81 protein-coding genes, 1 rRNA gene and 2 pseudogenes (1 of these 84 running past the window's edge) are annotated in these 91,631 nt (G+C 73.3%); 41 read left to right on the top strand and 43 right to left on the bottom strand.

The features are described 5' to 3' along the window. Window positions 1–183: ribosomal RNA gene (locus BMY61_RS27195) — 16S ribosomal RNA — on the bottom strand; the annotation flags it as partial. A 440-nt stretch (window positions 184–623) separates the two neighbouring features. Here BMY61_RS27195 and BMY61_RS27190 point away from each other — a divergent pair. Further along, window positions 624–1,073 (top strand): PTS sugar transporter subunit IIA, encoded by a 450-nt coding sequence (locus BMY61_RS27190; protein WP_042461368.1) that lies wholly within the window; start codon window positions 624–626, stop codon window positions 1,071–1,073. Window positions 1,074–1,135: 62 nt separating this feature from the next. Next, complete coding sequence (ptsP, locus tag BMY61_RS27185) at window positions 1,136–2,806, top strand: phosphoenolpyruvate--protein phosphotransferase (RefSeq protein WP_042461365.1); 1,671 nt, start codon at window positions 1,136–1,138, stop codon at window positions 2,804–2,806. Window positions 2,807–2,819: 13 nt separating this feature from the next. Here ptsP and BMY61_RS27180 read toward each other — a convergent pair whose 3' ends face one another. Then, complete coding sequence (locus BMY61_RS27180) at window positions 2,820–3,833, bottom strand: EamA family transporter (RefSeq protein WP_042461362.1); 1,014 nt, start codon at window positions 3,831–3,833, stop codon at window positions 2,820–2,822. A gap of 146 nt (window positions 3,834–3,979) precedes the next feature. Between BMY61_RS27180 and BMY61_RS27175 the strand changes: the two genes are divergently transcribed. Beyond that, complete coding sequence (locus BMY61_RS27175) at window positions 3,980–4,789, top strand: class I SAM-dependent methyltransferase (RefSeq protein ID WP_042461359.1); 810 nt, start codon at window positions 3,980–3,982, stop codon at window positions 4,787–4,789. Window positions 4,790–4,908: 119 nt separating this feature from the next. On the opposite strand, the gene BMY61_RS27170 is transcribed toward BMY61_RS27175, so the two are convergent. Then, window positions 4,909–6,894, bottom strand: coding sequence for an acetoacetate--CoA ligase (locus BMY61_RS27170; protein WP_042461356.1), 1,986 nt, complete (start codon window positions 6,892–6,894; stop codon window positions 4,909–4,911). Window positions 6,895–7,062: 168 nt separating this feature from the next. On the opposite strand from BMY61_RS27170, the gene BMY61_RS27165 reads away from it, so the two are divergent. Continuing rightward, window positions 7,063–8,010, top strand: a complete 948-nt coding sequence (locus BMY61_RS27165; RefSeq protein WP_075004080.1) for a S16 family serine protease — start codon at window positions 7,063–7,065, stop codon at window positions 8,008–8,010. A gap of 289 nt (window positions 8,011–8,299) precedes the next feature. On the opposite strand, the gene BMY61_RS27160 is transcribed toward BMY61_RS27165, so the two are convergent. The 5 genes from BMY61_RS27160 to BMY61_RS27140 all read right to left on the bottom strand — a co-directional run bounded on the left by BMY61_RS27160 (window position 8,300) and on the right by BMY61_RS27140 (window position 13,305). Further along, window positions 8,300–9,616, bottom strand: a complete 1,317-nt coding sequence (locus BMY61_RS27160) for an adenylosuccinate synthetase (RefSeq protein WP_236656091.1) — start codon at window positions 9,614–9,616, stop codon at window positions 8,300–8,302. Then, on the bottom strand, window positions 9,613–10,632 hold the full coding sequence (locus BMY61_RS27155) for a hypothetical protein (RefSeq protein WP_042450404.1): 1,020 nt from the start codon (window positions 10,630–10,632) through the stop codon (window positions 9,613–9,615). Before BMY61_RS27155 ends, BMY61_RS27160 begins: the two co-directional genes overlap by 4 nt. A gap of 90 nt (window positions 10,633–10,722) precedes the next feature. Beyond that, window positions 10,723–11,820, bottom strand: a complete 1,098-nt coding sequence (locus tag BMY61_RS27150; RefSeq protein ID WP_201777587.1) for a BUD32 family EKC/KEOPS complex subunit — start codon at window positions 11,818–11,820, stop codon at window positions 10,723–10,725. Next, entirely contained in the window at window positions 11,817–12,623 is an 807-nt protein-coding gene (locus BMY61_RS27145; RefSeq protein ID WP_042450405.1) for an NUDIX hydrolase, read from the bottom strand. Before BMY61_RS27145 ends, BMY61_RS27150 begins: the two co-directional genes overlap by 4 nt. A gap of 103 nt (window positions 12,624–12,726) precedes the next feature. Then, the gene (locus BMY61_RS27140) at window positions 12,727–13,305 is read right to left on the bottom strand and encodes a TetR/AcrR family transcriptional regulator (RefSeq protein ID WP_052438877.1); all 579 of its coding nucleotides are present in this window, start codon (window positions 13,303–13,305) and stop codon (window positions 12,727–12,729) included. A gap of 90 nt (window positions 13,306–13,395) precedes the next feature. Between BMY61_RS27140 and BMY61_RS27135 the strand changes: the two genes are divergently transcribed. Further along, window positions 13,396–14,139 (top strand): SDR family oxidoreductase, encoded by a 744-nt coding sequence (locus BMY61_RS27135; RefSeq protein WP_042450406.1) that lies wholly within the window; start codon window positions 13,396–13,398, stop codon window positions 14,137–14,139. 168 nt (window positions 14,140–14,307) lie between these two features. Beyond that, window positions 14,308–15,207 (top strand): homocysteine S-methyltransferase, encoded by a 900-nt coding sequence (mmuM, locus tag BMY61_RS27130; RefSeq protein ID WP_075004079.1) that lies wholly within the window; start codon window positions 14,308–14,310, stop codon window positions 15,205–15,207. A 16-nt stretch (window positions 15,208–15,223) separates the two neighbouring features. Here mmuM and BMY61_RS27125 read toward each other — a convergent pair whose 3' ends face one another. Beyond that, the gene (locus BMY61_RS27125; RefSeq protein ID WP_042450407.1) at window positions 15,224–15,733 is read right to left on the bottom strand and encodes an NUDIX hydrolase; all 510 of its coding nucleotides are present in this window, start codon (window positions 15,731–15,733) and stop codon (window positions 15,224–15,226) included. Window positions 15,734–15,875: 142 nt separating this feature from the next. Here BMY61_RS27125 and BMY61_RS27120 point away from each other — a divergent pair, with 142 nt between their 5' ends. The 5 genes from BMY61_RS27120 (at window position 15,876) to BMY61_RS27100 (ending at window position 22,093) form a co-directional block, all read left to right on the top strand. Further along, complete coding sequence (locus BMY61_RS27120; RefSeq protein ID WP_042450408.1) at window positions 15,876–16,658, top strand: IclR family transcriptional regulator; 783 nt, start codon at window positions 15,876–15,878, stop codon at window positions 16,656–16,658. A gap of 214 nt (window positions 16,659–16,872) precedes the next feature. Then, entirely contained in the window at window positions 16,873–17,586 is a 714-nt protein-coding gene (locus BMY61_RS27115) for an MIP/aquaporin family protein (RefSeq protein WP_042450410.1), read from the top strand. A gap of 104 nt (window positions 17,587–17,690) precedes the next feature. Further along, a complete protein-coding gene (gene glpK / locus BMY61_RS27110; protein ID WP_042450411.1) occupies window positions 17,691–19,220 on the top strand; it encodes a glycerol kinase GlpK in 1,530 nt (509 codons plus the stop codon). Window positions 19,221–19,328: 108 nt separating this feature from the next. Further along, entirely contained in the window at window positions 19,329–20,915 is a 1,587-nt protein-coding gene (locus tag BMY61_RS27105; protein WP_042450412.1) for a glycerol-3-phosphate dehydrogenase/oxidase, read from the top strand. Window positions 20,916–21,046: 131 nt separating this feature from the next. Next, window positions 21,047–22,093 (top strand): TIGR01777 family oxidoreductase, encoded by a 1,047-nt coding sequence (locus BMY61_RS27100; RefSeq protein WP_042450413.1) that lies wholly within the window; start codon window positions 21,047–21,049, stop codon window positions 22,091–22,093. Between the two features lie 259 nt (window positions 22,094–22,352). Here the strand turns inward: BMY61_RS27100 and BMY61_RS27095 are convergent, their stop codons facing one another. Then, window positions 22,353–22,754, bottom strand: coding sequence for a guanyl-specific ribonuclease (locus BMY61_RS27095; protein ID WP_042450414.1), 402 nt, complete (start codon window positions 22,752–22,754; stop codon window positions 22,353–22,355). 212 nt (window positions 22,755–22,966) lie between these two features. Between BMY61_RS27095 and BMY61_RS27090 the strand changes: the two genes are divergently transcribed. From BMY61_RS27090 to BMY61_RS27080, 4 genes are all read left to right on the top strand, one after another. After that, window positions 22,967–23,182, top strand: coding sequence for a hypothetical protein (locus BMY61_RS27090; protein ID WP_042450415.1), 216 nt, complete (start codon window positions 22,967–22,969; stop codon window positions 23,180–23,182). A 204-nt stretch (window positions 23,183–23,386) separates the two neighbouring features. Beyond that, window positions 23,387–23,809 carry a HEAT repeat domain-containing protein gene (locus BMY61_RS47925; protein WP_342342539.1) on the top strand — a complete coding sequence of 141 codons (423 nt, stop codon included), beginning with the start codon at window positions 23,387–23,389 and terminating at the stop codon, window positions 23,807–23,809. Then, the gene (locus BMY61_RS45275) at window positions 23,806–23,988 is read left to right on the top strand and encodes a DUF6011 domain-containing protein (protein WP_042450416.1); all 183 of its coding nucleotides are present in this window, start codon (window positions 23,806–23,808) and stop codon (window positions 23,986–23,988) included. The genes BMY61_RS47925 and BMY61_RS45275 overlap by 4 nt, the downstream gene beginning before the upstream one ends. 349 nt (window positions 23,989–24,337) lie before the next feature. After that, a complete protein-coding gene (locus BMY61_RS27080) occupies window positions 24,338–25,885 on the top strand; it encodes a TROVE domain-containing protein (RefSeq protein WP_042450418.1) in 1,548 nt (515 codons plus the stop codon). Window positions 25,886–26,082: 197 nt separating this feature from the next. Here the strand turns inward: BMY61_RS27080 and BMY61_RS27075 are convergent, their stop codons facing one another. Next, on the bottom strand, window positions 26,083–27,492 hold the full coding sequence (locus BMY61_RS27075) for a GntP family permease (protein ID WP_082015159.1): 1,410 nt from the start codon (window positions 27,490–27,492) through the stop codon (window positions 26,083–26,085). After that, entirely contained in the window at window positions 27,489–28,055 is a 567-nt protein-coding gene (locus BMY61_RS27070) for a gluconokinase (protein WP_042450420.1), read from the bottom strand. The genes BMY61_RS27075 and BMY61_RS27070 overlap by 4 nt, the downstream gene beginning before the upstream one ends. A 157-nt stretch (window positions 28,056–28,212) precedes the next feature. Here BMY61_RS27070 and BMY61_RS27065 point away from each other — a divergent pair, with 157 nt between their 5' ends. Next, a complete protein-coding gene (locus tag BMY61_RS27065) occupies window positions 28,213–28,908 on the top strand; it encodes a FadR/GntR family transcriptional regulator (RefSeq protein WP_042450423.1) in 696 nt (231 codons plus the stop codon). 351 nt (window positions 28,909–29,259) lie between these two features. Then, the gene (gene aspS / locus BMY61_RS27060; RefSeq protein ID WP_042450424.1) at window positions 29,260–30,588 is read left to right on the top strand and encodes an aspartate--tRNA(Asn) ligase; all 1,329 of its coding nucleotides are present in this window, start codon (window positions 29,260–29,262) and stop codon (window positions 30,586–30,588) included. 34 nt (window positions 30,589–30,622) lie between these two features. On the opposite strand, the gene BMY61_RS27055 is transcribed toward aspS, so the two are convergent. Continuing rightward, window positions 30,623–31,978, bottom strand: coding sequence for an MFS transporter (locus BMY61_RS27055; protein WP_042450426.1), 1,356 nt, complete (start codon window positions 31,976–31,978; stop codon window positions 30,623–30,625). 115 nt (window positions 31,979–32,093) lie between these two features. Between BMY61_RS27055 and BMY61_RS27050 the strand changes: the two genes are divergently transcribed. The 4 genes from BMY61_RS27050 to BMY61_RS27035 all read left to right on the top strand — a co-directional run bounded on the left by BMY61_RS27050 (window position 32,094) and on the right by BMY61_RS27035 (window position 33,432). Then, complete coding sequence (locus BMY61_RS27050; protein WP_042450427.1) at window positions 32,094–32,591, top strand: ArsR/SmtB family transcription factor; 498 nt, start codon at window positions 32,094–32,096, stop codon at window positions 32,589–32,591. A gap of 106 nt (window positions 32,592–32,697) precedes the next feature. Further along, window positions 32,698–32,901, top strand: a complete 204-nt coding sequence (locus BMY61_RS27045; RefSeq protein WP_425314712.1) for a hypothetical protein — start codon at window positions 32,698–32,700, stop codon at window positions 32,899–32,901. Next, window positions 32,891–33,151 (top strand): hypothetical protein, encoded by a 261-nt coding sequence (locus tag BMY61_RS27040; protein ID WP_042450432.1) that lies wholly within the window; start codon window positions 32,891–32,893, stop codon window positions 33,149–33,151. The genes BMY61_RS27045 and BMY61_RS27040 overlap by 11 nt, the downstream gene beginning before the upstream one ends. Before the next feature lie 14 nt (window positions 33,152–33,165). Continuing rightward, entirely contained in the window at window positions 33,166–33,432 is a 267-nt protein-coding gene (locus BMY61_RS27035; protein WP_052438878.1) for a hypothetical protein, read from the top strand. On the opposite strand, the gene BMY61_RS27030 is transcribed toward BMY61_RS27035, so the two are convergent. From BMY61_RS27030 to BMY61_RS27015, 4 genes are all read right to left on the bottom strand, one after another. Continuing rightward, window positions 33,404–38,131 carry a coiled-coil domain-containing protein gene (locus BMY61_RS27030; protein WP_042450434.1) on the bottom strand — a complete coding sequence of 1,576 codons (4,728 nt, stop codon included), beginning with the start codon at window positions 38,129–38,131 and terminating at the stop codon, window positions 33,404–33,406. The two genes, BMY61_RS27035 and BMY61_RS27030, sit on opposite strands and share 29 nt — an antisense overlap. A 40-nt stretch (window positions 38,132–38,171) precedes the next feature. Further along, window positions 38,172–39,047 (bottom strand): hypothetical protein, encoded by an 876-nt coding sequence (locus tag BMY61_RS27025; protein ID WP_042450436.1) that lies wholly within the window; start codon window positions 39,045–39,047, stop codon window positions 38,172–38,174. Window positions 39,048–39,210: 163 nt separating this feature from the next. Further along, complete coding sequence (locus BMY61_RS27020; RefSeq protein WP_042450438.1) at window positions 39,211–40,707, bottom strand: hypothetical protein; 1,497 nt, start codon at window positions 40,705–40,707, stop codon at window positions 39,211–39,213. 173 nt (window positions 40,708–40,880) lie between these two features. Further along, window positions 40,881–41,657: an aquaporin gene (locus tag BMY61_RS27015; protein WP_042450440.1), complete on the bottom strand. Its 777-nt coding sequence runs from the start codon at window positions 41,655–41,657 to the stop codon at window positions 40,881–40,883. A gap of 231 nt (window positions 41,658–41,888) precedes the next feature. Between BMY61_RS27015 and BMY61_RS27010 the strand changes: the two genes are divergently transcribed. The 4 genes from BMY61_RS27010 to BMY61_RS26995 all read left to right on the top strand — a co-directional run bounded on the left by BMY61_RS27010 (window position 41,889) and on the right by BMY61_RS26995 (window position 45,900). Continuing rightward, window positions 41,889–42,650 carry a LamB/YcsF family protein gene (locus BMY61_RS27010; protein ID WP_082015175.1) on the top strand — a complete coding sequence of 254 codons (762 nt, stop codon included), beginning with the start codon at window positions 41,889–41,891 and terminating at the stop codon, window positions 42,648–42,650. Between the two features lie 83 nt (window positions 42,651–42,733). Then, window positions 42,734–43,360: a 5-oxoprolinase subunit B family protein gene (locus tag BMY61_RS27005; protein WP_042450449.1), complete on the top strand. Its 627-nt coding sequence runs from the start codon at window positions 42,734–42,736 to the stop codon at window positions 43,358–43,360. Next, a complete protein-coding gene (locus tag BMY61_RS27000) occupies window positions 43,357–44,526 on the top strand; it encodes a 5-oxoprolinase subunit C family protein (RefSeq protein WP_082015160.1) in 1,170 nt (389 codons plus the stop codon). Before BMY61_RS27005 ends, BMY61_RS27000 begins: the two co-directional genes overlap by 4 nt. 279 nt (window positions 44,527–44,805) lie before the next feature. Then, window positions 44,806–45,900: a WD40/YVTN/BNR-like repeat-containing protein gene (locus BMY61_RS26995; protein WP_042450451.1), complete on the top strand. Its 1,095-nt coding sequence runs from the start codon at window positions 44,806–44,808 to the stop codon at window positions 45,898–45,900. Here BMY61_RS26995 and BMY61_RS26990 read toward each other — a convergent pair. The 5 genes and pseudogenes from BMY61_RS26990 to BMY61_RS26970 form a co-directional block, all read right to left on the bottom strand. After that, window positions 45,887–46,795: an SGNH/GDSL hydrolase family protein gene (locus tag BMY61_RS26990; protein WP_042450452.1), complete on the bottom strand. Its 909-nt coding sequence runs from the start codon at window positions 46,793–46,795 to the stop codon at window positions 45,887–45,889. The genes BMY61_RS26995 and BMY61_RS26990 overlap by 14 nt on opposite strands. 293 nt (window positions 46,796–47,088) lie before the next feature. Continuing rightward, window positions 47,089–48,225: pseudogene (locus BMY61_RS26985) on the bottom strand (glycosyltransferase); the annotation flags it as partial. An 11-nt stretch (window positions 48,226–48,236) separates the two neighbouring features. Continuing rightward, window positions 48,237–49,472, bottom strand: a complete 1,236-nt coding sequence (locus tag BMY61_RS26980; protein ID WP_082015161.1) for a glycosyltransferase family 4 protein — start codon at window positions 49,470–49,472, stop codon at window positions 48,237–48,239. A gap of 189 nt (window positions 49,473–49,661) precedes the next feature. Next, entirely contained in the window at window positions 49,662–50,282 is a 621-nt protein-coding gene (gene purN / locus BMY61_RS26975) for a phosphoribosylglycinamide formyltransferase (protein ID WP_082015162.1), read from the bottom strand. 363 nt (window positions 50,283–50,645) lie between these two features. Continuing rightward, window positions 50,646–52,097, bottom strand: coding sequence for a hypothetical protein (locus BMY61_RS26970; RefSeq protein WP_042450453.1), 1,452 nt, complete (start codon window positions 52,095–52,097; stop codon window positions 50,646–50,648). 393 nt (window positions 52,098–52,490) lie between these two features. Between BMY61_RS26970 and BMY61_RS26965 the strand changes: the two genes are divergently transcribed. After that, window positions 52,491–53,000: a PAS domain-containing protein gene (locus tag BMY61_RS26965; RefSeq protein ID WP_052438879.1), complete on the top strand. Its 510-nt coding sequence runs from the start codon at window positions 52,491–52,493 to the stop codon at window positions 52,998–53,000. A 110-nt stretch (window positions 53,001–53,110) separates the two neighbouring features. On the opposite strand, the gene BMY61_RS26960 is transcribed toward BMY61_RS26965, so the two are convergent. Then, on the bottom strand, window positions 53,111–54,583 hold the full coding sequence (locus tag BMY61_RS26960) for a DNA-binding protein NsdB (RefSeq protein WP_042450455.1): 1,473 nt from the start codon (window positions 54,581–54,583) through the stop codon (window positions 53,111–53,113). A 387-nt stretch (window positions 54,584–54,970) separates the two neighbouring features. Here BMY61_RS26960 and BMY61_RS26955 point away from each other — a divergent pair, with 387 nt between their 5' ends. After that, window positions 54,971–56,074: an aminoglycoside phosphotransferase family protein gene (locus tag BMY61_RS26955; protein ID WP_075004078.1), complete on the top strand. Its 1,104-nt coding sequence runs from the start codon at window positions 54,971–54,973 to the stop codon at window positions 56,072–56,074. A gap of 72 nt (window positions 56,075–56,146) precedes the next feature. Beyond that, window positions 56,147–56,944, top strand: coding sequence for a phytanoyl-CoA dioxygenase family protein (locus tag BMY61_RS26950; protein WP_042450458.1), 798 nt, complete (start codon window positions 56,147–56,149; stop codon window positions 56,942–56,944). Window positions 56,945–56,999: 55 nt separating this feature from the next. On the opposite strand, the gene BMY61_RS26945 is transcribed toward BMY61_RS26950, so the two are convergent. Together BMY61_RS26945 and BMY61_RS26940 are read right to left on the bottom strand one after the other, a co-directional pair. Next, window positions 57,000–58,073, bottom strand: a complete 1,074-nt coding sequence (locus BMY61_RS26945) for an acyl-CoA dehydrogenase family protein (RefSeq protein WP_042450460.1) — start codon at window positions 58,071–58,073, stop codon at window positions 57,000–57,002. 21 nt (window positions 58,074–58,094) lie between these two features. Further along, entirely contained in the window at window positions 58,095–58,589 is a 495-nt protein-coding gene (locus BMY61_RS26940) for a hypothetical protein (RefSeq protein WP_042450462.1), read from the bottom strand. 113 nt (window positions 58,590–58,702) lie between these two features. Here BMY61_RS26940 and BMY61_RS48855 point away from each other — a divergent pair, with 113 nt between their 5' ends. After that, window positions 58,703–58,795, top strand: a complete 93-nt coding sequence (locus tag BMY61_RS48855) for a putative leader peptide (protein WP_369405956.1) — start codon at window positions 58,703–58,705, stop codon at window positions 58,793–58,795. A gap of 256 nt (window positions 58,796–59,051) precedes the next feature. Here the strand turns inward: BMY61_RS48855 and BMY61_RS26935 are convergent, their stop codons facing one another. The 5 genes and pseudogenes from BMY61_RS26935 to BMY61_RS26915 all read right to left on the bottom strand — a co-directional run bounded on the left by BMY61_RS26935 (window position 59,052) and on the right by BMY61_RS26915 (window position 63,646). After that, window positions 59,052–59,294 (bottom strand): DUF397 domain-containing protein, encoded by a 243-nt coding sequence (locus BMY61_RS26935; RefSeq protein WP_042450644.1) that lies wholly within the window; start codon window positions 59,292–59,294, stop codon window positions 59,052–59,054. 178 nt (window positions 59,295–59,472) lie between these two features. Beyond that, complete coding sequence (locus BMY61_RS26930) at window positions 59,473–60,639, bottom strand: thiolase domain-containing protein (RefSeq protein WP_042450464.1); 1,167 nt, start codon at window positions 60,637–60,639, stop codon at window positions 59,473–59,475. Continuing rightward, complete coding sequence (locus BMY61_RS26925) at window positions 60,636–61,790, bottom strand: thiolase domain-containing protein (protein WP_042450466.1); 1,155 nt, start codon at window positions 61,788–61,790, stop codon at window positions 60,636–60,638. The genes BMY61_RS26930 and BMY61_RS26925 overlap by 4 nt, the downstream gene beginning before the upstream one ends. Then, window positions 61,787–62,775, bottom strand: a pseudogene (locus BMY61_RS47920) (Zn-ribbon domain-containing OB-fold protein). Before BMY61_RS47920 ends, BMY61_RS26925 begins: the two are co-directional and overlap by 4 nt. Before the next feature lie 67 nt (window positions 62,776–62,842). After that, window positions 62,843–63,646 (bottom strand): crotonase/enoyl-CoA hydratase family protein, encoded by an 804-nt coding sequence (locus BMY61_RS26915; protein ID WP_042450469.1) that lies wholly within the window; start codon window positions 63,644–63,646, stop codon window positions 62,843–62,845. Window positions 63,647–63,796: 150 nt separating this feature from the next. On the opposite strand from BMY61_RS26915, the gene BMY61_RS26910 reads away from it, so the two are divergent. The 3 genes from BMY61_RS26910 (at window position 63,797) to BMY61_RS48665 (ending at window position 66,873) form a co-directional block, all read left to right on the top strand. Then, entirely contained in the window at window positions 63,797–65,434 is a 1,638-nt protein-coding gene (locus BMY61_RS26910; protein WP_042450470.1) for an acyl-CoA synthetase, read from the top strand. Between the two features lie 183 nt (window positions 65,435–65,617). Further along, the gene (locus BMY61_RS26905) at window positions 65,618–66,283 is read left to right on the top strand and encodes a hypothetical protein (RefSeq protein ID WP_042450472.1); all 666 of its coding nucleotides are present in this window, start codon (window positions 65,618–65,620) and stop codon (window positions 66,281–66,283) included. A 101-nt stretch (window positions 66,284–66,384) separates the two neighbouring features. Continuing rightward, window positions 66,385–66,873, top strand: coding sequence for a DUF2087 domain-containing protein (locus BMY61_RS48665; protein ID WP_042450473.1), 489 nt, complete (start codon window positions 66,385–66,387; stop codon window positions 66,871–66,873). A gap of 6 nt (window positions 66,874–66,879) precedes the next feature. Here the strand turns inward: BMY61_RS48665 and BMY61_RS26895 are convergent, their stop codons facing one another. Then, entirely contained in the window at window positions 66,880–67,890 is a 1,011-nt protein-coding gene (locus BMY61_RS26895; protein WP_042450474.1) for a ketopantoate reductase family protein, read from the bottom strand. Between the two features lie 104 nt (window positions 67,891–67,994). Further along, the gene (locus BMY61_RS26890) at window positions 67,995–68,558 is read right to left on the bottom strand and encodes an NADPH-dependent FMN reductase (protein WP_042450475.1); all 564 of its coding nucleotides are present in this window, start codon (window positions 68,556–68,558) and stop codon (window positions 67,995–67,997) included. A gap of 163 nt (window positions 68,559–68,721) precedes the next feature. On the opposite strand from BMY61_RS26890, the gene BMY61_RS26885 reads away from it, so the two are divergent. The 3 genes from BMY61_RS26885 (at window position 68,722) to BMY61_RS26875 (ending at window position 70,824) form a co-directional block, all read left to right on the top strand. Further along, window positions 68,722–69,363 (top strand): TetR/AcrR family transcriptional regulator, encoded by a 642-nt coding sequence (locus BMY61_RS26885; protein WP_042450477.1) that lies wholly within the window; start codon window positions 68,722–68,724, stop codon window positions 69,361–69,363. 134 nt (window positions 69,364–69,497) lie between these two features. Then, window positions 69,498–70,463 carry an N-acetylmuramoyl-L-alanine amidase gene (locus BMY61_RS26880; RefSeq protein WP_052438880.1) on the top strand — a complete coding sequence of 322 codons (966 nt, stop codon included), beginning with the start codon at window positions 69,498–69,500 and terminating at the stop codon, window positions 70,461–70,463. 91 nt (window positions 70,464–70,554) lie between these two features. Continuing rightward, window positions 70,555–70,824: a hypothetical protein gene (locus tag BMY61_RS26875; RefSeq protein WP_143094530.1), complete on the top strand. Its 270-nt coding sequence runs from the start codon at window positions 70,555–70,557 to the stop codon at window positions 70,822–70,824. 91 nt (window positions 70,825–70,915) lie between these two features. Here the strand turns inward: BMY61_RS26875 and BMY61_RS26870 are convergent, their stop codons facing one another. After that, window positions 70,916–72,376, bottom strand: coding sequence for a glycoside hydrolase family 47 protein (locus tag BMY61_RS26870; protein WP_052438881.1), 1,461 nt, complete (start codon window positions 72,374–72,376; stop codon window positions 70,916–70,918). A 276-nt stretch (window positions 72,377–72,652) separates the two neighbouring features. On the opposite strand from BMY61_RS26870, the gene BMY61_RS26865 reads away from it, so the two are divergent. Both BMY61_RS26865 and BMY61_RS26860 read left to right on the top strand, forming a co-directional pair. After that, window positions 72,653–73,006, top strand: a complete 354-nt coding sequence (locus BMY61_RS26865; RefSeq protein WP_042450481.1) for a hypothetical protein — start codon at window positions 72,653–72,655, stop codon at window positions 73,004–73,006. Between the two features lie 69 nt (window positions 73,007–73,075). Then, window positions 73,076–73,645: a GNAT family N-acetyltransferase gene (locus tag BMY61_RS26860; protein ID WP_042450482.1), complete on the top strand. Its 570-nt coding sequence runs from the start codon at window positions 73,076–73,078 to the stop codon at window positions 73,643–73,645. Window positions 73,646–73,806: 161 nt separating this feature from the next. Here BMY61_RS26860 and BMY61_RS26855 read toward each other — a convergent pair whose 3' ends face one another. From BMY61_RS26855 to BMY61_RS26820, 8 genes are all read right to left on the bottom strand, one after another. Next, complete coding sequence (locus tag BMY61_RS26855; RefSeq protein WP_042450485.1) at window positions 73,807–75,378, bottom strand: acyl-CoA synthetase; 1,572 nt, start codon at window positions 75,376–75,378, stop codon at window positions 73,807–73,809. Next, complete coding sequence (locus tag BMY61_RS26850) at window positions 75,375–76,490, bottom strand: NAD(P)H-dependent flavin oxidoreductase (protein WP_042450648.1); 1,116 nt, start codon at window positions 76,488–76,490, stop codon at window positions 75,375–75,377. Before BMY61_RS26850 ends, BMY61_RS26855 begins: the two co-directional genes overlap by 4 nt. 118 nt (window positions 76,491–76,608) lie before the next feature. Further along, a complete protein-coding gene (locus BMY61_RS26845) occupies window positions 76,609–77,148 on the bottom strand; it encodes a hypothetical protein (protein WP_075004077.1) in 540 nt (179 codons plus the stop codon). Between the two features lie 70 nt (window positions 77,149–77,218). Next, a complete protein-coding gene (locus BMY61_RS26840) occupies window positions 77,219–78,184 on the bottom strand; it encodes a serine/threonine-protein kinase (protein ID WP_052438882.1) in 966 nt (321 codons plus the stop codon). 64 nt (window positions 78,185–78,248) lie between these two features. Further along, a complete protein-coding gene (locus tag BMY61_RS26835) occupies window positions 78,249–80,309 on the bottom strand; it encodes a glycosyl hydrolase family 8 (protein WP_042450652.1) in 2,061 nt (686 codons plus the stop codon). A 108-nt stretch (window positions 80,310–80,417) separates the two neighbouring features. Next, window positions 80,418–81,680: an RNA polymerase sigma factor gene (locus BMY61_RS26830; RefSeq protein WP_042450489.1), complete on the bottom strand. Its 1,263-nt coding sequence runs from the start codon at window positions 81,678–81,680 to the stop codon at window positions 80,418–80,420. Then, the gene (locus BMY61_RS26825) at window positions 81,677–82,012 is read right to left on the bottom strand and encodes a YciI family protein (RefSeq protein ID WP_042450490.1); all 336 of its coding nucleotides are present in this window, start codon (window positions 82,010–82,012) and stop codon (window positions 81,677–81,679) included. The genes BMY61_RS26830 and BMY61_RS26825 overlap by 4 nt, the downstream gene beginning before the upstream one ends. Before the next feature lie 117 nt (window positions 82,013–82,129). Beyond that, window positions 82,130–82,651: a hypothetical protein gene (locus BMY61_RS26820; RefSeq protein WP_042450493.1), complete on the bottom strand. Its 522-nt coding sequence runs from the start codon at window positions 82,649–82,651 to the stop codon at window positions 82,130–82,132. A gap of 271 nt (window positions 82,652–82,922) precedes the next feature. On the opposite strand from BMY61_RS26820, the gene BMY61_RS26815 reads away from it, so the two are divergent. The 3 genes from BMY61_RS26815 to meaB are packed head-to-tail and all read left to right on the top strand — an operon-like array spanning window position 82,923 to window position 88,003. After that, window positions 82,923–84,812: a methylmalonyl-CoA mutase family protein gene (locus BMY61_RS26815; RefSeq protein WP_042450494.1), complete on the top strand. Its 1,890-nt coding sequence runs from the start codon at window positions 82,923–82,925 to the stop codon at window positions 84,810–84,812. After that, entirely contained in the window at window positions 84,809–87,016 is a 2,208-nt protein-coding gene (gene scpA, locus BMY61_RS26810) for a methylmalonyl-CoA mutase (protein WP_042450496.1), read from the top strand. The genes BMY61_RS26815 and scpA overlap by 4 nt, the downstream gene beginning before the upstream one ends. A gap of 6 nt (window positions 87,017–87,022) precedes the next feature. After that, complete coding sequence (gene meaB / locus BMY61_RS26805) at window positions 87,023–88,003, top strand: methylmalonyl Co-A mutase-associated GTPase MeaB (RefSeq protein WP_042450498.1); 981 nt, start codon at window positions 87,023–87,025, stop codon at window positions 88,001–88,003. A gap of 66 nt (window positions 88,004–88,069) precedes the next feature. Here the strand turns inward: meaB and BMY61_RS26800 are convergent, their stop codons facing one another. Further along, window positions 88,070–89,248 (bottom strand): acyl-CoA dehydrogenase family protein, encoded by a 1,179-nt coding sequence (locus BMY61_RS26800; protein WP_042450500.1) that lies wholly within the window; start codon window positions 89,246–89,248, stop codon window positions 88,070–88,072. 135 nt (window positions 89,249–89,383) lie between these two features. On the opposite strand from BMY61_RS26800, the gene BMY61_RS26795 reads away from it, so the two are divergent. Next, entirely contained in the window at window positions 89,384–90,388 is a 1,005-nt protein-coding gene (locus tag BMY61_RS26795) for a 2-dehydropantoate 2-reductase (RefSeq protein WP_042450503.1), read from the top strand. 162 nt (window positions 90,389–90,550) lie between these two features. On the opposite strand, the gene BMY61_RS26790 is transcribed toward BMY61_RS26795, so the two are convergent. Continuing rightward, window positions 90,551–91,631, bottom strand: partial view of an MFS transporter gene (locus BMY61_RS26790; RefSeq protein ID WP_052438883.1) — the 3' portion only. It continues 197 nt past the right edge of the window; only the last 1,081 of its 1,278 coding nucleotides appear in the window; the start codon falls outside the window, past its right edge; its stop codon occupies window positions 90,551–90,553.

Here is a 91,631-nt window from a genome sequence, read left to right as displayed (position 1 = left end):
CCCAGGGGTAATATCCGGTATTAGACCTCGTTTCCAAGGCTTGTCCCAGAGTGCAGGGCAGATTGCCCACGTGTTACTCACCCGTTCGCCACTGATCCACCCCGAAGGGCTTCACCGTTCGACTTGCATGTGTTAAGCACGCCGCCAGCGTTCGTCCTGAGCCAGGATCAAACTCTCCGTGAATGCTTTACATTCGCGCAGAGCGGTGCAACACCTGCTGGAATGAGCAGGCTTGCACACAGCGTCCTCGCTGAAAATTTGTTCTCAAAAGTAACTGGCGTTGACTTTTGGCACGCTGTTGAGTTCTCAAGGAACGAGGCGTTTTCCGCGCCGTTCTGTGTTTCGTCCCGGTCGGCGCCGGGCACAACGAGAAAGTTACACACCTCCGCGTCGGGGAGCAAATCGGCGCTGGTCACCCGGATGACGTAGAGTCTCCGAGGCGCTTAGTGGTCTAGACCTCTCGCCGATCATGCCCGGTACCGGGCGCGCGGGCCCCTCTGTGGGCCTGCGAAGTGGGGACTTTCGGTCCCATCTGTCCGTAGTTGACATGATTTAGGCTGATCTCCGACGCAGGCCCTTCGGCCTGCGCGCGGGTTTCCGCCACTCGACGAGGAGGCTCAACCATGACGACCGTCACGTCCCCCCTGGCCGGCGAGGCGATCGGGCTCGCGAACGTTCCCGACCCCGTGTTCTCAGGCGCCATGGTCGGTCCGGGCACCGCGATCAAGCCGAACCCGGGTCCCGGTGAGGCGGTCTCCCCCGTCGACGGCACGATCGTCTCCATGCACCCGCACGCCTTCGTCGTCCTCGACGACCAGGGCCACGGTGTGCTGACGCACCTCGGTATCGACACCGTTCAGCTCAACGGCGAGGGTTTCGAGCTGCTGGTCGAGAAGGGCGACACCGTCAAGCGCGGCCAGCCGGTCATCAAGTGGAACCCGACCGCGGTGGAGGCCGCCGGCAAGTCGTCGATCTGCCCGATCGTGGCGCTGGAGGCGGCACCGGAGCAGCTCTCCGAGGTGGCGGACGCGGGACAGCTCGCGGCGGGCGACACCCTTTTCCAGTGGCAGTAGCGACGGACACCCGCGCAAACAGCTGAACCCTTCGACGGAGACTCAAAGCGGAGACCGGTGAGATGACAGAGACCCTGCAGGGCGTAGGCGTGAGCCACGGCGTGGCGATCGGCCAGGTGCGGCACATGGGCACGGCGGTGCTGGAGCCCGAAGCCAGGCAGATCCCGACCGAGGACGCGGCGCGCGAGCAGGCGCGGGCCCGGCAGGCGGTCGACGCGGTGGCCGCCGACCTGCAGGCGCGGGGCAACCTCGCCGGCGGCGAGGCGCAGGCGGTGCTGGAGGCCCAGGCGCTGATGGCGCAGGACCCGGAGCTGATGGCGGACGTCGAGCGGCGGATCACCGTCGGCAGTTCGGCGGAGCGTGCGGTCTACGACGCGTTCGCGGCCTACCGGGCGCTTCTCGCGGCCGCCGGGGACTACCTCGCCGGGCGCGTCGCCGATCTGGACGATGTGCGCAACCGCATCGTGGCGCGGCTGATGGGCGTGCCGATGCCGGGCGTGCCGGACAGCGACGAGCCGTACGTGCTGTTCGCCCGGGATCTGGCGCCGGCCGACACGGCGCTGCTGGATCCGACGCTGGTGCTGGGCTTCGTGACCGAGGAGGGCGGGCCGACCAGCCACAGCGCGATCCTCGCGCGTGCGCTCGGTGTGCCGGCGGTCGTGGCGCTGCCGGGTGCGACGGACACGGCCGAGGGTGTGCTGGTCGCTGTCGACGGCAGCACGGGCGCAGTGATCGTGGACCCGACGCAGTCCGTGCAGGACGCGTTGCGCCGAGAAGCGGAGGAGCGGAAGGCGGCGTTGGCGGCGTCGACGGGTCCGGGGCAGACGTCGGACGGGCACAAGGTGCCGCTGCTGGCGAACGTCGGCGGTCCGGCGGACGTGCCGGCGGCCGTGGAGGCGGGGGCCGAGGGTGTCGGTCTCTTCCGTACGGAGTTCCTCTTCCTGGACGACTCGAAGAAGGCGCCGTCCGAGCAGGCGCAGGTCGAGTCGTACCGCAAGGTGCTGGAGGCGTTCCCGCAGGGCCGGGTGGTCGTGCGGGTGCTGGACGCGGGCGCGGACAAGCCGCTGGAGTTTCTGACTCCGGCGGACGAGCCGAACCCCGCTCTCGGTGTGCGCGGTCTGCGGACGCTGCTGGAGCACCCGGAGGTGCTGGAGACGCAGCTGCGGGCGCTGGCCCGGGCGGCGGAGGGGCTGCCGGTCTACCTGGAGGTCATGGCGCCGATGGTGGCCGACCGCCAGGACGCGAAGGCGTTCGCGGACGCCTGCCGCAAGGCCGGTCTGCGGGCGAAGTTCGGGGCGATGGTGGAGATCCCCTCCGCCGCGCTGCGGGCACGTTCGATCCTGCAGGAGGTGGAGTTCCTCTCCCTGGGCACGAACGACCTGGCGCAGTACACGTTCGCGGCGGACCGGCAGGTCGGTGCGGTCGCGCGGCTGCAGGACCCGTGGCAGCCGGCGCTGCTGGACCTGATCGCGTTCTCGGCGGAGGCCGCGAAGGCGGAGGGCAAGAGCTGCGGCGTCTGCGGCGAGGCGGCGGCGGATCCGGTGCTGGCCTGTGTGCTGACCGGTCTGGGCGTGACGAGTCTGTCGATGGGCGCGGCGTCGATCCCGTACGTGCGGGCGAAGCTGGCCAAGGTGACCCTGGCGCAGTGCGAGCGTGCGGCGGCGGCCGCACGGGCGACGGACAGTGCGGCCGACGCGCGCGCGGCGGCGAGCCAGGTGCTGTCCGGGGAGTGACGCCCGGACTCGGCTAAACGGTTGACTGAGCGGTTGTGGGGCCCTCGTCCTTCGGGACGGGGGCCTTCTGCGTGCGCGCCTCGGTGCTGACCACGAGGCAGACGCCGGCCACGACGATCGCGCCGCCGAGGGCGATCGGCCAGGTCACGGGCTCGTCGAGAATCAGCCAGCCCAGGGCCACGGCGACCACGGGGTTGACGTAGGCGTAGGTGGCGACGAGCGACAGCGAGGCGTTCTGGAGCAGCCAGGCGAAGGCGCTGAAGGCGATGAGCGAGCCGAAGACGGCGAGGTAGGCGAGGGCGAGCCAGGAGCTGGTGCTGAACGAGCCGAGGTGGACGTGCTCGTGGCGGACCAGGCTGAGCAGCAGGTCGCCGAGGCCGCCGGCGAGCATCTCGTAGGCGCTGGCGGTGAAGGGGCTGGCCGGCATGGGCAGGCGGGAGGAGAGGAAAGAGCCGATCGACCAGAGCAGCGCGGCGGCCAGGACCAGCAGGATGCCGGTGAGCCGCACGCCGCCGGAGCTGCCGGGGAGGGTGAGCACGGCGAGCCCGCAGAAGCCGAGCAGCACGCCGCCGAAGGTCGCGGCGCGCGGGCGGTCGCCGAAGCTGGTGCGCAGGAGGATGACCCAGAGCGGCACGCTCGCGACCAGCAGTGCGGCGAGTCCGGAGGGGATGCGGGTCTCGGCCAGGACGACGAGCCCGTTGCCGCCGACCAGCAGGAGCAGCCCGACGAGGACGGCCGAGGCCAGTCGGCGCCGGTCGATCTTCAGCGCCGCCGGTCCGGAACGCCAGGCGATGATCCCGGCGAGCAGCAGGCCCGCGGTGAGGAAGCGCAGCGCCGCGGAGAAGAACGGCGGCATGGTCTCGACGACGATGCGGATGGCGAGGTAGGTCGAGCCCCACACGACGTAGACGATCCCGAGGGCCGTCCAGAGCGTGGCCTGCGGTCGGCGGGTGTCCTCGTTCGACGAGTGGGCGGGGGCGGCGGGGGCTCCGGTGCGGGTCGAGGCGGTGGCCGCGTCACGCGTCATGGGCGTACCTCTCTGACGGGTCTGTACAGCGATCCTGGCGCAAAGGAGCGTTCCTCCGCTACGGGGATGACGCCACGTGTCCGCCATGCGAGACCAATCTTCTCGTTTTGTGAGACTTGATCTAGCGTTCCGACTGGGAGGTAGACATGACCGAGCATCAGAACCACTACACGCACGGCTATCACGCCTCGGTGCTGCGCTCGCACCGGTGGCGGACGGTCGAGAACTCCGCGGCGTACCTGCTGCCGGAGCTGAAGCCGGGCCAGACCCTGCTGGACGTGGGTTGCGGCCCCGGCACGATCACGGCCGGGCTGGCCGAGCGGGTGGGCGCGGGACTGGTCACCGCTGTGGACAGTTCGGCGGAGGTGCTCGCACAGGCGGCGCAGGCCGTCCCGGAGGCTGCCGGGGTCCGCTTCGAGACGGCGGACGTCCACGCCCTGCCGTTCCCCGACGCCTCCTTCGACGTCGTCCACGCCCACCAGGTGCTGCAGCATGTCGCCGACCCGGTGCTCGCGCTGCGCGAGATGCGCCGCGTCTGCCGCGCCGGCGGCGTGATCGCCGTCAGGGATTCGGACTACGCGGGCTTCACCTGGTTCCCGCAGCTGCCCGAGCTGGACGAGTGGAACGCCCTGTACCACCGCGTGGCCCGTGCGAACCGGGGCGAGCCGGACGCGGGCCGCATGCTGCGCGCGTGGGCGCTGGCGGCGGGCTTCGAGGCCGAGCGCGTCGAGGCGTCGTCGTCCACCTGGTGCTTCGCCGCGGACGAGGACCGCGCGTGGTGGGGCGGGATGTGGGCGGAGCGGATCGTCTCCTCCGGGATCGCCGAGCAGGCGGTGGAGGAGGGCTTCGCCACCCGGGAGGATCTGGAGAAACTCTCAAAGGGCTGGCAGACGTGGGCAGCGGACGAGCGCGGCTGGTTCAGCGTCCTCCACGGCGAGCTCTTGTACCGGGCGTAGTTGCACATTCCAGGGGCGCGAGGAACTGCGCGACAAGCCACCGACGAGCAGATGGTCCCCCAGTAGCAGGGCCATCCGCACATCGTTGGTTTCTCGCGCAGTTCCTCGCGCCCCTACGGCTATCGCCGGTACTGCTCGAAGATGCGCAGCGAGTCCGGGTTGTCGATGGAGCCCGGGTTGACCGCCTTCTCCAGCGGCGTGCCGCCGAGAATCCGCTTCACCGGGACCTCGATGCGCTTGCCCGTCAGGGTGTGCGGCAGGGACGGGACCGCGATGATCTCGTCCGGGACGTGGCGCGGGGAGAGCTGCGTCCGCAGGGCCTCGCGGACCTCGGCGCGCAGGGCGTCGTCCAGTTCCGCGCCCTCCGCGAGGACGACGAACAGCGGCATCCAGTAGCCGCCGTTCGGCTCCTCCAGGCCGATGACCAGGGACTCCTTGATCTGCGGGAGGCGCTCGACGACCTCGTAGATGTCCGAGGAGCCCATCCGCACGCCCTGCCGGTTGAGCGTCGAGTCGGAGCGGCCGTGGATGACGACCGTGCCGCGCTCGGTCACGGTGATCCAGTCGCCGTGGCGCCAGGTCCCCGGGAACATCTCGAAGTAGCTCTCGCGGTAGCGCACGCCCTCCGGGTCGTTCCAGAAACCGATCGGCATCGAGGGGATCGGCTTGGTGACGACCAACTCGCCGACCTCCTCGACGACCGGCTTGCCGCTCGCGTCCCAGGCCTCGACCGCCGCGCCCAGGCTGGGAGCCTGGATCTCGCCGAGGTAGACGGGCAGCGTTGGCACGCCGCCGACGAAGCAGCTGCAGACGTCGGTGCCGCCGCTCACGGAGGCGAGCCAGACGTCCGTGCTGATCTCGTCGTAGATCCAGCGGAAGCCGTCCGGGGGCAGCGGCGAGCCGGTGGTGCCGATGGCACGGAGCTTGGACAGGTCCAGGTCGCGGCCGGGGTGCACCTCGGCCTTCTTGCAGGCCATGACGTACGCCGCGGAGGTGCCGTAGACGGTCACGCCGGTCGCGGCGGCGATGCGCCACTGCGCGTCCGGCGTCGGGTAGCCGGGGCTGCCGTCGTAGGTGACGATGCTCGCGCCCACCAGCAGACCGGCGAGCAGGAAGTTCCACATCATCCAGCCGGTGGAGGTGTACCAGAAGAAGCGGTCCTCCGGCCCGAGGTCCAGGTGCAGCCCGGCCTGCTTGAGGTGCTCGACGGTGATGCCGCCGTGGCTCTGCACGATCGCCTTGGGCAGGCCCGTCGTGCCGGACGAGTACAGCACCCACAGCGGGTGGTCGAAGGGCAGCTGCTCGAAGACCGGCACGGCCGGGGCGGAGGTCAGCGCCTCCCACTCCAGCGCGCCCTCGGGCGCCGCACCGCCGAGCAGCGGGATGTGGACGACGTGGCGCAGCGAGGGCAGCTCGCCGCGCAGCTCGGCGACGACGCCGGTGCGGTCGTGCTCCTTACCGCCGTAGCGGTAGCCGTCGACGGCGAACAGCAGCACCGGCTCCATCTGCTGGAACCGGTCCAGCACGCTGCGCGCGCCGAAGTCGGGCGCGCAGGAGGTCCACACCGCGCCGACGGCGGCGGTGGCGAGCAGGGCGACGGCGGCCTGCGGCACGTTCGGCACGTAGGCGCTCACGCGGTCACCGGGGCCGACGCCCAGGCGGCGCAGCTCGGCGGCCAGCGAGCCGACCTGGCGCCGCAGCTCGGACCAGGTGGTGACGCGCGGCTGCTCGCTGCCCTCCTCGACGTGCAGGATCGCCGGGCTGTCGGCGTTGTGCGGGTCCTCGCCGTGGCGCAGGACGTGCTGCGCGTAGTTGAGCCGCGCGCCGGGGAACCACTCGGCTCCGGGCATGGTGGCGTCACCGAGGACGGCGGTGGGCGGGGTGGTGAAGCGCACGTCGAACCACTGGGTCAGCGCGCTCCAGAAGTCCTCGAGATGCTCGACGGACCAGCGGTGGAAGTGCGCGTAGTCGGCCTCGGCCTTCGCGCCGGCCGGCTTGGGGGCACCGTAGTACTCGGCCGCGAAGCGGTGGAAGGCGGCGAGCCTCGATGCCGTGGCACGGGCCGGGTCGGGCTGCCACAGGGGGGTGATCTCGTCGCTGCTCATACGCTGTGCGTGCCTCCGCGGTCCGGCGCCCTGCACGTCCTCGGGCAGTTGGGAACGCCTGTGCAGAATCTGCCACGAAGGCGGGGCGGCACGCCAGGCAGGTTGACCCACGGATCCTCGTAAGCTGTGCGGCGCCGCCCGGTGGAGGCGGTTCACGAGGGGGCGTCGATGCTCTTCAAGCACAAGCACCTGCTGGACGAACTGCGCAAGCGCGGCCGGACCGCACCCGCCGAGATCATCTCGGTCAGGACCGTGGGCGGCGGCAACAACCTGCGGGCGATGTGGGCCTCGGACGAGGACCTGACCGCCCAGTGGATGAACTGCTGGATGCACCTGCGGGTGGTCCCGAAGAACCGCGCGGAGCCGCCGTTCGAGGCGACGGTGCTGACCCGGATGCACACCCTTCCGCTCGAGGGAGGCGTCGTGCCGGTCTGGTACGACCCGGAGGACCACGCCCGGGTGGTCATGGACTACGAGGCCGACGTCCAGGGCAAGATGCACAACCTGGCCCACGGCGACCTGCTCATGCACCGCTACGACCAGCGCCTCGGGCTGGCCTGGACGCCCGTCCGGGACGAGCTGCTGCCGGTCATGGTGATGGCGGAACGCGGACGCGGCCGGGTGAAGGCGACCGGCCGCCTCGGGGCGCTGTTCGGTCCGACCGCCGACGCCGCCGTGGCGGCGGTCCGCGGCGCGGCGCCGCGGCTGCTGCCGCAGCTCGGCGCGGACTGGTTCGCCCACCACGACCTCAGCGTCGAGGAGCCGTACGGCGACATCCCCCGCGGCACGACGGCCGACGACGCGGCGGGGGCCGGTCTGGCGATCGCGGTGGCCCTGGTCTCGCTCCTGGGCGGCCATCTGGTCCGCGCGGAGGTGGCGGTCACCGGCCGGCTCGCCGCCGACGGACGGCTCGAACCGGTGACGGACCTGCGGGGCCGGGCCCATGCCGCGCACAAGATCTACGCGACGCAGCTGGTGGTGCCGGCCGGCAACCAGGCGGACGGGCACGGCTCAGCAGAGACAGGCCTGGAGCTCTCCTTCGCCACCGATCTCGACGAAGCCGTCCACGCCTGCCTGGCCCGCCACGCCCTGCGCACCTTCGTCCCCCCGGCCTGAGACCCCGCCAGGCGCCGGGCGGCAGGCGCCGGGCGCCGGGCGGCGGGCGGCGGGCGGCGGGCGGCGGGCGGCGGGCGGCGGGCGCGCCTGAGGATGGCCACAACTGAGCCGGTCGGCTTCATCCCCCGGCCTGAGACCCCGGCAGGCGCCGGGCGGCGGGCACGCCTGAGGGATGGCCGCAGCCGAGCCGGCCGGTGGGGCCGGGCCGGCGTTCCGGCCGGGAGTAGGGGCCCTCGGCCCCGCCCGGCCGCCTGGCCGGGCGGGGCCGGCTCGGGCTGGTGTGGGGGGCTCAACCGGCCGGGGTGAGCGTCCGGTGCGGTGTGTCGCGGGTGCGCGCGAACGTGGCGTCGCTCGTGCGGGGGCCGTGGGAGGTCAGCAGGACCGGCAGGCCGAGGGCGTCGCTGATGCCCTCGGCCCAGCGGGACGGGCGTTCCAAGCGGGCTGGGCGGGTGCGCAGGAGTCGCTCGGTCAGGGCCCGGCGGCGGGCGAGGTCGCCCGGCGGCGCGGGGGTCAGGTCCCGGATCTCGCCGCCCTCGACGCGGTAGGCGTCACAGAGGCGCAGACCTCGCGCCCGGGCGGCCGCGTCCAGGTGGGTGACCACGAGGACATCCGCTCCCCCGGCCACGGTGAGGGCGTAGCGATGGGCCACCGCGTCGAAGTGGCCGCGGCGGAACGCGCCCTGCCAGGGACCGGTCGCGTTGTGCGGTTCGGGGAGGTGCGGGTCGAGGGCGGGGTCCTCGGTGACCAGCGGGCCGGGACCGTGCCGGGTGGTGGAGGTCCGGACGACGCCGAGTCGCAGCACGTCCCCTGCCCCGGCCGCGCCCGCCTCGGCGAGCAGCGTCGTCGCGTTGGCGAAGGTGGTGGTGGACCAGGTGGTGTAGGGGTGGAAGCCGTACCACTCGTCCAGCAGGACGCCCTGGGCGCCCTCGAGGACGACCCGCTCGCGCGCGAGCACCTGCGGCAGGTGCCGCTCGTCCGTCATCCGGACCGTGCCCGCGAACGCCCGGTAGGCGCGCACGCAGTCCTCGATCGGCGGGCCCAACCGCTCGACAGGGAGCTGCAGTTCGTCGGCGAGGCGTTCCCGCAGCACGGCCAGCCTGGCGGTCAGGCGCAGCGGCGCGGCGCAGTCGCCGACGGCCGGCGCGGACTCGGGGTTGGCCAGGGCGTAGGCGGCGGTCTCCCCGACGCCCATGCCGCACGAGCCGTGCCGGGCCGCACCGCGGGCCTGTTCGCGCAGGCGGTTGGCGGCGGCGTGGTAGGGGGTGGCCAGCAGGGCGCGGCGGTCGACGGTCAGCCCCCCGAGAGGGTCGTCGACGCCGATGGCCGTCAGGTGCGCCGCCTCGGCGGACAGCGCGAGCGGGTCGACCAGCACGAACCGGGACAGGTGCGTACGCACGCCGGGCACCAGAGCCCCTGAGCCGAACTGGGCGAAGGTGTGGTGGCGGCCGTCGTCGGCGACGACGTTGTGGGCCGCCTGCGCACCGCCGTTGAAGCGCACCACGGTGGTGGCGCCCATCGCCCGGCACAGGCGGTCCACGGTGGCGCCCTTGCCGGCGTCGCCGAACCCGAGGTCGACGACGACGGCGTGGCGCTGACGGATCTTCACAGCCGGGTGTTCCCTCGGGAGTTCCCTCGGACGTCCGGCCCGTCGTGGGCGGCGCCCTCGTGCTTGAGCAGCGAGACCCCCGAGACGGCGACCTCGCCGCTGCGCCGGGCGACGCCGGAGAGCGCTCGGCGGACGGCCACCCCGGCGCGTGAGCCGATGTCGGCGAGGTCGGCGAGACCCTCGTCCAGGTCGATCGCGCCCTCGCCGAGGCCGATGGTGAGCGCGATGGTCTCGCAGACGGCGTCGAGGTCGTCCAGTTCGACGACGTTGTCGCCGAGCAGGGTCCGCCAGCGGCCCAGCACCTGGTCGTTGCCGACGTAGGAGGAGCCGGCCGGCAGGACGAAGTACACGTCCCAGCGGCGCGTCAGCTCCTGCAGCAGCACCTCGACGGGGATGTCCTCCGGCAGGCGCTCGCCGAAGACCTCGTGGACCTGGGCGGCCGACACGCGGCCGTAGGGCAGTTCGTCGCCGATGACGAAGAGGTAGCCTCGGCGGCCGCGCTTCTCGTGACAGTCGATGGCGGTGTGGCGGGCCATGGCGTACATCGCGAGCTCGTACGACTCGTGCATCTGTCCGCCGCCGCCACCCTCGAGGAAGATCTGCCCGAGGTTGTCGTCCATGCGGTTGTCCGACTCGAACTGGCCGAGCTGGAGCGGCACCCGGTCGCAGGTGGCGTCGCCGATGGCGCCGAAGAGGATCTGCGGGTCACGGACGTAGCCCTTGCGCAGCAGCAGGCCGAAGAGCTCCGGCAGCTTGGTCTGGAGCACCCTCGGCACGGTGCCCATGGAGCCGGTGACGTCGAAGAGCACGGCGACGGCCTGGGAGTCCGGGTGCTCGGCGCTGTCGCGGCTCTCGCGGACGGTCAGGCCGAAGGGGTCGAGCTGCGGGTGCGCGCGCCACAGGTGGCGCGGACCGCGGCGGGCCCGGTCGCTGTAGTCGAAGGCGCCGATCCCGTGGGTGGCACGGTAGTTCGCGGCGGCGGTGTAGACGTCGGTGTCCCAGCGTCCGCTTCCCATGTGGTTCTCCCCGTTCGGTGGTGGTCGCTGTCGAGTCGGTGGTGGTCGGTGGTGGTCGGTGCCGGGTCGGCGTCGTGGCCGGACCGCCGTTCACGCGGCGGGCAGGCGCAGGGGGCGGAAGGTGCGTGGTCCGTAGAGGCGTTCCAGCAGCCGGTCGAGTTCGGCGAGGAGCCGCCACGCGTCGTGCGGCCGGCGCGGCTCGGCCGGCAGCATGCAGCCGGCCAGGAAGCTCCGCATCTGCGGTGGGGCCTGCTCACCCATGAGTTCGGCGATGCAGGAGCTGGCGAGGTGGATGTCGGTGGCCTCGGTGACGGGCCGACGCGCGGCCACCTCGGGCGGGTAGCGGTCGCGGTGGCGCTCGACGAGCGCGGGCGCCGGTGTGGGCGCCCCGGTGGCCGCGTAGCACCAGTCGACCAGCACCAGGCCGTGTTCCACGGGCTGGATCATGACGTGCTCCGGCAGGACCGCGCCGTGGCGGACCCGGGTGCGGTGCGCGTGCCCGAGCGCGACGAGCAGGCGCCGCCAGATCCAGGCCGCGTCGCGCGGGTCCAGCCCGTCGGGGAACGCCTGGCGCAGCTGCGCCAGGGTGAGAAAGCCGTCCAGCCGCAGCAGCGCGTTGACGCGGCGTGGCACGGCGGCCGGATCGGCGGGGTCGGCATGGGTGAAGGTCTCGACGAGCGTGGGCACATAGCTCTGGAACCGGGGCTCGCCATGGCGAGCCAGCCAGGCCAGGGCGTGGGCCTCGCGTTCCATCAGGTCGTTGTCGGCCGGTGTCCGAGGCGTCTTCAGCACGGCGTCCAGGACGGGTCCGAGGCCGCCCCGGGTGCGGTAGCGCGCGGCCCGCAGGACGGCGACGTCGCCGGTGGCCAGCGGCTCGCCCACCTCGTAACTGTGGCGACGGGTCGTCAGGAGGCTTTCAGGCGCGGGCTGTCGACTCACCCGGAGCTGGTTCAGCGCGGCGCAGGCGGCCGCCGCCTCGGCGCGGCGACCGGGTGGCGCGGTGTCCGGGTGCAGCAGACGCGCGAGGCGCCGGTAGCGGCGGGCGGCGGCCTCCGGGTCGGCGACCGGGCCGAACAGGTCGTCCGCGCTCCTCGCCGCGGCAAGGGCGGCCAGCGCCTCGTCGAAGGTGCGCGGCCGCGGTGGTCCGAACCGCGGTCCGAACGGTGGATCAGTCGGTGGCTCGCTCAACGCACTCCCTCCTCACGGTCGGGGCGCAGCAGCGCCGGGTGGAGCAGGCGGGCGTCCCCGGCCCGGTAGATCCGGGCTCGCGGGCCGCCGCGGGAGCCGCCGCGTTCGGCGGTCTCGCCGGTGCTCTCCACGAAGCCGGGCACGGAGAGCACCTTGCGGTGGAAGTTGCCGGGGTGGAGCTTCTCCCCCCAGATCTCCTCGTAGACGGTGCGGAGTTCGGGGATGGTGAACTCCGGTGCGAGGAAGGTCGTGGCCAGCGGCGTGTACTCGAGCTTGGCGCGGGCGCGGTCGAGGGCGTCGGCCAGGATCCGCGCGTGGTCGAACGCGAGCTCGCGGCCGGTGGCGTCCCGGTCGCCGGTCCCACCCCCGTGGGGACCGGCGACCGGAGTCCAGACGGCGCGGGCGGCGTCGCCGCCGGCGCGCGGGTCGGGAAGGTCGGGTGCGAAGGCCAGGTAGGCCACGGAGACGACGTGCATGCGCGGGTCCCGCTCGGGCGCACCGTAGGAACCCAACTGCTCCAGGTGCACACGGCGCAGCGCGCCGGAGCTGAGCCCCGTCTCCTCGGCGAGCTCGCGCGCGGCGGCCTCGTCGAGTCCCTCCTCGCCCGCCTTCACGAAGCCGCCCGGCAGCGCCCAGCACCCCCGGAACGGCGGCGCGGCGCGTTCGACGAGCAGCACGTTGAGCCGGCCCTCGCGCAGGGTCAGCACCACGATGTCGACGGTCAGCGCGATCGCGGGGAACGCGCGCGGGTCGTAGGCAGCCAGGAACGCGGCCTCGTCGGTGCGGTCGGGCTGCGCGTCCATGGCCTGGCTCCGTTGTTCTCGGACTGAGTATTTCTCGAACTGAGAACAACGTAGCGCGCGAGGCTGCCACACGCCACCCCCTTTCACCCGGCGCGCCCCACGGTCAGTCGCGCAGCGCCGCCACCACCACCAGCACTTCCTTCGTCAACTCCGGCCCCACAGGCCCGTGCTGGTTCATCAGCCGGTACCACATCGCACCGAAGACCAGGTCCACCACCGTCGGGACGGGCACCTTCCAGCCCCCCGCGCCCTGGCGCCCCAGCACCTCCGCCAGGAGTGCGCGCCGCCCCGCGATGTACGCGCGCATCGTCGTCGACAGCTCCGTGTCCGCGAAGGCGTCCGACAGCAGGCCGAGCAGGACGTCGGCGACGGGCGCCTTGTCGGCCAGCGCGAAGGTCTGATCGAGGAAGACCCGCAGGTCGGCGACCGGGTCGCCGCTCGCCGGGGGCGCGCCGTGGGCGGCGCCGATCTCGCCCATCGCCTCGATCAGCACCGCGCCGCGGGTCGGCCACCAGCGGTAGACCGTCTGGCGCCCGACGCCGGCCTCCTCCGCGATCGCCTTCATCGTCACGGCCGCGTACCCGTCGCGGACGGCGAGGGCGAGGGCGGCGTCGAGGACCGCGCGGTGGGCGTCCGCACTGCGCGGCCGACCGGGGGACTTGTTCTCCATGGCCTTCTCCATGACCCGACTTTACAAGACACGATGTCTCGATACATAATCGAGGCACGATGTCTCGTAATGAGGCGGGGGCAACGAGAAGTGGGGAAGCACATGTCACACACGTCGGAGCGCGTCGTCGTCCTCGGCGGCACCTCGGGGATCGGGCTGGCGACGGCGGACCTGCTGCTGGACCGGGGGTTCGAGGTCGTCATCGCCGGCCGCAGCGAGGAGCGCCTCGCCCGGGCGCTCAAGGAACTCGACGAGAAGGGCGCCGGCCGGCCGGTCACCGGCAAGGCGGTGGACGCGACGGACCTGACGCAGCTCAACGCGCTCTTCGCCGAGGTCGGGGCGTTCGACCACCTCGTCGTCACCGTCACGCGCAACGGCGGGGTCACCTCACTCGCCGACCTGCAGGCCGGCCTGGTGCGCGAGCACGCCGAGGGCAAGCTGATCCCGCACCTGCTCAGTGTCCAGTCCGCGCTGGGCACCCTGCGGGCGGACGGGTCGGTCACGCTCGTCGGCGCGGTCAGCTCCCAGCTGAGCGGGGCGGGCCTGGTGGTCCTGGCCGCGATGAACTCGGCCGTGGAGACGGCCTCGCGCGTCCTCGCCGCGGAGCTCGCGCCGCGCCGGGTCAACGCGGTCTCCCCCGGCGTCATCGAGACGCCGTGGTGGGACTGGGTCCCGCAGGAGGTCCGCGCGGAGACCGTCGCCGGCGCGGCGAGCGGAACCGCGGTCGGCCGCGCGGGCCGCCCGGAAGAGGTCGCACACGCGATCGCGTTCCTGGTGGAGAACACCTACACCACCGGTGTCGTCCTGCCGGTCGACGGCGGCGCCCGGCTGAACGTGCCGCGCTGACCCCGCAGGCGCGCGGCAAGGACGGAGCCCGGGATGCGGACGCGTCCCGGGCTCCGTCGGCGCGCGGGGTTAGGGTGAGCACGACGTCGACGGGGCGGGTCCGCCGGAGCTTCGGCAGGCCCGCCCCGCGCCGTCCGACCAGCCCTTTCGCTCCGCCCGGAGGTTCCCGTGACGTCCCCTCGGATCCCGCTCGCCGCCGCTCTCGCCGAGGGGCCGGTGGTGCTGGACGGCGGCATGTCCAACGAGCTCGCGGCCGACGGGCACGACCTCTCCGACGCCCTGTGGTCGGCGCGCCTGCTGCGCGACGCGCCCGACGCGGTCGCCGCGGTGCACCGCCGCTACTACGCGGCGGGCGCGCAGGTCGCGATCACCGCGAGCTACCAGGCCAGTTTCGAGGGCTTCGCCCGGGTCGGCGTCGACCGCGCGGAGGCGGAGGAGCTGCTGCGGCGCAGCGTCACCCTCGCGCGTGAGGCATCCGGCAGCGCTCCCGAGCGCTGGGTGGCCGCCTCCGTCGGCCCCTACGGCGCGGTCCTGGCCGACGGCTCCGAGTACGTGGGCCGCTACGGCCTCACCCACGCCCAGCTGCGTGCGTTCCACGCGCCGCGCGCGGAGGTCCTCGCCTCGGCCGCGCCGGACGTGCTCGCCGTCGAGACCATCCCCGACGTCGACGAGGCGGCGGCCGTCCTGGACGCGGTGGCCGGCCTCGACGTGCCCGTCTGGCTCTCCTACAGCGCGGCCGAGGGCCGCACGCGAGCCGGCCAGCCGCTCGCGGAGGCGTTCGCGCTCGCCCGCGACAACGCCCAGGTCATCGCGGTCGGCGTCAACTGCCTCGCCCCGGAGGAGGCGGCCGACGCCGTCGCCCTGGCGGCGGAGACCACCGGCAAGCCGGTCGTCGTCTACCCCAACAGCGGCGAGGGCTGGGACGCCACGGCCCGCGCCTGGACCGGACCGGCCACCTTCTCCCCCGACCGGGTCTCCACCTGGCTCGCCTCCGGCGCCCTCCTCCTCGGCGGCTGCTGCCGCGTCGGCGCCGATCAGATCGCCGCGCTGGCCAAGGAGTTGCACTGAGCCCGGGACCCGGTGGTCACCTCGCGCCGTCGCCGAGGACGGACGCGAGCCCCGAGAAGTCGTAGGCGGTGACGGCCTGCGGGTCGAGCGCGAGGGCGAGGCGGCGGCGGTTCGCCTCGTCCAGGTCAGGGAGGTCCCGCAGGCCGAACCAGCGCACCTCGGTCGACTCGTCGTCGTTGACCCGCGCCTCGCCGCCCACCGCACGGCAGCGGAAGGTCAGTTCCAGGTACTGCGTCCGGTCGCCGTTGGGGTAGACGACAGGACCGGACACCGTGACGGAGGTGAGGGCCTCCGGCTCCGCGACCACGCCCGTCTCCTCGAAGCACTCCCGCACCACCGCGTCGGCCGGCTGCTCGCCCGGGTCGATGATGCCGCCGACCAGAGCCCACTGGCCGTTGTCCGCGCGACGCCCCAGCAGCACCCGGCTGCCGTCGGCATCCAGCACCACCGCGATCGCACAGCTGAGCCAGAGCGGACGGGTGCCGACGAGTGCACGCAATTCGGAGACGAACTCAGGGGTAGCCATGCCGGGGATCCTAGACGGGCGACCGCGCAGGCCCGCATGGGCGCGAGGAACGGGCGACAGTTCTGGCAGACTCTGTGTCAAGCAAAGCAGCGTCGGCATTGTCGAACGATGTTCCCAACAGTAAGTGCGCGGAGGTACCTCGATGGCCGGGTCGATCCAGTCGCTGGAGCGCGCGGCAGCGATCCTGCGGCTGCTCGCCGGCGGTGAGCGGCGGCTCGGTCTCTCGGACGTGGCGAACGCGCTCGGCCTGGCCAAGGGGACCGCGCACGGGATCCTGCGCACCCTGCAACAGGAGGGCTTCGTCGAGCAGGACCCGGACTCCGGCAAGTACCAGCTCGGCGCCGAGCTGCTGCGTCTGGGACAGAGCTACCTCGACGTGCACGAGCTGCGCGCCCGCGCGCTGGTGTGGGCGGACGACCTGGCCCGGGCCAGCGGGGAGACCGTCTATCTGGGCGTGCTGCACCAGCGGGGGGTGCTGATCGTGCACCACGTGTTCCGACCGGACGACACCCGGCAGGTGCTGGAGGTCGGCAGCATGCAGCCACTGCACAGCACCGCGCTCGGCAAGGTGCTGACCGCGTTCGACCCGGTGGCCCGCGCCGAGCTGGTCGAGAGCGAGCGGGAGGCGTTCACCGCCCACACGGTCACCGACCTGGACGTGATCGACGCCGAGGCCGCGGCGATCCGCGAGCGCGGCTGGGCCGCGGCGGTCGAGGAGACCTGGGCCGGGGTGGCCTCCATCGGCGCGCTGATCCAGGACCGGCGGCGCAACCCCGTGGGCGCGGTCGCGTTGAACGGGCCGGTCGAGCGGGTCTGCACGACGGGCCCGGACGGCAGGATCGGCCCGGTCCGGCCCGACCTGGTCGTCTCCGTCCGCGAGGCGGCCCGCGCCATCTCCCGGGACCTGGGCGCGCCCCGCTTCTAGCCCTTCCGCTCCCCCGCTCCCCCCAACTCCCCAGCCCGCAGCCGGAACGACCGGCGTGGGCCGTTCGGCGTGTTCGCGTGCGCCGGTTCACACCTTTTGCCTGGCTCGGTGCAGGCGTGATCGCAGCCTTGACGCACGCCTTACACCCACGTAGTTTTCGCACAGCGGTCGACATTGTCGAACGCGAGCCGCAATACGCACCCTGGGAGCCGCTGTGTCCGACAGCCACATCTTCTTCGGCGAACTGATCGGTACCGCCGTCCTCATCCTGCTCGGCGGTGGGGTCTGCGCCGCTGTCACCCTGAAGCGGTCCAAGGCGGAGGGCGCGGGCTGGCTGGCCATCACCTTCGGCTGGGGCTTCGCCGTGCTGGTGGCCGCCTACACGTCCAGCACGCTGTCCGGCGCCCACCTCAACCCGGCCGTCACCATCGCCATCGCGGTCAAGACCGGCGACTGGAGCCACGTCCCGCTCTACCTGGCCGGCCAGTTCGTCGGCGCGGCGATCGGCGCGTTCCTGGTCTGGCTCACCTACCTCGGCCAGTTCAACGAGAACGACGAGCCCACCCTCGGCATCTTCGCGACCGGCCCCGAGATCCGGAACCCGATCCAGAACATCGTCACCGAGGCCATCGGCACCGCCGTGCTCTGCCTGCTGATCCTCACCCAGGGCCTCAACAAGGAGCTCGGCCTGTCCGGCCTGGGCATCCTGATCACCTCGCTGACGGTCGTCGGCATCGGCCTGTCGCTCGGCGGCCCGACCGGCTACGCCATCAACCCGTTCCGCGACCTGGCGCCGCGCCTGGTCCACTCGCTGCTGCCGATCCCGAAGAAGGGCGGCTCCGACTGGAGCTACGCCTGGATCCCGGTCGTCGGCCCGGTCATCGGCGCCCTGATCGCCGGCGGCCTCTACAACGCGGCCTTCGCGTAACACACCGCACAAGGCATCGCGTAAGCCAGGCTTCTGCGCAGTACGCCAGGCTTCTCCCGAGGCACCACCCCCGCACCTGCCCGCCACTCGTCAACGAGGACGCCATGACCACCAGCAACGGCCAGTACATCGCGGCCATCGACCAGGGAACGACCTCCAGCCGCTGCATCGTCTTCGGTGCCGACGGCCGGATCGTCGCGGTCGACCAGCAGGAGCACAGCCAGATCTTCCCCCAGCCCGGCTGGGTGGAGCACGACGCCGAGGAGATCTGGACCCGGGTCCAGTCCGTCGTCTCCGGCGCGCTGGCCAAGGCCGGGCTCACCCGTGACGACATCCGCGCCATCGGCATCACCAACCAGCGCGAGACCACCGTCCTGTGGGACAAGAACACCGGCAAGCCGGTCCACAACGCCCTGGTGTGGCAGGACACCCGCACCGAGGAGCTCTGCAAGGAGCTCGGCCGCAACGTCGGCCAGGACCGCTTCCGCCGCGAGACCGGGCTCCCGCTCGCGAGCTACTTCGCCGGCCCCAAGATCCGCTGGCTGCTGGACAACGTCGAGGGCCTGCGCGAGCGCGCCGAGCGCGGCGAGATCCTCTTCGGCACCATGGACACCTGGGTCATCTGGAACCTGACCGGTGGCGTCGACGGCGGCAAGCACGTCACCGACGTGACCAACGCGTCCCGCACCATGCTGATGAACCTGCACACGCTCCAGTGGGACGAGTCGATCGCGCAGTCCATGGACGTGCCGCTGTCCGTCCTGCCGGAGATCCGCTCCTCCGCCGAGATCTACGGCGAGGCCGTCGGCGAGCTGGCGGGCGTGCCCGTCGCCTCCGCACTGGGCGACCAGCAGGCGGCGCTGTTCGGACAGACCTGCTTCGACATCGGCGAGGCCAAGTCCACCTACGGCACCGGCACCTTCCTGCTGCTCAACACCGGCGAGAAGATCGTCAACTCCTACCACGGCCTGCTGACCACGGTCGGCTACCGGATCGGTGACCAGGCCCCGGTGTACGCGCTGGAGGGCTCCATCGCCGTCACCGGCTCGCTGGTGCAGTGGCTGCGCGACCAGCTCGGCATCATCTCCACCGCCGCCGAGATCGAGACGCTGGCCTCGACGGTGGAGGACAACGGCGGCGCCTACATCGTCCCGGCCTTCTCCGGCCTGTTCGCGCCGTACTGGCGCTCGGACGCCCGTGGCGTGATCACCGGCCTGACCCGCTACGTGACCAAGGGTCACCTGGCCCGCGCCGTGCTGGAGGCCACCGCCTGGCAGACCCGCGAGGTCGTCGACGCGATGGAGAAGGACTCCGGCGTCACGCTCTCCGCGCTCAAGGTCGACGGCGGCATGACCAGCAACAACCTGCTCATGCAGAACATCGCGGACGTGCTCGACGTCCCGGTCGAGCGCCCGTACGTCGCCGAGACCACCGCGCTGGGCGCCGCCTACGCGGCCGGCCTCGCCGTCGGCTTCTGGCCCGACCTCGACACCCTGCGCGCCAACTGGCACCGCGCCGCGGAGTGGACCCCGCGGATGGACGAGGCGACGCGCGAGCGCGAGTACAAGAACTGGCTCAAGGCCGTCGAGCGGACCATGGGCTGGATCGAGGAGGACCAGCCGTCGGGCCACTGACGTCCCGACGCCCACCGCAGGACCACCGGCGCGGCGCGGCCCCTCTCGGGGGGAGGGGCTCCGCCGCGCCACCGGCACGACCTTCAGGAATTCGAGGGAACTTCCCACATGCACACCATGCCGACCCTTGGGGCCAACCGCACGGCCGACCGCGCGCAGACGCGGGAGCTGCTCAGCAGCGCCACCTACGACCTGCTGATCATCGGCGGTGGCATCCTGGGCACGGCCGTCGCCTGGACGGCGGCGCAGTCCGGCCTGCGGGTCGCGATGGTCGACGCCGGCGACTTCGCCGGGGCCACCTCCAGCGCCTCGTCCAAGCTCGTCCACGGCGGTCTGCGCTACCTGCAGACCGGCGCGGTGAAGCTGGTCGCGGAGAACCACAAGGAGCGCCGGGCGCTGTCCACCGACGTCGCGCCGCACCTGGTCAACCCGCTCACCTTCTTCGTGCCGGTCTACAAGGGCGGCCCGCACTCCGCGCCGAAGCTCGGCGCGGGCGTCTTCCTCTACTCCGCGCTGTCCGCGTTCCGCGACGGCATGGGCCACGTGGCCACCGCCGCCCGCGCCGGCCAGGCCGTCCCGGCGCTGAAGACCGAGGGCCTGCGGTCCGTCGCCGTCTACGGCGACCACCAGATGAACGACTCCCGCGTGGCCGTGATGACGGTCCGCGCCGCCGTCGACTCCGGCGCGGTCGTGCTCAACCACGCCGAGGTCAAGGGCCTGCGCTTCACCGGGGGCCGGGTCACCGGCGCCGAGGTGCGCGACCGGCTGACGGGCGAGGAGTTCGGCGTCGACGCGCGGCTGGTGCTGAACGCCACCGGCCCGTGGGTGGACCACCTGCGCGCGATGGAGGACGCGAACGCCGCGCCCAGCATCCGCCTGTCCAAGGGCGCGCACGTGGTGCTCAGGCGCAAGGCGCCCTGGAACGCGGCGCTGACCATCCCGATCGACAAGTACCGCGTCTCCTTCGCCATCCCGTGGGAGGACCACGTCCTGCTCGGCACGACGGACGAGGAGTACACCGGCGACCCGGCCGACGTGCGCGCCACCCAGGCCGACGTCGACCAGATCCTCGGCGAGGCCGCGCACGCGATCCGCGACGAGCACCTGGACCGGGACCTGATCACCTACTCCTTCGCCGGCCTGCGCGTCCTGCCCGGTGGCCCGGGCCAGACGGCCGCCGCCAAGCGGGAGACCGTCGTCACCGAGGGCCGCGGCGGCATGCTGTCGGTGGCGGGCGGCAAGTGGACGACCTACCGTCACATCGGCCGCGTGGTGCTCGACAAGCTCGCGCACGTCCCCGGCACGGGCCTCGCGGAAGACATGTCGACCATCCCGCGCACCGTCCCGCTGCCGGGCGTCGCCAGCCCGAACGCCGTCGCCCACCGCCTGCTGGTCGACCGCGAGCCCGGCGCCCGGATGGACCCGCTGGTCGCCCGTCACCTGGCCACCCACTACGGCACGCTCTCCTTCGACCTGGCCCGCATGATCGACGATGACCCCTCGCTCGGCCGCCGGATCCACCCGGACGGACCGGACGTGTGGGCGCAGGTCGCGTACGCCGTCGACCACGAGTGGGCCGCCACCGCCGACGACGTGCTGCGCCGCCGCACCACGAGCACGGTCCGCGGCCTGGACACCCCCGAGGTCCGCGCCGAGATCGACGCCTTCCTGGCAACCCGCCTCCCGCAGGCCTGACCGTCCTTCCGCTTTTCCCCTGGTTCCGCTTTTCCCCTGGCCCCGCCGTCGTCGACGGCGGGGCCTGCGCGTATGGTGAACCCGAACGCTTTTTGAACGCGTTCAATACCGTGCACAAGGGGGCGGGCGCAATGAAGGTGGTACTTCCCGGCGGGACCGGGCAGGTCGGCGCGATCCTGGACCGGGCCCTGACGGCCGCGGGCCACGAGGTGGTCGTGCTCACCCGCACACCGACCCGGGAGCGGCAGCTCGCCTGGGACGGCCGCACCCTCGGCCCGTGGGCGGAGGCCGTCGACGGGGCGGACCTCGTGGTGAACCTCGCCGGCCGCAGCGTCAGCTGCCGCTACACGGAAGCCAACCTCCAGCAGATGATGGACTCCCGAGTCGAGTCCGCGCGCGTGGTCGGCGAGGCGATCGCGAAGGCCGGGCGCCCGCCGCGCGTCTGGATGCAGATGAGCACGGCCACGGTCTACGCCCACCGGTTCGACGCCCCGAACGACGAGGCGACGGGCCTGATCGGCGGCACCGAGCCGGACGTGCCGGGCTACTGGGAGTACAGCGTCCGCATCGCTCGGAACTGGGAACGCGAACAGGAGCTGGCCGCCACCCCGCAGACCCGCAAGGTCGCCCTGCGCGCCGCGATGGTGATGAGCCCCGACCGCGGCGGCGTCTTCGACGTGCTGTCGTGGCTGGCCCGCCTGGGCCTCGGCGGCCCGGTGGCGGGCGGACGGCAGTACGTCTCGTGGATCCACGACGTGGACTTCGTGCGGGCCGTGCTGTTCCTTGCGGAGCACGACGACATCGACGGTCCGGTCAACCTCGCCGCGCCGCAGCCGCTGCCGCAGCGGGAGTTCATGCGGGCCCTGCGGCGGCGCTGGTCCGTGCCGGTCGGCCTGCCGGCCACCCGCTGGATGGCCGAGCTCGGCGCGTTCGCGCTGCGCACCGACACCGAGCTGCTGCTGAAGAGCCGCCGGGTGGTGCCCGGCCGCCTGCGCGAGGCGGGGTTCCGTTTCGAGCACGCGCAGTGGACGGAGGCTGCGGAGGATCTGGTCCACCGCCGCCGGATCGCAGCGCCTTCCGAAACGATCCAGACGGGTGGACCGGGAGGGCCAACGATCCCCCACGGCGTTGCGCGTACGGGGGAGAAACCATGGGACGAGCAGGTCCGCCAGCCTTGAGGTGGCGGGCGGTCGCCGTCGGCCGGCGCGTGTCCGCGGAGCGCCCACCGGCTGCGCCGGGGCTGCTCCGGTCGCTGGACCCGCAGCGCTGGCTCAGCGCCGACCAGGCGTTCCACCGCCCGCCGCACTCTCGACGCGGCGACGGGCACCGCCCTCATCGCCTTCGGCCTCGACCTGGGCCTCGCAGACCACTGAGAGGCGGACCACCGAGAGAGGGCCCGGCGGTCGGGGTGTCCGCCGGGCCCGGTGCGATCGGCTCTCAGCAGGTGAAGTCGATCTGCTCGAAGGTCGCGTAGTGGTCGTCGGTGTAGTAGTCGATCTGGTCCGGCACGTCCACGACGATGCGGCGCGCGCCGCGGGTCGGGCTGCCCGGGGTGACCACGGTGTACTCGTGGTAGTAGCCGTAGGGCTCGCTCGGCAGGACGCCCTCGTAGTTGGAGAAGACGGAGTCGTCCTGGCTGTACGGGTACGGCCCGCCCTGGGCGATCAGGTTCAGGGTGTCGTCGGCCTGCGACGGCAGCGCGGACTGGCAGACGGTTCCGCTGACGTCGGCGTGCGCGCTGGTGGCGGGCAGCAGAACGGGGGCGGTCGCGGCGAGAAGACCGGCGGCGAGGAGAAGGGCGGCGTGGCGCGGGTTCAACGCGCGTAGAGAGATGTTCATGCCAACGAGTCTCCGGGTGAGCCGCCGGCATTGGAAGGGAACATGACACCTCTTCACAGGAAGTTTGCTGTGCAACATCTGATCGTGCAGAAGATGTCGCGCGGGTGACGCGCGTAGCGCCCCGGCGCCGCCGCCCCGAGCCGCCGACGCGCGCCGCGCGTGCGTCCGGACGACACTGGAGAGGCCCGACCCCACCCACGAGGAGCGGCCCCATGCTCGCGGTCTTCCTGTTCCTGCTGCTGATCGCGGTCGTCTGCGGGTTTCTCGGCGTGATCGTCAAAGGCCTGTTCTGGCTGCTGATCATCGGCTGCGTGGTCTTCGTCCTCGCCGTGCTCTTCGTCGGTCTGCGCCTCGGACGCCGCCTCGGCCGCCGCGACGCGGCCAAGCACTCCAAGCCGGCTGAGCCGCAGTCGCCCACCCAGCCCTGAAATCCCTTTGCCAGGACCGCACTCGCGTCCTGACACTCGGTCCATGCTGGGATTCGTCAGAACGGACAACGAAGCCCTGGTCTCCTGCCTGGGCGATCCGCAGCGCACCGTCGCTGCCCACCACGAGCTGCTGCGACGCGGCGCCGACGCGCTGGACGCGATCCGCACCGGCCTGCGGAGCGGTGACGCCGCCGCGCGCGAGGGCTGCTGCCGCCTGCTCGACCACCTGGTCGACCTCGACTCCATGGGCGAGCTCGCCATGATGGCCGACGACCCCGAAACCCGCGCGTCCGGATCGCCGCCTTCCATGCCCTGGCCTGCGACCGCTGCAAGGGCGACACCTGCGCGCCCGGGGCCGGGCTGGTGCTCGAGCCCGCGCTGCGCCACCTCGCCACCGATCCGGACGAGCACGTCCGGGCACGGGCGGCCGAGCTGGTCGGCCGCTTCGTCCACACCGACGCCCGAGCGGCCGCCGCGCTCGAGCGGTCGCACACTCAGGACCCGAGCCCCACGGTGCGCAAGAAGGCCGGCTGGTACGCGCCGGGCGGCACCATCCACACGCGCACCCGTCCACGCACTCGCCCGCGCAGCCGGAAACATGACGCCGCCCCTACGCTGATGCCGTGACGGATGACGCGTTGATCCCGGCCTCCGCCGTCGAGGAGGCGGTGGTGCGCTGCACGGGCTGCGGCCGCCCCCTGCGCGACCCGGCCTCCCGCGCCCGGGGCCACGGGCCCGTCTGCACCGAACTCCGCCTCCCCGAACCGCCGCGAGGACGCCAGCAGGAGGCAATCCCGGGCCTTTGAAAGGGACGGAGAAAAACTCGGCGGCGCGAGCGGCTCTTCCTCCGATACGGTTTCACTCGTTCGCCTGGCGCGAACTCCAGAAAGCACCTCCCGGTGCGAAGGTCCCGGCTACTTCCTTTCCAGAAATCCGCCGGAGACCATCACTGACCTCGGGAGGAACATGCACGGGTGCCCGGTGCGCAGGCAACGGATCCTTCTTCGGAACTGGCGGTTGCGGGTTCGAATCCCGCTCTCGGCCTTCACCGGCCGCGGTAGCTCAATCGGACAGAGCACCAGTCTGTGACCGTCGCCGAATCCTGATCTCGGGCACCCGTGCATTTCCTTCCCCTGAGACCCTCAGGGGTTTTCCATGTCCCGTTTCAACATCCGGACCGCTCGCCGCGCCGCCACCTTCGAGGGCGGCGCCGGATTCCTGCGGACCGAGAAGAGCGAGCTCTTCCTGCTCGCGGTCGCCAACATGGTCGGCCAGCAGACCTTCTACGAGAGCGGCGGCGACCGCGACGACCGGTACACGCAGCTGGTCCGGCAGTTGGCCGTGAGTGATCCCGACTGGACCGCCGGGCTGCTCGGCTGGCTGCGCGGCGAGGGCAACCTGCGCACTGCGGCCCTCGTCGGTGCGGCGGAGTTCGCCAAGGCACGCCTGCAGGCGGGGCTGGACGGACGGTCGCGTCAGGTCGTCGCCTCCGTGCTGCAGCGGCCGGACGAGCCGGGCGAGTTGCTCGCCTACTGGACCGCACGTCACGGCCGGAACGTGCCCAAGCCCGTCAAGCGCGGCATCGCCGACGCCGTGCAGCGGCTGTACACCGGCAAGGCGCTGCTCAAGTACGACACCGCGTCGAAGGGTTACCGGTTCGCCGACGTGCTCAACCTCGTCCACGCCGCCCCAGCGGCCGACAAGCCGTGGCAGGGTGAGCTGTTCCGCTACGCGCTCGACCGCCGGCACAACCCGGACACCGCCGTGCCCCCGCCGTCCGAGCGGATGCTGACGGCGCACCGGTCGCTGATGGCCGTCCCGGTCGACCGGCGGCGCGCGGTCGTGACCGCTCCCGACGGGGCGGCGCGGCTGGCCGAGGCCGGGGTGAGCTGGGAGGCGCTCGCGGGCTGGCTCCAGGGGCCGATGGACGCCGCGGCCTGGGAGGCCGTGATCCCGTCCATGGGTTACATGGCGCTGCTGCGCAACCTGCGCAACTTCGACGAGGCCGGTGTCTCGGACGCCGTGGCCGAGCAGGTCGCGGCCCGGCTGGCCGACCCGGAGCAGGTGGCGCGCTCGCGCCAGTTCCCGTTCCGGTTCCTGGCCGCCTACCAGCACGCGCCGTCGCTGCGCTGGGCCTGGGCGTTGGAGCAGGCCCTCGCGCACTCGCTGGCCCACGTCCCGGCCCTGCCCGGCCGGACGCTAGTGATGGTGGACCGCTCGGGCAGCATGTTCGACCGGGCCAGCGAGCAGTCGAAGCTGAACCGGGCCGACAGCGCCGCGATCTTCGGCACGGCGGTCGCGCTCCGGGCCGCACGGGCGGATCTGGTCCAGTTCGGCACGAATCACCGCCGGGTTCCCGTCGCCCCGGGCGAGTCCGTGCTGCGGGTCCTGGAGCGGTTCGGCAACCTCGGCGGCACCAACACCGCCGAGGCGGTCCGGGCGCACTACCGCGGCCACGACCGGGTTCTGATCGTCACCGACGAGCAGTACGCGCCGAGCCGCCTGGGCGACCCGACCGCACAGGTCCCGGCACACGTCCCGGTCTACACCTGGAACCTGGCCGGCTACCGGGTCGGCCACGGCCCCTCCGGCGCCGCGAACCGGCACACCTTCGGCGGCCTGACCGACCAGGCGTTTCGGATGGTCCAGTTGCTGGAGAGCGGGGCGCAGGCGGCCTGGCCCTGGGAGCAGGCGGCCGCCTGACTGCCGCAGCGACGCAACGACGCAACGAGGACGGCCCCCGCTTCGGCGGGGGCCGTCCTCGTCCTGACACGCAAGGGAGCGGATCGCTCTGCTTTGAGCTACAGCCCCATGAAGTGGAGCTGGGAGGACTCGCACGCTCCATCTATCCGCTCGTTCTCCAGCCTCACACACATCGCGGGCGGCCGCATCCGGAGAGGCTAGAGGACCAGGCCCAGCGGCAGGATCAGCAGGATCGCGACCACGGAGATCACGGTCTCCATCACCGACCAGGACTTGACCGTCTGGCCGACGCTCATCCCGAAGTACTCCTTGACCAGCCAGAACCCCGCGTCGTTGACGTGGCTGAAGAAGAGCGAGCCGGAGCCGACGGCGAGGACCAGCAGGGCGGTGTGGGTGGTGGACATCCCCACCGCCAGCGGGGAGACGATGCCGGCCGCGGTGATCGTGGCGACGGTCGCCGAGCCGGTGGCGAGGCGGATCAGCACGGCGACGAGCCAGCCCAGCAGCAGCGCGGAGATGTGGAGCTTGTCCGCCCAGGAACTGATCGCGTCGCCGACGCCGACGTCGACCAGGGTCTGCTTGAAGCCGCCTCCCGCGCCGACGATGAAGACGATCCCGGCGATCGGGGCCAGCGACTTCTCCACCGTCGTGGAGATCCGCTCCTTGGTGAAGCCCGCGCCCCGGCCCAGGGTGAACATGGCCACCAGGACGGCCAGCAGCAGCGCGATCAGCGGGGAGCCGATGAAGTCGAAGGCCCGCTCGACGCCGGCCTTGGGGTCGTCGACGACCACGTCGACCAGCGCCTTGGCCAGCATCAGCACGACCGGCAGCAGGATCGTGGCCAGGACGGCGCCGAAGGCGGGGGTGCGCTCGGGACGCTGCGAGGCGTCCTCGCTCGGCAGGGTGCGGGTCGGAATCTCCAGGGGGCCGACCCAGCGCTCGGCGACACGGGCGAACAGGGGGCCCGCGATCACCAGCGTGGGTATGCCGACCAGCAGGCCGAGCGCGAGGGTGACGCCGAGATCGGCGTGGAGCGCGGAGACCGCGACGAGCGGGCCGGGGTGCGGCGGCACCAGCCCGTGCAGGACGGAGAGGCCCGCCAGGGCCGGGATGCCGACGCGCAGCACGGGTATGTTGCCGCGTCGCGCGACCAGCAGCACGATCGGGATCAGCAGCACCACACCGATCTCGAAGAAGAGCGGCAGACCGAGGACCGCGGCGATCAGCGCCATCGCCCAGGGCAGTGTCCGCTTCGTGGAGCGGGCCAGCACCGTGTCGGCGATGACGTTGGCGCCACCGGAGTCGGCCAGCAGCTTGCCCAGCATCGCGCCGAGCCCGATCAGCAGGCCCACGCTGGTGACGGTGGCGCCGAAGCCGGTGGCGAAGCTGCTCGTCAGCTTGTCCAGCGGCGCCCCGGCGACGGCGGCCAGGACCATCGAGCCGAGCGTGAGCGCCAGGAACGGGTGCAGCTTCAGCCGGGTGATCAGCAGGACGATCACGGCGATGCCGAGCAGCGCCGCGAACAGCAGCTGTCCCTGGCTACTGCTGTGGGTGAGCGCGGGCGGGGCGGCGTCGGCGAGGTAGCGGGCGGGCAGGGTGGTGCTCACGCGAGGTCTCCGTTGACAGGCCGTGGCAGCAGCGCCACGGCGGACTCGACGAGGGATTCGGGGGTGGGGCCGACGTCCAGGGCCGCGCCGTTCTCGTCCGCGGTGAGCGGTTCGAGGATGGCGAGCTGGGAGTCGAGCATGTACGCCTTCATGAAGTGGCCGCTGCGGTGCGCGAGCCGCTCCTCGACCAGCGCGTGCGCGCCGGTCAGGTGGAGGAAGAAGGCGTCCGGGCAGGCGTCGCGCAGCAGGTCGCGATAGCTGCGCTTGAGCGCCGAGCAGGTGACGACGCCGCCGGTGCCCGCCGCCACGCGTTCGGCGAGCCAGGCGCCGATGGCCCGCAGCCAGGGCTCTCGGTCGGCGTCGTCGAGCGGGATGCCGGCCGCCATCTTGGCGATGTTGGCGGCGGGGTGGAAGTCGTCGGCCTCCCCGTAGGGGAGACCGAGACGCTCGGCGAGGCCCATGGCGACGGTGGTCTTGCCGACGCCGGCCACGCCCATCACCACGATCGCGGGGGCCGGGCCGGCCGGCCGCTGGTTCCGCTGGTTCTCGACGCTGAGAGCCATTGCTTGGTGCTCCGTTCTGTCCGGTCCGCCCGGTCGCACAAGAGTGTCGTCCAAAGGTATGACTTAATCAAGCCATCGAAGGCGAATGGTCCTACCTTACAAAGCGCGGCCGGGCGCCCTGCCTTCCGCCCTCCGTTCCCGCCTCTAACCTGGGCCCATGGACTTCCAGGGCCTGCCGGGCCGCCTCCTTGCCGACCTCGGTCCCGCCATCGCCTCCGGTGAGCAGCCGGAGGGGTCGGTGCTGCGCATCGAGGAGCTGGAGGAGCGCTACGGCGTCTCCCGCACGGTGGTGCGCGAGACCGTGCGGATGCTGGAGTCCATGCGCTTGGTCGCCTCCCGGCGCCGGGTGGGCGTGACGGTGCGGCCCAAGTCGGACTGGGACGTCTTCAACCCGACCGTCATCGCCTGGCGCCTGGCCGGCGCGGACCGGGCGGCGCAGCTTCGCTCCCTCGGCTCCCTGCGCGTCGCCGTCGAACCCGCCGCCGCCGGGCTGGCCGCCACGGAGGCCACCGACGACCAGCGGCGCGCGCTGAGCGCGCTGGCCGTCGAGATGACGGTGACCGGCCGGGCCGGGGATCTGGAGTCCTTCCTCCGCCACGACGCGGACTTCCACGCGACGGTGCTGCAGGCCTCGGGCAACGAGATGTTCGCCCACCTCGGCGCGACCGTCGAGGCGGTGCTGCGCGGACGCACCGAGCACCACCTCATGCCGCACCACCCCCGCGAGGACGCGGTCCACCTGCACCGCGAGGTCGCCGAGGCGATCACCGCCGGCGACGCCCCCGCCGCGGAGCGCGCGATGCGCGCCATCGTCACGGGCGCCCTCGACGAGCTGGACGCGGTGCTGGACTGACGGGCCGGACCGACCGGCTGGACGGACCGGGATAAACCGTTTGATCACCGAGCCCAGACCCGCATAACCTCGCCGGAACGCGTCGACGGAGACGAGTAGTCACCGGGACCGGGCAGGTCGGAGAGAGCCGCCGGCAGCTGAGAAGGCGGACCTGCCCCCGGTGGTGAAGACCCTCCTGAGCGCGGGGAGGAACGGCTGCTCCGGCAGCCCCATGCCCCGCCGGCCGGCCCCCGTCATCGGGCCGCATCGAGGCCGCCGTCACCCGGCGGCGGCGAAAGTGCGGTGGCACCGCGAGTCCCCTTCTCGCCCGCACTCCCAAGGGATCACCCAAGCACTCAGCAGAGGTTTGTGATGATCTCCCCTACTCCCCCTCGCCCCCGTCCCCGCACACTCGCCGCCGAACTGCCCGGTCTCGCCGGCCGCGAGGTCACCCTGCGCGGTTGGCTGCACCGCACCCGCAGGCTCAAGGCCCTCGACTTCCTCGTGCTGCGCGACCGTTCCGGCCTGGCGCAGATCGTCGTCGCGGCCGAGGCCGAACGGGCGCTCACCGCCCGCCTGCCCGAGGAGACCGTCCTCGAGGTCACCGGGGTTGCGACGGCGAGCCCGCAGGCACCCGGCGGCGTCGAGGTGACCTCCCCGCGGCTCACCGTGGTCAGCACCCCTGCGGCGGCTCCGCCGTTCGACCTGTTCCGCCCCTCCGTGCCGGCCGGACTGCCGACGATCCTCGACCACGCACCCGTCACGCTGCGCCACCCGCGCCTGCGCGCCCCGCACGCGATCGCCGCCGCGTCCGTGGCCGGTTTCCGCGCGACCCTGGACGGGCTCGGCTTCACGGAGATCCACACGCCCAAGGTGGTGGGCTCCGCCACCGAGTCGGGCGCGAACGTCTTCGGCCTGGACTGGTTCGGCTCCCCCGCCTACCTCGCGCAGTCCCCGCAGTTCTTCAAGCAGGCCATGGTGGGCGTCTTCGAGCGGGTCTACGAGACCGGCCCGGTGTTCCGGGCCGAACCGCACGACACGGCCCGCCACCTGGCGCAGTACACCTCGCTCGACGCGGAGTTGGGCTTCGTCACGGACCACCGCGACGTGATGCGGGTGGTGCGCGAGGTCCTGGCCGGCATGACGGCGGCGGTCCGTGAGCGGGCGGGTGAGGCGTGCGCAGTCCTCGACGTCGCGCTGCCGCAGGTGCCCGCGCGCATCCCGGAGATCCACTTCGCCGAGGCCCAGGAGCTGCTGGCCGCGCACACCGAGGAGGACCCGCGCGGTGAGCCCGACCTGGCACCGGCGCACGAGCGGTGGCTGTCGCAGTGGGCGCTGCGGGAGCACGGCAGCGAGTTCCTGTTCGTCACCGGCTACCCGATGGCCAAGCGCCCCTTCTACACGCATCCCGAACCCGGACGACCGCAGTACTCGCACAGCTTCGACCTGCTCTTCCGCGGGCTGGAGCTGATCACGGGCGGCCAGCGCCTGCACCGTTACGAGGACTACCTGCGGGCGCTGGCGGAGCGCGGCGAGTCGCCGGAGCCGTACGCGGGTTATCTCGCGGCGTTCCGCCACGGCATGCCGCCGCACGGCGGGTTCGCCCTGGGCCTGGAACGCTGGACCGCGCGGCTGACCGGCGCCGACAACGTCCGCCTGGCCACGCTGTTCCCCCGCGACCTGCACCGCCTGACGCCGTGACGGGCGGCCTGACCTCGGCGGCTTGCCGCCGAGGTCAGGCCTCGCCCGCGAGGACCGGCCCGGCGACGGGCTCTCCTGCCTCCGCCGACCCTTCCGCATCCCCCGAGCCCTCCGTTGCCTCCGGTTCCTCGTGGCGCGGCAGTTCACGCAGGCTGCGCAGCGGGGAGAAGAACACCGGCAGGAAGGCGAGCGTCTCGCCGACACCGGCCACGAGCAGCGTGCCGCGCACCCCGATGCTCGTGCCGAGCACGCCGCCGAGCAGGCCGCCGAGCGGCATGGTGCCCCAGACGAGGAACCGCATGGTGGCGTTCATCCGGCCGAGCAGGCGCGGTGGACACAGGGCCTGACGGAAGCTGACCTGGGTGATGTTGTAGATGATGATCCCGATCCACATCACCGCCTCGGACACGGCGAGCAGGCCCAGCGTCCAGTCCCGGTGCACGAACGGCGCGACCAGCGCACAGGGGCCCGCGAGCGCGATCGGGACCCAGATGGCGCGCCCCTGCCCGATCCGGGCCGCCACGCGTCCGGCGCACAGCGCGCCGACCAGGCCGCCGACCGAGGCGGCCGACGTGACCAGGCCGATGACGCCCGCCGAGAGGTGCAGCTCGCGCGCCAGCAGGACGTAGAAGACGGCGCCGATCATCGCCGCGAAGAGGTTCGCCGTGGCCGTGCACGCCGCGATCGCGCGCAGCATCCGGTGGCGCAAGACGAAACGCAGCCCCTCACCGATCTCACGGACCAGGTGCCGTTCCTCGCTGCGCTCGGGCCGGGGCGAGGGCGTGCGGACGGCCGCCACCCAGCCGGCCGACCACAGGAAGCTGACCGCGTCGACCAGCACCGCGTACGGCGCGCCCAGCACCTGCACGAGCAGGCCGCCGAGGCCCGGGCCGGCGATCTGGCTGACCGACTCGCTGGCCTGGAGCTTGGCATTGCCCTCGACCAGCTGCTCGCGCGCGATCAACTGCGGCAGGTAGGACTGGTAGGCGACGTCGAAGAAGACCGTGCTGACGCCCGTGGCGAGACCGACGACGTAGAGCTGTCCCATGTCGAGCACGCCGAGCGCCGCGGCCAGCGGCACCCAGGCGAACAGCAGGGCCCGCACCAGGTTGTTGACGATCAGGACGGACCGGAACCGCATCCGCTCCACCCACGCCCCGGCGGGCAAGCCCACCAGCACGAACGCCGCCGACTGGCAGGCGGTCAGCAGGCCGACCTGGAACGTCGAGGCGCGCAGGGCCAGCACGGCCACCAGCGGCAGTGCCAACTGGCTGACGGTGGAGCCGAACTGGCTCACGCTCTCGCCGAGCCACAGACGCCGGAAGTCGCGGTGGTGCCAGAGCCCGCCGCGGCGCGCGGGCAGATCGGCGGAGGGTGCGGGAGCGGTCATGGGGACTACCGTCGCGGAGTGATTGGGTTATGTCAATCACTTTCCGGCGCCGAACCCCTGCCGGGCCCCGACCGGACCCCGACCGGACCCGACCCACTCCCGTAACCTGCTGACCATGACCGAACGCAGGCCGGCGACGGACGAGGAGGCGAAGGCGCTCGCCTCCTCACTCCGGCTGCGCATCCTGCGCATCTGCCTGAGCGAGCCGCACACCAACAAGGAGATCGCCGCGGTCCTCGGCCGCGATCCGGCGAGCGTGCTGCACCACACCCGGACCCTGGTGCGCACCGGGTTCCTGGAGGCCCAGCCCGAGCGGCGGGGAACCCGCGGCGCCCGGGAGATCCCCTACCTGGCCACTCGCAAGTCCTGGCAGCTCGACATGCCGGGCCGCGACCGCGCCCTGCTCGACGCGTTCCTGGAGGAGCTCTCGCTCGCCCCGGCGGCGGAGGTCGACACCACGCGGCTCGGACTGCGGCTCTCCCCCAAGGACATGGCCGACTTCCGCAGCCGCCTGCACGGGCTGCTGGAGGAGTTCGCGGCCCGCCCGGACGACCCGGCCGCCCCCGCGTGGTCGCTCTTCGTCACCCTCCACCCCGACCCGAACCGGCCCTGAGTCCTGCCGTCGACCGCGTCCGCTCACTCGATCGGCCCAGCCTCGAGCCGGTAGGGTCCGGGTAGCCTGCGGGTGGGCAGGGACACAGCGGCCTGGGGAGGGCCAAGTGAGTCAGCCGGGCATGGAGTTGGAACCCGACGAGGCGGACGCGCTGCGCGCCTGGGCCGCGGACGAGCGAGCCAGGGCGGACAGCCTCGCCGCCGCGCTGGAGCAGATCGCCGCGAACGGCCTGCCCACCGTCGAGGAGTGCGTGGCCTGGGAGGAGATCCGCGAGCTGGCACTGGCGAGGCTCGACGGCCGTGTCCCGTAGGCTCCGCCGCCGACCGGCGCAGATCCGGTTCACCGAGAGCGCCCGCAAACAGGTCGACGCGCTGACCGACGCCGAGGAGGTCCGGCGCCTCGACCGCGCGCTCAACGAGCTCGCGATCGATCCGGAGATGGGCGTACCGACCCGTTTTCCGTTGATCCGCGACTACCGCAACGACGCGGAGGGCGTGCGCGTCATCTACTCCGTATCGGTGTTGCGTTCGGCCATCCTGGTCGCGTACGTGGAGGCGTAGGAGGCAGCGAGGTCATGGCACGGGTTCCCGACGAGTCGCGCAGGGCGAGGGTGCGGCTGGTGCTCACCCTCGCCTTCACCCTGGTGGCGCTGCTGTTCACGTTCTTCGGCTCCGCCGCCCACGCCCCCTTCGTGGGCTGGGCGTTGACGGTGACCGTGGTCGGGGTGTTCCTGACCACCTGGTTCGGCCTGGACGTGTGGATCACCCAACGCGCCAGCAGGGAACGCCTCTACGGCTCCGGCGGCATAGGGCCTATGACGGGGGCGCGACGCCCTCGCTGACCGCCTGCGCCGCATTGTCGTCGTTGCCGGCGCCCTTCGTCGCGGCGTCTTCCTCGGCGCGCGGGCGGCGGAAGACACGCGTCGCGGTGACCGCGCCGTGGATCTCCGTCTCCTCCTCGTCGAGGTGGGGCAGACCGGGGCGCAGGTGCTCCTCCACCGAGATGTACTTCAGCCCCGCGCGCAGGTCGGCGTCGTTGCGCAGCCGGATGATCAGCGGGAACTCCGCCAGCGCGGTGGTGTCGAACAGGCCGGTGGTGTAGATCAGCTGGACGCCCAGCGCGTCGGCCACGGCCCGCTGCAGCTCCAGCAGGTACGTCGCGTTGGCGCGACCGATCGGGTTGTCGAGGAAGAGCGTGCCGGCGTGGCGCAGCTTGGCCTGGCCGCGGTCGTTGGCGCGCAGCGCGGCCATGGTGCAGTACAGCGCGATGGCCGCGGTCAGCAGCTGGCCGCCGGAGAAGACGTCGGACATCTGACTGACCGACACCCGCTCGGCGCGCAGCACCGCGTCGGGCTTGAGGATCTCGACCATGACGCCGCGCGGCTCCAACGCTGCGTGGACGCCGCGCAGCAGCAACGACATGCCGTCGCGTCGGTTCCAGTCGACCGCGCCGGCAGCCGAGTTGGCGCCCTGACGCCGGACCGCGGCACGGGTCGCCTCGTCGATGACCTCGCCCAGCCGCTCCGTCAGGACGGCGTGGTCGGGCTCCTCGAAGCGGATCCGCAGGAACTCCTGGCCGGACCACTCCCCCAGACCTTCGGGAAGGCGGGAGAGGCGCTGCGCGGCCCGCAGCGTCGCGAGGGAGGACTCGACCAGGCCGCGCAGCCGGTCCACGATGCTGTCGCGGTTGCGCTCCAGTTGGTCCAGCTCGTCGGTCAGCACGCGCAGGCGCGGCGCGAAGGCGGCGGCCCACTGGGCGGCGTGCTCGGGCAGCACGGCGGCGGGCAGTTCGCGGATCTGCTGGCGGGCCGGGGTGCGGACCGCCTCGAAGCGCGTGGAGTTGGCGTGACGGATGAGCGCGTCGCTGGCGTCGCGGACGGCGAGATCGGCGGCCGACAGCTCGGTGCTCGCCGCGCGCAGGTGGCGGCGGGCGTCGGAGGCGGCGTGGCGTGCCTCGGGCAGGGAGCCGGTGACGGGCGTGACCTGCTCCTCGTCCTCCCCGTTGGCGGCGCCGTCCGCGGCGGGCTCGCGCAGGCCGTCGCGCAGCTGGGCGGCGGTCTCCTCGAACTCGGCGGCCGCGTGCTGCGCGGACTCCAGGGTGCGCTGCAGCTCCGCGTGGGCGGCCCGGCCGGCGTCCAGCGCGTCGGTGCGGCGCGCGAGTTCGCCGGTGGCCGCGCGCAGCAGTTCCCGGGCGTGCTCCTGGTCGGCGGGGACGAGCTCCTCGGACAGCTCGGTGTGGGCCTCGCCGGTCGCGGGCGCGCTGCGCTCGGCGTCACCGCGCAGCCGGCCGAGCTGCTCGCTGGCGGCCGAGGCGCGGGCCTCGATCGTCTGCACCAGGTCCTCGGCGCGGGTGGCCGCGGCCTGGCGGGCCGGCCCGTCGGCTCCGTCGGGGGTGCCGAGCAGCTCGTCGGCGCGGATGCGGACCTTGTTGGTGAGCCGGTCCAGCTCGGCGCGGGCGGAGGACTCGTCGCTCTCGGCACGGGCCTGCTCGGCCCGCAGGTCGGCGCCCACGCCGACCTTCTCGTAGAGCTGGGCGGCGACGCGGTGGGCCTCGCGCAGCGCGGGGAGCGAGGCGGTCGGAACGTCGCCCGGGTCCGAACCGACGGTCTCGTCGAGGCCGTCGGGCAGGTCGGAGCTGGGCAGTTCGGCGCGCTCGGCGCGCAGCGCGCGGACCGTACGGCGGGCGTCGTCGGCGGCGCGCTGGGCGGCGCGGCGGTCCTCGTCGGCGGCCTGGGCCAGCTCGGTGCAGGCGTTCTGGCGCAGCTCGGCCTGGGCGGTCTCGTCGGCGACCTCGCGCAGGCGGGCCGTCCAGGTGGAGCGCTCACGCAGTCGATACGCGAGCCCGGCCAGTGCGTCGGCGCGACGGCGGGCCTGCTGAGCCGCCTCCAGCCGGGTCTCGCGGGTGCGGGCGGCAGCGGCCCGCTCCTGCTCGGCCTCGTCGTGCGCGGCGCGGGCGGCGCCGCGTTCGGCCGAGGCCACCTCCAGGGCGCTTCGCGCGGCCTGGACGTCCAGGGCCAGGTCGGCCAGGCGCCCAGCCGGGCAGCCGGCCCGCCAGGAGGAGAGGCGGCCGACGAGCATCCGGTCGCCGCCCAGCCGGGCGGCGAGCTCGCGGATCTGCTCCTCCCGGGCGGAGGCGCGGTCGCGGAGCTGGCGGCGCTCCTCGTCGGCGGCGGACTCGTCGTGCATGGCCGGGTTCGGCGGCACCAGGAAGACGCCCGTCTCGCCCTCGGCGGACGGCTCCTGGGTGACCGGGCCGAGCAGCGCGGCCGAGGTGCCGACCGCGACGGCGGAGCGAGGCAACAGCGCGGCGGCCGCCAGGATCTCCCGGGCGCGGGCCAACGAGGCCGGGTCGGTGACGATGACACCGTCGACGAGCTGCGGGCGGGCGGCGAGGATCCGGTCGTGGTCCACCGGGTCCACGGACTGGGCCAGGTAGCGCCAGCCGGGGAGGGCGGGCACGCCGTGCTCGCCGAGGTACTCGACGGTGGCCAGCACGTCCGGGCCGGGCGGCAGCAGGCCGCCGTCACCGAGGGCGGCGAGGATCCGGGAGTCGTCGGCGGCCTGCGTGCGCAGGTCGAACAGGGTGCGCTCGGCGGTGGCGACGGCGTTGTCGAGCTGCTCGCGCAGCGAGTCGGCGGCGGCGTCGAGCTGCTGCGGCGTCAGCTCCCCGTCCGGCACGCCCAGCAGGGCGGTGATCCGAGGCTCGGCGGCCAGCAGGCTGAGCGTGTGCTCCTCGCCGGCCAGCGCCGTCTCGGCGGCGGCAAGGGCGTCCTGGGCGCGGGCGGCGGCGAGCTCGGCGCGGTTCTCGCGGGCGGAGGCCTCGCGGGAGCGCCCGGCGGCCTGCTCGGCGGCGGCGCGCGCCTCCTCCCAGGCGGCGCCGACGGCCTTCTCGGCGTCGGCCGCCTCCAGCGCGGCGCGGGCCGGGTCGACGGCCTCGGGGCTGTCGGTGTCGCCGTTCGTGGTGTCGATCCAGCCGGAGCGGACGGCCTGCTGGGTCTCCTGTTCGACCTCGGCGAGGCGCTGGCGCAGGTGGTCACCCTCGGAGCGGGCCTTCTGCGCGGCCGTCGCGGCCGAGGTGGCGTCACGACGCGCGGCCTCGCCCTGCGTCAGCAGTTCGTGGGCCCGGGACTCCTCGCTGTCGGCGCGCTCCTCGGCCGCCTCGGCGGCGGCCTCCAGCGCCCGGACCAGCGCGACGGCGGCCCTGGTGCGCGCGGCGAGCGCGGGCGCGGCGTCCCGCTCCGCCTCGCGGATCGCGGCCGAGACGCGCGTGGTCCGGTCGGCGGCGGCACGGTGACGCAGCACCAGTTCGGTGGCCTGCCAGGCGGAGTGCAGCGTGCGGGCGTCCAGCAGCTCACGCCGCAGCCCGGCGGCGTCGGCGGTGGCGGCGGCCAGCGCGAGGCTGGCATGACGATGCGTCAGCTCCGCTGTGACCAGCGACTGGTGCGTGCGGGAGCTCTGCGCGTCGGCCACAGCCTCGGCGGCGGCGCCGACCTGCTCCTCCAACTCGTCGACGCGCGCCCGCTCCAGGCCCGCACGCGCGGACAGCGAACGGGCCAGGCGCCGGGTACGGCGCTCGGCCGCACGGTGGCTCTCGCGCACCCCCTCGCGAGCGGTGGCCGCCTCGGCGATGCGGTGCAGCAGGTCCAACGAGCCGCCGGTGAAATCCCGCTCGGCGGTCAGTTCGGCACGGCGGCCCAGCTTGTTGGCGAAGCCGTGGACGAGGTCGGCGAGGCCGTCGGTGTCGCGGGTGTCGGTGACGGCGCGCAGCAGCAGGTCGGTGAAGTCCTTGTCGCTCTTGACCGCGAAGAGACCGGCGGCCTCACCCTCGTCGGCGTTCATCTCGCGCTGGTAGCGGAAGAGCTCCGGGTCCAGGCCGAGCGCGCTCAGGTGCTCGGTCCAGCGCTCGTGGCCCTCCTCCCACGCGACCTCGAGCTCCGGGGCGAGCTTGCCCGCCTCCATGAGCAGGTCACGGAAGCCCTTCATGGTGCGCCGCCGACCGCGCGCGCTGACCTTGGGCGCCTCCTGCCCCGGCGCGGGCATCAGCACGGCCCGCTCGGCGACCGGCAGCGAGTCCAGGCCCAGCGCCGGACCGGGCCGGAACGAGTACCAGGCCTCGGCGAACTTGCGCGGATCGGCGGAGACCTGGCGCCCACGCCACTCGCTGACCTTGCCGACCACGACCGTCTCGCCGGTCAGCGTGTGCTGCCACTCCAGGGCGACATGACCGCAGTCGTCGGCCAGCAGGAACTTGCGCAGCACGCCGGAGCTCGCGCCGCCGAGGGTGTTGCGGTGGCCAGGCAGCATCACCGAGAAGATCAGCTTCAGCAGGACCGACTTGCCGCCGCCGTTCTCCAGGAACAGCACACCGGCCGGCGCCGGGCGGCGCACCGGCCCGTTGTCCTCCTCGTCAAAGAACCCCGGCTGGCGCGGCGCGGGATCGGGGACGGCATCGCCGACGCCGCTCAGGTCGAGCACGGTGTCGGCGTACCGCGCACCGGCAGGGCCGATGGAGTACAGGCGGACCCGGTTCAGCTCGTACATGGTGCGGCGGATCTCCGATCAAGGTGCAGCGGTGGTGGGTTCAGATGCTGTGGAACGGCAGGCCGGCGTCGGTGACCAGGTCGTCCGAGTCGTCCGGCGGCAGCAGCGTGGCGCTGCCGTCCGAGACCGGGACGACGCCGAGCGCGAGCAGCTCCGCCATCGCGGCACTGCCGGCCAGGTCCCGCACCTGCAGCTGGTAGCGGGCGGTGGTGCGGAAGGTTCCGCCGGAGTCGTCCGAGGTCTTCTGCAGGAAGCCGGAGTCGACCAGGAACGACACCGCCTTGCCGACAATCCCGATCGTCGACCCGGCGAGGCGTCGGGCGTCCTTGGTCGCGCCGGTCGCGCTGCGGCGGGCGTAGACGCGCCAGGCGGCCTCCAGCCCCGGCGCGTCGCTGACCGGGTCGGTGTTGTCACCCTCCAGATCGGCCTGCTGCTCCAGCCTGCGGCAGGCCTGGCGCACGAACGCGTCGACGCCGTTGACGGTGATCCGGCCGAGGTACCCGTCGTCCGCGAGGTCCTCGGGCCGCGGGAACGCGAGCGCGGCCACGGCGAGGTGCGCGAGCCCGTGCAGGAACCGGTCCGTGGACTCGGACGCGGCACGCCGGGAGTACTCCCCCATCCGCACGGCGAACACGCTCTCCTCGTCCGCGGCGACCGCCATCCCCGCGCGCGCGGACACCTCCAGCACGATCAGCCCGAGGCCGGTGGCCACGGCGTCCGCGAGCCGCGCGAAGGACGGGTCGTCCCGGTAGCGGCGGATCAACTCGCCGTACTCGGCGTCGCGCGCGGGGAGGAGCTTCGGCTGCAGACCGAAGCTGACCAGCCGGGAGGCGTCGGCGACGTCGGCGGGCGTGACCGGCGCGGGCTTGGACGAGGCCTCGGCGCCGCTCGGTGCGTCGTAGTCGTCGTCGATCATCGCTTCACTTCCGAAGTTGGGGAGGATGCACCATCCAGGGGCGCGGGGAACTGCGCGAGAGACCACCCGGGGCGGATGGCCCTGCTCATGGAGGACCATCCGCACGCCGGTGGCTTGTCGCGCAGTTCCCCGCGCCCCTGAGGTGCCCGCCTGAGGCCCTGCATCAGCTCGCCTCCGTACGGTCCGCCGCCATGCCCACGGCGTCCAGCAGCGCGCTGCCGACGATCAAGTCGGCCCCGCCGAACTCCGCGTCGTCCAGCCGCGTGCCGTCGTCGACCGCGAAGAGCAGCCGCTCCTCGCCCTGTCGGTACGCCGTGCCCACGCCGGGGCTCGCCGCGTGGACGGCGAGGAGGGCGACCAGGTAGGGGAGGTCGGGGTCCGTCCGCCGTGCCTCGGCCAGCAGGCCGGACAGGCGGCGAGGCGCGTCCGCCGGGAGGTCGAGCAGGCCGAGCGCGGCCTCCAACTGCTCGTCGGAGAAGCGGCTGTCGTCGGGGGTGGAGATCAGGTCGGGCTCGGGGAGCTCCGCCCCCAGGTGCTCGCGCTCGACCGGCGGGGTCAGCAGCACGTCGATCAGATCGGCCAGCCGGACGGCGTTCGGCGTCCGCAGGCCTATCGCCTTCCGGAAGAACGCCGTCGTCACCGTGGAGGCCTGCTCCAGCGGCAGCGGCAGCGCGGGGGCGAGCAGCTGCCCGTAGAGATCGAGGCCGCTGCGCGAGCTCGGCGCGGCGAAGGCCTGGCGGTCCTGCTCGGCCCGGAACAGCGGGCCCGCCTCCAGCAGGCGGGTCTGCAGCTGGGTGTGGCGGCGGATGCAGTCCTTGACGATGTCGACCAGCTCGGCGGCGCGGCGCTTGTGCTCGGGCTCCTCCGCCTCGTCGCGAGCCTTGCGGATGTTCGTGAGGATCGCGTTCTCGTGCCGGTAGCGGTCGGCGATGTGCTCCAGCGCCTCCGCGATGAGGTCCGGCACCGTCTCCATCCAGTCCACGGCCCGGACGTTGCGGCGCGTGGCCTCCAGCGCGCGGCGCAGCAGCTCGCTGTACTGGACGGTGCGGTAGCGGGCCTGCTCGGCGGCGAGCTGGGCGTCGGCGAGGCGGCCGCGCCGGATCAGGACCTCCAACTTGACCTCGGCGGCGATCTGCGCGGAGGTGACGTCGGTGTCGAGTGCGCCGACGAGGACGTTGACGGCCTCGTCGGTGGTGCGCAGGTAGACGCCGCCGTCGGGGCCGGGGACCTCCTCGATCAGCTTGAAATCGTAGTCGCGGCGGATGTAACTGCCGTCGGAGGCGAAGGTGCCGTAGACGGCGCGGAAGCCGCGGTCGACGCTGCCGACGTTGATCAGCGACTCGAGCACCCACTTGGCCACGCGCTCGTGCTCGCGCCACTCGCGCTCCGGCGCCTGGACCGCGACGCGCGGCAGCATCCGGGCGAGGACCTGGTCGCGGTCGGCGCCGGTGTCGAAGTCCATGTGCAGGGTGACCAGGTCGATCGCGGAGAGCGCGATCTCCGCCATGCCGTAGACCGCGTACTCGCCGGCCAGGTTGGCCTTGCGGTTGTCGAGGTCGTGCAGCGGCGCGGTGCAGGCGAGGGCGCGCAGCCGACGGGCGAGGCCCTCGTCGGCGGCGGGGCCCGGGGCTGGGCGCGCTGCTTCGGCGGTGGTGGTCACGGGGGCTTAGCGTAGAGGCTCCGACCGACAACGTCCCAAACGGCATGGATCGCCCCGGTCTGTCCGACGACCCTGCCACCGACCTGCCACCGCTCGCACCCTGGCCTGCCTACGCCCCCCGCAGCGCGACGCCGGGGCCGGCCGCAGCGCGACCGGCCCCGGCGCGTGGGGCACTACTCGGCCGGCACCGGCTCCGCCTCGTGCGCGGCGACCGCGGCGGCCGCCTCGTGGGCGCGTCCCAGCACCAGCCAGGCCGCACCGGCCAACGTCCCGCCGATCAGCGGGAAGACGATGAAGACCCACAGCTGGCTCAGCGCCCAGCCGCCCTGGAAGACCGCCGTGGCGAGCGACCGGGCCGGGTTGACCGACGTGTTGCTGACCGGGATGGTCACCAGGTGCACCAGCGCCAGCCCGGCGCCGGCGATCAGGCCGCCCATCGCCACCGGGAAGCCCCGACGCGTCGTGCCCAGCACGACCAGGGCGAACACCGCCGTCGCGACCACCTCGGCGAGCATGACCGAGCCGAGATTGTAGTGGTCGGGCGAGTGGACCCCGTAGCCGTTGGAGGCGAAGCCCGCCTCACTGACCGAGACGATGGTCTTCTGGCCGTCCACGCCGACCGCGGTGAAGCCGGGCATGCCCTGGCCCACCGCCCAGATCAGCAGCGCGCCGAAGAGGCCGCCGACGACCTGGCCGCCGAGATAGGACGGGAGCAGACGTGCGTCGGTCTTCTTGACCACGACCATCGCCGCGGTGATCGCGGGGTTGATGTGGCAACCGGAGATCGGACCGATCAGGTACGCGGCTGCCGCCAGACTGAGCCCGAAGGCGAGCGCCACGCCGAAGACGCCCGCTTTGTCGCCGTCAAGGACGGCCGTGCCGACGCCGCCGACGATCAGGATCGCCGTACCGACGGCTTCGGCGAGGAAGATCCGTGATGCGCTTCCCATGGGTAGCACCTCCCTGTGTCCGCAGGACGGAGAAGAGTGGAGGTGGGACGGGCCGCCCCCGGCGGCGCACCCACACCGTCCGACCGTAGGACCGTTCGTGTGTACACGGCTTTTCGGATGCCTCCAGTCGGGTGATCTTCTCGGCGCGTCGCGAACCGCACCGCCGCCCGGTGTTTGAACGCCCCGGACAGCGCACCCGTACGGCGCCTACGATCACTGGTGGAGGTGGAGATGGATCTCAACGCCGATCTCGGCGAGGGCTTCGGACGGTGGGTGCTCACCGACGACGAGGCCCTGCTCTCCGTCGTCACCAGTGCGAACGTCGCCTGCGGCTTCCACGCGGGCGACCCCGCCACGATGCGCCAGGTCTGTGAGGGTGCGGTCGCGCGCGGGGTGCGCATCGGCGCGCAGGTCTCCTACCGCGACCTGGCCGGCTTCGGACGGCGCGCCATGGACGTGCCACGGGCCGAGCTCGCCGACGAACTCACCTACCAGATCGGTGCGCTGGAGGTCTTCGCGCGCGCCGCCGGTGCCGGTGTCGCGTACGTGAAGCCGCACGGCGCGCTGTACAACCGTGCCGTCCACGACGAGCAGCAGGCGGCCGCCGTCGTGGACGCCGTCGGGGCGTTCGCCCGCGCGTACGGGCGTGAACTGCCGATCCTCGGGTTGCCGGGGTCGGCCCTGCTCCGCCTGGCGGCCGACGCCGGGCTGCCCACGGTGACCGAGGCTTTCGCGGACCGCGCCTACACGCCCGCCGGAACGCTCGTCCCGCGCACCGAGCCGGGTGCCGTGCTGCACGACCCGGAGGCCGTGGTGGCGCAGGCCCTCGCCGTCGCGGTGGCGGGCGAGGCCGCGACCGCGGACGGGGGCCGCGTCTCGGTCGCCGCCACGTCGCTGTGCCTGCACGGTGACACGCCCGGCGCGGCGGCCCTCGCCTCCCGGGTGCGCACGGCACTGGAGGCGGCCGGGGTGAGGATCGAGGCCTTCGCTTGAGTCGCGCCACCGACTCCGCCGGGCACGCCGGTGTCCGACCCGAGCGCGCCGGCGTCCACCCTGGGCGCCCCGCGGTTCGGCCGATGGGTCCGCGGGCCCTGCTGGCCGAGGTCACCACCGACGACCAGGTCTCGGCGCTGCTCGCGGATCTCGTGCTGCGGCAGCAGGCGGGGGCGCTAGGCGCCGACGTCGAGTTGGTGCCGGCGGCCCGGACGGTCCTGGTCGACGGCCTCGCCGACGCGCGCGAACGAACCTCGCTGGCCGCCTGGCTGGCGGCCTGGGAGCCGCACGCCGGCGACACCGGCACGGGCCCGCTGCTGGAGGTGCCCACCGTCTACGACGGCGAGGACCTCCCCGAGGTCGCCGCGCTGTGGGGCCTGAGCCCCGCGGACGCCGCGCGACGCCACGCGGCCTGCGAGTTCCGGGTGGCCTTCTGCGGTTTCTCCCCCGGTTTCGCCTACCTCACCGGCCTGCCTGCGGACCTCGCGGTCCCGCGCCGCGCCACCCCGCGCACCCGCGTCCCGGCGGGCTCCGTCGCCGTCGCCGGCGCCTACACGGGCGTCTACCCGAGCCCGTCCCCCGGCGGCTGGCAGCTGATCGGGCACACCACCCTGCGGCTGTGGGACGAGCAGCGCACGCCTGCGGCACTGCTGACACCCGGCACCCGGGTGCGGTTCGTGCCGGTCACGGAGGGGGCGACCGGGCGATGACGGAGCATCAGGGCGGGTCGGCGTCCGGGTCGGCGTCCGGGTCGGTGGCGTCCGGGTCGGTGGCGCCCGTCCCGGGCCGGTGGTTCGTCGTGGTCCGGCCGGGCCCGCTGACGACGATCCAGGACACGGGGCGCCGCGGGGTGGCCGCCCTGGGCGTGCCGCGCGCCGGAGCGCTCGACGGCCCCGCCTTCCGCTGGGCGAACACCCTGGTCGGCAACCGGGACGGCGACGCGGGCGGCCACGCGGGCGTCGTCGCCGCTCAAGCTGCGGGCGGCCGTACGGGCGACAGCCCGGACACCGCCGCAGGCAGTCACCCCGGCAGCGGCGCGGGCGGCAGCTTGGGCGACAGCCCGGACACCGCCGCAGGCGGTCACCCCGGCAGCGGCGCGGGCGGCCGTGCGGGTGGCGGACGGACCGGAATCGCTCCCGGCGCAGCGGTGCTGGAGGCGACCTTCGGCGGCCTCGCCCTCCGCCTGGTCGGCGGCGCCGCCTGGATCGCGGTGACCGGCGCGCCGACGCCGGTCCACGTCGACGGGCGGGCCGTGGCCTTCTCCGCGCCGGTCCGGGTGCGCGAGGGCGCCCTGGTCGAGATCGGCCGGCCCGTCGCCGGAGTGCGCTGCTACCTCGCGGTGGACGGCGGCTTCGCCGTGCCGCGCGTGCTCGGCAGCCGCTCGACGGACCTGCTCGCGGGCCTCGGGCCGGACCAGCTCCACGCCGGGACCCGACTGCCGCTGGGCCCGCCCCGGAGGCTGGACTCCCTCGGCCAGGGGGCCGACGGCAGCCCGCTCGCGGCACCGCCACGGGAGCTGCTGCTGAGGCTCACTCCCGGCCCACGTCGCGACTGGTTCGAGCCCGAGTCACTGGCCGCGCTCGCTCGGACCCCGTACCGCGTCTCACCGGCGAGCAACCGCATCGGCCTGCGGCTCACCGACGGGCCCCCGTTGCGGCGCCTGGCGGGTCTCGGCGAGTTGCCGAGCGAGGGCATGGTGCTGGGCGCGGTTCAGGTGCCACCGGACGGGATGCCGGTGGTGTTCCTCGCCGACCACCCGACGACCGGAGGCTATCCCGTCGTCGGCGTGGTGCCGGAAGCCGATCTGGCCGCGGCTGCGCAGGCGGCGCCCGGCACCCCGGTCCGGCTGCTGCCGACGGCGCGCCTGGAGCCCTGACGAGGGCCGCCGACCTGGGCCGACCCGGTCGGCCTCGAGCTGCCCCGAGCCGGCCTGCACCGGCGTTTCGCTGCGTCGGCTCGGTGGGGTTCCGGCCGCGGTTCCCTGGCTCCTCCCGGATTCGGGCGCACGCGCCGGACCACGCGCTCCCTCGTTCGTGTATTCGATCGCGTTCGACGGGACAGTGGGCACGGCGGAGGTCCAGACTGCTGGCAGAGCCACCCGTTGGCCATCCGCCCGTCCCACGGCTCGGCACGAGCCGGCTGGAGGTGTTCCGCCATGACTGAGACGCTGCTCGCGGTCGGTACGGCCAAGGGCCTGTTCCTCGCCCGGAGCCGGGACCGCCGTTCCTGGTCCTGGACGGGGCCGCACTTCGTGATGCAGGGCGTCTACTCGGTCGCGGTCGACCGTCGGGGTGCGGCGCCGCGCATCCTCGTCGGCGCGGATTCCAGCCACTGGGGTCCGTCGGTCTTCACCTCGGACGACCTTGGCGAGAGCTGGCAGGAGCCGGCCGCCCCGGCCGTGAGGTTCCCCGAGGGCACGGACGCCTCACTGGTCCGGGTCTGGCAGTTGCAGCCGGCCGGGCCCGACGAGCCGGGCGTGGTCTATGCGGGCACGGAGCCCGCCGCGCTGTTCCGCTCGGAGGACGGCGGCGCCTCGTTCACCTTCAACGAGAGCCTGTGGCGCCACCCCCAGCGCGAACAGTGGCAGGCCGGGTTCGGCGGCCAGGGCCTGCACACCATCGTGCTCGACCCGCGCGATCCCCGGGCCGTCACCATCGCCGTCTCGACAGGCGGGGTCTACCGTTCCCTCGACGCCGGCGCCACCTGGGAGCCGTCCAACACGGGCATCGAGGCCCGCTTCATGCCGGAGGAGGAGCGGTATCCGGCCTTCGGCCAGTGCGTCCACAAGGTCTCCCAGGACGCGGTCGACCCGTCGCGGCTCTACCTGCAGAACCACGGCGGCGTCTACCGCAGCGACGACGCCGGCGCCGTGTGGAAGCGCATCGACTCCGGCCTCCCGGCCGATTTCGGCTTCCCCGTCGCGACCCACCCGCACCGGGCGGACACGGCCTACGTCTTCCCGCTCGTCGCCGACTACGAGCGGCTCGCCCCGGAGCACCGCTGCCGCGTCTACCGGACGGAGGACGCGGGCGAGACGTGGCAGCCGCTGGAGAAGGGCCTGCCCGACCGCGACCACTACGGCGTAGTCCTGCGCGACGCGCTGACCACGGACGACAACCAACCGGCCGGGATCTACTTCGGTAACAAGAACGGCGAGTTGTACGGCAGCGCCGACGAGGGCGAGTCCTGGTCGCTGCTGAACGAGCACCTGCCGACGGTGCTCTGCGTCCGGGCGGTCAAGCTGGACTGACCGGGGCCGGTCGCACCACGTTCCACCCGCTCCGGGCGGCAGCTTCGGGGCAGCTTTGGGGCAGCAGGGCCGAACTCGGCAGGGCGCGCAGGGCGGCGGCGGTCTGCTCGGCGGCCTCGCGGTCGAGCTGCTCGGCACGGTTCTCCCGGCGCTCGGCGGCAGCGAGCCGGAGCAGGTCCGGCAGCAGGTCGGTGCAGCGGTCCAGGACCCAGCGGGTGCCCTTGGTCGCCATCCACCACACCTGCGCCGAGCGGGTCGGCGCGACCCCGTCGGTCCGGTCGTCCGGCGCCTCGCCCAACGCTATGCCGCGCGCGCTGAGTTCACGGTGGAAGGCCCGGGCGAGGGCCCGGTGCCCGCGCTCGCTCGGGTGCAGCCGGTCCACGCTCCACATCGCGGGCTCGTAGAGCCAGGGTTCCTCCGCCGCGTGAACGTGCACGGCGTCGTAGCGCTCGGAGAGCGCGTGGACGACGGTGTTGACGCTGCGCATCCGCCGCCCGAGCGGGCGGGCCAGGGCCTCGGGCAGCCCCAGCATCCGTCCGGGGTCGGGCAGGCAGGCGGTCAGCAGCACCGTCCCGTCCTCGACGAGGCTGCCGAGGGTGGTGTCGAGGTGGCGTGCCACGGCGTGGATGTCGTACGTGGCCCGCAGGGTGTCGTTGCCGCCGACGATCACCGCCGCGACATGGGGTCGCCGCTGCCGTGCCTGCGGCAGCTGACGCAACAGCACGTCCGCTGTCTGGGCGCCGCTGGTCGCGTGGTTGGTGAAGGCCACGCCGTCGGGGTCCGGGGTGAGGCCGGCCGCGAGCAGCGCCGCCCAGCCGCGCCACCCTCCCGCGACGGGATCGCCGAGTCCCTCGGTCAGGGAGTCACCGAGCGCGGACAGACGCATCGAGGTCATCGGACGGCTCCCTTCGAGCGGAGGATGTGGTGGAACCCACCGAGCGGCTGCTCGGCGAGCGGATCGACGGCGGCGTCGGCCCGCCCGTCGGCCGACTCGTCGGCCGCATGCTCGGGAGCGTCCGCGCCGAGGCGGGCGCCGCGCTCTGCTGGGATCGAGCCGTCTTCGGCGGGACGGACGGGCCAACCCGGGCGGTGCGGCTCCGCCGCCTCGTCTGCCCGCCCGGCCATGTCCTCGGCCGCATCCCCGACCGCGTCCCCGGCCGGGGCGCTTCCCGGGGCGCTTGCCGGGGCGCCCGCCGGGCGGGGCGCCGGCTCGGCCTCGTGGGCCGCGAGGAAGGCGGAGACCGAGGCGTCCCAGCCGTAACGCTCGGCGCGGGCGCGGGCGGTGGCGCGGCGTTGCGCCTCCGGGCGCCCCAGCAGCCGCTGGACCGCGTCGGCGAAGGCCACCCCGTCGTCGGCGGCCGCGAGGCCCGCGTCACCGAGGATCGGGGGCAGTGCGGAGGAGGCCGACGCCACCACGGGCGTACCGCAGGCCAGCGCCTCCAGTGCGGCGAGGCCGAAGGTCTCCACCGGTCCCGGGGCGAGAGCCACGTCGGCGGAGGCGAGGACGGCGGAGAGGCGGGCCGGATCGGCGATGTGGCCGAAGAACCGCACCGGCAGTCCTTCTCGTTCGGCCCGGACGGCGAGGCGGGCGCGCAGCGGCCCGTCCCCGGCGATCGCGAGGACGACGGACACGCCCCGGCGCCGGAGCTCGGCCAGGGCGTCGAGGGCCCGCTCGGGCCGCTTCTCCGGGGAGAGCCGGGAACAGAGCACGAGCAGGACCTGCCCCGGCCCCGCCAGCTCGGCGCGGAGCGCCGCGTCTCGCGCGCAGGGGTGACGCAGGGTCAGGTCGACGCCGAGCGGCGCCAGGCGCAGGTCGGCGGTGTCGAGGCGGCGGAACTCCCGGGCGGCCCACTCGGTGGTGCAGATGATCCGGGTGTAGTCGCGCGCGGTGCGGGCGTTGAGGACGTCCGCCACGCGGCGCGCTGCGGGGCCGGGCAGCCCCCAGACGCGCAGCACCCCGTCCAGGCTCTCGTGGGAGACCATCGCGGCGGGCACGCCGTGCTCCCGGGCCCAGCGGCCGGTCCAGCGGAGCGTCGTGCGGTCGGAGACCTCCAGCCGGTCGGGCCGCAGCGCCTCCAGGGTCGCGGCGACCCGGGCCCGGTCGAGCAGGACGCGGTAGCCGCCCATGCCGGGGACGAGCGGGCCGGGCACGGTGACCACCCGGCCCTGCTCGGTCTCCTCGTCGGCAGCCTCGGGACCGGGCACGACCAGCACCGGCCGGTGCCCGGCGGCGAGGTACCCCTCCCCCAGGCGGCGCAGCGCGGTGCGCAGGCCGCCCGAGGTCGGGGTGACGAAGTTGGCGACGCGCACGATCCGCAGTGCCATGTCGGTCGCCCCTACGCCGCGGCAGCCGCGTCGGCGGCAGCAGCGGCAGCAGCGGCAGCGGACACGCCCGGCTCCGCGGGCACCGCCGTGACCGGCAGCGCGCCGGCGTGGGGCCGGGTCTCCGTCCCGACGCGCCCGCGCTGCGCGATGACCTTGCGGTAGTGCTCGATCAACTCGTCGCCGACCGACTCCCAGGTCCGCGATTCCACCTCGGCCCGTCCGGCGGCGCCGTAGCGGGCCCGCAGGGGCGCGTCGGCCGCGAGCCCGGCGACCGCCCGGGCCAGGGCGGCGCCGTCCCGCGCCGGCACGAGCAGGCCGGTGCGGTGGTGCCCGATGAGGTCCAGCGGGCCACCGAGGGCCGGCCCGACCACGGCGACGCCGCTGGCCATGGCCTCCTGGATGGTCTGGCAGAAGGTCTCCATCGGCCCCGTGTGCGCGAACACGTCCAACGAGGCGTAGAGCGCGGCGAGTTCGTCCCCGGTGCGGCGTCCCAGGAAGAGCGCTCCGGGCAGCGCCTGGCGCAGCGAGTGCTCGGACGGGCCGTCGCCGATCACGACGACCCTGACGCCGGGCAGCGCCACCGTCTCCGCGAGCAGGTCGACCCGCTTCTCCGGCGCGAGCCGCCCGACGTAGCCGACGAGCACCTCCCCGCCGGGGGCGAGCTCACGGCGCAGCGCCTCGCTGCGGTGGCGCGGGTGGAACCGCGCCGAGTCGACCCCGCGCCGCCACAGGTGCACCCGGGGGATGCCGTGTGCGGTGAGGTCCTGCAGTGCGGGCGTGGACGGCGCCAGGGTGCGGTCGGCGGCGCAGTGCACCGTCCGCAGGCGCCGCCAGGCGGCGGCCTCCCCGAGCGCGCTGCCGGCGCGGTAGGCGCGGGCGTATCCGGCGATGTCGGTCTGATAGACGGCGACGCTGGGCAGGCCGAGCCGCTCGGCGGCGGCCATGCCGCGCGACCCGAGCAGGAACGGCGAGGCCAGGTGGACCACGTCGGGCCGGTGGCCGGCGATGAGCTGCTCGAGCCTGCGGCTCGGCAGCGCGATCCGCACCTGCGGATAGCCGGGCAGCGGCATGGCGGACACCCGCACCACGGGGCACGGATCGGCAGCCCCGACCGGCACGGCGGGTGCGGGGGCGATGACCAGGGGCTCGTGCCCACGGCGTACCAGATGCTCGGCGGTACGCAGGACGGAGTGGGCGACCCCGTTGACGTCTGGCGGGAACGACTCGGTGACGAGGGCGACACGCATGCCAGCGTTATTCCGAGCCACGGCGTGCGGCGAGGCACGTCGATCTGACCGAACGGCGAACGGCGCACGAATCCTCGTCGAGGCGGCCCCCGTCGCCCCTCAGGGCCCCGGACCACGCCTTTCTCGCAGCGCGCCGTTCTCAGAACATTCCGTTCGCGTTCCTTGCCCCGCCCGGCACCGACTGCATCATCACGCCCCGCTGCCCCGCTCCGTGGCGTCCCCGTCGCGGGCGAGCGCGAGCTGCTGGACGGTGGCGGGCAGCAGGCGGTGCTCCACCTCCAGCACCCGGGCGGCGAGGGTGTCCGGGGTGTCGTCGGGGAGGACCGGGACCTCGGCCTGGGCGAGGACGCGGCCCTCGTCGTAGTGGTCGGTCAGGAGATGGACCGAGGCGCCGGAGACCAGGTCCCCGTCGGCGAGGACCGCCTCGTGGACGTGGCGGCCGTACATGCCCGGGCCTCCGTGGCGCGGCAGCAGCGCGGGGTGGACGTTGACGAGCGCTCCCTCGTAGGCGGCGAGGACGGCCGGACCGATCTTGCGCATGTACCCCGCGGTGACGACCAGGGCCACGTCGTGCTCACGGAGCAGCGCCAGCATCGCCTGGTCGAGCGCGTCCGGGTCCGGGTGGGTCCGGCCGGAGAGGTGCGCGTGCGCGATGCCCTGCTCGACCGCGTGCGCGAGGGCGCCGGAGGCGCTGTTGTTGCTGATGACGAGCGCCACGGCGTAGGCACTGCCCGGCTGTCGGGCGGCTGCGGTGAGCGCACGGAGGTTGGACCCGTTGTGGGACGCGAGCACGGCGACATTGATCGACATGCCCTGATCATCCCAGCCCTCGGCCGCCCCCCGCTCCCGCCGACGCCCGGCTCTCCCGCAGGCGCTCGGACCTCCCACGGACCCCGGCTCTCCCGCCGACGCCCAGATCTCCCACAGGCGCTCGGACCTCACGCCGACGCTCGGCTCTCCCCCGACGGCGCTCAGCCCTCGCGCAGACCCCGGCTCTCACGCCGACGCTCAGGTCGCCCCCCACGGGCGCTCTGCCCTGCTGCGGACCCGGCCCGCACGCCGACGCCTGGCTCTCCCGCAGGCGCTCGGACCTCCCACGGACCCCGGCCCTCCCCCCGACGCCCAGCTCTCCCCCGACGGCGCCGGCCCTCCGGCGGGCCGCTCAGCCGGCGTTCAGCCGGCGCTGAGGCGACCGCGGACGGCGGCGTGGACCTCGGCCTCCTCGCCCGGGTCCGCCGCCAGGCGCCGCAGGCGGTCCAGGACGCGGACATTGCCACTGGTGCGGACGGACCGCGCCGCGAGCTCGCGGGTGGCCTCCTCGCAGTCCCAGAGGCATTCGACCGCCGCGCCCGTGGCGAAGTACGGGTCGATGACGGCGAGGCCGCGCGCCGCGCCCAGGCGCAGCTGTGAGCAGACCGTCTCGGCGTAGATGTGGCGCAGGACGGAGACCGCCTGTCCGGCCTGGAGACGGCCGGCGCCCTCGACGAGGGCGAAAAGCGCTTCGCCGTCCGGGCCCGAGCGGGAGACCTCGCGGTGCAGCGCGGCCACGACGAGAGGGGCGTCCTCGGGGCCGCCGGCGCAGGCCAGCAGCCGTGCGGCCGCCTCGGGGAGCCGGCCGCCGTCGATCCGGGAGGCCCAGGAACGGGCGTGCACCAGGATGCTCTCGCTGCGCATCCGGCCCAGGGTGTCGACGGCGAAGTCGGCGACGGTCTCGGACAGGTCGTCCGCGGCGAGCTCCATCAGACCCGGTACCTCCGGGTCGTCCACCTCGGCCAGGTAACGCAGCGCCGCGCAGCGTCCGCCCGGCAGGCCGGACCGCGCGGCGAGGCGCAGCACCGGGAGGTCCGCCGGGGTCGCGACGGCGCCGAGCAGGCGGGCCGCGGCAGCGCCGCGGCGCAACGCCGCGCGCCCCTCCGGGCGCTCCGCGAGCGCGCCGGCGGCACCGGACCCCGACTCGGGCTCCGTCTCGGCGTCGGCCCAGGCCAGTACGGCTTCGGTGCTCCACTCCGGCGTCTCGGGGCGGGACATCTGCCGTTGCCAGAGGTCGAAGGGGGCCCGCTCGGTCGCCGCGGCGACGCGCGGGTGGTCGGCCGCCCACAGGTGCCACGGGCGCGGCTCGTAGGCGTCGCGGACGGCGGCGCGGAGCTCGGCGTCGCCCTCGGGGCCGAGGGGGAAGCGTGCGAGCACGGCGTCGGCGAGGCCGCGCAGGCCCTCGTCGTTGTCGCGGACGGCGAGCTCGTCCAGGGCCCACGCCCAGTTGCAACCCTCGGCGGCGTACCGGCGCAGCAGGAGCAGCGCGTCACGCCGGCCGTAGCCGACGAGGCGGCCGAGGACGGCCAGGGTGAGTCCGGTGCGGCTCTCGCGGGTGTCGAGGTCGTCCCACGCGTCGAAGAGGTGCGCCTCCAACCCCTGCAACGGCGCCTCGAGTTCCATGAAGAGGCGTGCGTAGTAGAGGGAGCGGTTCTCGACCTGCCAGTCGCGGCGGGGGTCTTGGGTGACGCACTCCTCCAGGGCGGCGAGCGCGTCGGAACGCTCGGCCGCCAGAGCGTGCAGGGTGCCGTCCCCTCGGCCCCGCTGGAGCAGGCCGAGGAGGGAGGCGCTGGGCGCTATCGCGGGCTCGAACATGAGGTCAGCATCCGTTGCGGCGGTCCTGGTGGCAATGGAATTTCGGTGCGCGCGGCTGTTGACCTGGTGGGTCGGCCCCGGCACAGGGGGTCGGTTCGGGTCCGCGACGGTGGCCGCGGGGGGATTGTGGCACCGGGCGACGGTCCCCGCCAGCCGGAAGCACGGAATGCTACCGTCCGCAGCCCCGACCGCGCACCAGCGCCTTCGTTGGCCGGTTCTCCGCGCCACCCCCGTGACCTGCGTCGCGACCCGTCACGCCACCCCCGAGAGGGGCGTCGTTGGCATATGCCGGAAGCAAAATCATGCCAATCTTCGCTGAAAGGGCTCCACGGTCGCCACGCTCTGTGCGACAGTCGTAACGTTCAAGAACGCCTCCGGCCACAGCGGGACGCCATGCACCCCCACGTTCCCCCTCCCTCCCTCACGCAGCAGGTCTCCGCGCTGCGCGAACGGCTGGACTCGGAGTTCGGCACCGGCCACGACCGCGCGGAACGCGCCCTGGTGGCCCACGCCCACTCCCACCTGGCCGAGCTGGAACGCCTCACCGGCGCGCTCGGCGGCCCCGCGCCGAGCCTCGCGGACACCACCCTCCTGGGTGATGCCGAATGGGACCTCGTGCACGACGAGGTCGCGTGGTCCGCCGAGATGTTCCGCATCTTCGCGCGGGCACCGCAGGACGGCCCGCTCACCCTGGACCAGCTCCCGGGTGCACTGCACCCCGAGGACCGTCACGCGGTCGCGCGGCTGCTGACCGAGGCCCTGGTGGACGGACGGCCGATCGACGCCGAGTTCCGCCTGCAGCTCGACGACGGCACCGTGCGCCCGGTCCACTGCGTGGGCGCACCCCAGCTGGCCGAGGACGGCGGCGTCCACGCCGTCTGGCTCGCCCTCCGCGCGCGCTGACCCCCGGCCGCCGTCCGCGGCGGCCCTGTGCCGGCCCGGTCCCGCCTGTTCCGGTCCGGTCCCGCCTGTTCCCCGCTGCGAGGCTGGTAGGACACCGGCCCCGAGCCGGCTCAGATGATCTGCGGGCGGGGCTGGCGCGGCATCGCCTTACTGATCTGCGCCCGCAGGTGCGCCACCTCGGGCATCCGCGTGTACGGGGCCGTCAGCCGGTACATCTGCCGCAGCCGGTGCCAGGTCCGGTGCGAGGACATCTCCCCCGTCGAGCTGAGCGCCAGCTGCGCGTAACGATGGGCCTCGTCGGGCTTGTTGGCCAGGTAGCAGGCCGAGGCCATGGAGATGTGGTCGAAGAGCTTGGAGCGCTCGTGGCCGCCCTCGCGCAGTTGCAGGGCCAGCAATGCGTGGCGCTGAGCCAGGGCCGCCGCGTTCGGGTCGTGGTCGGCGAGGGTGCGGTAGGTGAGCGCCTCCATGCCGTGCAGGTCCGCCAGGTCGAAGAACTGCAGCCAGCTGGGACCGGCCTCGCCCGTGTCCTGGGCGAACAGGTCCTCGGCCTCGCCCAGCGTGCGCCGGGTGGCCTGGCTGTGGCCGAGGGAGGCGTGCGCCCAGGCCTCGACCGTGCGCAGCATGGCGCGGGTGCGCGGCAGCGCCTCCTCACCGGCGCCCGCGTCGGCCACCCGCATCAGGTCCAGTGCGTCCCCGGCCCGGCCCAGGTGCACCATCTGGCGCGCGGCGCGCGCCAGGGCCTCGCTGGCGCGCGGACGGTCGTCGGCCTCCCGCGCCGAGTGCACGGCCATCACGAAGTACCTCTGCGCCGTGGGCTCCAGGCCCACGTCGTGGGACATCCACCCGGCCAGCACGGACAGGTTCGCGGCGACACTCCACAGCCGCCGGCGCAGGTGGTCCGGGTGGTCGTAGGTGAGCATGCTGCCCACCTCGTTCAACTGGCCGACCACCGCCTTGCGTTGCAGGCCACCGCCGCGCGAGGCGTCCCAGCGGCGGAAGACGTCGACCGACTCCTCCAGGGCGACGACCTCGTCCTCGCCCACCGGGCCGGCCTCGTAGTAGTCGAGGGCCGGCAGTGCGTGCGGGTTGCGCACGATGGTGGCCGAGCCCTCCGTCGGCGGCAGCGCGGCCGGGGACCGCATCCAGTCGTACAGGGGGTTGGCGATGACGGCGCCCGCAGCGAGGGCGGTACTCGCTCCCATCAGTCCGCGTCGATTCAGCATCAGGTCCATTCCCGTGAACTCGGTGAGGACCGCGGCTGTCTGACCTGGTGCCGGTCTGGACGCGTCGGACTCGCGACGGTGCGAGCCGTGCCCGGATGGCCGTTCCCGGTGGAAGCCGAGGTCCTCTGGCGTGACTACTCGGCCGAGCTGCTCGCTGAACAGCGCCGCGAGAATGCGCGGGACGGGGTCGCGGGGGATCTCCCCGCGCTCCATCCAACGGCGCACCCGCGAGGTGTCGGTGGACAGCTGCTGCTGTCCGGCCTGCGCACCGCGGCGGTTGACCAGCCGCGCCAACTCCCCCTTGGACCAACCGGTCAGGGCGAATAGGTCGGCGAGCTGGTTGTTCGGTCCTCTGTTCACGTCGTGCCCCCAGGTTCTCGGCACTTCGACACTAACCACCCGTCATGTGCCAGGCGAGCATTCGCCAGGGTTCGCCAGGCCTCGCCAACTGTCTCGCTTCGGGCCGCCGGGTGTGTTGTATGAATGCGCCACCCCGACCTGGGCGATCGCCCGGCCGAGCGTCAGGGAGACGGGTGTGGCGCAAGGGGTGGCGCGCCGTCGCCACGCGCCAGGGTTCGCCCGGGAGACGCAACTCCCCAGGGTGCGCCGACCGGGCTCCGGCCCGCGCGGCACCGGCGCGCCACCCCGACCAGGCAGCCGTCCGCCGGCCCGACCCCGGCCGGCGGACGGAAGCACCGGACGCACCGGACGGAAGCACCGGTCAGACGAAGGGATCAGGACTCACCCATGTACTCACCGGCCATCTCCCCCGCTCCGGCGACCCGCCCGCAGGCCGCCCCCGCCGCTCCGCTGCGTCGGCGTCCCGGCCTCGGGCTCGACCCGCGGCTGCGCGAGCCCGGCGGCCAGCCCTCCGCCAGGGTGGCGCACGGCGCGCAGCAGTTGCGTCGGCCCGCGCCGGCCCCGGCGGTCGCCCGCCCCGGCACCGCGCAGCGCCCCGACGCCGCCCAGCACTCCCCGCAGGTGCGGGCCGCACTGGCCCACATCGCGCGGATAGCTCCCGCCTTCGTGCCGCGCCAGCTCCTCCAGGACCGCCGGCATGTGCTGATCGCAGGTACCGCAGGCCGCACCCCGGTGGTGGCGAAGGCCCTGGCGCGGCCCGGCGAGGATCTCGAAGGGATGGCGCGCTTCCAGCACGAGATCGCGGCCCACCGCGCCTTCGTGCGCCACCGCCCGCCGGTCCGGCTGCCGAAGCTGGTCGCCGCCGACACCGAGCGCTGCGTGCTGCTGATGGAGCGCGTCCCCGGCCGTCCTGCGGCCCGCGAGCGCCACCCCTCGGACACGCCCACGCCGGGCGAGGTGCGCGCCATCGTCGGCGCGATCCGAGGGCTGAACCTGTGGCGTCCGCCGACGGGCGTCTTCGACCGCCCGCTGGACTACTCCCGCGAGATCGCCCGCTACCACGCGCTGGGCCTGCTGACGGACCGTGACACCAGCGACCTGCAGCAGCTGCTGCACGGCCTCGCCCACCAGCCGTGGCAGTTCTGCCACGGGGACGCGCTGCTCACCAATGTCCTGCTGGCGCCCTCGGGTCCGGTCCTGGTCGACTGGGAGCAGGCCGGCTGGTACCTGCCCGGCTACGACCTCGCACTGCTGTGGACCGTGATGGCCGGCGACACCGGTGCCCGTCGCCAGTTGAGCCAGATCGCGCAGTCGACCGGCACACTGGGCCGCGACGCGTTCCTGGTCAACCTGATCCTGGTGCTGATGCGGGAGATCCGCCTCCACGACGTGCCGGGCGCGGGCGAGGAGCAGCGCATCCTGATCCGCCGCCTCCACGAGGACGCCGCCCTGGCCCGCCGCGCCGTGCGCGCCGCCGTCGGCACCCGCTGAGCGTCGATCGGGCCGCGCGGTCGGACAAAACTCGCTTGCCGCTGCTGGCGAGCCGTTCGGACAATCGGCCCCATGACCCGCTCTCTCAGCTCCGACCAGGTCGAGCAGTTCGTCACGGACGGGTTCGTCCGTCTTCCTGAGGCCTTTCCCCGCGCGCTCGCGGACGAAGGCAGGGCGTTCCTGTGGCAGGAGACGGGGCTGGACCCGGACGATCCGGCGACCTGGACCGAGCCGGTGGTGCGGCTGAGCGGCTACGGCTCCGAACCCTTCCGGCGCGCGGCCACGACCGAGCGCCTGCACGACGCCTTCGACCAACTCGTCGGCCCCGGCCGGTGGGTCCCGCGCGACGGCCTCGGCACCTTCCCCATCCGGTTCCCGCACCCCGCCGATCCGGGGGACGCCGGCTGGCACATGGACGGAAGCTTCACGCCCGAGGGAGAGTCGGGCTACTGGGTCAACCTCCGCTCCCGTGAGCGAGCCCTGCTCATGCTCTTCCTCTTCTCCGACGTCGACGAGGAGAACGCGCCGACCCGCATCAAGGTCGGTTCGCACCTGGACGTGCCGGCGTTCCTCCAACCGGTCGGTGAGCAGGGGCTGAACTTCTTCGAGCTGTGTCGGGTCATGGACGAGGCCGGCCGACTGGACGCGCCCGAGCGTCCGCTCGCCCTCGCCACCGGGCAGGCCGGAGACGTCTACCTGTGCCACCCGTTCCTGATCCACGCCGCTCAACCCCACCACGGCACGGTGCCCCGGTTCATCGCCCAGCCGCCGCTGATCGCCGACGGCCTGCTGGAGCTGGACCGCCCGGACGGCGCCTACTCCCCGGTCGAGCGCGCGGTCCGCCTGGGCCTCGGCCTGGCGGACCGGTGAGGTCGCGCCGGTGACATCGCGGCCGGTGAGGGCAGGCCGGTGAGGGCAGGCTGCGCTACTCCCCCTCGGACGCCGCCCGCAGCAGCGGCGCGCCGGTCGGGAGCAGGGCGCGGGTGGTGAACGCGTCCCGCAGGTGGCGTTCGAGCGGGACGGTGCGGTGCAGTCCGGCCGGGCCCGCCAGGGCGACCGAGCGGTGGACCACGGCCAGGGACAGGTCCGCGACGCGTGGCGCGAGGAGTCGGGCGCGGCGCTCGGCCCCGGGGCGACCGGCGTCGAGGGCGGCCGCGAGGCCCGACAACAGCTCCTCGGCGGCGATGAGTTCAAGCTCCAGTGCGCCGCGGTCGAGCTCGGACAGGTCCTTGACGTGCCGGACCAGCCAGGCTCGCGCGGTACGGCCGACACCCAGGCAGATCGCGGCGACGGCGAGCCGTCGGGCGGCCTCGTCGCGCGCGTCGGGCGGCGTCAGTCGGTGCGCGGCGTCGAGGAGCACCTCCTCGAAGTGGACGTCCTGGTGGGCCGCGGCCCGCAGGCCGAGCTGCTCGGAGCCGGGCTCGACGATCAGCCCGGGGGTGTCGCCCGGCAGCAGGAACAGGGCGGAGCCGTTGCCGTCCCCCTCCTTCACGGGCTCGGAAGCGGCCGTGACCAGCAGCCAGGCGAGCGCCTCCGCACCCGGCACGCCGTGCTCGCGTCCGGCCAGCAGCCAGCCGTCGGGTGCGCGCTGCGCGGTGACCTCCGCCCCGGCCTCAGCGCCGGGACCACCGGGCGGCAGCATCCCGACGAGCGCCGGGCCCCGGCGGGAGTCGACGAGCAGGCCTCGGTAGGCGGAGGCCGGCCAGCGGCCGTCACGGGCCTGCGCCTCGTGCGCGAGCAGGGTGTCCCCTGCCAGCAGGGCGACCGAGGGGTCGCCACTGGCGAGTGCGACCAGCAGGTGCACCGTCTCGGTGAGGCCCGCACCGGCGCCGCCGTACTGCTCCGCGACGGTGAGCGTGAGCAGCCCGGCCGCGTGGACCTCCTCGATCCCCTGGTACGGGAAGGCGCCCTCGCGGTCGTGCTCGTCGGCCCGCGCCGCAAGCAGGTCGACGACGCGCGGGAGCCGGGTCATGGCCTCGTCGGCCGTGGGGAAGGACATCGTCAGCCGCTGCCGTCCTGCTCAGACCTGGAACATGCCCGCGGGCAGCGGCTTCAGCAGCTTGTAGAGGTCCTCGCTGACGGGCCGGTCCCAGGTGACGACGGTGACCAGCACGTCGTCGCTGCGGCCGAACTGCACGGCTGCTAGACGACCCTCGCTGAGCTTGTACTTCTTCACGATCAGCAGGCCGTCGTCGAGCATGACCGGGAAGTCCTCGCTGTCCAGGACCTCGACTGGCTCCTCGCTGCCGACGATGGCCAGCATCTGGTGGACCTCCAGCGGCACCCCGTCCTCGGGGTCGCGGGCCGGGGAGCCGGAGCGCAGATTGCCGATGATCATGGACGGGCCGCGGCCGCCCATCAGGTCGTAGCGCAGCACCACACCGTGGCAGCTGCCGTCCTCCGGATCGCTGATCAGCACGGCCCCGAAGTCACCGGGCCAGTCGCCCGGATCCATCGCGAGAATGTCGAAGTCCGGGCCTGCGGGGGTGCCGGAGCGGCGGCGAAGGAAAGCCATGGGGCCATCGTACGTGCACCCGCGCGCTGCGAATGCGTGACCGGACACGGGTCGTGTACCAGGCTCCGAGACCAGGTTGACGAACGGATCACGTTCCGATTACGTTCGGCGACATGCAGAGATCGCCGCGTCTGGTGAGCAGGGGTCACATCGACCTCATGCGCGTCGCGTCCGCTGCATGTCGCGCCTGCCGCCCGAGCCGTTGACGCCTCGGCGGATCCGCGAGAACCCCGACGACGGCACCGGCCCCAGGATCGGCCGTGCGCCTGCGGAGCGCCTCCTCCTTCTGCGAACCTGGACAGCGACAGCCCCGTAACACTCCTGGAATCTCGCCTGCTCGGCCCGACCGGCCGTGGCAGGCGGGCCCGCTTGGCACCGCGTGGGGGCGTGTGCGAGCGGGCTGGGCGCCGCGTCGACCCCGTGGGGGTGGTCGACGCGGCGCTCCTCTCCTCAGGCTGCTGCTCAGGTGAGGTCGAACTCGCCGTCCCGGGCGCCGAGCACGAAGGCGTTCCACTCCGCCGGGGTGAAGATCAGCGCCGGTCCCTCGGGGCTGCGGCCGTCGCGCATGGCGATGTACCCGTCGACGAAGGCGATCTGCACGTCGCCCACGCCCTGGCTGCTGGACAGCCACTCCACGCCGTTGAGATCGAGCTGCGGTTTCCTCTCCTCAACGCCCACCCCGATCGGGCCCCGCTGGGTGACCACTCCGGCCTCCGCGGTCACGTCGAAGAATGCGTCGCTTGCCACGTCGAGCTCCTCCCGCCGTCAGTTGATCCCACTGTAATCTCCGCGGCAGCCTGCGGTGGAGGGCTTCGACACGATCCGCCCGTGCGGGTGACAACGGGCGGATCGGCCTGGTAGGAGCCATGGTTCAGTGATCGGCTCAGTGATCGGGCCGCTCGCTGCCGACGAGCCACATGGAGAAGAACTGCGCCCCGCCGCCGTATGCGTGGCCGAGAGCGCGCCTGGCTCCGTCGATCTGGTGCTCCCCGGCGAGCCCGCGCACCTGGAGTGCCGCCTCCGCGAAGCGGATCATGCCCGAGGCGCCGATCGGGTTGGAGGAGAGCACCCCGCCCGAGGGGTTGACCGGCAGGTCGCCGTCCATCTCCGTCACGCCCGCCTCGACCAGCTTCCACCCCTCGCCCTGGTCGGCGAAGCCGAGGTTCTCCAGCCACATCGGCTCGTACCAGGAGAACGGCACGTAGATCTCGGCCAGGTCGATCTGGCGGCGCGGGTCGGTGACGCCCGCCTGTCGGTAGACGTCGGCGGCGCAGTCGCGGCCGGCCTGCGGGCTGACGTAGTCCTTGCCCGCGAAGATGGTCGGCTCGCTGCGCATCGCGCCGCCGTGGACCCACGCGGGCGGCCGCGGCGCGCGGGCGGCGCCGCTGTCACCGGTGAGCACGAGCGCGCAGGCCCCGTCGGAGGACGGGCAGGTCTCCGAGTAGCGGATGGGGTCCCACAGCATCGGGGAGGTCTGCACCTGCTCCAGCGTCAGGTCGTGTTCGTGCAGGTGGGCGTAGGGGTTCTTCAGGGCGTTGCGGCGGTCCTTGAACGCCACCAGCGAGCCGACGGTGTCGGGCGCGCCGGTGCGCCGCATGTAGGCACGCACGTGCGGGGCGAAGAAGCCGCCCGCCCCGGCCGTGAGCGGCTGCTGGAACGGGACCGGCAGCGACAGGCCCCACATGGCGTTGGACTCGGACTGCTTCTCGAAGGCGACGGTCAGCACCGTGCCGTGCACACCGGCCGCCACCAGGTTGGCGGCGACCAGGGCGGTCGAGCCGCCGACCGAGCCGGCGGTGTGGACGCGCAGCATCGGCTTGCCCACCGCGCCGAGAGCCTCGGCGAGATAGAGCTCGGGCATCATCACGCCCTCGAAGAAGTCCGGCGCCTTGCCGATGACCACGGCGTCGATGTCGGCCCAGGTCAACTCCGCGTCGGCCAGGGCGCGGACGGCGGCCTCGCGGACCAGTCCCGCGATGGAGACGTCCTGGCGGGCGGCGACGTGCTTGGTCTGGCCGACGCCGACGACGGCCACGGGCTGCTTGCTCATCGCGCACCTCCGCGGGTGCCGTCGGTGCTGCGGGGGCTGTTGCCGTTCCGGTTGCCGTTCGTGCCTTCGAGGACGGCCACCAGGTTCTGCTGCAGGCACGGCCCCGAGGTGGCGTGGGCGAGGACGCGGTGCGCCTCGCCGCGGTGGATCAGCGCGGCGGCCTCACCGATGCGGATCAGCCCGGCCGCCATGACCGGGTTGGCGGCGAGCGGCCCACCGGAGGGGTTCACCGGCACGTCGTCGGAGAGGTAGAGGGCGCGCCGCAGCACGACCTCCTGCGCGGTGAAGGGCGCGTGCAGTTCGGCGGCGTCCAGCGGCGCGTCGAAGGCGCCGGCCGCGGCGGCGGCGAGGCGGGTCGAGGGCGACTCGGTGAGGTCGCGCACGCCGGGCTGGTGGGCCTCGATCCGGTGGTCGATGCCGCGGATCCAGGCCGGGTTGGCGTGCAGGGCGCGGGCGGTGTCGCCCGCGGCGAGGATCACGGCGGCGGCGCCGTCGCTGATCGGCGGGCAGTCGTGGCGGCGCAGCGGCTCGACCTCGTACGGGCGTTGCAGCAGCTCTGCCGGGTCGGCGCTGCCGCGCAGCTGGGCGTGCGGGTTGCCGGTCGCGGCGCGGCGGCTGCGCACGGCGGTCTCCGCGAGACGCGGCTCGTCGGTCAGACCGGCGTCGATCAGGGCCTGCGCCTGGAGCGCGGCGAGCGCGATCGAGTCCGGCCACAGCGGGGCGAGGGTGTAGGGGTCGAGCTGCCGGGTGAGCACGTCGCGGACGCTGCCGGGCGAGGACTTGCCGTAGGAGTAGACCAGGGCCGTGTCGGCCTCGCCGGTCCGGAGCTTGACCCACGCCTCGTACAGGGCCCAGGCGCCGTCCATCTCCACGTGCGACTCGGAGATCGGCGGCCAGGCGCCGACGCCGTCCAGGGCCATGGTGAAGGAGAAGGCCCGGCCGGCCAGGTAGTCGCTGCTGCCGGAGCAGGTGAAGCCGATCCGGTTGGCTGTCAGTCCCGTCTGCTTGAGTACGTCGTGGAGGACGGGCATGACGAGCTCGACCTCGGAGAGCTGGTCGGTGCGCCTGGTGTGGTTGCTCTGGGCGAAGGCGACGACGGCGACGTCACGGCCGCGCCCGTGCCGGTCGACGGAGCGCGCTGCGGGGCTCACATCCACCTCCGGTAGCTCTCGGGGTCGGCGTCGGGCTCGCCCGTCGGGCGGAAGTGGCTGATCGAGGCGAGGCTGGGGCCGAGGCGTTCCTCGTTCCAGACGGCCTCGACGCGCTGGCCGATGCGGACGTCGGCGTAGGGAACGTCCCCGACGCGCGCGTGCAGGCCGACGTGGGCGCCGTCGAGCAGCACGTACGCGTAGCAGTACGGCACCTCGATGTTCAGGCCCTTGGCGGCGATGTTGACGATGCAGAAGGTGGTGACAGTGCCGGTGTGCGGCAGCTCCAGCTGCTCGGTGGTGGCGACGCCGCAGGTCGGGCAGGCCCCGCGGGGCGGCACGTAGACGCGGGTGCACTGCGGGCAGCGCTCGGCGAGCAGTCGCTTGTCGGGCAGCGCGGTGAGAAAGCGGGTCTGCGCGCTGCCGGGCGTGTGGGTGTACTCCAGCCGGGCCGGGATGGTCACCCGGGTCACGGGCTCGGCGCCCGCCAGTTCCGGGATGCCGGCCAGGAGTTCGGCGGCCGTGGTCATACGGCGGGGCCCTCCGCGGTGTCGGGCGCCGGCTCGAAGCAGGCGATGTCGGTGATCGCGCCGCTGCGCTCCTCGGCCCAGCGGATCGCGACGCGCAGGCCGGTGTGGACGGCGTGGCGAGGGGCGTCGAGGGCGTGCAGCAGAGCGGTGTCGGCGCCGTCGAGACGCACCAGCACCCACGCGAAGGGCGTGTCCAACGGCTGGTAGGGGCGCGGCCGTTCGTTCCAGGCCCAGGTGGTGACGGTGCCGAGCCGGCCGAGCGGAACCAGCTCGGTCAGCTCCTCGGCGGTGACGGGGTCGTACTCGGCCGGCGGGCACAGCACCCGCCCGTCGCTGCCGCGCGCCCCGAGCACCACGCGCTCGCGCAGCCCGGTGAGGAAGGCGCCGAGCACGGGTCCGGTGGAACGGGTGAACGGGAACTCGACGATCAGCGGTGCGCTGAGCACCTCGGGGGGCATGGCGGGGTCCTTTCGAGGGCTTGCGGATCGGGCTCGGGCCTGTCGGACAGGTCCTGGGGGCGCGACGTCAGTGTCGGCGGTAGACAGGGGCGCGCTTCTCGGCGAAGGCGCGCGGGCCCTCCTTGGCGTCCTCGGTGGCAAAGACCGGCCAGCCGATCTCGAGTTCGCGCTTGAGGCCCTCTGCCTCGGTGAGCGCCGCGGTCTCGTAGACGGACCGCTTGACGGCCTCGACGGCGAGCGGGGCGGCCTCGTTGACGGCCTCGGCGAGCTCCAACGCCCGCTTGAGGGCGGTGCCGTCGGGCACGAGGCTGCCGACCAGGCCGATGTCGCGCGCCTCGGCGGCGGTGTAGCGGCGGCCGGTCAGCAGCATCTCCAGCGCGTGGGTGTGCGGGATCTGCCGGGTGAGGCGGACGGTGGAGCCGCCGATCGGGAAGAGTCCGCGGCGCACCTCGAAGAGGCCGAAGCTCGCCGACTCCCCGGCGACGCGGATGTCCGTACCCTGGAGCATCTCCGTTCCACCGGCGACACAGACGCCCTCGACGGCGGCGATGACGGGCTTGCGCGGGCGGTGGTGCCGCAGCATCGCTTTCCAGTGCAGCTCCGGATCGGCGGCGAGGCGGGCGCGGGCGGGGTCGTTCTCCGCGAATCCCCCGCCGGCGAGTGCCTTGAGGTCCATTCCGGCACAGAAGGCCCCGCCCGCACCGGTCAGCACAATGGACCGGACGGCGTCGTCGGCATCCGCCTCGATCCATGCGTCGTGCAATCCGACGAGCATCGGAAGCGAGAACGCGTTCTTGGCCTCGGGCCGGTTGAGCGTCAGGACTAGTGTGGCGCCCTGCCGCTCGATGATCAGATGTTCCGTGCCTGCCATGGGCCGCCTCCGCATGCCGCACCGACCGAATCCCGCTCAGATCTAGAACAGGTTGCAGTCTTGCTGACGGCTTTTCAAGTGCCGTTCCAAGAACAAGTTCAAGGCGTCGGAACCCTGGAGTTCTGCCGACACCGCTCCTACGCTCCGCCCATGGAATTCAACCTGGCCGATCTGTTCGAGCAAGCGGTTGACCACTATCCCGGGCGCGAAGCGGTCAGCTGCGCCTCCGCCGACGGGAAGGCCGTCCACCGGCGCACCTTCGCGGAGTTGGACGAGCGGGCCAACCGCCTGGCCCACCACCTGCAGGAGGCCGGCATCGGCCCGGGGGACCGCGTCGGCGTCTACGCGCTGAACTGTGCGGAGTGGGTCGAGTCGCTGCTCGCGATCTGCAAGGTTCGGGCCGTCTGCGTCAACGTCAACTACCGTTATGTGACGGACGAGTTGAGCTACCTGCTCGGGATGGCCGAGCCCGCCGCACTGATCTACCAGGAGCGTTACGCCGACCGCGTCTCCGAGATCCTGCCCGGCCTCCCCGGCCTGCGGCACCTGGTCGTCATCGACGACGGCACGGCCGCGCCCGGCGGGCCGGCCCTGCAGGCCGTCCCGTACGAGAAGGCGCTCGCCTCCGGCGGACCGCAGCGGGACTTCCCGCCGCGCTCCCCCGACGACCACTACCTGCTCTTCACCGGCGGCACGACCGGCCTGCCCAAGGGCGTGGTGTGGCGGCAGGAGGACGTCTTCTTCGCGCTCGGCGGCGGCATCGACGTCACCAACGGCCATCGGATGGCCACCCCCGAGGAGATCGTGACCACCGGCTACGCCAACCCGATCACCTTCTTCCCGATCGCGCCGCTGATGCACGGGGCCACCCAGTGGGGGCTCATGCAGCAGCTGTTCAAGGGCAACCGGGCGGTGCTGATCGACCGGTTCGTGCCCGAGCGCGTCTGGGAGCTGGTCGGCAGCGAGAAGATCAACGTCGTGATGATCACCGGCGACGCGATGGGCCGCCCGCTCGTGGAGGCACTCGACGCCCCGCGCGCCGGCACCGCCGCCACCGAGGCGTACGACGTCAGCGCCATGTTCGGGCTGGTCAGCAGCGCTGCGCTGTTCTCCACCCCGGTCAAGCTCCGGTTCCTCGAGCGCTTCCCCACCCTCTACCTGAGCGACGCGGTCGGCTCCTCCGAGGGCGGCGCGGGCGGCGTGGCCCACTGGAGCGCCGACGAGCAGGGTGGCCAGGGGACGGTCACCACCAAACCCATCGGCGACTCGGAGGTCGTCGACGACGACCTCAACCCGCTGCCCCCGGGTGTCGTCGGCAAGCTGGCCCGGCGGGGCAACATCCCGCTGCGCTACCTCGGCGACCCGGTCAAGAGTGCCGAGGTCTTCCGCACCGCCCCGGACGGCACCCGCTACGCGGTGCCCGGCGACTGGGCCCGCCGCGAGGAGGACGGCCGGATCACGCTGCTGGGACGCGGCTCGTCCTGCATCAACACCGGCGGCGAGAAGGTCTTCCCCGAGGAGGTCGAGTCCGCGATCAAGTCGCATCCCGCGGTCTACGACACGGTCGTCGTCGGGGCTCCGGACGAGCGCTGGGGCGAGACCGTGGTGGCCCTGGTCCACCAGCGCGAGGGCGGGGCCGAGCTGACCCTGGACGCGCTCCAGGCGCACTGCCGCGCCCACGTCGCCGGGTACAAGGTGCCGCGACGGCTGCACCTGGTCCCCGGCATCGAGCGCACGCCGACCGGCAAGCCCGACATGCGCTGGGCCAAGCGCATCGCCGCCGACTGACGGCCGCCTGCTGAACCCCTGGGTGCGCCACCCGTCTCAGGGTTGCTCTCAGGGTTCACCCTCAATCGTCCCGGAGTGATCCCCGATGTTGCCCGGTCTCGTCCCTGTGGACGAGCTCACCGTCGGCTCCAGCGGCTACCGTGGAGTTCTCTGGTCGGGCGGGAGCGAGGAGGCTGACCGGCGATGGAACCCCTGGGAATCCTGATGCTGCTGGTCCTGTGCATGGTGGCCGCCATCGGCACACTCGTCGTGGTGGGTGCGGTCAAGGCCGCCCGCGCCGTGAGCACGAAGGCCGAGAACGTGGCGCTCAAGGCCCGCGCCTACACCAATCCCGGCGCGCCGGGGCGGATCGCCTCGGTGCGGCTGCGCCTGCGCGCCGCGCTGGAGGGCACCCGCCAGGCGCTGGAGGCCGCCGCCTCGCAGGACGCGCAGGTCGGGGAGTCGCTGCAGCTGCTCAAGCGCCTGGAGACGCACGGCACCGAGCTGGACGCCCAGTTGCGCGGGCTGGAGCGCGAGCCGGAGCCGACGCGCGTCGACGCGAAGCTGCCCGAGCTACGGGCCCGCGCGGAGCAGATCACGCACGCGGCCGAGGAGCTGCGCTGGGCCGTCCAGGACCGCCAGCACCGCTTCTCGGAGGACGAGCTGTCGCGCCTCAGCGACGAGTGCACCCAGGAGGCCGACGCCCTGCGCCACTGGAGCCGCCCGGCCCAGGCCGACGAGGCCGCTGCCGGCGGCCCGCACCGCCCGGAGCCCGGCCGCCTGACCACCGGCCGCTGGCCGACGGCCGACGAGGTGCTCGGTTTCGTCGACCGCATACGCCGCCCCAGCGGCGAGACCAACGCCCGCTGACGCGCCCATGACGGCGTCCGGCCCCCGACCGTCCGCGCCCCGACAAGGCCCCCGCGGAAAACCGGTCGCCGCCGCGCGCCACTGCTTCGTAGCCTGACGGCATGCCTGACATCGCGCAGCTCGCGCCGCTCGCCTCCGCTCTCGCCGACCATGACCGCCTGCAGGCCTTCGCCCGTGTCGTCCTCGCCGGAGAGGACGGCGTGGACGCCGCCGAGCTCGGCGCCCACGGTGCGCGGCTCGGCCAGGCCGGCCTGGTCACGCTGCGGGAGGGGCGGGTCCACGCGCGCACGGAGGCTTTCGCCGACGCGCTCCGCTCACCGGCGCGCGCCGAGGGCTCGGAGGTTGCCCAGCTCTTCAAGGACGGACGCCTGACGGAGATGCCGGTGAAGCCGGCCCGTCGTCTCGCGCTGCTGGCCCACCTGACCGAGCGGGCCTTCGAGCGCGGCGTCGCCTACTCCGAGCCGGAGGTCAACATCGCGCTCAAGCAGTACTGGGACGACTGCGCGGCCCTGCGCCGCTACCTGGTCGAGAACGGCTTCCTGGTCCGCTCCGCCGACGGCACGGCCTACCGCGTGGCGGCGTCCCGGTGACCTGAGTCAGAGGTTCGGCTCGGCCTCGGCGAGCAGGGAGCGGAGCTCGGCCGCGTCGGTGCTCCCGGGCGGCAGGCCCTCGGCGGCGAGGCGGGCGACTTCGCGACGCAGCAGGTCGTTGGTCGGTGTGGGGACACCGTGGAGCCGTCCCAGCATGGCGATCTCGCCGTTGAGGAAGTCCACCTCGACGCCGCCGCCCCGGGTCAGGCTCTGCCAGGTCGAGCCGCCGGCGCGGACCACGTCCGGCATCGGCACCACGCCCATCCGGTCCCCCTGGACCGCCTGGCGCTCCTCCTCGGTGGAGTAGGGGATCCCGGCGGCGTCGAGCACCGCGACGCCCTCGCCGCGCGTCCGCTGCCAGAGGTCCGCGGCGTCCGGCATCCCGTCGCGGCCGACGAGCGCCTCCAGGGCGTTGCCCAGGTTGTTCAGCAGCTTGCCGTACTTCCAGCGCATCACGTCCGGCACGACGGGGGCGTGGAACCGGCTCGCGTCCAGATCCTCCGCGAGCTGCCCGGTCACCCCGTCCGCCGTGCTCGTGAATCCTCCCAGCGTCAGGATTCCCGAGAGCGGCGCGCAGTGCGCGACGACGGTGCCGGGCTGGAGGTGGGTGGCGGGCAGCCAGACGCACATGCCGACCACCTCGGCGAACCAGCGCAGCGCGGTGCCCTCGTTGGCCACGCCGTTCTGGGCGCAGACGACGGGCAGCACCTCACCGGCGGTGCCGCCGCCGGCGACGGCCGCGGCGGACCAGTCGCGCAGCACGGCCTCGGTGTCCTGGGACTTGACCGCGAGAATCAGGACGTCGTCGCGGCGCAGCGGGCCGAGGTCCTCGTGGTGCGCGTAGGCGGGGATGCGCAGGCGCTCCGTGCCCTGCGGGGTGACCAGGCTCAGCCCGTCCGTCCGCAGCGCGTCCAGGTGCGCGCCGCGCGCGACCAGCGCGACCTCCCGCCCGCTCTGGGCCAGCCGCCCACCGATCGCGCCGCCCACGGCGCCCGCCCCGACGATCACATAGCGCATGGTCCGACCCTAACGCCCGATCCCGGCGGAACGGTGGATTTGGCATCCCGAAGGCGCTCCGGCCCCACCCCCGAACGGGGATGGGGCCGGAGCTGAAAGCGGGGTCAGGCGGAGGCGGCCAGCTCGGCAGCCGCGACGACCTGCTTGACGACCGCGGACAGGTCGGCGGCGACCTCGGCGTCGTCGACCGGGTGGGTCTCGGCGAAGCGGACCACGGAGCCGGGGACGGACAGCTTGACGTCCTCGAGGACCTTGGCGCCGGCGATGCCGAGGGCCTTGCGGGCCTCGTCCTGCGCCCACACGCCGCCGTACTGGCCGTAGGCGGTGCCCAGGACCGAGACCGGCTTGGCGGAGAGCGCGCCGGCGCCGAACGGACGGGAGAGCCAGTCGATGGCGTTCTTCAGGACGGCCGGCATGGTGCCGTTGTACTCGGGCGAGAAGACGAGCAGCGCGTCGGCGGCGGCGACGGCCTCGCGCAGCGCGACGGCGGCGGCCGGGACGCTGCCCTCGACGTCGATGTCCTCGTTGTAGAACGGGACGTCGGCCAGGCCGTCGAGGATGGCCACCTCGGCGCCCTCCGGCGCCAGCTTGACGGCGGCCTCGGCGAGCTGACGGTTGTGCGAACCGGCACGGAGGCTGCCGACCAGGGCGACGATGCGGACGGACATGGGATCTCCCGAGGGGGTTTTCAGCGCGAAGGGACGGACACGAGGCCCGAGCGGACCGCAGACCGCCCGAGAGCGGACCGTGGTCCGTTTGGTTGACGTGTCATGTGTAGCACGTGAAGCGGACTGCGGTCCACTTCCGTCCAGGGGGCGCTACGCTGGCCCCATGACCCTGCCGTCCGAGCCCGTCCCGCTCGCCCCCTCGGCACGCCTCGCCCTGCCACTCGTCGACCAGGCACCGACGACCGAACGCGCCGACGCCGCACGCAACCGCGCCAAGCTGCTGGAGGCCGCGGCCGCGCTCATCAAGGACCAGGGAGCCGAGCACCTGACCATGGACGCGCTCGCGGCGGCGGCCTGCGTCGGCAAGGGGACGGTCTTCCGTCGCTTCGGCGACCGCCTGGGCCTGCTCTTCGCGGTCCTGGACCGCACCGAGTCCGAGTTCCAGCAGGCGTTCATGTTCGGCCCGGCTCCACTCGGCCCCGGCGCGGACCCGGTCGCCCGCCTGAACGCCTTCGGCGGCGCCGCCCTGCGCCACCTGCACGCGAACATGGACGTCTACCTGGAGTCCGACCAGCAGGCGTCCGCCCGGTACAACGCCGCGCCGCGCCGGGTCCGGGCCCGGCACGTCACCATGCTGCTGCGGGCCGCCGGCGTCGAGGGCGACCTCGAGCTGCTCACCGGCGCCCTGCTGTCCACGCTCGACCCGGCCCCCGTGCACCACATGCTCACCGAGCGCGGCCACACCGTCGAGCGGCTCGAAGCCGGCTGGTGCGACCTGGTCGCCCGGATCACCCACCGCTGCTGAGCCCGGCGCCGCTGTCCTGGCGCCGGCCCTGCACCGCCTTTGCGGCCGTCCTGGCACGCCGTCCTGGCGCGCCGACCTTGCGCGCCGTCCTGGCACGCCGAGCGGGTGAACCCCGACGCTCTCGCCGGACGGAGGTGAGCGCGGCGGTCTGGTGCACGCCGATCCGCACGGCCATCATCGTCTCGACGAACAACGCGGTGCGGGCGGACAACGGGTTGCGGGCCACGGGAGGTACGGCGGTGCGTGCAGGACGGTTCTCGGCGGTCTCGGCGCTCGTACTGCTCTCCGTCCTCTCCCTGGTCGGTGCCACGGTGCCCCCGGCATCGGGGATCGGCGGACCGGCACCGCTGCGGAGCCCGCTCCCGCTCACCGGGCTCACGGTCGTGCTCGACCCCGGCCACAACCCGGGCAACTGGCGCCACCCGAGCGAGATCAACCGGCTCGTCGACATCGGCAACGGCCGCAAGGCCTGCAACACCACGGGCACGGAGACCAGGTCGGGATACACCGAGGCCGCGTTCACGCTGGACCTGGCCCGCCGGGTGCGGGTGCTGCTGGAGGCCGAGGGCGCGCGCGTGGTCATGACCCAGGACGGCAACCTGCCCTGGGGGCCGTGCGTCACCGAGCGCGCGGCGATCGGCAACCGGGCCCACGCCAACGCGGTCGTGGCCATCCACGCCGACGGGGCCGCGCCGAGCGGGCACGGCTTCCACGTGATCCTGCCTGCCAGGGTGGTGGCGGGGGCGGCGGACACCCGGGCCATCGTCGGGCCCTCGCGCCGACTGGGCGTGACGCTGCGGAACGCCTTCACCTCTCTCACCGGCGAGCCCTTCGCGACCTACCTCGGCGGCGGTACCGGCCTGATGGTCCGCTCGGACCTCGGCGGACTCAACCTCTCGCGGGTCCCGGCGGTCTTCATCGAGTGCGGCAACATGCGGAACACCGCGGACGCGGCCCGGTTGTCCGCGCCCGGCTGGCGCGAACTGGCCGCGCACGGGATCGCCCTCGGCATCACCCGCTTCCTCACCGGCGCGCGCGTGTCGACCGCGGACATCGGCGCGGCGCTGTCGCTCACCCCTGACGGCGGCGGCTCCGACTGAACCCGCGGTGAACCGGCTGCACGCTGCACCTCGGCGCGGCTCACGGCAATCCCGGGCGCGCGGGTGCAGGATGGGGAGCGAGGTGATGGCCGTGATCTTCGAACTGAAGGCCGAGTACGGTTGCGCGTCCGAGGACGCCGAGATCCACCTGTGGCACCTGGTCCGCGAGGGCAGCGTGCTCGCCCTGTGCGAGCGCGAGATGACCAGCGAGAGCCCGACCCGCTCCGCGCTGGCGCTGCGTGACGTGTTCCCCGAGCGCCTGTGCCAGGACTGCCGCCGACGCTACTGCGAACTGCTGCCGAGCATGCCGCCCACGACGCCGACCGCCGCGACCGCCCAGGCCGTCCGCGGCGCCGGCTGAGCCCCGCCGCCCGAGGCCCGCCCCGACCGACGCAGGCGGGCGGGCGGGCGGGCAGGCAGGCAGGCAGGCAGGCAGGCAGGCAGGCAGCGCATCAGACCCAGGTGGACCGCAGGCCCACCAGCGCCTTGCCCTCCGTGGAGAGCAGACCGGCCCGGTAGTCGAAGCGCGGCGTCGCGGAGAACATCAGCCAGAGGTACTTGAGGTTCTCGGCGAACCAGTACCCCGGGGTGAGGTCGGCGTAGGCGTGCGCGGCGCCGACCGGTGCGGTGACGTCGTGCAGCGTCGAGTAGCCGCCCGGGACCCGCTGCCGCTCCCGCATGGCCGTGAACCAGCGGTAGGCAGCGCTCCGGAAGCGGTCCTGGCCGGTGGCCCGCCACAGGTCGAAGGCGGCGTTGGCGTACTCCGGCCGCAGCAGGCCGCTGCGGTCGACAGGCTCCAGCGTCGTGCAGTCGACGGCCTCGGGCAGCACCGGGAAGCGGTCGAGGACGGCCGTCCAGGCGTCGAAGTACGCCACACCCTCGTCGAGCGCGCCGCCCTTGGCCAACAGGCCGGCGTAGAAGGCGCCCAGCTCCTGCTGCCGCACGGGCCCGCGCGCCCGACCGGTACGGAAGTCGACCGCGCGGAACCAGAGCCGTCCGCCCACGCGGACCGCCTGGTGGCGCAGGATCGCGGCCGTCAACGCGCGGTACCAGCCGGTCAGGGTGCGGTCGCCGAGCTGCGCTCCCGCCATCCACAGGTACTCGTAGAACGAGTCGACCGGGGCGTCGGGGGCCACGGATGCGGTGTCGGCCCACCGGCCGGTCTCCACGTGGAGCGAGGTGCCGAGCAGGTCCAGCGAGCTGCGCCGGGAGAACGCGGCACGGTAGGCCCGGACGCTGGCGTCGTAGTAGCGGGAGTCGCCGGTCAGTCGGCTCAGCAGCCCGAACTCCATGGCGTTGCTGCCGATCTCGGCGAGCGTGGCGACGTCGCCGTGGACGGCACCGGTGCGCAGGTTGACGTGCGTGTACGGCAGGCCGGTGGGCGAGGCGGTGAAGGCGGGCAGCAGCCGGTCCGCGAGCTCACGGGCGCGGCGCAGCATCGCCGGGCGGCCGGTGGCCTGGTAGCCCGCCAGCACCCCGCCGACGAGCCGGATCACGGCCTCGAAGACCTGGACGGAGGCGTCCTGCGCCGGATCGAGGTGGGCCTCGATCCAGTCGCAGCAGCGGGCCGCCTCCGCACTCTCGCCCATCAGGAAGAGCGTGTCGAGCGCCTCGACGATCGACAGGCCGAAGGTGTGGCCGGCGGCGAAGAAGTCGTGGCGGGTGCGGCTGATCGGTCGCACCTCGTCGTAGCCCCACGCGATGTCCTGGTAGCCGCGCCAGCCGTGCAGGAACTCGGCCTTGACCTCGGCGGCGACGCGCGTGTCCGCCGACGCGGAGGCGGCCGAGCGGACGCTCGCCGCGGTCGCGAGCACGAGCGCGGCGGCGGCACCGCCGGCACCCGTCAGCACGGCCCGCCGCGTGGAGTGCGCGGGGCGCCCGGCGAGCGGGAGAGGCAGGGTGGGGGCCGTCATGCGACGAGGACGCCACAGGGTGCGTTCATCCGATGATCTCCACGCCGTACGCCTCGCCCGATCGGGTGCGCCCTTCGCCCGATCGACGCAGCGTCAACCAGCCTGCTCCGCAGGGTTCGAGCGCGGACCGACGGGGCATCAAGATCGCGGCAGAACACGTTCGGACCACGTCAAAAGCGCCGACCGCTGGGCTTCTGTCGCGCTGGAATGTCACAGCGGCGGTCGCACGTTCCCCAAGGGGACGCCGCCCTGGCCCACGGGGGAAGGAACAGTACGATGGCTCAGCTCCTGATCGAGGAGAACTTCCAGCATCTCGACGGCGAGGACGTCGAGTCGCTGATCGAGGCGTTCGGCGCACTCGGCCTCTCGGCCGAACCGACGCAGCCCCGGACCGACGCGGAGACGCGACGCGGTTGGGTGCTCGTCCTGCACTGGCTCCGCGACGACACCACCGCGCTGGACCCGGTGCTGCGCGACGGCTCGATCGCCGCGGCGGTCCGCGGCGCGCTGCAGCACCAGCACCCCATCGGCCCCGACGGCACGGAGGTCCGTGAGCGGACGCTGCCGCGCCGGGTCGAGATCCGCGACCGCGACAGCCGCGTCCTCGCCGAGGTCGAGGTGGCCGGCTGAGCGTCGGCCGTTGGCGCGTCACCCCGTTCGGTCCGCAACCTGATCCACATCCGCGTCCGGGAGGTCCGCTTGGACGTCGCCTCGCTGCTGCCGTTGACCACGGCCCGGTTGTCGCTGCGTCTGTTCACTCCCGGCGACACCGACGACCTGTACGCCTACCAGCGCCTGCCGAGCGTGGCGCGCTACCTGTACCGGCCGGCGCACACGCGTGGGCGCAGCGAGCAGGTTGCCGCCGAGCGTGCGGCGCAGACGGCCTGGCGCTCCGACGGGGACAGGCTGGCGCTCGCCGTCTGCCGACGCGATGACCCCGGCGTCCTCGGCGAGGTGAGCCTCGCCCTGGCCCATGCTCGCGCCGCCCAGGCCGAGATCGGCTGGACTCTCGACCCGGGTCACCAGGGGCACGGCTACGCGACCGAGGCGGCCTCGGCGCTGGCCGGGTTTGCCTTCGACACGCTGGGCGTGCACCGGCTCTACGCACGGCTGGACGTGGAGAACACCGGGTCGGTGCGGGTCTGTGAGCGCCTCGGGATGCGCCGGGAGGCGCACCTGGTCGAGAACGACCTCGACGGGGACCGCTGGGGCAGCGAGTACATCTACGCGGTGCTGTCCACGGAATTCGGCCGTCGATCACGCGACTGAGCCCGACGCCGATCCCTGGTGTCCGCCCCACCCCCGTCACCGCCGCCCACCTCTTGGTGACCCTCTTCGTGGCCCCGGCCCGGCCCCGGCCCGGACCCGGCCAAGAGTGCCTGTCGGGGCGCGTGGACAGCACCCCGGCCCAGGGCGACCACGGGCCCGGCTCACACCTGCCGGGTCCGCCCCTCCCAGTACGGGTCACGCAGCCTGCGCTTGTACAGCTTGCCGTTGGGGTCGCGCGGGAGTTCCGCGACGAAGTCGACCGAGCGGGGGCGCTTGTACGCGGCCAGGACGCGTTCGCAGTGGGCGAGGATGTCCGCCGCGAGTTCCGGGCCCGGGGTGAACCCCGGGGCGGGCTCGATGACGGCCTTGACCTCCTCGCCCCAGTCGTCGTGCGGGATGCCGAACGCCGCCGCGTCGGCGACCGCCGGGTGGCCGAGGAGGGCGGACTCGATCTCCGCGGGGTAGATGTTCACGCCACCGGAGATGATCATGTCGATCTTGCGGTCCCGCAGGAACAGGTAGCCGTCGGAGTCCAGCAGGCCCAGGTCGCCGACGGTGAAGAAGTCGCCGACCCGGTTGGCGCGGGTCTTCGCCTCGTCCTTGTGGTAGGCGAAGCCGCCGGTGTTCATCTTCAGGTAGACCGTGCCGAGTTCACCGGTCGGCACCGGCTCGCCCGCGTCGTCCAGGACGGCGATCTCGCTGATCGGCCAGGCCTTGCCGACCGTCCCGGGGCGCTCCAGCCACTCCCCCGCGGTGGCGTACGTCCCACCGCCCTCGCTCGCCGCGTAGTACTCCTCGACGCACTCGCCCCACCAGTCGATCATCGACCGCTTGACGTGGTCGGGGCAGGGGGCCGCGCCGTGGATCGCATGGCGCATGGAGGTGACGTCGTACCGGGCGCGGACCTCCGGCGGCAGCGCCAGCAGGCGGTGGAACTGGGTCGGGACCATGTGGGTGTGGGTGGCCCGGTGGGCGTCGATCAGTCGGAGCATCTCCTCCGGCGTCCAGCGGTCCATCAGCACCACCTGGTGGCCCAGGTGCAGCGAGGCGGCGGCGAACTGGAGGACGGCGGTGTGGTACAGCGGGGAACAGACCAGGTGGACGTCGTCGTGACCGCCCCGGATGCCGAAGATGCCGAGGAAGCCGCCCAGCGGCGTGGACTCCGGGGGGCGGCCGATCAGGGGGCGGCGGATGCCGCGCGGGCGGCCGGTGGTGCCGGAGGTGTAGTTCATGACCCAGCCGGTCGTGCGGTCCGCGGGTGGCACGGTGTCGCGGCCGTCGAGCAGGTCGGCGTAGGGGCGGAAGCCCGGCAGGTCGCCGACGGCGTACCTGCGCTCCTTGGGCATGCCGGCCTCGTCGGCCGCGGCGGTGGCGGCGTCGGTGAAGCGCTCGTGGGCGATCAGGACCTTGGCGCCGCTGTCGGCGACGATCCAGGCGATCTCCGGTCCCACCAGGTGGTGGTTGACCGGGACGAGGTAGAAGCCGGCCTGGGACGCCGCGAGGTAGGCCGTGAACAGTTCGACGCCGTTGGGCAGCACCACGGCGAACGCGTCGCCCACGCCGAGTCCGGCCTCGCGCAGGCCGTGGACCAGCTGGTTCGCCGCAGCGTGCAGACGGCCGGCGGTCCACGCCTCGCCGTCCGGGGCGTGCATGACGACGCGCTCCGGGTCGGCCTGGGCCTGCGCCCAGAAGCCGACGGGCAGCGCGCTCCCGTTCGGGGGTGACTGGTTCATGCCTGCTCCCCTTCCGCCGAGGCGATCCGGCCCAGCCGGGCCACGGCCTGCTCGAAGCCGCGGGTCAGCTCGTCCATCACGGCCGCCACCGGGCGTTCCTCGTTCATCTGGCCGACGATCTGTCCGACCGGCGTGCCGATCAGTTCCGGCGTCTCGTAGGTCTGGATCCGGCTGAGGGCCTCGGCGACCAGCAGGCCCTGGAGCGGCATCGGCAGGGTGCCGGGGCTCTCCTCGCTCTCCCAGGCGTCGGTCCACTCGGTGCGCAGTTGCCGGGCGGGCTTTCCGGTCAGGGCGCGCGAACGGACGGTGTCGCCGCTGCCCGCGGCGAGCAGCTTGCGTCGCAGGACGGGCGAGGCGAGGTCGGACTCGGTGACGGTGAGCCAGATCGAGCCGAGCCAGGCGCCCTGCGCGCCGAGCGCGAGCCCGGCCGCGACCTGGGCGCCGGTGCCGATGCCGCCGGCCGCGAGGACGGGCAGCGGGTGGACTGCGGCGACGATCTCCGGGACCAGGACCATCGTGCCGATCTCGCCGGTGTGGCCGCCGGCCTCGTGGCCCTGGGCGACGATGACGTCGATCCCGGCCTCGGCGTGCCGCTGCGCGTGCCGGGCGCTGCCGGCCAGGGCGGCGACCAGCATGCCTGCCGCGTGGGCGCGTTCGACGACGTCGGGTGGAGGCGAGCCGAGCGCGCTGGCGAGCAGCTTGACCGGGTGCTCCAGGGCGACGTCGACATGCGAGCGGGCGACCTCCTCCATCCAGCCGGTGATCCGCCAGCCGCCGCGCTCCCCCTCGGGCAGCGCGGGCACCCCGTACTTGGCCAACTGGGCTCGCACGAAGTCGCGGTGGCCCTCCGGGATCATGGCCTCGACCTGCTCGACGGTGACGCCCTCGACCTTCTTGGCGGGCATCACCACGTCGACGCCGTAGGGCTTGCCGCCGCAGTGGGCGTCCATCCAGTCCAGGTCCTTGGCGAGGTCCTCGGCGTCGCCGTACCGGACGGCCCCGAGCACCCCGAGCCCACCGGCGCGCGAGATGGCGGCCGCGACAGCGGGGAACGGCGTGAAGCCGAACACCGCGTACTCGATGCCGAGACGGTCGCTGAGGGGGGTTCTCATCGCGGCTCCCATGCCTGCGGTCGGCGTCCTCGTCTGCTGGGGGCAGCATGACGCAACCGGTTGGAGAGCGGAAGAGATTTTCTGACACAGCGTCAGATAGGCTGCGACGGCGGAATTCTCAGCAGCCGTGCACGGGATGCGTCGCGGGTGGCGCCGACGCCTGCAGCATCCATCCGTCCGGGGACGACCCCGGGCCGCCGACCAGCTGCGCCTGGGCCACAGCACCACCCGGCATCACCTTGTGCCACTGCCACTGTCCCGCGCTCGGAGCCCCGTCGGCCATCCAACCCAGGTCCCGCATCCTGGCGTCGACGTGCGCGACCACCTGGGCCGGCGACCCGCCTCCGTCGAACAGGGTGTCGACCGTGACGGAATCCCAACCGAAGGTCGACCGGATACCGTCGCACGAGTCCCATATCGGCGCGACACTCTCATGCTGGGTGACGGCCGCGCCTGCGGGCACCGCCGACAGCACCGGCTGGAGCGCCTGCGCCAACCGGTGCCCGGGGTCCGGATCACCGACGGGCTGCGGCTCGTCCTGGCCGCCGGTGCATCCGGCGAGCGCCAGCCCCAGGGCCAGGGTCGAGAGGACGGCAGCAACACGGGCGGACCAGGGGTGCAACCGGCGCGCTGGCCTGATGATCATGTTGTTGAGCACGCGCAGGAGTCTGGCACAGCCACGCCGGACCGCGCCCCCGCCACAGGACGGGACGTCAGCCGGGCACCGCTCACGCCGTCCAGCGCCGGGTCAGCGCGGTGAGCGCGGGTGGCTCGGCCGGGATGCGGCGCAGGGAGACCGGCACCGGGCCGATGCCGCGGGCCCAGGTGGGCAGCGCGCCGCGTGGCGGGGGCGCCGCCTGCGCGGACTCGTCGAGGCGGCGCAGCACCTCGCGGGCGGAGGCGGGCCGGTCCTCCGGGTCCTTGGCGAGCAGGTCCAGCACCAGGCGCTCCAGCGCCTCGGGGATCTCGGGCCGTTCGGCACGCGGCGGGGGTGGGGGCGTGTCGCGGTGGTCGAGCAGCACGACCAGCGGATCGCCCTTGAAGAACGGCGGGTGGCCGAGCAGCAGCTCGTACAGGACACAGCCGAAGGAGTAGAGGTCGGCCCGTTCGTCCAGGCCGGTGCCCTCGATCTGCTCCGGCGACATGTAGTAGGGCGTGCCGACGGCGAAGGTGTTGCCGCCCAGCCGGGCGGTGAAGTTCTGGTCGCTGCCCAGCCGCGCGATGCCGAAGTCGCAGATCTTGACGGCGCCCTCGACGGTGCGGATCAGGTTGCCGGGCTTGAGGTCGCGGTGGATGACGCCGCGCTCGTGGGTGTAGGCGAGCGCCTCGGCTATCTGGCGTCCGATCGCGATCGCCTCGCTCGGGCGCAGCCGCCGGCCGCGCGCCGCGTCGAGGAGCCGGCCGAGGTCCTCGCCGTGCAGCAGCTCCATGACCAGGAACAGCACGCCGGACCACTCGCCGAAGTCGTGCACGACGGTGATACCGGGATGCTGCAGCCCCGCGGCGAGGCGCGCCTCGCGGCGGAAGCGCTCGCGCATCAGTTCCTTGTCGTCGCGCCCTTCGGGGACCAGGCACTTGACGGCGACGAGCCGGCCCAGCGCCTCGTCCTCGGCCTGCCAGACCTCCCCCGCCCCGCCGCGCCCGATCCGGCGCTGCAGCCGGTATCTCCCCTGGACCAGCGTGTCGTCCTCCACCCGAACAGTATGGGGCCCGCCACCGGGCGTGGTGACGGGCCCCGTCCTTCTGCGCCCTGCGGACTCAGTGGGTGTTCAGGGCCAGGTCGTCGATCACGAAGTCGGTCGTGCCGCCGTTCGTGTCGGTCTCCGAGCCGGTGAACTTCAGCGTGACCGTCTGTCCGGCCCAGGCGGACAGGTCGGTGGTGTGCTGGGTGTAGCCGGTGGCCTTGTCCAGGTTGGAGAAGGAGCCGACCGTGCCGAGGACCGTCCCGCCGGAGTTCAGCACCTGCACGGTGAAGGTGTCCGGCTTGGCAGTGGTGGTGTTCTCGGTCGAGTCGACGTGCAGCCAGTAGGTCAGCGTCGCGGCGCAGCCGGTCGGGACGGTGACCGACTGGGCGACGGTGTCGGTGTCCTTGGTGGCGTTGCCGTTGAACCAGGCGACCCAGGTGCCCGAGTGGGCGGGCTCGGCCGTCGTGGCCTGGGTGATCGGGGTGAACCCGAGCGTGGAGGTCTGGGTCCAGCCGGTCGCCCCGGACTCGAAGCCGGGGTTGGTCAGCAGTTGCGCCGCCGTGCAACCGCCGCTCGCCGTGGTCACGGTGAGTGTGAAGGTGGCGGTGTGCGATCCGGAGGCCGCGGCGCCGGTGACGGTGACGGGGTAGCTGCCGGCCGGGGTGGTGGCGGCGGTGGTGAGCGTCAGCGTGCTGCTGCCGCCCGCCGTCACCGAGGCGGGGCTGAACGCCGCGGTGGCGCCGCTGGGCAGGCCGGACGCGGCGAGGGCGACGGACTGCGCCGCGCCGGAGGTGACGGCGGTGGCGACGTTCGTGGTGGCCGAGGCACCGGCCACCACGGAGGCCGACGCCGGCGAGTCGGAGACGGAGAAGTCGTTGGCCGGAGTGCTCGACGAGGCCGGGCTCCAGTAGTCGCCCGCCATGACGAGCATGACGAGGGTCTTGATGGTCTCGCCGTAGTAGCCGTCCCCGTAGGGGTTGGTCTGCAGGAAGCTCCAGATCTTGTCGGTCCAGGCCTGGTCTCCCGCCGCCATCGCGGACGGACCGATCGAGTCGCCCGCCTCCTCGGCCACGTCACTGGTGCTGTAGGCCGTGCAGTTGAGGTTGAGGTGCGGGTAGACGTTGGCCGGGTTGTCGCCGGAGACCTTCTTGGCGCAGGCCGACCACTTCTGCGCCTCGCCGAGCTCGAAGGCGGAGGTCGTGGCGCCGTTCAGCAGCGCGTCCGTGCCCATGTGCCAAGGGACGCGGATCGAGTTGTAGCCGACGATGTTGTCCGGCTGGCTCTCCTGGTAGTTGGCGGGCGCCGGCGCGGGACTGGAGCCGTTGGCCCCCACCACGAAGTCGGAGAGCAGGCCGTAGGAGGAGGAGTAGTTGGTCACCAGGGACGAGTCGACGGTCTCGGTGCGCTGGACGACCTTGTTCCAGTCGTGCGAGGTGTCGTAGGCCGCGAACGCCCGCAGGTGGTCGATCATGTGGTCGGACGGCCGCGTGTCGGTGTTCGGCCCGTCGTCCTCGCACTTGAGGTGGCCGTCGGGGGCCACGTCGTGGTTCCAGAAGTTGGTCAGCCACGCCATGGCGTCGCTGGAGTAACCGCCCCACTGCTTGTCCGCGAGGATCAGGCCGTAGCCGATGTCCAGGTCGCCGTCGGTGGCGCCGTCGGGCGTGCCGGAGCTGTAGTACTTGCAGGTCTTGCCGTCCAACTGCCACTGCATCAGGCCCCACTGGTCCTCGTGGTCCTTGACCAGCTGCCACAGGCCGTTGAACTCGGTCTGCGCGTTGGCGTCGTAACCGGCCATCAGCGGCACGATGTTCATGCCGTAGCCCTGGCCCTCGGAGACCGGACCGTTGTTGGTGGCGTCGCCGTCGCCCTTGGTGGAGACGTAGTACTCGTTGCTCGCACAGCCGTGGACGAGGTAGTTGGACTTCCACGAGTCGTACTGCTTCTCCACAGCGGCGTCGCGAGTCGACTGGGAGGCGGACGGCATGACGCCGACCTGGTAGGTCTGGTGCTGGGGGAACGCGTGTGTGGGGGACGCGGCCTGGGCCGGTGCGGCGGCTGCCAGGGCGACCACACCGGTGGTCAGCGTGGTCAGCGCCACCCCCAGCCCGATGACACGCGCGATGCGCTCTCTCACGGCGTTGCTCTCCACTTCTCGTAAGGAAAGTTTCCTAACTAACGCCCCAGCGCACCGTAGGCCGTGAACATTCAGACCGTCAATACTCCTCACAGAAAACCCATGGGTTCAGTGGCTCGCGGACTGCGCCTCCGCCGCGCGTTGCAGCAGCGCCCGGCGCTCGACCTCGCTGCCGGCCTGCGCCGCCGCCTCCCGGAACAACGCGGCCGCGCGGGTCCCGTCGCCCGCCCGGGCGGTGAGATCGGCCTCGGCCGCGAGCGCGAGCGGGTAGCCGTCCAGGGCACCGTCGGCACGGGCCAGCGCCAGCAACTCGAGCCCTGAGGCCGGGCCGTGGGCGTATCCGTGGGCGACCGCACGGTTCAACCCGACGACCGGGGAGGGCTCCAGCGCGGCGAGTCGGTCGTAGCACGTGGCGATCCGCCGCCAGTCGGTCGCCTCCACCGACCGGGCGGTCGCATGGCAGGCCGCGATCCGCGCCTGCCAGGCGTACGGACCGTCCTGCCGCAGGTCCGCCAGCAGCGCGACGGCCTCGTCGATCGCCGCGTGGTCCCAGCGCGTCCGGTCCTGCCGGTCCAGGGGGACCAGTTCGCCGGCCGCGTCCCGCCGGGTCGCCCGGCGCGAGTGCTGGAGCAGCGCGAGCGCGAGCAGGGCGCGTGGCTCGTCCTGATCCGGCATCAGGGAGGCCAGCAGCCGCGCCAGCCGGATCGCCTCGTCCGCGAACGCCGGTTCGCCGTCCGGGTTGTAGCCGTGGGTGAAGAGCAGGTAGACGACCGCCAGCACTCCTGGCAGCCGCTCGCCGAGCGCGTCCCCGCTCGGCACCCGGAAGGGGATCCCCGCCGCCGAGATCTTGGTCTTGGCGCGGGTCAGCCGTCGGGTCATGGTCGACTCGCTGACCAGAAAGGCCTGCGCGATCCGCTCGGTCGGCACCGCGCAGACGACCCGCAGGGTCAGCGCGACCTGCGCGGGCAGCGCCAGCGCAGGGTGACAGCAGGTGAAGATCAACCGCAGGCGGTCGTCCGCGACGGCGACTCCAGGGGGGCGCTCCACCTCGTCGTCGGTCGCGGCGGTGAGCGCCTGCACCGCGAGGTCACGCAGCTTGCGGCGCTCGATCGCGGCGCGCCGCAGCACGTCCAGGGCGCGGTTGCGGGCGACGGTCATCAGCCACCCGCCCGGATTGGCCGGCACGCCGTCGGTCGGCCAGCGGTCCAGCGCGGTGACCAGCGCCTCCTGGGCGCAGTCCTCGGCGAGGGTCCAGTCGCCGGTGACGCGGATCAGCGCGGCGACGATCCTCGGGTAGGCGTCCCCCGCCGCGGCCGCGGCGGCCTGTGCCGCCCCGGCCGCGCGGGGACCCGCCTCGTGCGGATCGCTCACTGCTCGAAGTCGGCCAGCGGGCGGATCTCGATGCGCCCGCCGCGGGCCATCGGGTGGGTCCGGGCGACCTCGATCGCCTCGTCCAGGTCCGCGCACTCGATCAGGTCGAAGCCGCAGATGACCTCCTTGGTCTCCGCGAACGGCCCGTCGGTGATCAGCGTCTGCCCGTTGCGCACCCGCACCGTCGTGGCCGTCGCCTTCGGCGCGAGCACCATGCCCTGGAGCCTCCGTCCCTTGGCGTCGTTCTCGTCGACCCACACGTCGATGTCGGTCTCCGGGGTCGGGTCGGTGTCGGGCTCGGTGTCGGTGCAGACGAACATCATGTACTTCATGGCGGCTCGCTCTCCTCGGGGTCGGTCGGTGGCCAGTGTCACCCCGGTGACGATCGAGGAGAGCGCGACCGGACAGCCTCGCCGAAAAATCCTTCGGGAAAATTTCGCCGGACCGGCTCAGATCGCGTCGAGCTCGTTCTTCAGGGCGTCGGTGTCGGCCTGCAGCTCCGCCTTGGCCTGCTTCTTCGCGCGCTTCGTCGCCGCGTCGACCCGCGCCTCGACATCCGTGGCGGCGACCACCACCAGGCCACTGCTGCCCTCGTCGAGGAGCTCGCCCAACTCCTTGAGGGAGTGCCGGGACATCCCGCCGGCCACGTGCCCGGCCGCCGCACCGGCCCCGGCGCCCAGCGCGCCGCCGGCGAGCAGACCCGCGCCGAGCCCGATCGCGGGGAAGAGCGCGAACGCGGCCCCGATGGCCAGGCCACCCACCAGACCCGCCGCGCCGCCTTGGCGCGTCGGCTCCTCGACCTTCTTGACGATGTGGACCTTGCCGTGGACGTCGCGCGTGAGCACCGCGGCGTCGTAGGTGTCGATCACCCCGAGGTCCTTGTAGAGGGCCCGGAGGTCGTCGTAGTCCGCGAGCGCGTCGGCCTCGGTGTCGTACTGGTTGGCGATCGCCACGAAGGTGTCGAGTGGCATGGAACCGCTCCCTGCGAGAAGGGCTGCGCACGCAGCCTCGCCGATCGGTCGGCGCCCGCACCTGTCGGCCACGGGCACTGAGCCCGATGCTAGGCAGCGTCCTGCGACACCGCATGCCGGGCGCGCCCGGCCCGCTCCGCCCCGGATCCGGGGGCGGCGTGTGGCTTCCGTCACCTTCCCGGCCCGCCACGGGCCATGGCCGGCCCACGAGAGGGATACGTCACAGCCGGTGACGCTCTGAAGCGCAAGGAGCCTGCTCTAGCATCCCCCTATGACGGTCCTGCCCAACGACGGGCTTTCTCTCGCTGCCGATTTCCCGGATGCCGACCACGCTCGATGGCAGAGCCTGGTAGCGGGTGTCCTGCGCAAGTCCGGCAAGGACGTGTCGGGCCCGGAGGCCGAGGAGGCGCTGGCGACAGCCCTCGAGGACGGGCTCGTCGTCTCCCCCCTCTACACCGCGCAGTCCACCGGGGCCACGGCCGACGGCTACCCCGGGTTCGCGCCGTACGTGCGCGGCGGACGCGCCGCCGCCGGCGGCTGGGACGTCCGTCAGCGACACGAGCGTGCCGACGCCGAGAAGACCAACGCGGCCGTGCTGTCCGACCTGGAGAACGGCGTCAGCTCCGTGTGGCTGGCCGTGGGCGGCTCGGGTGTACCCGTGGAGCAGCTGGGCCAGGCGCTCACCGGCGTCTACCTCGACCTGGCGCCGGTCGTGCTCGACGCCGGGGAGGAGACCGGAGCCGCCGCGCGCGAGCTGCTGCGGCTCTACGACGAGCGCGGTGTCGCCCGCACGGACGCCTCCGGCAACCTCGGCGCCGACCCCCTCGGGTTCGAGGCCCGGACGGGCACGCCGGGATCGTCGCAGGACGCCGTGGAGTTGGCGCGGCTGTGCGCCGAGCAGTACCCCGGGATCCGGGCGCTGACCGTGGACGCCCTGCCGTACCACGAGGCCGGCGCGTCGGCCGCCGAGGAGCTCGGCTGCTCGCTGGCCACGGGTGTGGCCTACCTGCGGCTGCTGACCGAGGCCGGTCTCTCCGTCGACGAGGCCTGCCGACAGCTGGAGTTCCGCTACGCGGCGACCGCCGACCAGTTCCTGACCGTGGCCAAGCTGCGCGCGGCGCGCCGCCTGTGGGCCCGCGTGGCCGAGGTCTGCGGGGCCGGCACGGCCGGAGCCGGGGCACAGCGACAGCACGTGGTGACCTCGCCGGTGATGATGACCCGCCGCGACCCGTACGTGAACATGCTCCGCACGACCATCGCCTGCCTCGCGGCCGGTGTCGGCGGCGCGGACTCGGTCACGGTGCTGCCCTTCGACCACGACCTGGGCCTGCCGGACGCGTTCGCGCGCCGGATCGCCCGCAACACCTCCTCGATCCTGCTGGAGGAGTCGCACCTGGGCCGCGTCGCGGACCCGGCGGGCGGCTCCTGGTACGTGGAGCAGCTGACCGACGAACTCGCGCACGCCGCCTGGGCGTTCTTCCAGGAGCTGGAGGGCGCGGGCGGCCAGGAGGCGGCACTGCGCTCCGGCATGGTGGGCGAGCGGATCGCCACCACCTGGACGGCGCGCGGCAAGAAGCTCGCCAAGCGCAGCGAGCCGATCACCGGCGTCAGCGAGTTCCCGAACCTCACCGAGAAGCCCGTGGTCCGCGACGAGGCCCCCGCGGTCCGTCCGCTGGGCCGCGCCTCGGCCGCAACGGGAGACATGACCGGCGGTCTGCCGCAGGTGCGCCGCGACGAGGTCTTCGAGGCGCTGCGCGCCCGCTCCGACGCCCACGAGGCCGCGACCGGCACCCGGCCCCGCGTCTTCCTGGCGGCGCTCGGCCCGGCGGCGGCGCACACCCCGCGCGCCACGTTCACGGCCAACCTCTTCCAGGCCGGTGGCATCGAGGCGGTCCACCAGCCGGCGTCGGTCGACGCCGACTCCGTCGCCGAGGCGTTCGCCGCCAGCGGGGCCACCATCGCCTGCCTCTGCTCCAGCGACGCGCTCTACGCCGAGCAGGCCGAGGCCGTGGCCGCCGCGCTGCAGTCCGCGGGTGCGACGCGGGTGTACCTCGCGGGCCGTCCCGCCGACTACGCGCACGTCGACGCGTACGTCTTCGCCGGCTGCGACGCGCCGGCCGTCCTCTCCTCCGCCCTCGACCTCATCGGAGCCCAGTCGTGACGCAGATCCCCGACTTCTCGCAGGTCGACCTGGGCGGGGGCGCCCCGGCCGAGGCCACCGAGGAGCAGTGGCGCGCGGCGGTCAAGGAGTCGACCGGCAGCAGCGTCGCCGACCTGCTGTGGGAGACGCCCGAGGGCATCTCCGTCAAGCCGCTCTACACCGGCGAGGACCTGGCCGGGCTGGACTTCCTGGGCACCTACCCGGGCATCGCCCCGTACCTGCGCGGGCCCTACCCGACGATGTACGTCAACCAGCCGTGGACGATCCGCCAGTACGCCGGGTTCTCCACCGCCGAGGAGTCCAACGCCTTCTACCGCCGCAACCTGGCGGCCGGTCAGAAGGGTCTCTCCGTCGCCTTCGACCTGCCGACGCACCGCGGCTACGACAGCGACCACCCGCGCGTCACCGGCGACGTGGGCATGGCGGGCGTCGCGATCGACTCGATCTACGACATGCGCCAGCTCTTCGACGGCATCCCGCTGGACAAGATGACGGTGTCGATGACGATGAACGGCGCCGTGCTGCCCGTCCTCGCCCTCTACATCGTGGCGGCCGAGGAGCAGGGCGTACCGCCCGAGAAGCTGGCCGGGACCATCCAGAACGACATCCTCAAGGAGTTCATGGTCCGCAACACCTACATCTATCCGCCGAAGCCCTCGATGCGGATCATCTCCGACATCTTCGCGTACACCTCGCAGAAGATGCCGCGCTACAACTCCATCTCCATCTCCGGCTACCACATCCAGGAGGCCGGTGCGACGGCCGACCTGGAGCTGGCGTACACCCTCGCCGACGGCGTGGAGTACCTGCGCGCCGGGCAGGCGGTGGGCCTGGACGTGGACACCTTCGCGCCCCGACTCTCCTTCTTCTGGGCGATCGGCATGAACTTCTTCATGGAGATCGCCAAGATGCGCGCGGCGCGTCTGCTCTGGGCCAAGCTGGTCCAGCAGTTCGACCCGCAGAACCCCAAGTCGCTGTCGCTGCGCACCCACTCGCAGACCTCCGGCTGGTCGCTGACCGCGCAGGACGTGTTCAACAACGTCACCCGCACCTGTGTGGAGGCGATGGCCGCGACCCAGGGCCACACCCAGTCGCTGCACACCAACGCCCTCGACGAGGCCCTGGCGCTGCCGACGGACTTCTCCGCGCGCATCGCCCGCAACACGCAGCTGCTGCTCCAGCAGGAGTCCGGCACCTGCCGCGTCATCGACCCGTGGGGAGGCTCCGCCTACGTCGAGAAGCTCACCTACGACCTGGCCCGCCGCGCCTGGGCGCACATCCAGGAGGTCGAGGCCGCGGGCGGCATGGCCAAGGCCATCGACGCCGGCATCCCCAAGCTGCGCATCGAGGAGGCCGCGGCCCGCACCCAGGCCCGCATCGACTCCGGCCGCCAGCCGGTCATCGGCGTCAACAAGTACCGCGTGGAGAACGACGAGCAGATCGACGTGCTGCAGGTCGACAACTCCTCCGTCCGGGCCCAGCAGATCGCCAAGCTGCGCCGCCTGCGCGAGGAGCGCGACGAGGCCGTGACGCAGGACGCGCTGCGCGCGCTGACCAACGCGGCCGAGCGCGGCTCCGGCACCGGCCTGGAGGGCAACCTGCTGGCACTGGCCGTCGACGCGGCCCGCGCCAAGGCGACGGTCGGTGAGATCTCCGACGCCCTGGAGAAGGTGTACGGGCGGCACAGCAGCCAGATCCGTACGATCTCCGGCGTGTACCGCAACGAAGCAGGGGAGTCCTCCTCCGTGACCCGCACCCGCGCGCTCGTCGACGCGTTCGAGGAGGCGGAGGGTCGCCGTCCGCGCATCCTGGTCGCCAAGATGGGCCAGGACGGGCACGACCGCGGCCAGAAGGTGATCGCCACGGCCTTCGCCGACCTCGGCTTCACCGTCGACGTGGGCCCGCTGTTCCAGACGCCCGCGGAGGTGGCGCGCCAGGCGGTCGAGGCCGACGTGCACGTCGTCGGTGTCTCCTCGCTCGCCGCCGGACACCTGACCCTGGTGCCCGCGCTGCGCGAGGAGCTGGCCGCCGAGGGCCGCGAGGACATCATGATCGTCGTCGGTGGCGTCATCCCGCCGCAGGACGTCCCCGCCCTGCTGGAGGCCGGCGCCGCGGCGGTCTTCCCGCCCGGCACGGTCATCCCGGACGCCGCCTACGACCTGGTCCAGCGGCTCGCCGCCTCGCTCGGTCACGCGGAGCTGTAACCGGGGATGCCGATCGACCTCGACGCCTACGTCAAGGGTGTGCTCGACGGGAAGCGGGCGTTCGTCGCCCGCGCGATCACTCTCGTCGAGTCCACCCGGGCCGACCACCGTCCGCTGGCCCAGCAGCTGCTGTCCGAGCTGCTGCCGCACGCCGGCAAGGCCCGGCGGATCGGTATCAGCGGTGTGCCGGGGGTGGGCAAGTCCACCTTCATCGACGCCTTCGGCACCATGCTCACGGGCCTGGGCCACAAGGTCGCCGTGCTCGCCGTCGACCCGTCCTCCACCCGCACCGGCGGCTCCATCCTGGGCGACAAGACCCGGATGGAGCGCCTGGCCGTCGACCCCGCCGCCTTCGTGCGTCCCTCCCCCAGCGCCGGAACGCTGGGCGGCGTGGCCAAGGCGACCCGCGAGTCGATGGTGGTCATGGAGGCCGCGGGCTACGACGTGGTGCTGGTGGAGACCGTCGGCGTCGGGCAGTCCGAGACGACCGTCGCCGACATGGTCGACACGTTCCTGCTGCTCACCCTCGCCCGCACCGGCGACCAGCTCCAGGGCATCAAGAAGGGCGTCCTGGAACTGGCCGACGTCATCGCCGTCAACAAGGCCGACGGCCCGCACGAACGTGACGCCCGGGCCGCCGCCCGCGAACTCGCGGGCGCGCTGCGCCTGATGCACCCGGCCGACGCCGCCTGGACGCCCCCGGTGCTCACCTGCAGCGCCCGCGAGTCCGCGGGCCTGGACACGCTCTGGGAGCGTCTGGAACAGCACCGCACCCTGCTCGAGGGCACCGGTCGGCTGACCGCCAAGCGCCGTGCCCAGCAGGTCGACTGGGCCTGGGCCATGGTCCACGACGCACTGCTGGAGCGCCTGCACGCCGACCCGACCGTCCGCGCGCTCGCGCCGGGCCTGGAGGAGCAGGTCCGCAGCGGCGAACTGACCGCCTCGCTGGCCGCGGAGCGGATCCTCCAGGCGTTCGACGAGCGGTAGTTCGACGCGCGGCCGTTCGGCGGGCGCGCGGTGTGATCGCGGCCGCCCCGCAGGGCGGGGCGGCTGTCAGCGGCGGACGCGGGGCATGCCGAGGCCGATCCAGCTGATGATCTCGCGTTGGATCTCGTTGTTGCCGCCGCCGAAGGTGAAGATGACCGCGCTGCGGTAGCCGCGTTCCAGGTTGCCGCGCAGGACCTCGCCGGAGGAGCCCTCCTTGAGGGGGCCGGCGGCGCCGACGACCTCCATGAGCCAGGCATAGGCGTCGCGGCGGGCCTCGCTGCCGTAGACCTTGACGGCGGACGCGTCCTGCGGGGTCAGCGCGTTGCGCCCGACCGCGTCGACCATCTGCCAGTTGAGCAGCTTGACCGCGTCGAGCCGACTGTGCGCCCGGGAGAGGCGCTGGCGCACCCAGGGGAGGTCGATGACGCGTTTGCCGTGGGCGAGTTCGGTCTCACGGGCCCACTGCTGCACCTCGGCCAGGGCGCGATTGGCCATGGTGGCATGGGCGGCGAGGGTGACCCGCTCGTGGTTGAGCTGGTTGGTGATCAGACGCCAGCCGGCGTTCTCCTCCCCCACGCGCATCGAGACCGGGACGCGGATGTCCTGGTAGTAGCTGGCCGTGGTGTCGTGACCGGCCAGGGTGCGGATGACCGTGGTGGAGTAGCCCGGGTCGGTGGTGTCGACCATCAGCATGGTGATGCCCTTGTGCGGCGGGGCGTCCGGGTCGGTGCGGGTGGCCAGCCAGACCCAGTCGGCGGTGTCGCCGTTGGTGGTCCAGATCTTCTGGCCGTTGACGAGGTAGTGGTCGCCGTCGCGCACCGCGCGGGTCTTCAGCGCGGCCAGGTCGGTACCGGCGTCGGGCTCCGAGTAGCCGATGGCGATGTCGATCTCGCCCGCGAGGATCTTCGGGAGGAAGAACGCCTTCTGCTCCGGCGTCCCGTACTTCATGATCGACGGGCCGACGGTGTTGAGCGCCATGATCGGCAGCGGCACGCCCGCCTGCGCGGCCTCGTCGAAGAAGATGAACTGCTCGAACGCGCTCAGCCCCCGACCGCCGTACTCGACGGGCCAGCCGACGCCGAGCCAGCCGTCCTGCCCGAGCCGCCGGTTGATCGCCCGGTAGAACTTCTTCTGCTCGCGCGGGTCGTTGAGGCGCCCGTGCGCCTCGGGCGGCATCAGCTCGGCGAAGTAGGCGCGCAGTTCGGCGCGGAGCCGTTGCTGCTCCGGGGTGTAGTCCAGGTGCACGACGCCTCCAGGGTGCGATCGCTGCTGCCGTCGCTGCGCAGACTAGAACGTGTTCCACAAATCCGGAAGAGGCTCGGCCCCCAACTCACCGGTAGGGTGCAGCCACGCGGACGTCGCCCGGAGAGGAGCACCGGCATGCGCATCGCCGTCATGGGCGCCGGCAGCATCGGCTGCCACCTGGGCGGGCACCTGGCCCAGCAGTCCGACGTCGAGGTGACCCTGATCGGCCGCGCGGCCGCGATGGACGTGCTCGCGAAGGACGGCCTCACCCTCACCAGCGGCCGCCGCGAGCCACTGCACCTCTCCCCTGGGACGTTGACCCTCGCCACCGACGCCTCGGGCGCCGTCGGCGCGGACGTCGTGCTGGTCACCGTGAAGTCCGACGCCACCCGCGACGCCGCACGCGAGCTGGCGCCGCACCTCGCGCCCGGCGCCGTCGTCGTCAGCTTCCAGAACGGCCTGCACAACGCCGAGGCCCTGCGCGAGGAACTGCCGCAGCAGACGGTGCTGACCGGCATGGTCCCCTACAACGTGCTGCAGACCGAGCCTGGCCGCTTCCACCAGGGCACCGGTGGCGCGCTGATGCTCGACGACGCACCCGCGGGCACGCCGCTCGTCGCCGCGCTGACCGCGTCCGGCCTGCGGGTACAGGCCCGCCCGGACATGCGCGAGGTCCAGTACGCCAAGCTGCTGATGAACCTCAACAACGCCGTCAACGCCCTCTCCGGCGTCCCGCTGCGCGCCGAGCTGGGCGACCGCTCCTACCGCACCTGCCTGGCCCTGTGCCAGCGCGAGGCCCTGGCCGCGTACCGGGCGGCGGGCATCACCCCCGCCCAACTGGGCGCCGTCCGACCGAACCTGACACCCCTGCTGCTCCGCCTCCCGGACGCGGTCTTCACCCGCGCGGCCAAGGCGATGCTGGCCATCGACGCGACGGCGCGCTCCTCGATGTGGGAGGACCTGCAGCGCGGGCGCCGCACCGAGGTGGATTCCCTCCAGGGAGAGATCGTCACCCTCGCCACCCGCCACGGCCTGACCGCCCCGGCCAACGCCCGCCTGGCCGAGCTCGTCCACGCCGCGGAACAGGGCGGCCGCCGGTCCTGGTCCGGCCCGGACCTCCTGGCCGCCCTGCGCGGCTGACCCGGGGCCCGGCCGACACTCCGCACGATGGGGCCCAGCTGCCCGCCCGGGCGCCGCGCGGACGCACTCAGCGGAACAACGGTGGCCACCGGTCCTCGTCCGGCCCGGACCTCCTGGCCGCCCTGCGCGGCTGACCCGGGGTCCGGCCGACACTCCGCGCCCTCAGGCATGCGGGCCGCGCCGGACCGCGGGGAGGGCGTAGACCGCTGCGGTGGCGGCCAGCAGCCACAGCGCCCCTGCCGCGAGCACCGTGCGCGCGCCGACGGCCGCTGCGACCGGGCCCGCCGCCGCGAGGCCGACCGGGCCCAGCACAAAGGAGCCGACCGAGCCGAAGGCGCCCATGCGGCCGCGCAGTTCCGGCGGGACGCGTTGCTGGCTGACGGAGCCCAGGAGTGTCACGCACATCGACGAGGCGACGCCGGAGAGCACCGCCCCGCCGCAGACCACGGCCAGTGGCGCGGCGAGGGAGAACGCGGCCGGGGAGGCAGCGAAGAGCGCCGTGGCCGCCACCCCGGTGGGCAGCGGACGGGCCGGTCGCCAGGTGCGCAGCAGCAGCGCGCCGAGGAGGGCGCCCGCGCCGTACCCGGCCATGACCGCGCCCCACGCACCCGGGCCGCCCAGGTCACGCGCGGCGAGCAACGGACCGAGCACCAGGTAGGGCGCCCACAGCAGCAGGTTGAACAGGGCGAGATGGACCGTCGTCGCCCACAGCCAGGTCCGCGCGCGGAACTCGCCCCACCCGGCCCGCAGATCCGCGAGGAACGTGGACGAGCGGCTCGCGGCCGAGGGGGCCGGCAGCACGAGCCCGCGCAGGGCGAGCGCGCTGACGGCGAACGTCGCCGCGTCGACGAGCAGCACGGCCGCCGGTCCCGTCCGACCCCCGCGGCCCGCGTGGCCGGCTGCGGCCAGGACCGCGCCTGCCAGCACCGGCCCGAGGATCGTCGCCCCGCTGCGCACCAGCGCCAGCGTCGCATTCGCGCGCACCAGTGCGTCCGGCCGCACCAGCGCGGGGACGAGCGCCGACTGCCCGGGCCCGAACCCGGCCTCGCCGATCCCGGCGAGCGCGGCCAGCACCAGCATCGGCGCCAGCGCGCGCACCCCACCGAGCACCAGCAACCCGAAGGTGCCCTGGGCCGCACAACGCAGCAGATCGGCCGCGAGCATGACGCGCCGGCTCCCGAACCGGTCGGCGGCCGTACCGCCCGCGAGCAGCACGAGCACGAGCGGCAGAATGCGCGCGGTC

This window comes from Streptacidiphilus jiangxiensis (genome assembly GCF_900109465.1).
Lineage (GTDB): Bacteria > Actinomycetota > Actinomycetes > Streptomycetales > Streptomycetaceae > Streptacidiphilus > Streptacidiphilus jiangxiensis.
Note: the sequence above shows the minus strand (reverse complement) of the source record. Positions and strands in the feature narration are given on the sequence as shown.

Coding starts and splice junctions, on each gene's coding strand:
- BMY61_RS27190 (WP_042461368.1), top strand. CDS start 624: ATGACGACCGTCACGTCCCCCCTGGCCGGCGAGGCGATCGGGCTCGCG.
- ptsP (WP_042461365.1), top strand. CDS start 1,136: ATGACAGAGACCCTGCAGGGCGTAGGCGTGAGCCACGGCGTGGCGATC.
- BMY61_RS27180 (WP_042461362.1), bottom strand. CDS start 3,833: ATGACGCGTGACGCGGCCACCGCCTCGACCCGCACCGGAGCCCCCGCC.
- BMY61_RS27175 (WP_042461359.1), top strand. CDS start 3,980: ATGACCGAGCATCAGAACCACTACACGCACGGCTATCACGCCTCGGTG.
- BMY61_RS27170 (WP_042461356.1), bottom strand. CDS start 6,894: ATGAGCAGCGACGAGATCACCCCCCTGTGGCAGCCCGACCCGGCCCGT.
- BMY61_RS27165 (WP_075004080.1), top strand. CDS start 7,063: ATGCTCTTCAAGCACAAGCACCTGCTGGACGAACTGCGCAAGCGCGGC.
- BMY61_RS27155 (WP_042450404.1), bottom strand. CDS start 10,632: ATGGGAAGCGGACGCTGGGACACCGACGTCTACACCGCCGCCGCGAAC.
- BMY61_RS27145 (WP_042450405.1), bottom strand. CDS start 12,623: ATGGACGCGCAGCCCGACCGCACCGACGAGGCCGCGTTCCTGGCTGCC.
- BMY61_RS27140 (WP_052438877.1), bottom strand. CDS start 13,305: ATGGAGAAGGCCATGGAGAACAAGTCCCCCGGTCGGCCGCGCAGTGCG.
- BMY61_RS27135 (WP_042450406.1), top strand. CDS start 13,396: ATGTCACACACGTCGGAGCGCGTCGTCGTCCTCGGCGGCACCTCGGGG.
- BMY61_RS27125 (WP_042450407.1), bottom strand. CDS start 15,733: ATGGCTACCCCTGAGTTCGTCTCCGAATTGCGTGCACTCGTCGGCACC.
- BMY61_RS27120 (WP_042450408.1), top strand. CDS start 15,876: ATGGCCGGGTCGATCCAGTCGCTGGAGCGCGCGGCAGCGATCCTGCGG.
- glpK (WP_042450411.1), top strand. CDS start 17,691: ATGACCACCAGCAACGGCCAGTACATCGCGGCCATCGACCAGGGAACG.
- BMY61_RS27105 (WP_042450412.1), top strand. CDS start 19,329: ATGCACACCATGCCGACCCTTGGGGCCAACCGCACGGCCGACCGCGCG.
- BMY61_RS27100 (WP_042450413.1), top strand. CDS start 21,047: ATGAAGGTGGTACTTCCCGGCGGGACCGGGCAGGTCGGCGCGATCCTG.
- BMY61_RS27095 (WP_042450414.1), bottom strand. CDS start 22,754: ATGAACATCTCTCTACGCGCGTTGAACCCGCGCCACGCCGCCCTTCTC.
- BMY61_RS27090 (WP_042450415.1), top strand. CDS start 22,967: ATGCTCGCGGTCTTCCTGTTCCTGCTGCTGATCGCGGTCGTCTGCGGG.
- BMY61_RS27080 (WP_042450418.1), top strand. CDS start 24,338: ATGTCCCGTTTCAACATCCGGACCGCTCGCCGCGCCGCCACCTTCGAG.
- BMY61_RS27070 (WP_042450420.1), bottom strand. CDS start 28,055: ATGGCTCTCAGCGTCGAGAACCAGCGGAACCAGCGGCCGGCCGGCCCG.
- BMY61_RS27065 (WP_042450423.1), top strand. CDS start 28,213: ATGGACTTCCAGGGCCTGCCGGGCCGCCTCCTTGCCGACCTCGGTCCC.
- aspS (WP_042450424.1), top strand. CDS start 29,260: ATGATCTCCCCTACTCCCCCTCGCCCCCGTCCCCGCACACTCGCCGCC.
- BMY61_RS27055 (WP_042450426.1), bottom strand. CDS start 31,978: ATGACCGCTCCCGCACCCTCCGCCGATCTGCCCGCGCGCCGCGGCGGG.
- BMY61_RS27050 (WP_042450427.1), top strand. CDS start 32,094: ATGACCGAACGCAGGCCGGCGACGGACGAGGAGGCGAAGGCGCTCGCC.
- BMY61_RS27035 (WP_052438878.1), top strand. CDS start 33,166: ATGGCACGGGTTCCCGACGAGTCGCGCAGGGCGAGGGTGCGGCTGGTG.
- BMY61_RS27030 (WP_042450434.1), bottom strand. CDS start 38,131: ATGTACGAGCTGAACCGGGTCCGCCTGTACTCCATCGGCCCTGCCGGT.
- BMY61_RS27025 (WP_042450436.1), bottom strand. CDS start 39,047: ATGATCGACGACGACTACGACGCACCGAGCGGCGCCGAGGCCTCGTCC.
- BMY61_RS27015 (WP_042450440.1), bottom strand. CDS start 41,657: ATGGGAAGCGCATCACGGATCTTCCTCGCCGAAGCCGTCGGTACGGCG.
- BMY61_RS27010 (WP_082015175.1), top strand. CDS start 41,889: ATGGATCTCAACGCCGATCTCGGCGAGGGCTTCGGACGGTGGGTGCTC.
- BMY61_RS27005 (WP_042450449.1), top strand. CDS start 42,734: ATGGGTCCGCGGGCCCTGCTGGCCGAGGTCACCACCGACGACCAGGTC.
- BMY61_RS27000 (WP_082015160.1), top strand. CDS start 43,357: ATGACGGAGCATCAGGGCGGGTCGGCGTCCGGGTCGGCGTCCGGGTCG.
- BMY61_RS26995 (WP_042450451.1), top strand. CDS start 44,806: ATGACTGAGACGCTGCTCGCGGTCGGTACGGCCAAGGGCCTGTTCCTC.
- BMY61_RS26990 (WP_042450452.1), bottom strand. CDS start 46,795: ATGACCTCGATGCGTCTGTCCGCGCTCGGTGACTCCCTGACCGAGGGA.
- BMY61_RS26980 (WP_082015161.1), bottom strand. CDS start 49,472: ATGCGTGTCGCCCTCGTCACCGAGTCGTTCCCGCCAGACGTCAACGGG.
- purN (WP_082015162.1), bottom strand. CDS start 50,282: ATGTCGATCAATGTCGCCGTGCTCGCGTCCCACAACGGGTCCAACCTC.
- BMY61_RS26970 (WP_042450453.1), bottom strand. CDS start 52,097: ATGTTCGAGCCCGCGATAGCGCCCAGCGCCTCCCTCCTCGGCCTGCTC.
- BMY61_RS26965 (WP_052438879.1), top strand. CDS start 52,491: ATGCACCCCCACGTTCCCCCTCCCTCCCTCACGCAGCAGGTCTCCGCG.
- BMY61_RS26955 (WP_075004078.1), top strand. CDS start 54,971: ATGTACTCACCGGCCATCTCCCCCGCTCCGGCGACCCGCCCGCAGGCC.
- BMY61_RS26950 (WP_042450458.1), top strand. CDS start 56,147: ATGACCCGCTCTCTCAGCTCCGACCAGGTCGAGCAGTTCGTCACGGAC.
- BMY61_RS26945 (WP_042450460.1), bottom strand. CDS start 58,073: ATGTCCTTCCCCACGGCCGACGAGGCCATGACCCGGCTCCCGCGCGTC.
- BMY61_RS26940 (WP_042450462.1), bottom strand. CDS start 58,589: ATGGCTTTCCTTCGCCGCCGCTCCGGCACCCCCGCAGGCCCGGACTTC.
- BMY61_RS48855 (WP_369405956.1), top strand. CDS start 58,703: ATGCAGAGATCGCCGCGTCTGGTGAGCAGGGGTCACATCGACCTCATG.
- BMY61_RS26930 (WP_042450464.1), bottom strand. CDS start 60,639: ATGAGCAAGCAGCCCGTGGCCGTCGTCGGCGTCGGCCAGACCAAGCAC.
- BMY61_RS26915 (WP_042450469.1), bottom strand. CDS start 63,646: ATGGCAGGCACGGAACATCTGATCATCGAGCGGCAGGGCGCCACACTA.
- BMY61_RS26910 (WP_042450470.1), top strand. CDS start 63,797: ATGGAATTCAACCTGGCCGATCTGTTCGAGCAAGCGGTTGACCACTAT.
- BMY61_RS26905 (WP_042450472.1), top strand. CDS start 65,618: ATGGAACCCCTGGGAATCCTGATGCTGCTGGTCCTGTGCATGGTGGCC.
- BMY61_RS48665 (WP_042450473.1), top strand. CDS start 66,385: ATGCCTGACATCGCGCAGCTCGCGCCGCTCGCCTCCGCTCTCGCCGAC.
- BMY61_RS26895 (WP_042450474.1), bottom strand. CDS start 67,890: ATGCGCTATGTGATCGTCGGGGCGGGCGCCGTGGGCGGCGCGATCGGT.
- BMY61_RS26890 (WP_042450475.1), bottom strand. CDS start 68,558: ATGTCCGTCCGCATCGTCGCCCTGGTCGGCAGCCTCCGTGCCGGTTCG.
- BMY61_RS26885 (WP_042450477.1), top strand. CDS start 68,722: ATGACCCTGCCGTCCGAGCCCGTCCCGCTCGCCCCCTCGGCACGCCTC.
- BMY61_RS26870 (WP_052438881.1), bottom strand. CDS start 72,376: ATGACGGCCCCCACCCTGCCTCTCCCGCTCGCCGGGCGCCCCGCGCAC.
- BMY61_RS26865 (WP_042450481.1), top strand. CDS start 72,653: ATGGCTCAGCTCCTGATCGAGGAGAACTTCCAGCATCTCGACGGCGAG.
- BMY61_RS26855 (WP_042450485.1), bottom strand. CDS start 75,378: ATGAACCAGTCACCCCCGAACGGGAGCGCGCTGCCCGTCGGCTTCTGG.
- BMY61_RS26850 (WP_042450648.1), bottom strand. CDS start 76,490: ATGAGAACCCCCCTCAGCGACCGTCTCGGCATCGAGTACGCGGTGTTC.
- BMY61_RS26825 (WP_042450490.1), bottom strand. CDS start 82,012: ATGAAGTACATGATGTTCGTCTGCACCGACACCGAGCCCGACACCGAC.
- BMY61_RS26820 (WP_042450493.1), bottom strand. CDS start 82,651: ATGCCACTCGACACCTTCGTGGCGATCGCCAACCAGTACGACACCGAG.
- BMY61_RS26815 (WP_042450494.1), top strand. CDS start 82,923: ATGACGGTCCTGCCCAACGACGGGCTTTCTCTCGCTGCCGATTTCCCG.
- meaB (WP_042450498.1), top strand. CDS start 87,023: ATGCCGATCGACCTCGACGCCTACGTCAAGGGTGTGCTCGACGGGAAG.
- BMY61_RS26795 (WP_042450503.1), top strand. CDS start 89,384: ATGCGCATCGCCGTCATGGGCGCCGGCAGCATCGGCTGCCACCTGGGC.